The sequence below is a fragment of the Streptomyces sp. ITFR-6 genome (assembly GCF_031844725.1).
Taxonomy (GTDB): domain Bacteria; phylum Actinomycetota; class Actinomycetes; order Streptomycetales; family Streptomycetaceae; genus Streptomyces.
In genome coordinates, this window is the sequence record NZ_CP134612.1 from 5,816,159 (window position 1) to 5,931,501 (window position 115,343).

The 115,343-nt window shown below is 71.3% G+C and carries 97 protein-coding genes, 2 tRNA genes and 3 pseudogenes (2 of these 102 running past the window's edge); 79 read left to right on the top strand and 23 right to left on the bottom strand.

The window, feature by feature from the left end:
• From RLT59_RS26515 to obgE, 16 genes are all read left to right on the top strand, one after another.
• On the top strand, positions 1–244 hold the 3' portion of the coding sequence (locus RLT59_RS26515) for a rod shape-determining protein (RefSeq protein WP_024492993.1). It extends 776 nt beyond the left edge of the window; 244 of the gene's 1,020 nt are visible here — the last part of the coding sequence; the start codon falls outside the window, past its left edge; the stop codon is at positions 242–244.
• Positions 245–343: 99 nt separating this feature from the next.
• Positions 344–1,396: a rod shape-determining protein MreC gene (gene mreC / locus RLT59_RS26520; protein ID WP_311305713.1), complete on the top strand. Its 1,053-nt coding sequence runs from the start codon at positions 344–346 to the stop codon at positions 1,394–1,396.
• Between the two features lie 11 nt (positions 1,397–1,407).
• Complete coding sequence (mreD, locus tag RLT59_RS26525; RefSeq protein ID WP_073739034.1) at positions 1,408–2,073, top strand: rod shape-determining protein MreD; 666 nt, start codon at positions 1,408–1,410, stop codon at positions 2,071–2,073.
• 61 nt (positions 2,074–2,134) lie between these two features.
• Positions 2,135–4,300: a penicillin-binding protein 2 gene (gene mrdA, locus RLT59_RS26530; protein WP_311305714.1), complete on the top strand. Its 2,166-nt coding sequence runs from the start codon at positions 2,135–2,137 to the stop codon at positions 4,298–4,300.
• On the top strand, positions 4,300–5,490 hold the full coding sequence (gene rodA / locus RLT59_RS26535) for a rod shape-determining protein RodA (protein WP_311305715.1): 1,191 nt from the start codon (positions 4,300–4,302) through the stop codon (positions 5,488–5,490). Before mrdA ends, rodA begins: the two co-directional genes overlap by 1 nt.
• A gap of 51 nt (positions 5,491–5,541) precedes the next feature.
• Positions 5,542–7,068, top strand: coding sequence for a CYTH and CHAD domain-containing protein (locus RLT59_RS26540; protein ID WP_311305716.1), 1,527 nt, complete (start codon positions 5,542–5,544; stop codon positions 7,066–7,068).
• Between the two features lie 50 nt (positions 7,069–7,118).
• Complete coding sequence (locus RLT59_RS26545) at positions 7,119–9,044, top strand: TIGR03960 family B12-binding radical SAM protein (protein ID WP_311305717.1); 1,926 nt, start codon at positions 7,119–7,121, stop codon at positions 9,042–9,044.
• Between the two features lie 133 nt (positions 9,045–9,177).
• The gene (locus tag RLT59_RS26550; RefSeq protein ID WP_311305718.1) at positions 9,178–10,356 is read left to right on the top strand and encodes a hypothetical protein; all 1,179 of its coding nucleotides are present in this window, start codon (positions 9,178–9,180) and stop codon (positions 10,354–10,356) included.
• Positions 10,357–10,478: 122 nt separating this feature from the next.
• Entirely contained in the window at positions 10,479–11,261 is a 783-nt protein-coding gene (locus tag RLT59_RS26555) for a TIGR03936 family radical SAM-associated protein (RefSeq protein WP_311305719.1), read from the top strand.
• Between the two features lie 231 nt (positions 11,262–11,492).
• Complete coding sequence (locus tag RLT59_RS26560; protein WP_311305720.1) at positions 11,493–15,488, top strand: Rne/Rng family ribonuclease; 3,996 nt, start codon at positions 11,493–11,495, stop codon at positions 15,486–15,488.
• Positions 15,489–15,609: 121 nt separating this feature from the next.
• On the top strand, positions 15,610–16,500 hold the full coding sequence (gene galU / locus RLT59_RS26565; RefSeq protein ID WP_311305721.1) for a UTP--glucose-1-phosphate uridylyltransferase GalU: 891 nt from the start codon (positions 15,610–15,612) through the stop codon (positions 16,498–16,500).
• 89 nt (positions 16,501–16,589) lie between these two features.
• Positions 16,590–17,342, top strand: coding sequence for a phosphocholine cytidylyltransferase family protein (locus RLT59_RS26570; protein ID WP_073739044.1), 753 nt, complete (start codon positions 16,590–16,592; stop codon positions 17,340–17,342).
• Positions 17,330–18,391, top strand: coding sequence for an iron-containing alcohol dehydrogenase family protein (locus tag RLT59_RS26575; RefSeq protein ID WP_311305722.1), 1,062 nt, complete (start codon positions 17,330–17,332; stop codon positions 18,389–18,391). Before RLT59_RS26570 ends, RLT59_RS26575 begins: the two co-directional genes overlap by 13 nt.
• A 196-nt stretch (positions 18,392–18,587) precedes the next feature.
• Entirely contained in the window at positions 18,588–18,908 is a 321-nt protein-coding gene (gene rplU / locus RLT59_RS26580; protein ID WP_018551604.1) for a 50S ribosomal protein L21, read from the top strand.
• 14 nt (positions 18,909–18,922) lie between these two features.
• Positions 18,923–19,180, top strand: a complete 258-nt coding sequence (gene rpmA / locus RLT59_RS26585) for a 50S ribosomal protein L27 (protein WP_018103204.1) — start codon at positions 18,923–18,925, stop codon at positions 19,178–19,180.
• 139 nt (positions 19,181–19,319) lie between these two features.
• Entirely contained in the window at positions 19,320–20,759 is a 1,440-nt protein-coding gene (gene obgE / locus RLT59_RS26590) for a GTPase ObgE (RefSeq protein WP_311305723.1), read from the top strand.
• Positions 20,760–20,838: 79 nt separating this feature from the next.
• On the opposite strand, the gene RLT59_RS26595 is transcribed toward obgE, so the two are convergent.
• Positions 20,839–23,070, bottom strand: a complete 2,232-nt coding sequence (locus RLT59_RS26595) for a bifunctional glycosyltransferase/CDP-glycerol:glycerophosphate glycerophosphotransferase (protein WP_311305724.1) — start codon at positions 23,068–23,070, stop codon at positions 20,839–20,841.
• A gap of 205 nt (positions 23,071–23,275) precedes the next feature.
• On the opposite strand from RLT59_RS26595, the gene galE reads away from it, so the two are divergent.
• From galE to rfbD, 4 genes are all read left to right on the top strand, one after another.
• Entirely contained in the window at positions 23,276–24,247 is a 972-nt protein-coding gene (gene galE / locus RLT59_RS26600; protein ID WP_311305725.1) for a UDP-glucose 4-epimerase GalE, read from the top strand.
• A gap of 234 nt (positions 24,248–24,481) precedes the next feature.
• Positions 24,482–25,552: a glucose-1-phosphate thymidylyltransferase gene (locus RLT59_RS26605; protein ID WP_311307867.1), complete on the top strand. Its 1,071-nt coding sequence runs from the start codon at positions 24,482–24,484 to the stop codon at positions 25,550–25,552.
• Positions 25,549–26,535 carry a dTDP-glucose 4,6-dehydratase gene (gene rfbB / locus RLT59_RS26610; protein WP_311305726.1) on the top strand — a complete coding sequence of 329 codons (987 nt, stop codon included), beginning with the start codon at positions 25,549–25,551 and terminating at the stop codon, positions 26,533–26,535. The genes RLT59_RS26605 and rfbB overlap by 4 nt, the downstream gene beginning before the upstream one ends.
• A 32-nt stretch (positions 26,536–26,567) precedes the next feature.
• Positions 26,568–27,416, top strand: coding sequence for a dTDP-4-dehydrorhamnose reductase (rfbD, locus tag RLT59_RS26615; protein ID WP_399126981.1), 849 nt, complete (start codon positions 26,568–26,570; stop codon positions 27,414–27,416).
• Between the two features lie 48 nt (positions 27,417–27,464).
• Here the strand turns inward: rfbD and rfbC are convergent, their stop codons facing one another.
• On the bottom strand, positions 27,465–28,121 hold the full coding sequence (gene rfbC, locus RLT59_RS26620; RefSeq protein ID WP_311305728.1) for a dTDP-4-dehydrorhamnose 3,5-epimerase: 657 nt from the start codon (positions 28,119–28,121) through the stop codon (positions 27,465–27,467).
• 244 nt (positions 28,122–28,365) lie between these two features.
• Between rfbC and proB the strand changes: the two genes are divergently transcribed.
• The 5 genes from proB to RLT59_RS26645 all read left to right on the top strand — a co-directional run bounded on the left by proB (position 28,366) and on the right by RLT59_RS26645 (position 33,623).
• Positions 28,366–29,493, top strand: a complete 1,128-nt coding sequence (proB, locus tag RLT59_RS26625; RefSeq protein WP_311305729.1) for a glutamate 5-kinase — start codon at positions 28,366–28,368, stop codon at positions 29,491–29,493.
• A gap of 144 nt (positions 29,494–29,637) precedes the next feature.
• Entirely contained in the window at positions 29,638–30,138 is a 501-nt protein-coding gene (locus RLT59_RS26630; RefSeq protein WP_311305730.1) for a DUF8830 family protein, read from the top strand.
• An 83-nt stretch (positions 30,139–30,221) separates the two neighbouring features.
• Entirely contained in the window at positions 30,222–31,505 is a 1,284-nt protein-coding gene (locus RLT59_RS26635; protein ID WP_311305731.1) for a glutamate-5-semialdehyde dehydrogenase, read from the top strand.
• A 65-nt stretch (positions 31,506–31,570) separates the two neighbouring features.
• Positions 31,571–32,194: an SCO2584 family spore wall biosynthesis protein gene (locus RLT59_RS26640; RefSeq protein WP_311305732.1), complete on the top strand. Its 624-nt coding sequence runs from the start codon at positions 31,571–31,573 to the stop codon at positions 32,192–32,194.
• Positions 32,195–32,492: 298 nt separating this feature from the next.
• Entirely contained in the window at positions 32,493–33,623 is a 1,131-nt protein-coding gene (locus tag RLT59_RS26645) for an SCO2583 family membrane protein (RefSeq protein ID WP_311305733.1), read from the top strand.
• Here the strand turns inward: RLT59_RS26645 and RLT59_RS26650 are convergent.
• Positions 33,544–34,686: a M48 family metallopeptidase gene (locus RLT59_RS26650; protein ID WP_311305734.1), complete on the bottom strand. Its 1,143-nt coding sequence runs from the start codon at positions 34,684–34,686 to the stop codon at positions 33,544–33,546. The two genes, RLT59_RS26645 and RLT59_RS26650, sit on opposite strands and share 80 nt — an antisense overlap.
• Positions 34,687–34,796: 110 nt before the next feature.
• Between RLT59_RS26650 and RLT59_RS26655 the strand changes: the two genes are divergently transcribed.
• The 7 genes from RLT59_RS26655 to RLT59_RS26685 all read left to right on the top strand — a co-directional run bounded on the left by RLT59_RS26655 (position 34,797) and on the right by RLT59_RS26685 (position 39,088).
• Positions 34,797–34,958, top strand: a complete 162-nt coding sequence (locus tag RLT59_RS26655; RefSeq protein WP_311305735.1) for a hypothetical protein — start codon at positions 34,797–34,799, stop codon at positions 34,956–34,958.
• An 84-nt stretch (positions 34,959–35,042) separates the two neighbouring features.
• Positions 35,043–35,207 carry a hypothetical protein gene (locus RLT59_RS26660; RefSeq protein WP_024494263.1) on the top strand — a complete coding sequence of 55 codons (165 nt, stop codon included), beginning with the start codon at positions 35,043–35,045 and terminating at the stop codon, positions 35,205–35,207.
• Between the two features lie 38 nt (positions 35,208–35,245).
• Positions 35,246–35,863: a nicotinate-nucleotide adenylyltransferase gene (nadD, locus tag RLT59_RS26665; RefSeq protein WP_311305736.1), complete on the top strand. Its 618-nt coding sequence runs from the start codon at positions 35,246–35,248 to the stop codon at positions 35,861–35,863.
• Positions 35,864–35,882: 19 nt separating this feature from the next.
• The gene (locus tag RLT59_RS26670; protein WP_311305737.1) at positions 35,883–37,631 is read left to right on the top strand and encodes an LCP family protein; all 1,749 of its coding nucleotides are present in this window, start codon (positions 35,883–35,885) and stop codon (positions 37,629–37,631) included.
• A 174-nt stretch (positions 37,632–37,805) separates the two neighbouring features.
• Positions 37,806–38,237 carry a ribosome silencing factor gene (gene rsfS / locus RLT59_RS26675; RefSeq protein WP_311305738.1) on the top strand — a complete coding sequence of 144 codons (432 nt, stop codon included), beginning with the start codon at positions 37,806–37,808 and terminating at the stop codon, positions 38,235–38,237.
• Positions 38,234–38,887 carry a histidine phosphatase family protein gene (locus RLT59_RS26680; protein WP_311307868.1) on the top strand — a complete coding sequence of 218 codons (654 nt, stop codon included), beginning with the start codon at positions 38,234–38,236 and terminating at the stop codon, positions 38,885–38,887. The genes rsfS and RLT59_RS26680 overlap by 4 nt, the downstream gene beginning before the upstream one ends.
• Before the next feature lie 128 nt (positions 38,888–39,015).
• Positions 39,016–39,088, top strand: a tRNA-Ala gene (locus tag RLT59_RS26685).
• 20 nt (positions 39,089–39,108) lie between these two features.
• On the opposite strand, the gene RLT59_RS26690 is transcribed toward RLT59_RS26685, so the two are convergent.
• Positions 39,109–40,020 carry a helix-turn-helix transcriptional regulator gene (locus RLT59_RS26690; protein WP_399126148.1) on the bottom strand — a complete coding sequence of 304 codons (912 nt, stop codon included), beginning with the start codon at positions 40,018–40,020 and terminating at the stop codon, positions 39,109–39,111.
• Between the two features lie 94 nt (positions 40,021–40,114).
• Between RLT59_RS26690 and RLT59_RS26695 the strand changes: the two genes are divergently transcribed.
• From RLT59_RS26695 to RLT59_RS26730, 8 genes are all read left to right on the top strand, one after another.
• Positions 40,115–41,608, top strand: a complete 1,494-nt coding sequence (locus tag RLT59_RS26695; RefSeq protein ID WP_399126150.1) for an MFS transporter — start codon at positions 40,115–40,117, stop codon at positions 41,606–41,608.
• A gap of 178 nt (positions 41,609–41,786) precedes the next feature.
• A complete protein-coding gene (locus RLT59_RS26700) occupies positions 41,787–42,020 on the top strand; it encodes a hypothetical protein (protein ID WP_024494568.1) in 234 nt (77 codons plus the stop codon).
• Between the two features lie 111 nt (positions 42,021–42,131).
• A tRNA-Ala gene (locus RLT59_RS26705) sits at positions 42,132–42,204 on the top strand.
• 304 nt (positions 42,205–42,508) lie between these two features.
• Positions 42,509–45,382 (top strand): leucine--tRNA ligase, encoded by a 2,874-nt coding sequence (gene leuS, locus RLT59_RS26710; RefSeq protein ID WP_311305739.1) that lies wholly within the window; start codon positions 42,509–42,511, stop codon positions 45,380–45,382.
• Positions 45,383–45,529: 147 nt separating this feature from the next.
• On the top strand, positions 45,530–46,246 hold the full coding sequence (locus RLT59_RS26715) for a hypothetical protein (protein WP_311305740.1): 717 nt from the start codon (positions 45,530–45,532) through the stop codon (positions 46,244–46,246).
• A gap of 171 nt (positions 46,247–46,417) precedes the next feature.
• On the top strand, positions 46,418–47,263 hold the full coding sequence (locus RLT59_RS26720) for a DegV family protein (protein ID WP_311305741.1): 846 nt from the start codon (positions 46,418–46,420) through the stop codon (positions 47,261–47,263).
• Positions 47,264–47,776: 513 nt separating this feature from the next.
• A complete protein-coding gene (locus tag RLT59_RS26725) occupies positions 47,777–48,607 on the top strand; it encodes a ComEA family DNA-binding protein (RefSeq protein WP_311305742.1) in 831 nt (276 codons plus the stop codon).
• Entirely contained in the window at positions 48,604–51,144 is a 2,541-nt protein-coding gene (locus tag RLT59_RS26730; protein WP_311305743.1) for a ComEC/Rec2 family competence protein, read from the top strand. Before RLT59_RS26725 ends, RLT59_RS26730 begins: the two co-directional genes overlap by 4 nt.
• Before the next feature lie 53 nt (positions 51,145–51,197).
• Here the strand turns inward: RLT59_RS26730 and RLT59_RS26735 are convergent, their stop codons facing one another.
• Positions 51,198–51,653, bottom strand: a complete 456-nt coding sequence (locus RLT59_RS26735) for a pyridoxamine 5'-phosphate oxidase family protein (RefSeq protein ID WP_311305744.1) — start codon at positions 51,651–51,653, stop codon at positions 51,198–51,200.
• 101 nt (positions 51,654–51,754) lie between these two features.
• On the opposite strand from RLT59_RS26735, the gene RLT59_RS26740 reads away from it, so the two are divergent.
• Together RLT59_RS26740 and RLT59_RS26745 are read left to right on the top strand one after the other, a co-directional pair.
• Entirely contained in the window at positions 51,755–52,585 is an 831-nt protein-coding gene (locus RLT59_RS26740; RefSeq protein ID WP_311305745.1) for an arylamine N-acetyltransferase family protein, read from the top strand.
• 187 nt (positions 52,586–52,772) lie between these two features.
• A complete protein-coding gene (locus RLT59_RS26745) occupies positions 52,773–53,657 on the top strand; it encodes a YceI family protein (protein ID WP_311305746.1) in 885 nt (294 codons plus the stop codon).
• A 17-nt stretch (positions 53,658–53,674) separates the two neighbouring features.
• Here the strand turns inward: RLT59_RS26745 and RLT59_RS26750 are convergent, their stop codons facing one another.
• Positions 53,675–53,920, bottom strand: a complete 246-nt coding sequence (locus RLT59_RS26750) for a hypothetical protein (RefSeq protein ID WP_311305747.1) — start codon at positions 53,918–53,920, stop codon at positions 53,675–53,677.
• A gap of 98 nt (positions 53,921–54,018) precedes the next feature.
• On the opposite strand from RLT59_RS26750, the gene holA reads away from it, so the two are divergent.
• Positions 54,019–55,005, top strand: coding sequence for a DNA polymerase III subunit delta (holA, locus tag RLT59_RS26755; RefSeq protein ID WP_311305748.1), 987 nt, complete (start codon positions 54,019–54,021; stop codon positions 55,003–55,005).
• A gap of 370 nt (positions 55,006–55,375) precedes the next feature.
• Here holA and rpsT read toward each other — a convergent pair whose 3' ends face one another.
• Positions 55,376–55,642, bottom strand: coding sequence for a 30S ribosomal protein S20 (gene rpsT / locus RLT59_RS26760; RefSeq protein WP_266778644.1), 267 nt, complete (start codon positions 55,640–55,642; stop codon positions 55,376–55,378).
• A gap of 225 nt (positions 55,643–55,867) precedes the next feature.
• Between rpsT and lepA the strand changes: the two genes are divergently transcribed.
• The 4 genes from lepA (at position 55,868) to hemW (ending at position 63,400) form a co-directional block, all read left to right on the top strand.
• Entirely contained in the window at positions 55,868–57,742 is a 1,875-nt protein-coding gene (gene lepA, locus RLT59_RS26765) for a translation elongation factor 4 (protein ID WP_311305749.1), read from the top strand.
• Between the two features lie 336 nt (positions 57,743–58,078).
• Positions 58,079–59,968: an AMP-dependent synthetase/ligase gene (locus RLT59_RS26770; protein ID WP_311305750.1), complete on the top strand. Its 1,890-nt coding sequence runs from the start codon at positions 58,079–58,081 to the stop codon at positions 59,966–59,968.
• 236 nt (positions 59,969–60,204) lie between these two features.
• Positions 60,205–62,112 (top strand): SpoIIE family protein phosphatase, encoded by a 1,908-nt coding sequence (locus RLT59_RS26775; RefSeq protein WP_311307871.1) that lies wholly within the window; start codon positions 60,205–60,207, stop codon positions 62,110–62,112.
• Positions 62,113–62,158: 46 nt separating this feature from the next.
• A complete protein-coding gene (gene hemW, locus RLT59_RS26780; RefSeq protein WP_311305751.1) occupies positions 62,159–63,400 on the top strand; it encodes a radical SAM family heme chaperone HemW in 1,242 nt (413 codons plus the stop codon).
• A 77-nt stretch (positions 63,401–63,477) separates the two neighbouring features.
• On the opposite strand, the pseudogene RLT59_RS26785 reads toward hemW, so the two are convergent.
• From RLT59_RS26785 to RLT59_RS26795, 3 genes and pseudogenes are all read right to left on the bottom strand, one after another.
• Positions 63,478–66,341, bottom strand: a pseudogene (locus RLT59_RS26785) (hypothetical protein).
• 117 nt (positions 66,342–66,458) lie between these two features.
• Positions 66,459–67,277, bottom strand: coding sequence for a DUF3097 domain-containing protein (locus tag RLT59_RS26790; RefSeq protein ID WP_311305752.1), 819 nt, complete (start codon positions 67,275–67,277; stop codon positions 66,459–66,461).
• A gap of 25 nt (positions 67,278–67,302) precedes the next feature.
• A complete protein-coding gene (locus RLT59_RS26795; protein WP_311305753.1) occupies positions 67,303–68,025 on the bottom strand; it encodes an MBL fold metallo-hydrolase in 723 nt (240 codons plus the stop codon).
• A 186-nt stretch (positions 68,026–68,211) separates the two neighbouring features.
• Here RLT59_RS26795 and hrcA point away from each other — a divergent pair, with 186 nt between their 5' ends.
• The 9 genes from hrcA (at position 68,212) to RLT59_RS26840 (ending at position 78,633) form a co-directional block, all read left to right on the top strand.
• On the top strand, positions 68,212–69,228 hold the full coding sequence (hrcA, locus tag RLT59_RS26800) for a heat-inducible transcriptional repressor HrcA (RefSeq protein WP_073735980.1): 1,017 nt from the start codon (positions 68,212–68,214) through the stop codon (positions 69,226–69,228).
• A complete protein-coding gene (gene dnaJ / locus RLT59_RS26805; RefSeq protein WP_311305754.1) occupies positions 69,229–70,365 on the top strand; it encodes a molecular chaperone DnaJ in 1,137 nt (378 codons plus the stop codon).
• 114 nt (positions 70,366–70,479) lie between these two features.
• Positions 70,480–71,553, top strand: a complete 1,074-nt coding sequence (locus tag RLT59_RS26810; protein WP_311305755.1) for a nitronate monooxygenase — start codon at positions 70,480–70,482, stop codon at positions 71,551–71,553.
• Complete coding sequence (locus RLT59_RS26815; RefSeq protein ID WP_311305756.1) at positions 71,550–72,296, top strand: 16S rRNA (uracil(1498)-N(3))-methyltransferase; 747 nt, start codon at positions 71,550–71,552, stop codon at positions 72,294–72,296. Before RLT59_RS26810 ends, RLT59_RS26815 begins: the two co-directional genes overlap by 4 nt.
• Before the next feature lie 133 nt (positions 72,297–72,429).
• Entirely contained in the window at positions 72,430–72,924 is a 495-nt protein-coding gene (locus RLT59_RS26820; protein WP_311305757.1) for a hypothetical protein, read from the top strand.
• Between the two features lie 77 nt (positions 72,925–73,001).
• Positions 73,002–76,217, top strand: coding sequence for a S41 family peptidase (locus RLT59_RS26825; protein ID WP_311305758.1), 3,216 nt, complete (start codon positions 73,002–73,004; stop codon positions 76,215–76,217).
• A 102-nt stretch (positions 76,218–76,319) separates the two neighbouring features.
• Positions 76,320–76,679, top strand: coding sequence for a histidine triad nucleotide-binding protein (locus RLT59_RS26830; protein ID WP_311305759.1), 360 nt, complete (start codon positions 76,320–76,322; stop codon positions 76,677–76,679).
• Between the two features lie 19 nt (positions 76,680–76,698).
• Positions 76,699–77,607, top strand: coding sequence for a ribonuclease Z (locus tag RLT59_RS26835; RefSeq protein WP_311305760.1), 909 nt, complete (start codon positions 76,699–76,701; stop codon positions 77,605–77,607).
• A gap of 33 nt (positions 77,608–77,640) precedes the next feature.
• Positions 77,641–78,633, top strand: a complete 993-nt coding sequence (locus tag RLT59_RS26840) for an adenosine deaminase (RefSeq protein ID WP_311305761.1) — start codon at positions 77,641–77,643, stop codon at positions 78,631–78,633.
• Here the strand turns inward: RLT59_RS26840 and RLT59_RS26845 are convergent.
• Positions 78,597–79,955, bottom strand: coding sequence for an MFS transporter (locus RLT59_RS26845; protein WP_311305762.1), 1,359 nt, complete (start codon positions 79,953–79,955; stop codon positions 78,597–78,599). The two genes, RLT59_RS26840 and RLT59_RS26845, sit on opposite strands and share 37 nt — an antisense overlap.
• A 332-nt stretch (positions 79,956–80,287) precedes the next feature.
• On the opposite strand from RLT59_RS26845, the gene RLT59_RS26850 reads away from it, so the two are divergent.
• The 5 genes from RLT59_RS26850 to RLT59_RS26870 all read left to right on the top strand — a co-directional run bounded on the left by RLT59_RS26850 (position 80,288) and on the right by RLT59_RS26870 (position 85,803).
• On the top strand, positions 80,288–81,391 hold the full coding sequence (locus RLT59_RS26850) for a carbohydrate kinase family protein (RefSeq protein ID WP_311305763.1): 1,104 nt from the start codon (positions 80,288–80,290) through the stop codon (positions 81,389–81,391).
• Between the two features lie 133 nt (positions 81,392–81,524).
• Complete coding sequence (locus RLT59_RS26855; protein WP_311305764.1) at positions 81,525–83,654, top strand: PhoH family protein; 2,130 nt, start codon at positions 81,525–81,527, stop codon at positions 83,652–83,654.
• Positions 83,655–83,663: 9 nt separating this feature from the next.
• A complete protein-coding gene (gene ybeY, locus RLT59_RS26860) occupies positions 83,664–84,161 on the top strand; it encodes an rRNA maturation RNase YbeY (protein WP_311305765.1) in 498 nt (165 codons plus the stop codon).
• Complete coding sequence (locus RLT59_RS26865; RefSeq protein ID WP_311305766.1) at positions 84,158–85,453, top strand: hemolysin family protein; 1,296 nt, start codon at positions 84,158–84,160, stop codon at positions 85,451–85,453. Before ybeY ends, RLT59_RS26865 begins: the two co-directional genes overlap by 4 nt.
• Positions 85,450–85,803, top strand: a complete 354-nt coding sequence (locus tag RLT59_RS26870; protein WP_311305767.1) for an MmcQ/YjbR family DNA-binding protein — start codon at positions 85,450–85,452, stop codon at positions 85,801–85,803. Before RLT59_RS26865 ends, RLT59_RS26870 begins: the two co-directional genes overlap by 4 nt.
• 40 nt (positions 85,804–85,843) lie before the next feature.
• Here RLT59_RS26870 and RLT59_RS26875 read toward each other — a convergent pair whose 3' ends face one another.
• Positions 85,844–87,310 carry an MFS transporter gene (locus tag RLT59_RS26875; protein WP_311305768.1) on the bottom strand — a complete coding sequence of 489 codons (1,467 nt, stop codon included), beginning with the start codon at positions 87,308–87,310 and terminating at the stop codon, positions 85,844–85,846.
• Positions 87,311–87,411: 101 nt separating this feature from the next.
• On the opposite strand from RLT59_RS26875, the gene RLT59_RS26880 reads away from it, so the two are divergent.
• From RLT59_RS26880 to era, 5 genes are all read left to right on the top strand, one after another.
• Positions 87,412–88,305 carry a helix-turn-helix transcriptional regulator gene (locus RLT59_RS26880; RefSeq protein ID WP_311305769.1) on the top strand — a complete coding sequence of 298 codons (894 nt, stop codon included), beginning with the start codon at positions 87,412–87,414 and terminating at the stop codon, positions 88,303–88,305.
• Between the two features lie 54 nt (positions 88,306–88,359).
• Entirely contained in the window at positions 88,360–88,713 is a 354-nt protein-coding gene (locus RLT59_RS26885; protein ID WP_311305770.1) for a cytidine deaminase-like protein, read from the top strand.
• Positions 88,714–88,930: 217 nt separating this feature from the next.
• Complete coding sequence (locus tag RLT59_RS26890; RefSeq protein WP_311305771.1) at positions 88,931–90,295, top strand: beta-xylosidase; 1,365 nt, start codon at positions 88,931–88,933, stop codon at positions 90,293–90,295.
• Between the two features lie 88 nt (positions 90,296–90,383).
• Positions 90,384–91,337, top strand: coding sequence for a WxL protein peptidoglycan domain-containing protein (locus tag RLT59_RS26895; protein WP_311305772.1), 954 nt, complete (start codon positions 90,384–90,386; stop codon positions 91,335–91,337).
• Positions 91,338–91,400: 63 nt separating this feature from the next.
• Positions 91,401–92,375 (top strand): GTPase Era, encoded by a 975-nt coding sequence (gene era, locus RLT59_RS26900; protein ID WP_311305773.1) that lies wholly within the window; start codon positions 91,401–91,403, stop codon positions 92,373–92,375.
• A 38-nt stretch (positions 92,376–92,413) separates the two neighbouring features.
• Here the strand turns inward: era and RLT59_RS26905 are convergent, their stop codons facing one another.
• The gene (locus RLT59_RS26905; RefSeq protein WP_311305774.1) at positions 92,414–92,680 is read right to left on the bottom strand and encodes a protealysin inhibitor emfourin; all 267 of its coding nucleotides are present in this window, start codon (positions 92,678–92,680) and stop codon (positions 92,414–92,416) included.
• Between the two features lie 38 nt (positions 92,681–92,718).
• Positions 92,719–93,795: a M4 family metallopeptidase gene (locus RLT59_RS26910; RefSeq protein WP_311305775.1), complete on the bottom strand. Its 1,077-nt coding sequence runs from the start codon at positions 93,793–93,795 to the stop codon at positions 92,719–92,721.
• Between the two features lie 322 nt (positions 93,796–94,117).
• Between RLT59_RS26910 and leuA the strand changes: the two genes are divergently transcribed.
• From leuA to RLT59_RS26935, 5 genes and pseudogenes are all read left to right on the top strand, one after another.
• The gene (leuA, locus tag RLT59_RS26915; RefSeq protein WP_311305776.1) at positions 94,118–95,905 is read left to right on the top strand and encodes a 2-isopropylmalate synthase; all 1,788 of its coding nucleotides are present in this window, start codon (positions 94,118–94,120) and stop codon (positions 95,903–95,905) included.
• A gap of 241 nt (positions 95,906–96,146) precedes the next feature.
• On the top strand, positions 96,147–96,824 hold the full coding sequence (locus RLT59_RS26920; protein ID WP_311307872.1) for a tellurite resistance TerB family protein: 678 nt from the start codon (positions 96,147–96,149) through the stop codon (positions 96,822–96,824).
• Positions 96,825–96,849: 25 nt separating this feature from the next.
• A pseudogene (locus RLT59_RS26925) lies at positions 96,850–97,128 on the top strand (MMPL family transporter); the annotation flags it as partial.
• Positions 97,129–97,141: 13 nt separating this feature from the next.
• On the top strand, positions 97,142–97,888 hold the full coding sequence (gene recO / locus RLT59_RS26930) for a DNA repair protein RecO (protein WP_311305777.1): 747 nt from the start codon (positions 97,142–97,144) through the stop codon (positions 97,886–97,888).
• Between the two features lie 21 nt (positions 97,889–97,909).
• Positions 97,910–98,728 carry an isoprenyl transferase gene (locus RLT59_RS26935; RefSeq protein ID WP_311305778.1) on the top strand — a complete coding sequence of 273 codons (819 nt, stop codon included), beginning with the start codon at positions 97,910–97,912 and terminating at the stop codon, positions 98,726–98,728.
• A 66-nt stretch (positions 98,729–98,794) separates the two neighbouring features.
• Here RLT59_RS26935 and RLT59_RS26940 read toward each other — a convergent pair whose 3' ends face one another.
• The 4 genes from RLT59_RS26940 to RLT59_RS26955 form a co-directional block, all read right to left on the bottom strand.
• On the bottom strand, positions 98,795–99,229 hold the full coding sequence (locus tag RLT59_RS26940) for a Fur family transcriptional regulator (RefSeq protein ID WP_311305779.1): 435 nt from the start codon (positions 99,227–99,229) through the stop codon (positions 98,795–98,797).
• A gap of 65 nt (positions 99,230–99,294) precedes the next feature.
• On the bottom strand, positions 99,295–100,188 hold the full coding sequence (locus tag RLT59_RS26945) for a metal ABC transporter permease (RefSeq protein WP_311305780.1): 894 nt from the start codon (positions 100,186–100,188) through the stop codon (positions 99,295–99,297).
• Positions 100,189–100,190: 2 nt separating this feature from the next.
• The gene (locus tag RLT59_RS26950) at positions 100,191–100,973 is read right to left on the bottom strand and encodes a metal ABC transporter ATP-binding protein (RefSeq protein WP_311305781.1); all 783 of its coding nucleotides are present in this window, start codon (positions 100,971–100,973) and stop codon (positions 100,191–100,193) included.
• A gap of 53 nt (positions 100,974–101,026) precedes the next feature.
• Positions 101,027–101,980 (bottom strand): metal ABC transporter substrate-binding protein, encoded by a 954-nt coding sequence (locus RLT59_RS26955; RefSeq protein ID WP_311305782.1) that lies wholly within the window; start codon positions 101,978–101,980, stop codon positions 101,027–101,029.
• Positions 101,981–102,135: 155 nt separating this feature from the next.
• On the opposite strand from RLT59_RS26955, the gene RLT59_RS26960 reads away from it, so the two are divergent.
• Together RLT59_RS26960 and RLT59_RS26965 are read left to right on the top strand one after the other, a co-directional pair.
• Positions 102,136–103,518 carry a glycine--tRNA ligase gene (locus tag RLT59_RS26960; RefSeq protein WP_311305783.1) on the top strand — a complete coding sequence of 461 codons (1,383 nt, stop codon included), beginning with the start codon at positions 102,136–102,138 and terminating at the stop codon, positions 103,516–103,518.
• Positions 103,519–103,609: 91 nt separating this feature from the next.
• Positions 103,610–103,816: a hypothetical protein gene (locus tag RLT59_RS26965; protein WP_073735952.1), complete on the top strand. Its 207-nt coding sequence runs from the start codon at positions 103,610–103,612 to the stop codon at positions 103,814–103,816.
• Between the two features lie 15 nt (positions 103,817–103,831).
• On the opposite strand, the gene RLT59_RS26970 is transcribed toward RLT59_RS26965, so the two are convergent.
• Together RLT59_RS26970 and RLT59_RS26975 are read right to left on the bottom strand one after the other, a co-directional pair.
• Positions 103,832–104,419 (bottom strand): TetR/AcrR family transcriptional regulator, encoded by a 588-nt coding sequence (locus RLT59_RS26970; protein ID WP_311305784.1) that lies wholly within the window; start codon positions 104,417–104,419, stop codon positions 103,832–103,834.
• Between the two features lie 78 nt (positions 104,420–104,497).
• Positions 104,498–105,511, bottom strand: coding sequence for an aldo/keto reductase (locus tag RLT59_RS26975; protein WP_311305785.1), 1,014 nt, complete (start codon positions 105,509–105,511; stop codon positions 104,498–104,500).
• Between the two features lie 355 nt (positions 105,512–105,866).
• On the opposite strand from RLT59_RS26975, the gene RLT59_RS26980 reads away from it, so the two are divergent.
• Positions 105,867–106,112 carry a DUF6243 family protein gene (locus RLT59_RS26980; protein ID WP_311305786.1) on the top strand — a complete coding sequence of 82 codons (246 nt, stop codon included), beginning with the start codon at positions 105,867–105,869 and terminating at the stop codon, positions 106,110–106,112.
• Between the two features lie 96 nt (positions 106,113–106,208).
• Here the strand turns inward: RLT59_RS26980 and RLT59_RS26985 are convergent.
• A pseudogene (locus RLT59_RS26985) lies at positions 106,209–107,629 on the bottom strand (MFS transporter).
• Positions 107,630–107,793: 164 nt separating this feature from the next.
• Here RLT59_RS26985 and RLT59_RS26990 point away from each other — a divergent pair.
• Positions 107,794–108,723, top strand: a complete 930-nt coding sequence (locus tag RLT59_RS26990; RefSeq protein WP_311305787.1) for an MmyB family transcriptional regulator — start codon at positions 107,794–107,796, stop codon at positions 108,721–108,723.
• Here RLT59_RS26990 and RLT59_RS26995 read toward each other — a convergent pair.
• Complete coding sequence (locus tag RLT59_RS26995) at positions 108,693–110,237, bottom strand: MFS transporter (RefSeq protein ID WP_311305788.1); 1,545 nt, start codon at positions 110,235–110,237, stop codon at positions 108,693–108,695. The genes RLT59_RS26990 and RLT59_RS26995 overlap by 31 nt on opposite strands.
• Positions 110,238–110,368: 131 nt before the next feature.
• Between RLT59_RS26995 and dusB the strand changes: the two genes are divergently transcribed.
• Complete coding sequence (gene dusB, locus RLT59_RS27000) at positions 110,369–111,517, top strand: tRNA dihydrouridine synthase DusB (RefSeq protein WP_311305789.1); 1,149 nt, start codon at positions 110,369–110,371, stop codon at positions 111,515–111,517.
• Between the two features lie 41 nt (positions 111,518–111,558).
• Here the strand turns inward: dusB and RLT59_RS27005 are convergent, their stop codons facing one another.
• Positions 111,559–112,314, bottom strand: a complete 756-nt coding sequence (locus RLT59_RS27005; RefSeq protein ID WP_311305790.1) for a GntR family transcriptional regulator — start codon at positions 112,312–112,314, stop codon at positions 111,559–111,561.
• Between the two features lie 303 nt (positions 112,315–112,617).
• Here RLT59_RS27005 and RLT59_RS27010 point away from each other — a divergent pair, with 303 nt between their 5' ends.
• The 3 genes in view from RLT59_RS27010 to RLT59_RS27020 are tightly spaced (each overlapping or abutting the next) and all read left to right on the top strand, a layout consistent with a single transcriptional unit that may run on beyond the window.
• The gene (locus RLT59_RS27010; protein WP_311305791.1) at positions 112,618–113,796 is read left to right on the top strand and encodes an ABC transporter substrate-binding protein; all 1,179 of its coding nucleotides are present in this window, start codon (positions 112,618–112,620) and stop codon (positions 113,794–113,796) included.
• Entirely contained in the window at positions 113,796–114,713 is a 918-nt protein-coding gene (locus RLT59_RS27015) for an ABC transporter permease (RefSeq protein WP_311305792.1), read from the top strand. The genes RLT59_RS27010 and RLT59_RS27015 overlap by 1 nt, the downstream gene beginning before the upstream one ends.
• On the top strand, positions 114,701–115,343 hold the 5' portion of the coding sequence (locus tag RLT59_RS27020; RefSeq protein WP_311305793.1) for an ABC transporter permease. It continues 269 nt past the right edge of the window; the window shows 643 of its 912 coding nt (coding positions 1–643); it begins with the start codon at positions 114,701–114,703; its stop codon lies beyond the right edge, outside the window. The genes RLT59_RS27015 and RLT59_RS27020 overlap by 13 nt, the downstream gene beginning before the upstream one ends.

Below are 115,343 nucleotides of genomic sequence, written 5' to 3' on the forward strand. Positions count from 1 at the left end.
CGCGGTCAAGACCACGCTCGACAAGTGCCCGCCGGAGCTCTCCGGCGACGTCATGGACCGGGGCATCGTCCTCACCGGCGGCGGCGCGCTGCTGCGCGGCCTCGACGAGCGGCTCCGGCACGAGACGGGCATGCCGATCCACATCGCGGAAGACCCGCTGGACTCCGTCGCGCTCGGATCCGGCAAGTGCGTCGAGGAGTTCGAGGCGCTCCAGCAAGTGCTGGACGCCCAGCCCCGACGGTAGAAACTCAACTGGCCCTCCGCGCGGACGCTGCCGTTCCGCGCGGGGGATCGTTGATATACAGGCACGAACATTCCTACGAGGAAGGCACGGCCGCCGCACGTGAGGGACACACGAGAGAGCCGGCTGCTCCTGGTGCTGCTGATCGTCATCGCGTTCGCACTGATCACGGTGGACATCCGCGGCGGCGAGGCGTCGCCGGTGGACGGCGCCCGGCAGGCCGCCTCCACGGTCTTCGGACCGGTCGAGAACGGGGTCGCCTCAGCGGTCGACCCGGTGGGCAACGCCATAGGGGCGGTACGCGCCTCCGGCGCCCGGCACGACAAGATCGCCGCACTGGAGCAGCAGAACGCCGCGCTGAAGGCCAAGCTCGGCAGCGACGACCAGAACCGCAGCAGGGTCCGCGAGCTCGACAAGATGCTCAAGAAGTCGGGCGCCGGACAGTACGGCATCAAGGCCGCCGAGGTCATCGCCATAGGAGCGGCCCAGGGCTTCTCCTGGACGGTCACCATCGACGCCGGCTCCAAGGACGGTCTCAAGCGCGACATGACCGTCCTCAACGGCGACGGACTCGTCGGCAGGGTCACCACCGTCGGCCCGGACACCGCGACGGTGCTCCTCGCCAACGACCCCGACTTCACCGTCGGCACCCGGATGGAGGCCACCGACGAACTCGGCTTCGCCACCGGCCAGGGCTCGCGCCCGATGGCCGTCCAGTTCCTGAACGGCAAGGCGAAGGTCAAGAAGGGCGACCGGCTCGTCACGTTCGGGTCCAGCAAGGACAAGCCGTTCGTGCCCGGCGTACCCGTGGGCGAGGTCGTCCGGGTCGACCCGTCCGGCGGCGACCTGACCCGCACGGTCTACGTCCGTCCGTACGTCGGCTTCACCAAGCTCGACATCGTCGGCATCGTCGTCCAGGCCCCGCGCGAGGACCCCCGCGACGCGGTCCTGCCGAAGAAGCCGGCCAAGCCCGCCAAGCCGAAGCCCACCCCGACCGTCACCGTCACCATCTCGCCCAACGGCGACCTCGTGGACACAAACGGCAACGTCGTCGGGAACATCCACGAGAGCGCGGACCCCAGCGGCAGCCCGGACCCCAATCCCAGCGGGAACGCCACACCGAACGCCGACAACGCGGTAAACGAACAGAGGTAGAGCTGATCCCCATGCACGTCAACCGGACTCTGCTCTCCATCGCCCTGGTCGTGCTCGCGCTCGTCGTCCAGGTCTCCGTACTCGCCCGGCTCCAACTGCCCGGCGCGGTGCCCGATCTGCTCCTCATGGTCGTTCTCGGACTGGCCTTCGTCTACGGCCACGTCAGCGGCGCCCTCATCGGCTTCGGTGCGGGGCTGCTCGCCGACCTGGCGCCGCCGGCCGACCACGCGGCCGGCCGGTACGCCCTGGTCCTCTGCGTCATCGGCTACCTCGCCGGACTGGTCAAGCCGGAGAACGGCCAGCTCAAGTCGGCCGTCATGCCGATGGCCGTGGTCGTCGCGGCGGCGATCGGATCGACCCTGCTGTACGCGGGGGTCGGCGCGCTCGTCGGGGACACGGCCGCTCGCCACGTGGGGCTCGGCAGCCTGCTGTTCACCGCGGCCGTCTACGACCTGCTGCTCGCACCGTTCACGGTGCCCCTGATCATGGCGATGGCCAGACGCACGGTGAACGACCCGCTCACCGAGTCCTCCTCCGGCGGCAAGGACGCCACGGCGGGCTGGCTCGCGGCGGGCACCGGCCTGCGCATCGGCAGCCAGCGCGGCGGACTGCGCGTCAAGGCCGCCCGGAACCGGGCGGCTCGCGCCGGACGGATCAAGGGAGTCAAGCGACTGTGAGCCCGCAATCCCCGGGGACCGCCCACCGCGCCCCCCGCCCGACCACCACCGGGGGCGCCCCGTGACCAACATCCCGGAGACGGGCCGGACCCAGCGGGTCCAGATCCGCCTCGTCGTCATCCAGGTCCTCGTCTTCTCCCTGCTGCTCACCCTCGGCGGCCGACTCTGGTACCTCCAGATCCGCAACGGCCAGGAGTACTCCGACGAGGCGAAGAACAACCACGTCCAGCAGGTCGTCCAGCCAGCCGCCCGCGGCTCCATCCTCGACGCCCGCGGCGTGCCGCTGGCCGACAACGAGACCCGGCTCGTCGTCTCCGCCAGCCGCACCGAGCTGCTGAAGACGGACGACGACGGCAAGGGCGTGCTGACCCGGCTGGCCGGCGTCCTGGACATGAAGCCCAAGGACGTCATCGACAAGGTCCGGCTCTGCGACGCGAAGACCCCGCAGCCCTGCTGGAACGGTTCGCCCTACCAGCCGATCCCGGTCACCGACGAGGCCACCACCCAGCAGGCCCTGACGATCCGAGAGCGCGCGGAGGACTTCCCCGGCATCACCGCGGAGCCCACCGCCGTACGCCGCTACGCCGCACCCGGCAAGGCCAACACCGCACAGGTCCTCGGCTACCTCTCGCCCGTCACCGACCAGGAGATCACCAAGGCCCAGGACAGCGACTCGCCCTACCTGCGCTCCGACCAGGTCGGCCGCTCCGGCCTGGAGCGCACATACGACAAGGAGCTGCGCGGCAAGGCGGGCGTCACCCGCTACGAGGTCGACAACCTCGGCCGGGTCATCGGCCAGGCGAAGAACGACAAGGCGGAGGCAGGCTCCAGCGTCGTCACCTCGATCGACGCCCGGGTCCAGGCCGTCGCGGAGTACGAGCTCAACCAGGCCATGAAGACGGCCCGCACCGAGTTCGACACCAACACCGGCGAGAACTACAAGGCCGACTCCGGCGCCGTCGTCGTCATGGAGGCCAAGACCGGCCGGGTCGTCTCGATGGCCTCGCTGCCCAATTACGACCCCAACGCCTGGGTCGGCGGCATCTCCGGCAAGGACTACGCCAAGCTCACCGGCAAGAACTCCAACTTCCCGCTGCTGAACCGGGCCATCCAGGGCCAGGCCGCCCCCGGCTCCATCTTCAAGGTGATCTCCTCGACCGCCGCGGTCAACGCCGGATACCCCTTCAGCGGCAACTACCCCTGCCCCAGCTCGTACTCCATCGGCGGCCAGACGTTCAAGAACTTCGAGTCCCAGGGCTACGGCGACATCACCATCGGCCGCGCCCTCGAAGTCTCCTGCGACACCGTGTACTACGGCATCGCGCACAAGGAGTGGGCGAAGGACGGCGGGAACAACCCCAAGAAGAAGCCCAACGACTGGTTCTACAAGACCGCGCACCAGTTCGGCCTCGGCAAGGAGACCGGCATCGACCTCCCCAACGAGGTCAGCGGCCGGGTCCCGGACCGCGAGTGGAAGAAGAACTTCGCCAAGGCCAACCACGACTCCTGGTGCAAGCAGGGCAAGAAGGACGGCACGTACGTCGAGAAGATCGCCTACGAGAACTGCCTCGAAGGCGACAAGATGCGTGCCGGTGACTCCGTCAACTACTCGATCGGCCAGGGCGACACCCTCGTCACCCCGATCCAGATGGCGACCATCTACTCCGCCATCTCCAACGGCGGCACCCTCTACAACCCCACCGTCGGCAAGGCGATCGTCAGCGGCGACGGCAAGAGCGTCCAGGAGATCAAGCCCAAGTCCCATGGCAAGCTGCCCTTCACCCAGAAGACCCGCAACGAGATCGACGGGGCCCTCGCGGGTGTCGCCACCCGCGGCTCCGCCGCCTGGCGGTTCGGCGGCTGGCCGCAGGACAAGATCCCGATGCACGCCAAGACGGGTACGGCCGAGGTCTACGGCAAGCAGACGACCTCGTGGTTCGCCACCTACACCAAGGACTACACGGTCGTCATGACGATCTCCCAGGGCGGTACGGGCTCCGGCGCCTCCGGGCCCGCCGTGCGCAACATCTACAACGCGATCTACGGTCTCGACGCCACGGGCAAGCAGGACCTCAAGAAGGCCCTGCTGCCGACCCCGCAGAAGTCCCTTCCGAAGATCCAGCAGGACGGCACCATCGAGACCCCGAAGATCAAGCCGTACGACCCGGACTCCGGCAAGCCGCCGGCCGAGCAGACGCTCGCGGCGATCGTGGGGAGGCGCGACTGATGGCCGGTTTCTCCGTCCAGCGGTACGCCCCCGAGCGCTCGGCCTGGGGCCGGTTGACCGCCCGGGACTCCGTGGTCCGCCGGCTCGACTGGCCGCTGCTCGGATCCGCGATCGCGCTCTCGCTCATCGGCTCGATACTGGTCTACTCCGCCACCAGAGGGCGGGATTCGCTCACCCACGGCGACCCGTACTACTTCCTCTTCCGGCACGCCCTCAACACCGGCATCGGCTTCGCCCTGATGGTCGGCACGATCTGGCTCGGCCACCGCACCCTGCGCGGCGCGGTGCCGGTCCTGTACGGCCTGTCCGTACTCCTCGTGATGGCGGTCCTCACCCCGCTCGGCGCCACCGTCAACGGCGCGCACGCCTGGATCCTGCTGCCCGGCGGCTTCTCGCTCCAGCCCTCCGAGTTCACCAAGATCACGATCATTCTCGGCATGGCGATGCTGCTCGCCGCCCGGGTCGACGCGGGCGACCAGCCGCACCCCGACCACCGGACCGTCGCCAAGGCCCTCGGCCTGGCGGCGCTCCCGATGATCGTCGTGATGGGCATGCCGGACCTCGGTTCCGTGATGGTCATGGTCGTCATCGTGCTCGGCGTGCTGCTGGCCTCCGGGGCGTCGAACCGCTGGATCTTCGGACTCCTCGGCGCGGGCACCGCGGGCGCCGTCGCCATCTGGCAGCTCGGGCTCCTCGACGACTACCAGATCGCCCGGTTCGCGGCCTTCGCCAACCCGGCGCTCGACCCGGCCGGCGTGGGCTACAACACCAACCAGGCCCGGATCGCGATCGGCTCCGGCGGCCTCTTCGGCACCGGACTCTTCCAGGGCACCCAGACCACCGGCCAGTTCGTCCCCGAGCAGCAGACCGACTTCGTCTTCACCGTCGCGGGCGAGGAGCTCGGCTTCCTCGGCGCCGGACTGATCCTGGTCCTGCTCGGCGTCATCCTGTGGCGCGCCTGCCGCATCGCCCGGGAGACCACCGAGCTGTACGGCACGATCGTGGCCGCCGGAATCATCGCCTGGTTCGCCTTCCAGTCCTTCGAGAACATCGGCATGACGCTCGGCATCATGCCGGTCGCCGGACTGCCACTGCCGTTCGTCTCCTACGGAGGGTCCTCGATGTTCGCCATCTGGGTGGCCATCGGACTGCTCCAGTCGATCAGGGTGCAGCGGCCGATAACGGCCTGAGCCGTTGCGGGGCCCCTGCCCAAGTGGGGACATCACGTCTAGATTCGACTCATGGCGGACTCGAAGCGTGAGATCGAGCGGAAGTACGAAGCCACCGACGCCACCCGGCTGCCCGACCTGAGCCGGGTGGCCGGCGTCTCGGCCGTCGGCCACCTGGGCGTCAGCGAACTCGACGCCGTCTACTACGACACCGAGGATCTGCGGCTCGCGGCGGCCTCCCTCACCCTGCGCCGCCGTACCGGCGGGGACGACGCGGGCTGGCACCTCAAACTCCCGGTCGCCACCGGCATCCGCGACGAGATCAGGGCCCCGCTCTCCGACACCCTGCCGCCCGAGCTCGCCGCGCTGATCCGCTCCCGGGTCCGTGACGCCCCGGTCGTCCCCGTGGTCCGGCTCCGCTCCGCGCGCGACGTCCACCACCTGACCGGCCCCGACGGCGGGCTGCTCGCAGAGGTCAGCGTGGACCGGGTCCGGGCCGAACGGCTGCACGGCGGCACCGCCCGCACCCCTCGCACCGCCTGGACCGAGATCGAGACCGAACTCGCCGACGACGGCGACCCGGCGTTCCTCGACGCCCTCGAACGGCGGCTCCGCAAGGCCGGGGTGCGGCCCTCCGCCTCGCCGTCCAAGCTGGCACGGGCACTGGCCGAGACCGGCCCGAAGCGGAAACCGGCCGGCGAACGGCCCCGGCCGCGCACCGCGGGAGACCACGTCCTCGCCTACGTACGCCACCAGATCACCGCGATCATCGCCCTCGACCCGGCCGTCCGCCGAGGACTGCCCGACTCGGTGCACCGGATGCGGGTCGCCACCCGCAGACTGCGCAGCGCCTTCAGGACGTACCGCAAGATCCTCGACCGGACCGTCACCGGCCCGGTGGCCGAGGAGCTGAAGTGGCTCGCGGCGGAGCTCGGCATCGACCGCGACCAGGAGGTCCTGGACGAACGGCTGCGCGCCCGGCTCGACGGGCTGCCCCGCACCCTGGTCCTCGGGCCGGTCCGGGGCCGGCTGCGGATCTGGTCGGTGGCCCGCCGCACCGGCTCCCGCCGCCGCACCGTCGCCAAACTCGACGGCAGCCGCTACCTGACGCTGCTGGAGGCCCTGGACGCGCTCCTGGCGGACCCGCCCCTGCTGCCCGCCGCGGCGAAGCCGCCCGGCAAGGCGCTGCCACGCGCCGTGTACAAGGACCAGCGGCGCCTCGCGCACCGCATCGCCCACGCCCAGGAGCTGCCACCGGGACCGGACCGGGACGTCGCCCTGCACGACGCGCGCAAGGCGGCGAAACGCGCCCGCTACGCGGCCGAGGCCGCCCGCCCCGCGCTCGGGAAACCCGCCAGGAAGTCCGCCAAGCGGCTGAAGGCCGTCCAGGGCGTCCTGGGCGACCACCAGGACAGCGTGGTGGCCCGCGCTGCCCTGCGCGCCCTCGCCGTCCAGGCACAGCTGTCCGGCGAGCCGTCGTTCACCTGGGGACTGCTGTACGGGCAGGAGGAGCGGACGGCGGCGGCACGCGAACGGGAGCTGCCGGGGGTGTGGGCCAGGGCGTCCAGGGCCGGAATCCGGGCGGCACGGGAAAGCTGAGCGTCGCGGTACGCTGGATGGTCATCCTTGCCGGCTCTCGAAAGTTCGCGATGTCTGTCGATTCGGTCTTCCCACAGCTCGAAGCTCTGCTCCCGCATGTGCAGAAGCCCATCCAGTACGTCGGCGGTGAGCTCAACTCCACCGTCAAGCCGTGGGAGGAGTGCGACGTCCGCTGGGCGCTGATGTACCCGGACGCCTACGAGGTCGGGCTCCCCAACCAGGGCGTCATGATCCTCTACGAGGTGCTCAACGAGCGCCAGGGCGTCCTCGCGGAGCGCACCTACAGCGTCTGGCCGGACCTGGAGGAGCTGATGCGCGAGCACAAGGTGCCCCAGTTCACGGTGGACGGACACCGCCCGGTCAAGGCGTTCGACGTCTTCGGGCTGAGCTTCTCCACCGAGCTCGGCTACACCAACATGCTCACCGCCCTGGACCTGGCCGGCATCCCGCTGGCCGCCAAGGACCGAGGCCTGGACGACCCGATCGTGCTCGCGGGCGGCCACGCCGCGTTCAACCCCGAGCCGATCGCGGAGTTCATCGACTGCGCGGTCATCGGTGACGGCGAGCAGGCCGTCCTGGAGATCACCGAGATCATCCGCGCCTGGAAGGCCGAGGGCCGCCCCGGCGGCCGCGAGGAGGTGCTCTTCCGCCTCGCGAGGACCGGTGGCGTGTACGTCCCCGGCTTCTACGACGTGGAGTACCTCCCGGACGGCCGCATCGGCCGCGTCGTGCCGAACAAGTCGGGCGTGCCGTGGCGGGTGTCCAAGCACACGGTCATGGACCTCGACGAGTGGCCCTACCCCAAGCAGCCGCTCGTCCCGCTCGCGGAGACCGTCCACGAGCGGATGTCCGTGGAGATCTTCCGAGGCTGCACCCGCGGCTGCCGTTTCTGCCAGGCCGGCATGATCACGCGCCCCGTGCGGGAGCGAAGCATCACCGGCATCGGCGAGATGGTGGAGAAGGGTCTCAAGGCGACCGGCTTCGAGGAGGTCGGCCTGCTCTCGCTCTCCTCCGCGGACCACAGCGAGATCGGTGACATCGCCAAGGGCCTGGCCGACCGCTACACGGACGACAAGATCGGCCTCTCGCTGCCCTCCACCCGCGTCGACGCGTTCAACGTGGACCTGGCCAACGAGCTGACCCGCAACGGCCGCCGCTCCGGTCTCACCTTCGCCCCCGAGGGCGGCTCCGAGCGGATGCGCAAGGTCATCAACAAGATGGTCTCGGAGGAGGACCTCATCCGGACCGTCGCCACCGCGTACGGCAACGGCTGGCGGCAGGTGAAGCTGTACTTCATGTGCGGTCTGCCCACCGAGACCGACGAGGACGTCCTGCAGATCGGTGACATGGCGGTCAACGTCATCGCCAAGGGCCGCGAGGTCTCCGGGCAGAACGACATCCGCTGCACCGTCTCCATCGGCGGCTTCGTGCCCAAGCCGCACACCCCGTTCCAGTGGGCCCCGCAGCTGGGCGTCGAGGAGACCGACGCCCGGCTGGCCAAGCTCCGGGACAAGATCCGCGGCGACAAGAAGTACGGCCGCTCGATCGGCTTCCGCTACCACGACGGCAAGCCCGGCATCGTCGAGGGCCTGCTCTCCCGCGGCGACCGCCGGGTCGGTTCCGTCATCCGCGCCGTCTACGAGGCGGGCGGCCGCTTCGACGGCTGGCGCGAGCACTTCAGCTACGACCTGTGGATGAAGAGCGCGGAGAAGACACTGCCCGGCTTTGGCGTCGACGTCGACTGGTACACCACCCGCGAGCGGACGTACGAGGAGGTCCTGCCCTGGGACCACCTGGACTCCGGCCTCGACAAGGACTGGCTCTGGGAGGACTGGCAGGACTCGCTCGACGAGACCGAGGTCGAGGACTGCCGCTGGACCCCCTGCTTCGACTGCGGGGTGTGCCCGCAGCTGGACCTCGACATCCAGATCGGCCCGACGGGCAAGAAGCTCCTCCCGCTGACGGTCGTGAAGTGACGGTGTCCTGAGCGACGGTGTCCTGAGCGACGGCGTTCTGGAGTGACACCGTCCGGCTCCGGCCGGGTGACAGCTCGATGACGAAGGCCCGGCCCGGGAAACCCCGGGGCCGGGCCTTCGCGTCATGGGGTGCATGGACTACGGAGAGCACCGGGCCCCCGCGCGGTACGAGAGCGGCGACGGCTGTCTGACCACCCTCATCCGGATTCCGGTGCGGATCGTGGTCCTCGTGCTGGTCCTGCCGGTCCGGATGGTGTGGGACGCGCTCGTCGCCTGCGCCCGAGCCGTGGAGCGGACCCTGCTCCGGCCGCTGGGACGGGCGCTGTCCGGGCTGTTCCACGTCCTGGTGGCCGTTCCGGCCGGATGGCTGTGGGAGTGGGTGCTGACGCCACTGGGCCACGGGCTCCGGTGGCTGGCACGGGCGGTGTTCGTGTGGCCGTGGACGGCGCTGTGGCGGTACGTCGTGGTGCCCGGCGTGCGGTACGGGATCGTCGTCCCGCTCGGCCGGCTGTACACGGCGGTCCTCACCCCGCTCGGACACGGGCTGCGCTGGGTGTGCCTGGAGCTGCTCGCTCCCGCCGGACGCGGCGTCCTCGTGGGGATCGGATGGCTGCTCAGGGCCGTACTCGTCCTGCCTGCCGTGGGCGCGTGGCGACACGTCCTGGTACCCCTGGGCACGGCCGCCGCCTGGATGGTCCGCCACCTGGTCGTCGTGCCCGCCCGGTGGGTCCACCGGGAGCTGCTCACCCCGCTGGGCCACGGCACGGCTCGGCTCCTCGATCTGCTGGCCCGTGGCGTCGCCGCCGGATTCCGGGGGCTGTGGGCCGGCCTCCGGCTGCTGGTGCTGGTGCTTCTCGTCACTCCGCTCGTCTGGGGGTACCAGCGGGTGCTCGCCCCCGTGGGCCGGGAGGTCGCGGCCGCGTTCCGGTTCGCCTGGCGCGCCGCCGGGTTCGTCTCGCGGGCCGTCGGCCGGGCGCTGGCCCGGCTGGCGTGGTACCTGGTCGGGGCGCCGGTGGCCTGGGCCTACCGCACGGTGTGCGCCCCCGTCGGGCGTTTCGTGCGCGGAGCCGTGTGGGCCCCGGTGCGGCGGGCAGCCGTCGCGGCGGCCCGGACGGCCCGGGACACGCTGCGCACCGCCCGCGAAACCGTCCGGCAGGCGCGCCGCGACGCGTGGCGGGCGCTGGTCGGCGGACCGCCCCGGGAACCGGACAGGCGTGTTGCGCGTACTCTGGGTAGTACAACGACTGTGCCCAGCGTGGCGCCCGAACCAGAGATCTCCCTGCACGGCGGGAAAGCCGCCCAGCGGGGGTGAGCCGGAGCGGACACCCCGGGCCACCCGTATTTCGAGGGCGGTGCGCCACCGCGTCCGCCCCGCACCGAGGAGAAGAACCACTGGGCAAGCGACAGCCCGAAGGCCCGCCGCCCGCACCGGCAGTGCAGCGCATTCGTCTGCGCTACACCAAGCGCGGCCGCCTCCGGTTCACCAGTCACCGTGACTTCCAGCGTGCCTTCGAGCGGGCGCTGCGCCGCTCCGAGGTGCCCATGGCGTACTCGGCGGGCTTCACCCCGCATCCCAAGGTGTCCTACGCCAATGCCGCCCCCACCGGCACGGGCAGCGAGGCCGAGTTCCTGGAGATCGCCCTCACCGAGGCGCGTGACCCCGATGTCCTGCGCGAGCTGCTGAACGACTCACTGCCGGACGGGCTCGACATCACGGACGCCGTGGAGGCCCGCACCTCGGGCCTCGCCGACCGGCTGACCGCCTCCGTCTGGGAGATGCGGCTGGACGGGGTCTCGGCGGAGGAGGCGGAGAAGGCCGTGGCCGCCTTCAACGGGGCCGAGACCGTCGAGGTCCAGCGCCGTACGAAGAACGGCGTGCGCAGCTTCGACGCCCGTTCCGCCGTGGTGGAGCTGCGGGCCCTTGACCAACAGCCTGATAGGCCCGAGGTCAAGGCCTGTGCGATACTGCGGCTGGTTGTTCGGCACGTGACACCTGCCGTACGGCCTGACGACGTCCTGTCCGGTCTTCGCGTTGTGGCCGACCTGGCGCCGCCTGTCCCCGCTGCGGTGACCAGGCTGGCGCAGGGGCTCTTCGACGAGGAGTCCGGCACGGTGACCGACCCGCTCGCGCCTGACCGCGAGGCAGCCCCGGCCGTTCTACCCACGGCCACCGGGACCGCCGTCGCGACGGCGCCGGAAGGTGCGGGCACCGCGTAAGGCGGTCGTTGTAGCGCAGCGCTCGGACTCGGGAGCCACCTGGTCCGGGCCGCGCGCAGACCCATAAGACTTTCGCCAGGCCGTGCGCACACCGTGTACGGAACCGGCGAGCCAGACATTCAGCCCCCGTGCGGCGCCCGCGCCCCGGACGGCGGTACCGCGTAGATACGCGGACCGTGCCGGACCGGAATCAGACGCGGCGCCCGGGAGCGCGACGGGAGAACCGCCCGCATGCAAGAGCCCACAGAACCCGGCACGGCCGGGTACGCAGAAGACAGCAACACCCCCGGGGACAAGCTGCCGCCGCGCCGCAGGCGCCGTGCGGCGTCCCGCCCGGCCGGCCCGCCCTCGGGCGGCGCACCGGGTGCGGCCGACGCGCCGGCCATACCGGCCGTTGACGCCGGAGAGTCGGACCCCGGCAACGGGAACACCAACGAGACCGAGGCCGCCCCGCCCGTCCGGGCCCGCCGCCGCGCGGTCCGCAAGGCGACCGCCCCGGCAGGCGCCCCGCAGGCAGCGGAGGTCGTGGAGCCCGCCGTGAGCGCGGAGCCCGTAGCGGCCGAGGCGGCCGAGCCGGTCGAGGCGCCGCGTGCGCGTCGTCGTGCGTCCCGCAAGGCCACCGCTCCGGCGGGCGCTCCGCAGGCAGCGGAGGTCGTGGAGATCGTCGAGGAGCCCGCCGCCGAGGCGAGCCCCGAGCCCGTCGCTGAGGCGCCGCGCGGCCGTACCCGCCGCAGGGCCTCCGCCCCGGCCGGTGCGCCGCAGGCCACCCGGACCGAATCCGCCGAGCCCGTCGCCGCTGCCGAGCCCGAGGAGGCCGCCCCGGCTGCCGAGCCGGTCGAGGCCCCGCGAGGTCGGCGCCGTGCCGTCCGCAAGGCCACCTCCCCGGCCGGTGCCCCGCAGGCCGCCGAGGAGCGCGCTGAGGTCCAGCCCGAGGTCCAGACCGGCGAGAGCCTGCCCGAGACCGCCGTCGAGGAGCTGGCCGCCGAGACCGCGGAGGTCGAGGAGGCCGCCCCGCGCGGCCGCCAGCGCCGCCGCGCCACCGCCGCCGCGGGCCGCCCCGAGTTCACCGGCAAGGTCGAGGAGCCTGTGCGCAGGAGCCGTGGCGCCGCCCGCCCCGCCGTCGCCGTGTTCCAGGCCCCGGTCTTCTCCGAGCCGATGTTCCAGACCCCGGAGACCGCTGCCGCAGCCGCCGCCGCGGGGACCGGCAGGCACGACGAGGAGCCCGAGGAAGAGATCGGGACGACCGAGGAGCAGACCCCGGTCGCCGAGGCGCCCGCCCCCGCGGAGGCCCCGCAGGGCGGTTCGCGCCGCCGTCGCCGCCGTCGTGGTGAGGCCGCGGAGGACGAGCCCGCCGCCGCACCCGCTCCGGCCGCCGCCCCGGTGGAGGAGCAGTCCGCGCAGGAGGACGAGCCTTCGGGCGAGCACGAGGCGGAGCACGACGGGGAGGACACCGACGAGTACGGTGACCGGCCCTCGCGCCGCCGCCGTCGCGGTGGCCGTCGCCGCCGCCGCGGCGAGTCCGCGGAGGACGAGAACACGGAGCAGCAGCCCACCGAAGACACCTTCACCCCGGACCACCGCTCGGACCACTCGGAGGACGAGCAGGAGCGCGCCCACGAGTCCGAGGACGAGGGCGACCACGACGACGACAGCGACGACGACGACAACGACTCCGGCGCCGCCGGTTCGAGCAGCAGCCGTCGCCGCCGGCGCCGCCGCCGTCGCAGCGGTGACTCCTCGTCCGACGCCGAGAACGGCACGGACGACCCGGAGCGCACGGTCGTCAAGGTCCGCGAGCCCCGTAAGAAGGAGGCCGAGCGCGAGCCCGGCACCGGCTTCGACGAGGTCCAGTCCATCAAGGGCTCGACCCGCATGGAGGCCAAGAAGCAGCGCCGCCGCGAGGGCCGCGAGCAGGGCCGCCGCCGGGTCCCGATCATCACCGAGGCGGAGTTCCTGGCCCGCCGCGAGGCCGTCGAGCGCGTCATGGTCGTCCGCCAGAGCGGCGAGCGCACCCAGATCGGCGTCCTTGAGGACAACGTGCTCGTCGAGCACTACGTCAACAAGGAGCAGGCCACCAGCTACGTCGGCAACGTCTACCTGGGCAAGGTCCAGAACGTCCTGCCGTCCATGGAGGCCGCCTTCGTCGACATCGGCAAGGGCCGCAACGCCGTCCTGTACGCCGGTGAGGTCAACTTCGAGGCGCTCGGCATGGCCCACGGGCCGCGCCGTATCGAGACCGCGCTCAAGTCCGGCCAGTCCGTCCTCGTCCAGGTGACGAAGGACCCGATCGGCCACAAGGGTGCCCGGCTCACCAGCCAGGTCTCGCTGCCCGGCCGCTACCTGGTCTACGTGCCCGAGGGCTCGATGACCGGGATCAGCCGCAAGCTGCCCGACACCGAGCGTGCCCGGCTCAAGACCATCCTCAAGAAGATCGTCCCCGAGGACGCGGGCGTCATCGTCCGCACCGCCGCGGAGGGCGCCAGCGAGGACGAGCTGCGCCGCGACGTCGAGCGGCTCCAGGGACAGTGGGAGGACATCCAGAAGAAGTCGAAGAGCAGCGGCAGCTCCAACGCGCCGACGCTGCTCTACGGCGAGCCGGACATGACCGTCCGGGTCGTCCGCGACATCTTCAACGAGGACTTCTCCAAGGTCATCGTCAGCGGCAACGAGGCGTGGGACACCATCCACGGCTACGTCTCGCACGTGGCGCCCGACCTGACGGACCGGCTGTCGCGGTGGACCTCTGAGGTCGACATCTTCGCGACCTACCGGATCGACGAGCAGCTCATGAAGGCGCTGGACCGCAAGGTCTACCTGCCGAGCGGTGGCTCGCTGGTGATCGACAAGACCGAGGCGATGGTCGTCGTCGACGTCAACACCGGCAAGTTCACCGGTCAGGGCGGCAACCTTGAGGAGACCGTCACCAAGAACAACCTGGAGGCGGCCGAGGAGATCGTGCGTCAGCTGCGGCTGCGCGACCTCGGCGGCATCGTCGTCGTCGACTTCATCGACATGGTGCTGGAGTCCAACCGGGACCTGGTGCTGCGGCGCCTCCTGGAGTGCCTGGGACGCGACCGTACGAAGCACCAGGTCGCGGAGGTCACCTCGCTGGGCCTGGTCCAGATGACCCGTAAGCGGGTCGGACAGGGCCTGCTGGAGTCCTTCTCCGAGACCTGCGTCCACTGCAACGGGCGCGGCGTGATCGTGCACATGGAGCAGCCCACCACCGCGGGCGGTGGCGGCGGCAACGGCAAGCGGTCCAAGAAGCGCCGCGGCGGTTCCGGCCAGGACCACGAGCATGAGCACGGCCACGAGCACGAGCACGAGCACGATCACGACAACGAGGCCGAGACCGAGGCCGAGGTGGCGGCCGAGGTCGCCGCTCCGCTGGCGCTGCCCGAGCCGGAGTTCGTCGCGGACGAGGAGCTGTACAGCAGTCCGGCAGAGGCCGAGGCGGCAGCGGGGCGCGGCCGTGGCCGTCGCCGGGCGACCCGTAAGGCGACTGCCCCGGCAGGTGCTCCGAAGCAGGCGTCCGCGCCCGCTCCGGCGGCGGCCGAGCCGGTCGTCGAGCCGGAGCCCGTCGTGGCGCCCGAGCCGCAGCCAGAGGCCGACCCGGAGCCGGTCGCAGAGGCCCCGGCCGCCGAGGCGCCCGCCGCCGAGGCGCCCCAGGGCCGTCCGCGCCGCCGGGCGACCCGTAAGGCGACCGCCCCGGCGGGTTCGCCGGCCCAGGCCGAGCCGGTGACGGCAGAGCCCGCCCCGGCAGAGCCCGCCCCGGCCGTCCAGGCGCCGGTCTCCGACGCCGACCCGGTCGCCGCGGAGGACCCGGTCGCCGAGGCTCCGCACGTGGAGGTCCCGGCCCAGGAGCCGGCCGCACCGCCGCGTGCCCGTCGCCGGGCGACCCGCAAGGCCACCGCGCCCGCGGGCTCTCCGGCAGGCACCGAAGAGGCCGCGACCGTCGTGGTGACGGCTTCCACGGCGGCCGAGCCCGAGGCCGAGCCGGCGCCCGCGAGCGAGTCCGACGCCGCACCGGCCAAGAAGGCGGCCCGCAAGACCGCCAAGAAGGCCACGGCCAAGAAGGCGGCCACGAAGAAGGCCACCACCACGAAGACGGCCGCCAAGAAGACCGCCGCGAAGAAGACGACGGCCAAGAAGGCGGCAGCGAAGAAGACGGTGGCGGCGGAGCAGCAGGCGCCGTCCTCCGTGACGGCTTCGGCGGACGAGGTCTGACCGACCTCGCACCGTGTGCCCGTACGCAGCCGGACCGGTTCCCCCACAGGAACCGGGCCGGCTGCGTATTGCCGCTCCCGGCGCACCACAACCGTCCCCGTGGACACGGAAGTCTGAGTACATGCGCAAGATCCAGAAGGCCGTCATACCGGCAGCGGGGCTGGGTACCCGGTTCCTTCCGGCGACGAAGGCGACTCCCAAGGAGATGCTGCCGGTGGTCGACAAGCCGGCCATCCAGTACGTCGTGGAGGAGGCCGCCGCCGCGGGACTGAGCGACGTGCTCATGATCACCGGGCGCAACAAGCGCGCCCTGGAGGACCACTTCGACCGGAACTACGAGCTGGAGTCGGCGCTGACCCGCAAGGGCGACGACGAGCGGCTGGTCCGGGTCCAGGAGTCCAGCGAGCTGGCGACCATGCACTACGTCCGCCAGGGCGACCCGCGCGGCCTCGGCCACGCCGTCCTGTGCGCGGAGCCCCATGTGGGCGACGAGCCGTTCGCGGTGCTTCTGGGTGACGACCTGATCGACCCGCGCGACCCGCTGCTGGCGCGGATGACCGAGATCCAGGAGCGCGAGGGCGGCAGCGTTGTCGCGCTGATGGAGGTGGCGCCCGAGCAGGTCCACCTGTACGGCTGCGCCGCGGTCGAAGCCACCGCGCAGGACGACGTGGTGAGGGTCACCGGGCTGGTCGAGAAGCCGGATCCGGGCGAGGCGCCCAGCAACCTCGCCGTCATCGGGCGCTACGTCCTGGACCCCGCGGTCTTCGGCGTGCTGCGCGAGACGGAGCCGGGCCGGGGCGGCGAGATCCAGCTGACGGACGCCCTCCAGCAGCTGGCCGTCGACGAGAGACTCGGCGGCCCGGTCCACGGCGTCGTCTTCCGCGGCCGCCGCTACGACACCGGCGACCGGGGCGACTATCTGCGGGCCATCGTCAGACTCGCCTGCGAACGCGAGGACCTGGGCCCCGACTTCCGCAGCTGGCTGCGCGGTTACGTGGCGGCCGAGCTCTGAGAGGCTGTCGGGGCCGTCCCCGTACAGCACCCGGACCCACCAACCGGGACACACGCATCAAGGCCCACCAAGGAACAAGGAGAACCCTCATGATCGGCATGATTCTGGCGGCCGGCGCAGGCCGTCGTCTGCGCCCCTACACCGACACGCTGCCCAAGGCCCTGGTGCCGGTCGGCCCCGAGGGGAACGAGGAGAGCCTGACCGTCGTCGACCTGACCCTGGGCAACTTCGCCGAGGTCGGGCTGACCGAGGTCGCGATCATCGTGGGCTACCGCAAGGAGGCCCTGTACGAGCGCAAGGCCGCCCTGGAGGCCAAGTACGGCGTCACCCTCACGCTGATCGACAACGACAAGGCCGAGGAGTGGAACAACGCCTACTCCCTCTGGTGCGGCCGTGACGCCCTCAAGGACGGCGTGATCCTCGCCAACGGCGACACCGTGCACCCCGTCTCCGTGGAGAAGACGCTGCTGGCCGCGCGCGGCGACGGCAAGAAGATCATCCTCGCCCTCGACACGGTGAAGAAGCTCGCCGACGAGGAGATGAAGGTCGTCGTCGAGGAGGGCAAGGGGGTTCAGCGGATCACCAAGCTGATGGACCCGGCGGAGGCCACCGGCGAGTACATCGGTGTCACCCTCATCGAGGGCGAGGCGGCCGCGGAGCTGGCCGACGCGCTGAAGACCACCTTCGAGCGGGACCCGGACCTCTACTACGAGGACGGCTACCAGGAGCTCGTCAACCGCGGCTTCAAGGTCGACGTGGAGCCGATCGGCGACATCAAGTGGGTGGAGATCGACAACCACGAGGACCTGGCCAAGGGGAGGACCATCGCGTGCCAGTACTGACCCGGCTGATCCCCGCGCCGGTCGTCGTCGACATCCGGGCCGGCGCGCTGGCGGATCTGGCGGGTGTCCTGGCCGATCAGCGCATCTCCGGCTCCGGGAAGCTGGCGATGGCGATCAGCGGGGGTTCCGGCCGGGCGCTGCGGGAGCGGCTCTCGGACAGCCTGCCCGGTGCCTCCTGGTTCGAGGTCGGTGGCGGCACGCTGAACGACGCCGTCAAGCTGGCGGAGGAGATGAAGTCCGGGCGGTACGACGCCGTGGTCGGCCTCGGCGGCGGCAAGATCATCGACTGTGCCAAGTTCGCCGCGGCCCGCATCGGGCTGCCGCTGGTCGCCGTGGCGACGAACCTGTCGCACGACGGTCTGTGCTCCCCGGTGGCCACGCTGGACAACGACGCGGGCCGGGGCTCGTACGGGGTCCCGAACCCGATCGCCGTCGTCATCGACCTCGACATCATCCGTGAGGCCCCGGTCCGCTTCGTGCGGTCCGGGATCGGGGACGCGCTCTCGAACATCTCCGCGGTGGCGGACTGGGAGCTCGCCCACCGGGTCAACGGCGAGGACATCGACGGACTGGCCGCGGCGATGGCCCGGCAGGCCGGCGAGGCCGTGCTGCGCCACCCCGGGTCCCTGGACGAGGACCGGTTCCTCCAGGTGCTGGCGGAGGGGCTGGTGCTCACCGGGATCTCGATGTCGGTCGCGGGCGACAGCCGGCCCGCCTCCGGTGCCTGCCACGAGATCAACCACGCCTTCGACCTGCTGTTCCCCCGTCGGGCGGCCAGCCACGGGGAGCAGTGCGGACTGGGCGCGGCCTTCGCCATGTATCTGCGCGGCGCCCACCAGGAGTCCGCGCGGATGGCGGCGACGCTGCGGCGCCACGGTCTGCCGGTCACCGCGCGGGAGATCGGGTTCAGCGTGGACGAGTTCGTCTCCGTGGTCGAGTTCGCGCCCCGGACCAGGCCGGGCCGGTACACGATCCTGGAACACCTGAACCTGTCCCCGGACGGGATCAGGGAGGCCTACGCCGGCTACCTCGGGGCGGCCGGGGCCTGAAACGGGGCCCGGTTTGACCGGGGTGTCCCGGGCCCCGTAATCTTGACCCTCGGCGTTTGTTTCGCCACACCTCTGAGCACTGACCTCCCGCTCGTACGGGAGAGGCCGCTCGTCCAATCCGGATCGTCTCGGGTCTTCGGACCCGTGTGAGCGGCTGGCTTCAGGGGTTTCGTCTTCGAGTGAGAGTGAGATCCGCGTGTACGCCATCGTGCGCAGCGGTGGTCGCCAGCACAAGGTTGCTGTCGGCGACATCGTTGAGGTTGACAAGATTCCCACCGCCAAGGTTGGCGACACGGTAGAGCTCTCTACCCTGCTCGTTGTCGACGGCGACGCCGTGACCAGCGACCCGTGGGTGCTTGACGGCATCAAGGTCCAGGCCGAGATCGTGGACCACCACAAGGGCGCGAAGATCGACATCCTTCGCTACAAGAACAAGACCGGCTACCGCCGTCGCCAGGGTCACCGCCAGCAGTACACGGCGATCAAGGTCACCGGTATCCCCGCGGCTGCGAAGTAAGGGACTGAGGAGACATGGCACATAAGAAGGGCGCATCGTCCACTCGGAACGGGCGCGATTCCAATGCTCAGCGGCTCGGCGTGAAGCGCTTCGGCGGTCAGGCCGTCAACGCCGGTGAGATCCTGGTCCGCCAGCGCGGCACCCACTTCCACCCGGGCACGGGCGTCGGCCGTGGCGGCGACGACACGCTGTTCGCCCTCGCCGCCGGTGCGGTCGAGTTCGGCACGCACCGTGGCCGCAAGGTCGTGAACATCGTTCCGATCGCCGGCTGATTTTCGGCGCTCGTCGAGCGGTTTGACGTGGAGGCGGACCTCACTTCCTGTTCCGGGAAGTGGGTCCGCCTTTCGCGTGTTGCTCCTGAGGGGGCACGAGCGAGACTTTTCTGCACGTATGTAACTGGAGGTTCCAACCATGACCACCTTCGTGGACCGCGTCGAGCTGCATGCCGCCGCGGGTAACGGGGGCCACGGCTGCGCCTCCGTTCACCGTGAGAAGTTCAAGCCGCTCGGCGGCCCGGACGGCGGCAACGGCGGCCGCGGCGGCGATGTGACCCTGATCGTCGACCAGGCCGTCACCACCCTCCTCGACTACCACCACCACCCCCACCGCAAGGCCACCAACGGCCAGCCCGGTGCCGGTGACAACCGCACCGGCAAGGAGGGCCAGGACCTGATCCTGCCCGTGCCGGACGGCACCGTCGTGCTCGACAAGGACGGCAACGTCCTCGCGGACCTGGTCGGCCAGGGCACCATGTTCGTCGCCGGCCAGGGCGGCCGGGGCGGCCTCGGCAACGGCGCGCTGGCCTCCGCCCGGCGCAAGGCCCCCGGCTTCGCGCTGCTCGGTGAGCCCGGCGAGAGCCGGGACATCGTCCTGGAGCTCAAGACCGTCGCCGACGTGGCCCTGGTGGGCTACCCGAGCGCCGGCAAGTCCTCGCTGATCTCGGTGCTGTCCGCCGCCAAGCCGAAGATCGCGGACTACCCGTTCACGACCCTGGTCCCGAACCTCGGCGTCGTCACCGCGGGCTCCACCGTCTACACCATCGCGGACGTCCCCGGCCTGATCCCGGGAGCCAGCCAGGGCAAGGGCCTCGGCCTGGAGTTCCTGCGCCACGTCGAGCGCTGCTCGGTCCTCGTGCACGTACTGGACACGGCGACGCTGGAGTCCGACCGCGACCCGCTCTCCGACCTCGACATGATCGAGGAGGAGCTGAAGCTGTACGGCGGGCTGGAGGACCGGCCCCGCATCGTCGTCCTCAACAAGATCGACATCCCGGACGGCCAGGACCTCGCGGAGATGATCCGCCCGGACCTGGAGGCCCGCGGCTACCGCGTCTTCGAGGTGTCCGCCGTCGCCCGCACCGGGCTCAAGGAGCTCTCCTTCGCGCTGGCCGGTGTCATCGCGGAGGCGCGCGCCGCGAAGCCGGTGGAGGAGGCGACCCGCATCGTCATCCGGCCCAAGGCCGTGGACGATGCCGGTTTCACCGTCAAGCTGGAGGACGACGGCATCTACCGGGTGCGCGGCGAGAAGCCGGAGCGCTGGGTTCGCCAGACCGACTTCAACAACGACGAGGCCGTCGGCTACCTCGCGGACCGGCTGAACCGGCTCGGTGTGGAGGACGCGCTGCGCAAGGCGGGCGCCCGCGCGGGCGACGGTGTGGCCATCGGCGCCGAGGACAACGCCGTCGTCTTCGACTGGGAGCCGACCGTGACGGCCGGCGCCGAGATGCTCGGCCGCCGCGGCGAGGACCACCGCCTGGAGGAGCCGCGTCCGGCCGCGCAGCGCCGCCGCGACCGCGAGGACGAGCGCGACGACATCAGCAAGGAGTACCAGGAGTTCGACCCGTTCGCGTAAGCGCGACGGGAGGCCTCCGCCGGTCCCGGTTCCCCTTCGGGGGAGCCGGGACCGCGTGCTTTCCGGGAGGCCGGGGCCGTCAGGACCGGGCGGCCTGCTCCAGGGCCTCGGCGGGGGAGGGCGCCGGGGTGCGCTCGTCGAGCGGGAGATACGGCAGCATCGTCTCCTCGCCCAGGAACACCCGGCGCACGACGCGTTCGGCCGCGCGGCCGTCGTCGTAGTCGCAGAAGCGCTCCCGGAACGCCTGGCGCAGCCCGGCCGACTTCTCGCTCCGCCACTCCTGGGAGCCCAGTACGGAGGCGAGCTGCGCCTGGCTGGTCGCCACCGGGCCCGGGGGCTCGGCCATCAGATCGAAGTAGGTGCCGCGCACGGCCCGGTAGGTGTCCCAGTCGTCGGCGTAGATCACGATCGGCCGGTCCAGGTTGGCGTAGTCGAACATCGCCGAGGAGTAGTCCGTGATCAGGGCGTCCGCCGCGAGGTAGAGCCGCTCGACGTTCCCGTGCGCCGAGACGTCGATGATCCGGCCGCTGGTCTGGAGGTCGGCGAGCCGGCCGGTCGGCCTGTAGAAGTAGTGGCCGCGCACCAGCAGGGTCACGTCGGGGCCCAGTTCCTCCGCCAGCCTCGCCAGGTCGAGCCGCGGGGCGCAGGACTTCTCGTACTCGCGGTGGGTCGGCGCGTAGAGGAAGGCCGTCGAGCCGTCCGCCAGGCCGAGTTCGCTCCGGGCATGTGAGACGTCCGCCGCGGTGGCGTTGAGGAGTACGTCGTTGCGCGGGTAGCCCGTCTCCAGGGAGGTGTACCGGCAGGGGTACACCCGCTCCCACACGGTGGTGGAGAAGCGGTTGGCGGACAGGCTGTAGTCCCAGCGGTCGCACCGGCGGAGCAGCTTCTCCATGTCCATGCTGGTGGACGCGGGGTACTGGGCCTGGTCGAGGCCCATCGTTTTCAGCGGGGTGCCGTGGTGGGTCTGCAGATGGATCTGGCCGTCGCGCTTGATGATGGTGTCGCCGAAGTTCACGTTGTTCGTGAGGTACTTCGCGCGGGCCATCACCGACCAGTACTCGCGGGACCCGACCACCACCGCCTCGACGCCCTTGGGTACCCGGTCGCGGTGCTCGGACCTGACCGCCCAGACCCGGCGCATGTCCGGGGCCAGCCGGCCGAGCTCCGCCTCGATGGCGGCGGGGTTGCAGGAGTAGCCGCGGCCCCAGTACGCGGAGAACACCGCGAGCTTGTCGTCCAGCGGCATTCGCAGCTGGGACTTGTAGAACAGGCCGAGCGCGGCGCGCTTGGCCCGGCCGACGCGGGCCCGGCCGCCCAGCTTGGCCCGGTTGCGTACGTTGTTGACCCGGGTGACGCCGACCAGTGCCGGGTAGGAGCCGAGGCCGAGCAGGGCGTACTTGTAGCCCTTGCCGCCCGGCGGCCGCCGGAAGTTCTCCGGGAGGCGGGCGCGGTAGTCCTTGGCCGCGCGGTGGAAGAACTCGGCGCGGGCGTTCTGCGGCAGCCGGCCGGGCTTTTCCAGGACGGTCAGGAAGTGGTCGGTCATCTTCCCGAAGAGCGCGGGGCGCCAGGAATTGAGCTCCGGCCGCGCGTCCAGATAGGCGAAGACGCGGTCGTACTGGTCGAAGACGTCGAAGTGCTTGCGGCTGACCGTGCGGAGGATGTTCCCGCCCTCGCGCCGCTGCCGGTACAGCACGCAGGAGCGGTCCAGGACGGCGATGGTCCCCGCCGAGATCAGCGAGGAGAACGTCCACGGCGCGTCCTCGTAGTAGCCGGGCGGGAAGCGGAATCCGTGCTCGGTGACGAATGCGCGGCGGTAGGCCTTGTTCCACACGATCTGCAGCAGATCCAGCAGCTGCGGCCGGTCCGCCAGCGCGAAGACGGCGGGACCGCTCTCGTCCAGCAGCTCCGCGCGCTTGTTGCGCAGCAGCCGCCCGTCCCAGTAGGTGCGGGTGTAGTCGAAGACCAGGACGTCGGGGTCGTCCGTCGCGTCGAGGCGCGCCGCGATGGCCGCCAGTGAACCCGGGGCCAGGGTGTCGTCGCTGTCGAGGAACAGCAGATAGTCACCGGTCGCCTCGTCCATCCCCGCGTTGCGGGCGTGTCCCAGACCCACGTTCTCGGTGAGGTGGAGCACCCGGACGCGGGCGTCGCGTTCGGCGTATGTGTCGAGGATCGCGCCGGATCCGTCCGGCGAGCAGTCGTCGACGCCGATGATCTCGAAGTCGGTGAAGTCCTGCTGGAGCACGGAGTCGAGACACTCCCCGATGTACCCCTGCACGTTGTACGCAGGCACGATGAGTGTCAGTCGAGGCATCGTCCACCAGTCCAGAGAGCTGTCCGAGGGCGTGTGCGAGGCGCGCGGTGCGCACCGCCGAACGGTGCGGCGGAGTCCAGCACCCGGACAGCGTAATTGATTGCCGTCGGCCGTCTCTGAGCGGCAGGGTCGGGTCCGCCGGTCCTGCTTTCCGGGCACGTAGGGTGAACGGGACGGGTATGGCCTCGGACAGGAGACGCGCGACATGACCTGGATGGTTACGGGCGGAGCGGGATATATCGGCGCACACGTCGTGCGTGCGATGCTCGCGGGCGGCCAGCGGGTCGTCGTGTTCGACGATCTGTCGACGGGGAGCGCCGAGAAGGTGCCCGGCGGGGTGCCCCTGGTGACCGGCAGCGTCCTGGACCGGCCGGCCCTGGACGCTGCGATCCGCGACCACGGGGTCACCGGGGTGGTGCACATCGCGGGCAAGAAGCAGGTGGGCGAGTCCGTAGAGCGGCCCCTGTACTACTACCGCGAGAACGTGACGGGCCTGGAGGTGCTGCTGGAGAGCATGGTCGAAGCGGGCGTCGACCGGCTGGTGTTCTCCTCCTCCGCCGCCGTCTACGGCATGCCCGACGTCACCCTCGTCACCGAGGAGACCCCGTGCGCGCCGATGAGCCCGTACGGCGAGACCAAGCTCGTCGGGGAGTGGCTGATCCACGCGGCCGCCCGCGCCCACGGGCTGCGCTGCGCCTCGCTCCGCTACTTCAACGTGGCCGGTGCGGCGTCGCCGGAGCTGGCCGACGCGGGGGTGTTCAACCTGATCCCGATGGTCTTCGAGCGCCTGGAGGCCGGTGAGGGCCCGCGGATCTTCGGCGACGACTACGCGACGCCGGACGGCACGTGCGTACGCGACTACATCCACGTCGAGGACATCGCCTCCGCCCACCTCGCGGCCGCGCTCCGGCTCGAAGAGGCGGAGCGCGGTACGGATCTCACGCTCAACATCGGACGCGGTGAGGGCAGTTCCGTACGGGAGATGGTCGACCGGATCCTCAAGGTGACGGACAACGGGGACATCGCCCCCGAGGTGACCGCCCGCCGGCCCGGCGACCCGGCCCGGGTGGTCGCGGCCGCAGACCGGATCCGGGCGGAGCTGGGCTGGTCGGCCCGGTACGGCGTGGACGAGATGATCGACTCCGCCTGGCAGGGCTGGCGGCTGCGCCACCCGTAGGCCGGGTCCACGGTGGCGGGCCTGTCCGCCTCTCCGGTGCGGGCAGCGGCCCGGGAGCCGGGCGGACGTGGAAAAGCGACCCCCGGTTACGGGTTTCCACTGCTTTTCGTCCGGATGTGTCGGTAATGGGCCGCGAGGGCTGTTTTGCCATAGATGAGACGGCGAATCTAAGTAAGGTCGCCCGACAGGTCGCAGCCGCGACAGGACCGCCATCTCATCGTGGGGGCAGAATCAGTGAAGGCTCTCGTACTTTCCGGTGGGGCAGGCACCCGGCTCCGTCCCATCACCCACACCTCGGCCAAACAGCTGGTCCCGGTGGCGAACAAACCTGTGCTGTTCTACGGCCTGGAGGCCATCGCGGAAGCGGGCATCACCGAGGTCGGCATCATCGTGGGGGACACCGAGGAGGAGATCCGCGCGGCGGTCGGGGACGGCTCCCGGTTCGGTATCGACGTCACCTACATCCCGCAGTCGGAACCGCTCGGCCTCGCCCACGCCGTCCTGATCGCGCAGCGTTTCCTCGGTGACGAGGACTTCGTCATGTACCTCGGGGACAACTTCATCATCGGCGGGATCACCGGCCTGGTCGAGGGTTTCCGGGCGGACCGGCCCGACGCCCAGATCCTGCTGACCCAGGTGCCCGACCCGACCTCGTTCGGCGTCGCTGAGCTGGACGGGGACGGCAGGGTGGTGGCCCTGGAGGAGAAGCCCAGGGAGCCCAAGAGCGATCTGGCGCTCGTCGGCGTCTACCTCTTCACCCGGGCCATCCACGAGGCGGTCCGCTCCATCCGCCCGTCCTGGCGCGGCGAACTGGAGATCACCCACGCCATCCAGTGGCTGATCGACCAGGAGCGCGACGTCCGCTCCACCATGATCCGCGGGTACTGGAAGGACACCGGCAACGTCACCGACATGCTGGAGGTCAACCGGACCGTACTGGAGAGCGTCGAACCGTCCACGGAGGGCGCCCACGTGGACGATGAGAGCGAGATCATCGGCCGGGTGCGGATCGAGCCGGGCGCCCGGGTCACCCGCAGCCGGATCGTCGGGCCCGCCATCATCGGCGCCCGCTCGGTGATCAGCGACGCCTACGTCGGACCGTTCACCTCGGTCGCCCAGGAGTGCCGGATCGAGGACAGCGAGATCGAGTACTCCATTGTCCTGCGGGGCGCCTCGATCGACGGCGTCCGCCGCGTGGAGGCCTCCCTCATCGGCCACGAGGTCGAGGTGACCCCCGCCCCCCGGAGCCCCTCCGCCCACCGTCTCGTCCTCGGCGACCACAGCAAGGTGCAGATCTCCTCATGACGACCCACATCCTGGTGACCGGCGGCGCCGGCTTCATCGGCTCGCACTACGTCCGCACACTTCTGGGCCCGGACGGGCCCGGTGACGTGGCCGTCACGGTGCTCGACAAGCTCACCTACGCGGGCAACCCGGCCAACCTCGACGACGTCCGCGACCATCCCGGCTTCTCGTTCGTGCGGGGCGACATCTGCGACGCGGAGCTGGTCGGCGGCCTGATGGCCGGGCACGACCAGGTGGTGCACTTCGCCGCCGAATCGCATGTGGACCGCTCCATCGACGGCGGCGCCGCCTTCGTCCGTACCAACGTCGTGGGAACCCACACCGTCGTCCACGCCGCGCATCTGGCGGGCGTCTCGACCTTCGTGCACATCTCCACCGACGAGGTCTACGGATCGATCGACGAGGGTTCCTGGACGGAGAGCCAGCCCCTCGCCCCCAACTCCCCGTACTCCGCCTCCAAGGCGTCGAGCGACCTGATCGCGCTCTCGTACCACCGCACTCACGGGCTCGATGTGCGGGTGACCCGCTGCTCCAACAACTACGGGCACCACCACTTCCCCGAGAAGGTCATTCCGCTCTTCGTCACCAACCTCCTGGAGGGCCGCCCGGTACCGCTGTACGGCGACGGCGCCCACGTCCGCGACTGGCTGCACATCGACGACCACGTCCAGGGCATCGAACTCGTCCGCACCCGCGGCCGGGCGGGCGAGGTCTACAACATCGGCGGCGGCACCGAGCTGTCCAACAAGGAGCTCACCGGACTGCTGCTGGAGGCCTGCGGCGCCGACTGGGACACGGACGTCACCTACGTCGAGGACCGCAAGGGCCATGACCGGCGCTACTCGGTGGACTGCGCCAAGATCCGCGAGGAGCTGGGATACGAACCGGTCAAGGACTTCCGCAGAGGCCTCGCGGAGACCGTGCGCTGGTACCGCGAGAACAGCGCCTGGTGGGAGCCGCTCAAGGAGAGGGCGGCGCTGTGAGCCCGGTCTGGCTGGTCACCGGAGCGGCCGGAATGCTGGCGCAGGACCTGCTGGCGGCCCTCGCCGACGAGGACGTCACCGCCGTCGCGACGGACCGCGAGGCCCTGGACATCGCGGACCCCGACCGCGTCCGCGAGGCGTTCGCCGCCCACCGCCCCTCGGTCGTGGTGAACTGCGCCGCCTGGACCGCCGTCGACGACGCCGAGAGCCAGGAGGACGCCGCGCTGCGGGTCAACGGCACCGGACCGGCGGTCCTCGCGCGGGCCTGCCGCGAGCACGGCGCCGTCCTGCTCCACGTCTCCACCGACTACGTGTTCGCCGGGGACGGTGCCCGGCCGTACGGGGAGGACGCCCCCACCGGCCCGCGCAGCGCCTACGGACGCACCAAACTCGCGGGCGAACGCGCCGTCCTGGAGACCCTCCCCGAGACCGGTTACGTGGTCCGCACCGCCTGGCTCTACGGGGCCGGCGGCGGCAACTTCGTCCGGACGATGATCAGGCTGGAGGGTGCCAGGGAGACCCTCGACGTGGTGGACGACCAGCGTGGCCAGCCCACCTGGACCGTCGACCTGGCGGCCCGGCTGGTCCGGCTCGGCCGGGCCGCGCTGGCGGGCACCGCCCCGGCGGGCGTCTACCACGGCACCAGCGGCGGCGAGACGACCTGGTTCGGCTTCACCCAGGAGATCTTCCGGCTGCTCGGCGCCGACCCGGCCCGAGTCCGCCCCGCCACCAGCGAGGCCTTCGTCCGCCCCGCCCCCCGCCCCGCGTTCAGCGTCCTCGCGCAGAGCCGCTTCGAGGCGGCCGGCATCGAGCCGATCCGGGACTGGCGCACCGCCCTGGGCGAGGCGTTCCCGGCGCTGCTCGCCGCGGAACGCCCGTGAGGCCGGTCAGCTGAGCAGCGGCCGGGCCCTGACCGGCCCCGCCGCCGGTCAGCCCCCGGCCCTGCTGAGTACCGGTCCGCCGCCCGCCCGCAGCCCGGCGGGCGGCGGACCGGCCGTCCGCAGCCGCGCGTAGTACGCCTCGCACTCCGCGTACGAGGGAAGCAGGCCCTGCTCCTCGGCCTCCGCCAGCGAGGGGGCCGCCGCGTCCTTCCCGGACAGCAACGGGGCGACGTCCAGCGGCCAGTCGATGGCCAGTTCCGGATCGAGCGGATCGATGCCGTGCTCACGCGCCGGCGCGTAACCCTCCGAGCAGAGGTACAGGACGCACGCGTCGTCCGTCAGCGCCATGAAGGCGTGGCCGAGCCCCTCCGCGAGGTAGACCGCCCGGTGACCGCTGTCGTCGAGCCGCACCCCCTCCCACCGCTTGTACGTGGGCGAGCCGGCCCGGATGTCCACGATCACGTCGAGCACCGCGCCGCGCACGCACTTCACGTACTTCGCCTGGCCCGGCGGCACATCGGCGAAGTGGATCCCGCGCAGCGTGCCCCGGGCGGAACTGGAGAAGTTGGCCTGCGCGAGCCCCAGCGTGTGCCCCTGTGCCGCATCGAGATCCGAGGCCCTGAACCACTCGTGGAAGCTGCCTCGGCCGTCCGTGAGGACCTCGGGCTCGTGCACCCAGGCCCCTGGAATGGAGAGCTGGCGCATGCGATCACGTCCTTGTCCTGAAGTTGCGGGAGCTGCTGAAGTTGCGGGAGCTGCGGGGGGTTTTCCGAATCCGTCGGCATCGCGGTACCGCCGACGACCACTCCAACGAGAAAAAGGGCATTCCGGACACGGAGTGGCGCGGACCAGGATGAACCGGGGTCCACGGGGCGGAACTCCCGGGCACCGATTCCGGCGCTCGCGTAGATTGCGGATTCCGATCGAGGGCGAACCACGGGGGATACGCGTGTCAGGGGCAAGGCAGGGCGTCACGGAGGCCCGCAGGATCGTCGTCAAGGTCGGTTCCTCCTCCCTCACCACCGCCGCCGGCGGCCTCGACGCGGACCGCGTCGACGCGCTCGTCGATGTGCTCGCCAAGGTGCGTGACGGCGGTGAGCGGGAGGTCGTGCTGGTCTCCAGCGGCGCCATCGCGGCCGGACTCGCCCCGCTCGGCCTGCACCGCAGGCCCAAGGACCTGGCCAGGCAGCAGGCCGCCGCCAGCGTCGGCCAGGGGCTGCTCGTCGCCCGCTACACCGCCTCCTTCGCCCGTTACGGCGTACGCGTCGGCCAGGTCCTGCTCACCAGCAACGACACCAGCCGCCGCGCCCACTACCGCAACGCCTATCGCACCCTGGACCAGCTCCTGGACATGGGCGCGCTGCCGATCGTCAACGAGAACGACACCGTCGCCACCGACGAGATCCGGTTCGGCGACAACGACCGGCTCGCGGCGCTCGTCGCCCACCTCGTCCGCGCCGATCTGCTGATCCTCCTCTCGGACGTGGACGGCCTCTACGACGGCGACCCGAGCATCCCCGGCACCACCCGCATCGCGGAGATCACCGGCCCCGCCGATCTGGCCGGGGTCAGCATCGGCAGCGCGGGCCGGGCGGGCGTCGGGACCGGCGGCATGGTCACCAAGGTCGAGGCGGCCAGGATCGCCGCCGCCGCGGGCATCCCGGTCGTGCTGACCTCGGCCAGCCACGCCGCGGACGCGCTGGCCGGCCGCGACACCGGTACCTACTTCCACCGCACCGGACGCCGCAGCGCGGACCGGCTGCTGTGGCTGGCCCACGCCTCCACCCCGCAGGGCGCGCTGACCCTGGACGACGGCGCCGTGCAGGCGGTCGTCGAGCGCCACAGCTCGCTGCTGCCCGCCGGGATCGCCTCGGTCGAGGGCGAGTTCGCCGCGGGCGACCCGGTGGAGCTGCGCGATCTGCGCGGCCGGCCGGTGGCCCGGGGGCTCGTCAACTTCGACGCGAAGGAGATCCCGCAGCTCCTCGGCCGCTCCACCCGCGATCTGGCACGCGAACTGGGGCCCGCCTACGAGCGCGAGGTCGTACACAGGGACGATCTTGTAGTCCTGCACGGCTGACAGGCACCTGAAACGGCTGAAAGTCCAGCCTTCGGGCAGAGACCTTCACGAAAACCGCCCCACGCCGGGCCGAGGACTGGTCCACTTTGTAGCAGGGACACTGCGGGGTACACCGCTCAGCAACACATTCACAGGAGGCCGCCGGTGAGACGAGCGCGCCCGGGGGCGCCGCCCCGAGGAACGGGTGGCCGCGCCCTGACCAGCGTCGGAGCAGGTGCCGACTTCGAGGGGAGAAGGTCTGCGGAGCGGAGGGAGGAGCGGCCGGCAGGGGCCGAACAGACGGCGGTGGGCCAGGAGCTCATCCAGTCGAAGCTGTGGCACATCACGCTCTGCGTCTCAGGTACTGAGATTCCGCTGAAGGAGGTCAGACGCGGCCTCGAACAGCTCGCGCACGACCACCCCTTCCTGCTGACGAGCAGATACGCCAACGACCACGCGGAGATCCGGTACTGGGAAGAGGCGCGCGATCTGCACGACGCGGCGGCGGTCGCCCTGAGACTGTGGGGTGAGCACCGTTCCAGCGCCGGACTGCCTCCGTGGGAGATCGTCGGCCTGGAGGTCATCGACCGCGAGACGTACCACCAGCGCATCGCCGAGGGATACGGGCCGCCCCCGGCGGCCCCGGTCGGTGTGCACCCCTACTGACCCGGCGGCCGCGGCGGGCGGCGGCTGTCTCGCATCACGGGATACGTGACAGATGCCCGCAGTGTGCGCACTACTCTGCGGGCATGACCACGCTTTCGCCGTACGACAACATGTCCCCGGTCGCCCAGGCCGCCTACCGCGCACGCGCCGCGGCCGCCGACATCGCGCCGCTTCCGCGCGCGGCGAAGGACGACGCGCTGCTGGCGATCGCGGACGCGCTTGAGGTACGGACGAGCGACATCATCGCGGCCAACGCCGAGGACGTGGCACGCGCCCGTGAGGCCGGCACCAGTGAGTCGGTCGTCGACCGGCTCACCCTCACCCCCGAGCGGATCCGCGCCATCGCCGCCGACGTGCGGGACGTGGCGGCGCTGCCCGATCCGGTCGGTGAGGTGGTGCGCGGCTCGACGCTGCCCAACGGCATCGACCTGCGCCAGGTCCGGGTGCCGCTCGGCGTCGTCGGGATCATCTACGAGGCCCGGCCCAATGTGACGGTGGACGCGGCGGCGCTCTGCCTGAAGTCGGGCAACGCGGTCCTGCTGCGCGGCTCGTCCTCCGCCCAGGCGTCCAACAAGGCGCTGGTCCGGGTCCTGCGCGACGCGGTCGGCGGCTCCGGACTGCCGGCCGACGCCGTCCAGCTGGTGCCGGGCGAGAACCGCGACTCGGTACGCGAGCTGATGCGGGCGCGCGGCCTGGTCGACGTGCTCATCCCGCGCGGCGGCGCCTCCCTGATCCGCACCGTCGTCGAGGAGTCCACCGTCCCGGTGATCGAGACCGGTACCGGCAACTGCCATGTGTACGTGGACGCGCGGACCGACCTCGACATGGCCGTCGACATCCTGGTCAACTCCAAGGCGCAGCGCCCGAGCGTCTGCAACGCCGCCGAGACGCTCCTGGTCCACAAGGACATCGCGGAGGCCTTCCTGCCGAGGGCCCTGGACGCCCTGGCCGAGGCCGGTGTGACCGTGCACGGCGACGAGCGGGTCATGGAGTACGCCGAGGGGTCCAAGGCCACCATGGTGGCGGCGACGCCGGAGGACTGGGAGACCGAGTACCTCTCGTACGACATCGCGGCCGCCGTCGTGGAGTCGCTGGACGCGGCCGTGGCGCACATCCGGCTCTGGTCGTCCGGCCACACCGAGGCGATCGTGACCACCTCGCAGGCCGCGGCCCGCCGTTTCACCCAGTTGGTCGATTCGACGACGGTGACCGTGAACGCCTCGACGCGTTTCACCGACGGCGGCCAGTTCGGCTTCGGCGCCGAGATCGGAATCTCCACCCAGAAGCTGCACGCCAGGGGCCCGATGGGGCTGCCGGAGCTGACCTCCACGAAGTACATCGTGACCGGCGACGGCCACGTGAGGTGAGCTCGGTAAGGGCCGGATGTGCGGTCTCCCTGCACAGAACGACCCACCGGGGCTAGGCTGAAACCGTGCCGGACGACGTGGGGGGCAGGCCGTTCCCGAACGGCTGGGAGCCCGACGACGACCGCGGGGGCGCGGACGAGAACTTCGCCTCCGTGGTGTTCGACGAGGACTTCGTACAGGCCGCCGCGTTCCATGAACCGACCGCTGTCGAGCGGCTCTCCGCCGCCGCGGAGGCGCGCGCCGACGCGGAGGCCTTCCGGGCCCGCTCCGGCGGCGGACCGCTGGACGACGAGCTGTACGACGACGGCTACGGGCCGGGCGCCGGTTACGGCCGGGGCGGCGCCTACGACGACCGTCCCGGCGTGGACGGCGACGACTACTACGACAGCGGCCCCTACGGGCGCCACGGCGGTGCTCTGCGTCCCTACCGGGGAGCGGCCCGCTGGCACCGGCCGGTGGCCTGGCTGCTCGCGCTGGTGATGGGCATCGGCATGGTGGCGCTGGCCTTCAGCGCCGTCTACCGCAGCACCTCGGGCGACCGGCAGGACCAGGTCCCGCCACCGGCCACCACCGGGGTGGACAGCGCCCCGGCGCCCTCAGCGGTCCCCTCGGTGGTTCCGTCCATGATCCCGTCGGCCCCGGGCGGCTACCTCCGCCCGGTGGTCTCCCTGGCCCCGCGCACGCCCTGACGCACCGCTGTCGCACCCCCTGACGCACCGCTGTCGCACCCCCTGACGCGCCTTTGCGCAGCCCGGCCCGTCCCGCCTGCCCGGGTGTCCCCGCGGCGGTTCTCCGCCCGCCTCCGCGTTTACGTTCGCCGGAATCGACCTACTCTCAAGGTATGACCCCTCACCTGCTCGAAAAGGGGGCTCCTCACCTGCCCGCGCATGCTCCCGCATCACGGACAGGACCCGCCCAGGCCGTCCGGCCGGGGCGGGGGCGCACCGCACCGGCCTCCGGTCGGTGACGTGGGAGTCGGGAGACGGCATGGCAGACCACGGAGATCCCCCCGAAGGCCCGGCGGAGAACAGCGCGAGCGGCGGCGAGGACGAGTACCGGTCGCTCGTCTTCGACGAGTCCTTCGTCCGGGCCGCCCGGCTCCAGGAGTTCTCCGCGCAGGAGCGGATGGGGGAGCACGCCCGTGCCGTGCGGAGCCTGCCCGGCCGGGCCGTGCGCACCGGCTCCCGGGCGGCGCTCGCCCTGGTCATCCTGATAGCCCTGGCCTTCGGCACCGCCGTCTTCATGGGCTTCCGCCACCCCTACCAGGCTCCCCTCGGCAGACGGGCGGAGCCGCTGCGGATGATCTTCGTCCCGTTGGCACCGCGCGGCGCCGTGCCCCCGGGCACACCGGCCGCCCTGTTCGAGAGCAGCCCCGCAGCCGACCACCCGAAGGGCGCCCAGGGCATCAGTCCGCCGGTGGCACGGCGGACGGACAACTTCTCGGAGAGCCAGGTGGTCGCCGCCCTGGCCACCGTCAAGAACTACCTGGTCGCCTCCTCGCTCGACCCGGACGTCCTCGGCGGGAACACGGTCCGGCCGGTGGAATCACTGCTCGACCCGGACCAGATGGCCCAGTTCGAGCGGAGCATGACCGAGCCGTACGACGACGGGCAGCACGCCGCGACGGGCTGGCTCGTGCGGTTCGACCCCGCCGAGGTCACCCCCGACCCCGAGGTCCGCGTCCGGGGCACGCTGCGGTACGCCGAGGTGGGGACGGACGCACTGGAGGTGGCGTCCGACCACACCTTCACCTACGCGCTCCGCCCGACCGTGTCGGGGCCCCAGCAGACCGCCGGCGCGTCGCTGTTCACCGTGCGGCGGGAGCTGCGCTTCCGGCTCGACCGGGAGGACCTGCGGCTGGGCCGGCTGGAGGTGCGGACCAGCTACGTCCAGGCCGGACCGCAGTCCTGCGCGGCCGACACCAGCGGTGCGCTGCGGCCGCTGCTGGCCGGCCGGCGAGCGGTCTCCCGGGGCCCGGCGGGCACCGACCCGTACGACACGGGCCGGCCCGCCGCGGGGCTGTGCGGGACGCTGGAGGTCAGCTCCCCGCAGAGCCGGGCTCCTGGGGCCCCTGCTCAGGGTCCTCGGGGCTCGTCGACTCCTGCGAGCCGTCCGTAGCCCCGCCCTTGCCGGTGCCGCCCCCACCGCCTCCCTGGCCGGTGAACTTGTCACGCAGCTTGCCGCCCAGATCGCCGGCGCCGCCCGCTATGTCGCCGACCAGCTTCATCAGCGGATCCTTGCTGCCGCGCACCGAATCGGCGTAGTGCGAGGCGGACTCCTTGAAGGCGTCCGTGACCGAGGTGTCCTTGTCCTCGTCCCGGCGCGGGTAGTGCCCGTCCATGATCCGCTGGTGGTCGCGGGTCTCCGACCACTTCTTCAGCTCGGCCGCCCGGACCGTGGTGAACGGGTGCGACCGGGGCAGCACATTGAGGATCTTGAGCACGGAATCGCGCAGGTCGCCGCCCTTCTCGTACTCGTCGGCCTGGGCGAGGAACGCGTCCACGTTCATCTCGTGGAGGTGGTTGCCTCCGGCGATCTTCATGAGCCCGCGCATCGAGGCCCGCAGATCCTGGCCGACCAGCAGCCCGGCCCGGTCGGCGGACAGCTCCGACTTGCGGAACCACTCGCGCAGCGCCGTCACGATCGCCATGATCGCGACGTTGCCGAGCGGGATCCAGGCGACCTTCAGGGCGAGGTTGGTGAGGAAGAGCAGGATCGTGCGGTACACGGCGTGACCGGAGAGGGCGTGCCCCACCTCGTGGCCGACGACCGCCCGCATCTCCTCCTCGTCGAGGAGCTCCACCAGACCCGTCGTCACCACGATGATCGGCTCGTCGAGGCCGATGCACATGGCGTTGGGCTGGGGGTCCTGGTTCACGTACATCGGCGGGACCTTCTCCAGGTCCAGGATGTAACACGCGTCCCGAAGCATGCTGTTGAGATGGGTGAACTGGGCGTCGCTCACCCGGACGGAGTCCGACAGGAAGAGCAGTCGGAGACTGCGCTCGGGCAGCAGCCCGCTCAGAGCCTTGAAGACGGTGTCGAAACCGGTCAGCTTGCGCAGGGCGACCAGGGCCGAACGGTCCGCCGGGTGCTCGTACGCCCGGGACGAGATTCCCGGGAAACGCCTGCGCTGCCTGCTCGGCACGTTCTCGTGACTCTCGTGACTGCTTTCGGTCATGAATAGGCCCCCTGTTCGTACGAGACGTTGCTCGCCCCCTGACAAATCCCAGCCTAGGTGCTGGCGCTACGGTGTGCGGGGGGCTGTGGATAACTGAGGAGACGCCCGACATGCCGCATACCGTTGCTCTGCTCGCCGCCGCATCCGAAGAGCAGGGACCGGGCAACACACTCCGCATCGTGCTGCTCGTCTCGCTGGTCGGAGCAGCGCTGCTGGCCTGGTTCCTGCTGCGCGGATACCGCAACGACGACAACAAAGACAACAACGACTGAGTCGGCGTGAGCGTGCCCAGGCCTGCCGCATACGATGTCCGCGACGTCTTCCCTCCGACTCCCGATCGATAGGTCCTGCAGAAGATGAGCCTCACGAGCACCGCACATCAGCTGGTCACCGTCGCCGCCGAGGGCGCCGAGCACGGCGGCAATCACGAAAGCCTCAGCCCGTACCTCACCGGTGGCGGCGCGTTTGTCGCGCTTCTCCTCCTTCTGTGGATCACCACGCGCTTCAACCGCGACCGCTGAGGCCGAGGCGTACAGCTGTGCCAGTAGGCTCTGCACGCATGGGAGAGCAGGAAGTGCCTACCGGCCCCGGAAAGCGCCGAATCGGCGTGATGGGCGGGACGTTTGACCCGATTCATCATGGACACCTGGTGGCGGCCAGTGAAGTGGCCGCCCAGTTCCACCTCGACGAGGTGGTCTTCGTCCCGACCGGGCAGCCGTGGCAGAAGAGCCACAAGCAGGTGTCCGCGGCCGAGGACCGGTATCTGATGACGGTCATCGCGACGGCATCGAACCCGCAGTTCTCGGTCAGCCGCAGCGATATCGACCGCAAGGGCCCCACATACACGATCGACACCCTGCGGGACCTGCGGGCGGTCCACGGGGACGCGGACCTTTTCTTCATCACCGGCGCCGACGCGCTGTCCCAGATCCTCACCTGGCGGGACGCCGACGAGCTGTTCTCGTTGTCCCACTTCATCGGCGTGACACGGCCGGGGCATGTGCTCACGGACGACGGTCTGCCGGAGGGCGGCGTCTCCCTCGTGGAGGTTCCCGCGCTGGCCATCTCCTCCACAGACTGCCGTGGGAGGGTCGCCGCGGGCGATCCGGTCTGGTACCTGGTGCCGGACGGCGTGGTCCGCTACATCGACAAGCGGCAGCTTTACCGCGGCGAGTGAGCCACGGAGAGGGGCACCGGTGAACGACCGACAGAACCCGTACGACCCGTACTACCAGCAGCCGCAGATCGTCGGCTACGACGAGTACGGGCAGCCGGTGTATCAGCAGCCCGTACAGCAGCAGCCCGACCAGCAGCAGTACGACCCGTACGGCCAGCAGCAACAGCAGGCTCAACAGCCCCCGCAGGCGCCCCGGACGGATCAGGGCTACGGCTACGACCCGTATGCCCAGCAGCAACAGCAACAGCAGGCTCAGCAGCCGGGCCCGCCGCAGCAGCAGTACGACCCGTACGCCGCCCAGCAGTCCCACCCCCAGCAGGGGTACGGGTACGACGGCTACGGCTATGACACCGGGCAGCAGCCGGCCGCGGTCGACACCACCCAGTGGAGCGTCCCGCAGCAGAGCGCGCCGCCCGCCCCCGCCGCCACTCCTGTCCCACCGCCCCGGGAACCCGACCCGGCACCGGACCCGGAGCCGGAGGCGGCCGTTCCGGGGCAGCGCCGCGGCGACCGCGACTACCGCACCGAGCAGTTCTCCTTCATCGAGGAGCCCGACGAGGACTCCGAAGACGTCATCGACTGGCTCAAGTTCACCGAGAGCCGCAGCGAGCGCCGGGAGGAAGCGCGGCGGCGCGGCCACAACCGGATGGTCGCGCTGATAGTCGTGGTGGCCCTCGTCGTGATCGGCGGCGTCGGCTACCTGTGGGCTGAGGACAAGCTGCCCGGTTTCTCCGGATCGGAGAAGGAGGACACGGCGACGACCGGCCCGCAGCGGCGCGACGTCATCGTGGTCCATCTCCACAACACCAAGGGCGGCGGCACGTCCACGGCGCTGCTCGTCGACAACGTCACCACCAAACAGGGAGCCACGGTCCTGCTCCCCAACTCCCTCGCCCTCTCCGACGAGGACGGCAACACGAGCACGCTCGGCAAGTCGGTCGAGGACGACGGCACCACCGGCACCCGTGAGTCCATCGACACGCTGCTCGGCACCGAGATCAGCGGCACCTGGCGGCTCGACACCCCGTATCTGGAGAACCTCGTCGACCTGGTCGGGAACATCGACGTCGACACCGACACCGATGTACCCGACGCCAAGAAGGGGGCCTCGCCCCTGGTGAAGAAGGGCAAGGCGCAGACGCTCAGCGGCCCGATGGCCGTCGCGTACGCCACCTACCGGGGCCCCGACGAGGCAGAGGCCAAGCAGCTGATGCGGTTCGGGCAGGTCATGCGCGGAGTGCTGCGGAAGATCTCGGACGATCCGAAGGCCGCCACCGTCACCGTGCAGACACTGGCCCAGATCCTCGACCCCTCACTTCCCGAGAAGGACCTCGGCGCCTCCCTGGCCAAGCTCGCGGAGCACGCCAAGGTCGGCGACTACAAGACGGCGCTGCTGCCGGTCCAGGAGGACGGCGGCCTCACCGACTCGGCCACGGACAGCGTGGTCAAGGACATCCTGGGCGGCACGGTCAAGGCGCCGTCGGCGGACGCGGCGGTCCGGGTCGCGATCAAGAACGCGACCGGCAGCGACCGCGGCACGGAGTCCGCCCGGATCAAGCTGGTCAACGGTGGCTACGTCTTCGTCAACGGCGGAAAGTCCGGCGCCGAGGCCTCCTCCGAGGTCGTCTACAAGGACGCCGCGGCCAAGGAGAAGGCGGCCCAGGTCGCCAAGACCCTCGATCTGCCGGCGAGCGCGGTGAAGCAGGGCAAGCCGACCGGGAACGCGGACGTGTCCGTGGTCCTCGGACAGGACTACAAGGTCGACTAGCCGACCTGGTCCCAGCCCGGCCGGGCGCCTTCGGCACCGGTCCCGGAACCGCCACGCGGTGGTTCCGGGACCGCCGCCACGGCGCCCGGATGATCTCCGGAAAAATGGCTGCGTGGGCTGTCGGCGGTCCGTGAGACCCTAGAGGTTGATCTGCCCGCCGACGAAAGCCTGCTTGTGACCGCCACGGACCGCTCCATCGAGCTCATCAACGCCGCCGCTCAGGCGGCCGCCGACCGGCTCGCGCACGACATCATTGCGTACGACGTCAGCGATGTGCTGTCGATCACGGACGCCTTCCTGCTGGCCTCGGCCCCCAACGACCGCCAGGTCAAGTCGATCGTCGACGAGATCGAGGAGCAGCTCCAGAAGAAGCTGGGCGCCAAGCCGGTCCGCCGCGAGGGTGACCGCGACGCCCGCTGGATCCTCCTCGACTACGTCGACATCGTCATCCACGTCCAGCACAGCGAGGAGCGCGTCTTCTACGCGCTGGAGCGCCTCTGGAAGGACTGCCCCGAGATCGCTCTGCCCGAGGACGCCGTGAAGACCCGCGGCAAGGCCGAGGAGCACGCACAGCTCACCGGCGGCACGGAAGGTGACCAGAGCTGAACGGCAGCGGAAGCGGCAGGGGCCGCAGGATCGTCCTCTGGCGGCACGGCCAGACGGCGTGGAACCTGGAGCGCAAGTTCCAGGGCTCCACGGACATCGAGCTGACCGAGACGGGCGTCGGGCAGGCCCGTCGGGCCGCCCGGCTGCTCGCCTCGCTGAAGCCGGACGCGATCGTCGCCTCCGATCTGCGCAGGGCGGCGGCCACGGCTGCCGAGCTCGCCGCGATCACCGGCCTCGGTATCGCGCACGACCCCGGTCTGCGTGAGACCTACGCGGGCGCGTGGCAGGGCCTCACCCACGAGGAGATCGTGGGGCGGTTCGGCGAGCAGTACGCGGCCTGGAAGCGCGGTGAGCCGGTGCGGCGCGGCGGCGGTGAGCTGGAGACCGAGGTCGCCGACCGGGCCGCTCCCGTGGTGCTCGCGCACGCCGACAAACTGCCGGACGACGGCACGCTCGTCGTCGTCAGCCACGGTGGCACCATCCGGACCACCATCGGCCGGCTGCTGGGCCTGGAGTCGCACCACTGGGAAGGGCTCGGCGGGCTGACCAACTGCTGTTGGTCGGTGCTGGGCGAGGGCGCGCGCGGCTGGCGTCTGCTGGAGCACAACGCGGGCACGCTGCCCGAGCCGGTGCTCGGCGACGACGACTGACCGGGCGCCCACGCGGCGCCCGGACGCCTCCTTCGGGCGGCATCGGCCGGATTTCACTTTCCGGCTGGTCACAGGCTAAAGTTCTTCTTGTTCGCAGCGCGGAAACGCAGGGAAACACAGCGGACAGCGGGGCTATAGCTCAGTTGGTAGAGCGCCTGCATGGCATGCAGGAGGTCAGGAGTTCAATTCTCCTTAGCTCCACAATCAAGATCCCGTCCCCGTCAGGGGGCGGGATCTTCTTGTTGGCGGCCACGCAACATCGTCATCTGCCGTTCGCTCTCCCGGTCGGCCGGGGTGTAGGCGACGATCCGGCACTCCGGCAGCCCGTTGACGGAGAGCGACACCGACGTCATCCGTATCTCGGCGGACGCCGCGTGGTGCCGGAAGGTCTTCACCCGGGGGCCGGGCGGGGCGACGTCCCCGCTGCGCCACAGCTCCGCGAAGTACGGGCTCGCCGCCGAGAGGTCCGCGACGAACGTCTCCCAGGCGGGCTCGCCCGTATGGCGTCCGTAGCCGCTCCGCAGGGTCGCCACCATGAGCGGCAGTTCCTGGGTGCGGTGGACGATCGGGCAGTCCTTCGCGGGCACGGTGAACAGCGCCCACAGCACGTTGCGGATCCCGGTGTCCATCATTTCGGGTACGCCGAAGAGATCCCGGTAGGCGGGGTTGGTGGCCAGCACGTCGTACCGCGTGTTGTAGACGACCGCCGGGTGCGGGTCGAGCGCGTCGATGATGCCCTGGACCTCCTGGCCGACCTCTATCGTGTCGCCCTGCCTGCCCGGTATGCACGCGACCTCCGCCAGGTGGTAGAGGTGCTCGCGCTCCGGCGCGTCGAGCCGGAGGGTGCGCGCCACCGCGTCCAGGACCTGCGCGGAGGCGTTGATCGGGCGGCCCTGCTCCAGCCAGGTGTACCAGGTGACGCCGACGCCGGAGAGCTGGGCGACCTCCTCGCGGCGCAGGCCCGGGGTGCGGCGCCGGAAACCCGGGGCCATGCCCACGTCGGCCGGGGTCACCCTGGCCCGGCGGCTGCGCAGGAATTCGGCGAGCTCGGGCCGCCGGCCGTGTCGTTCCTGTACTGCCCAATGTTGTGCCGTCACCGTCGTCACACCCCCGTCGTCGGTGTTCCTGCCCATCGTCGGTGTTCCCGCCGGGTGTTGCCAGGTGCTGCCAGTACCAGCATCAGCGGGCTCTCGTTACCCGTATGCGACTGGGACCAGCCTTGAGGGCATGACCACGACCGCGACCACGGACACGACCTCCGAGACAACTCCACGTTCCCTGCCCAGTAAAGACCCCGCCACTGACAGCCGCCCAGGGCGACTGCTCGCCCTGGTGCTGGCGGCCCAGTTCATGGCGCTGCTCGACATCTTCATCGTCAACGTCGCCGCCCCGACGATCCGCACCGAACTCGGCGCTTCAGGGGCCGGGTTGCAGCTCGTGGTGGCCGGGTACACCATCTCCTACGCCGTCCTGCTCATCACCGGTGCCCGGCTCGGCAGCCTCTTCGGGCACGGCCGCGCCCACCTGGCGGGGCTCGCCGTGTTCACCGCCGCCTCGCTCGCCTGCGGACTCGCCGCCGGGACGGGCCAGTTGATCACCTTCAGGGTGATCCAGGGGGTCGGCGCGGCGGTGATGATCCCGCAGGTGCTCAGCCTGATCCAGCAGCACTTCGGCGGCGAGGCCCGGGTGCGCGCGCTGGGCGCCTACGCGGCGGTGCTGGCCACCGGAGCCGCCGCCGGACAGGTGGTGGGCGGACTGCTGGTCAGCGCCGATCTGTTCGGCCTGGGCTGGCGGCCGGTCTTCCTGGTCAATGTGCCGATCGGGCTGGCTCTGCTGGTGCTCGGCGTCCGGGTGCTGCCGGTCGAGCCGCGTGCCGGGCGGGCCCGGCGTGCGGCTCGGGCCCGTGGACTCGACCTGGCGGGGCTGCTGATGCTCGCCTCCGCCGTCGTGCTGTTGACCGTCCCGCTGGTGCTCGGGCAGGAGCTCGGCTGGCCCGCCTGGACCTGGAGCTGCCTGCTCGCCTCCACGGTGTTCTTCGCCGGGTTCGCGGCGTACGAGACGCGGCTGGCCGCACGCGGCGGCGCCCCGCTCATCGCACCCAAGGTGCTCCGTATCCCCGGCATCGCGCGGGCGGCGCTGCGCGTCCTGTTGGTGATGGGCGTCAACGCGGGCTTCCTCTTTGTGATGACGCTGCACGTCCAGGGGGGTCTGGGGTATTCGGCGCTGCGCAGCGGACTGATGTTCGTGCCGACGGCGGTGACCTTCGGTGCGGTCGGACTGACCTGGAGGCGCTGGCCGGCCCGGCTCCAGGGGGTCCTGGCCCCGGCCGGATTCGTGCTCGTGGCCGTCGCTTCGGTGCTGCTCGGCGTCTTGCTACGCGACGGCGGCGACGGTGGTGCGGGGCTGTATGCGGCCTTCGTCGTCTTCGGCGCGGGCCTGGCGCTGGGCTTCAGTCCCACTCTTACGGGTGCCCTGGCGAACGTACGGCCGGAGGACGCCGCCGATGCGAGCGGCGTGCTCGTCACCGTCACCCAGCTCGGCCAGCTGATCGGAGTCGCGGGGTTCGGCACGCTCTACCTCAACCGCCTTCATACGCCGGGGGCGAGGGGTTCGGGAGAGGCGCTGTGGGTATGTGCTCTCGCACTGTCGGCGGCCGCCGTCGCGGGTGTGCTCGCTGGTCTCGTACGGCGTCGGCGGGCGACGGGTTCCCGGCAGGGCTGACCCCCTTGCGGGGTCATGGCAGAATCGGACCGCCGGAGGGGGCGACGGACCGAACGGGAGGGAGTGCGCGATGTCTGCGAGTCGCCACGAGGTCCCGGACCTGCCCCCTGTTCCCGAGGCCCGCGTACGCGCCGGCCGTCCCGCCGGCGGTTCGCCCCCCACGGTCCGGAGCTGACCCATGGGTGCCCACAGGCGGAAGTGCGACTGGTGCGGCAGCGGTACGCCCATCGTCAGGGACATGGATCCGGTCAACCCGGACTACCAGTACTGGTGCGAGGAGTGCGCGCGGGCACTGGTCATAAAGGGCGACCCCATCGAGACCTACCGGGAGCTGGAGGGCGAGCCGATCTACGGCCGTCTGCTGGAGGAGCACTGCACGCTCAAGCGCTTCTACTCCTTCGCCACCGCCTGACCGGGCCCCGCCGACGAGCCGGAACCGGGCGGACCGGAATCGATTTGGTGGACGGCCGGGGTGACCGGTAATGTTCTCGATGTCGCCAGGGGAGACTGGGCGGCGCGGCACGGGGCTATAGCTCAGTTGGTAGAGCGCCTGCATGGCATGCAGGAGGTCAGGAGTTCAATTCTCCTTAGCTCCACAGTGAAGATCGAGCAGCGGGCCGTCCGATTCGGAAGATTCGGATGGCCCGCTGTTCGTATGTGCTGGGTCACGCCGGGGAGTGGGCCCCGGCCCACCGCGGCCGGGCCATTGCGGTACCCTGACGCCATGCGTGCCGTACGCCTTCTGCTTAGCGAGCCGCGCTGATCACTCCCGACCGGTGAGAATGCCTGGTCGGCATCGGCGCGGCGTCCCCTCCTGTGCGAGGGGATTTTTCGTTTCCGTAGACGCGTGTCCGTAGACGTGGGCGCCGGCAGATGACGATCGATGGAGCTTTGAGGATCATGAGCGAGACGAATTCCGCAGCCGACGCTGCTGCGCCGCACCGCTACACGGCAGCGATGGCCGCCGACATCGAGGCACGCTGGCAGGACTTCTGGGACGCCGAGGGCACGTACGAGGCACCCAACCCGTCCGGCGACCTGGCGGACAATCCGGAGCTGGCCGCCAAGCCGAAGAAATTCATCATGGACATGTTCCCGTACCCCTCGGGTGCGGGCCTGCACGTGGGCCACCCGCTGGGCTACATCGCCACCGATGTCTTCGCCCGCCACCAGCGGATGACCGGCCACAACGTCCTGCACACCCTGGGCTTCGACGCCTTCGGCCTGCCCGCGGAGCAGTACGCCGTACAGACCGGCACGCACCCGCGGCTGTCCACCGAATCCAATATCGAGAACATGACGGCGCAGCTGCGCCGGCTGGGCCTGGGCCACGACAAGCGCCGCTCGTTCGCCACGATCGAGTCCGAGTACTACAAGTGGACCCAGTGGATCTTCCTGCAGATCTTCAACTCCTGGTACGACGCGGAGGCCGACCGCGCCCGGCCGATCGCCGAGCTGGTCGCCCAGTTCGAGAGCGGTGAGCGCCCCACCCCGGACGGCCGCGACTGGAGCGCGCTGAGCGCGGCCGAGCGTGCCGACGTGCTGAGCGGCCACCGCCTGGCCTACGCCTCCGACGCGCCCGTCAACTGGTCCCCTGGCCTGGGCACCGTGCTGGCCAACGAGGAGGTCACCGCCGACGGCCGCTCCGAGCGCGGCAACTTCCCCGTCTTCAAGGCCAAGCTGCGCCAGTGGAACATGCGCATCACCGCCTACGCCGACCGGCTGCTGAACGACCTGGACGGGCTGGACTGGCCCGAGGCCATCAAGCTGCAGCAGCGCAACTGGATCGGCCGCTCCGAGGGTGCGCGCGTCGACTTCCCGGTCGACGGCGCAGGCAGCATCACCGTCTTCACCACCCGCCAGGACACCCTGTTCGGTGCCACCTACATGGTGCTGGCGCCCGAGCACGAGCTGGTCGAGCGGATCATTCCGGCCGCCTGGCCCGAGGGCACCCACCCGGTCTGGACCGGCGGGCACGCCTCCCCGGCCGAGGCCGTCACCGCGTACCGCAAGCAGGCCGCCGCCAAGTCCGACGTGGAGCGGCAGGCCGAGGCCAAGGACAAGACCGGCGTCTTCACCGGCGCTTACGCGACCAACCCGGTCAGCGGGCAGCAGGTCCCCGTCTTCATCGCCGACTACGTGCTGATGGGCTACGGCACCGGCGCGATCATGGCCGTACCGGCGCACGACGCGCGCGACTTCGCCTTCGCGCGCGCCTTCGAGCTGCCGATGCGCTGCGTCGTCGAGCCCTCGGACGACCGAGGCACGGACGCCTCCACGTGGGAGGACGCCTTCGGCTCGTACGACGCGAAGCTGGTCAACTCCGCGAACGACGAGATCTCGCTCGACGGACTGGGCGTCGTCGATGCCAAGATCCGGATCACCGAGTGGCTGGAGGAGCACGGCGTCGGTGAGGGCACCGTCAACTTCCGGCTGCGCGACTGGCTGTTCAGCCGCCAGCGTTACTGGGGCGAGCCCTTCCCGATCGTGTACGACGAGGACGGCATCGCCCATCCGCTGCCCGAGTCGATGCTGCCCCTGGAGCTGCCGGAGGTCGACGACTACTCGCCGCGCACCTTCGACCCGGACGACGCAGACACCCAGCCCGAGACCCCGCTGTCCCGCAACGCCGACTGGGTCAACGTCACGCTGGACCTGGGCGACGGCGCCGGACCGAAGAAGTACCGCCGCGAGACCAACACCATGCCCAACTGGGCCGGTTCCTGCTGGTACGAGCTGCGCTACCTGGACCCGAACAACAGCGACAAGCTGGTCGACCCGGCGATCGAGCAGTACTGGATGGGCCCGCGCGAGGGGCAGCCGACCGGCGGTGTCGACCTGTACGTGGGCGGCGCGGAGCACGCCGTACTGCACCTGCTGTACGCGCGCTTCTGGTCCAAGGTGCTGCACGACCTGGGACACATCTCCTCCGCCGAGCCGTTCCACAAGCTGTACAACCAGGGCATGATCCAGGCGTTCGTCTACCGGGACAGCCGCGGCATCGCGGTCCCGGCGGCCGAGGTCGAGGAGCGCGACGGGGCGTACTACTACCAGGGCGAGAAGGTCTCCCGCGTTCTGGGCAAGATGGGCAAGTCCCTGAAGAACGCCGTGACGCCCGACGAGATCTGCGGCGAGTACGGCGCGGACACCCTGCGCCTGTACGAGATGGCCATGGGCCCGCTGGACGTCTCGCGCCCCTGGGACACGCGTGCGGTCGTCGGCCAGTACCGGCTGCTGCAGCGGCTGTGGCGCAACATCGTGGACGAGGAGAGCGGTGAGGTCACCGTCGTCGACGGCGAGCCCGGCGAGGACACGCTGCGCGCCTTGCACAAGGCGATCGACGGTGTCGGCGGGGACATGGCCGGGATGCGCTTCAACACGGCCATCGCCAAGGTCACCGAGCTGAACAACCACCTGACCAAGGCGGGCGGCCCGCTGCCGCGCTCCGTCGCGGAGCCGCTGGTGCTGCTGGTGGCGCCGCTGGCACCGCACATCGCCGAGGAGCTGTGGCGCAGGCTGGGCCACACCGACTCGGTCGTGCACCAGGACTTCCCGGTGGCCGACCCGGCGTACGTCATCGACGAGACCGTCACCTGCGTGGTGCAGATCAAGGGCAAGGTCAAGGCGCGCCTGGAGATCTCCCCGTCGATCACGGACGCGGAGCTGGAGACCCTGGCACTGGCCGACCCGGCCGTCGTCGCCGCGCTGGGCGGGGCGGGCATCCGCAAGGTGATCGTCCGGGCGCCGAAGCTGGTGAACATCGTTCCCGCGTAGCCGCCGGCCGTCCTTGTGACGGTGTGAGGGCTTTCCCCTACGGGCAGGTTGGGGGTTCCGATGGAACCCTCCGCCTGCCCGTTCCGTTTACGGTGGAGGGGCCGGTGCACACGTGTCGGCAGCCGTCACACCATCCGAGGGGCGCTCATGGAAGCCGTGATCCTGATCCTGGGGCTGCTCGTCGTCGCGTTCGTGGCCCTGGGCATCTATGTGAGCGTCAAGATCATCCGGGCGGCCAGCCGCGGGGTGGACCGCACGATCACGCAGGCACGCCGCGCCGTGGAGGACACCACGCTGCGGGCGAAGAGCTACGGACAGGTGGGCGTCGTCGGAGAGCTGGCACAACTGCGTCTCTCGCTGCGCACCTCGATGCGGGCCACCCAGGAGGCCCTCCAGACGGGCGTGACCGAGGACGCCTCGCTGTCCGAGTCGCTGGGTCTCTTCCAGCGGCTGAGTGTGCACGGCCGTGAGCTGGACGACGAGCTGAAGAGGCTGGAGCGGGAGCCCGACAAGAAGACGGTGGCCTCGTTGCTGCCCGGCCTCAAGAAGCGCACCGGTGAGATCACGCGCTCCGCGGACTCGCTGCGCTGGGCCGCGCGCGACCGGGCCCGCCAGTTCGCCGACGACGACCTGGCCACGCTGAACGAGCAGATCGACGTGGAGGCCGGTGCGCTGCGGCACTGGACGACGGAGGAGCCGGTTCCGGGAGGGCAGGAGCGGGCCGGAGCCCCTGGGAACGCCCATGGGCAGGGCAACGGGCGGCCGGGAGACGCTGGGATCGCGGAGGCCATCACGGCTGCGGACCCGAGACAGCAGACCACGTATCCGTGGCAGAAGACGGCGCGGCCCGAGACCACGAACTGAAGCAACGGACGTCCCGTGCGGCGGCACCCGGGCGCGGTGCCGGGGACACCGGGCTGACCGGCGCGCCGAACGGTACCGGGCATGGCAGGATGCGGCTCGAAGCGACCGGAACTGATCATTCGGGCAGGGTCGGACTGCCGAGCCACCACGCCGGAAGGTAACCTCCCGCTCATGTCCCGCCATGTCGCGATCGTCACCGATTCAACGGCCTACCTGCCGCCCGAGGCGATGGAACGGCATGGCATCACCGCGGTGCCGCTGACCGTCGTCCTCGGTGACCAGGCGCTCCAGGAGGGCACCGAGATCTCGGCCCGCTCCCTCGCGCTGGCACTCCAGAAGCGCCGCCCGGTGACGACGTCCCGGCCCAGCCCCGAGGTGTTCGCCGCCACCTACCGTGCGGCAGCCGAGGCCGGTGCGAGCGGCGTCGTCTCGCTGCACCTGTCCGGGGAGTTCTCCGGCACGTACGACGCCGCCGTGCTCGCGGCGAAGGACGCGCCGGTTCCGGTGCGGGTGGTGGACACCGGGATGGTGGCCATGGCCCTCGGCTTCTGTGCCCTGGCGGCGGCGGAGGCCGCGGACGGGGGCGGCACCCTGGACGATGCGGTGGCGGCCGCCGAGAAGCGTGCGGCGGGCACGTCCGCGTACTTCTACGTCGACACCCTGGACTATCTGCGCCGCGGTGGCAGGATCGGTGCCGCACAGGCACTGCTCGGCTCGGCCCTCGCCGTGAAGCCGCTGCTCCAGTTGGACGGCGGACGCATCGAACTGCTGGAGAAGGTGCGAACGGCCTCGAAGGCCATCGCCCGGCTGGAGGAGATCCTCGCCGAGCGGGCGGGCAGTGGGCGGGTGGACATCGCGGTGCATCACCTGGCGGCGCCGGAACGGGCCGAGCGGCTGGCCGAGCGGCTGGCCGAGCGCGTTCCCGGGCTGGTCGATCTCCACGTCAGCGAGGTGGGCGCGGTGATCGGCGCGCACACCGGCCCGGGGCTGCTGGGAGCTGTGATCTCGCCGCGCTGATGTCACCGCCCGGAGTGGTGGAGTTATCCACAACGGGAGAGTTTTCCACCGTAATTGGGTGGACTCTGCGGGTTCCGGCGGAAGTGCCTAACGTCGTGAGGCATGGCTTCCCGATCACATCGTGCAAACAGCGGACCCGGCGGCGGACTCCGCCGTACCGGCTCCTTCGGCAGGACTGGCTCCTTCGGCAGGACTGGCCCCTTCGGCAGGACTGGCCCCTTCGGCAGGGCCGGCGGACCTGGCAGCGGGCCCGGCCGCGCTCCCGGCTCGGACGGGCGTGCGGCCCGGAGCGGGGCGGGCTACGGGCCCGGCCGGCGGCGCACACCGGACCGCGCCGCCGCCGCTGTGGCCTCGCGCTCCCGTGCGGACGCGCTCATGGCGGGCGGGTACGAGCGGCGAGTGGCCCGGCATGCGGCGGGCGCGGACCCGGGGCCGGGTCCTGGGCCGGGTCCGGGCGCGGCGGTGGATGCGGTGGGCGTGGCGTACACGGCTTCCGCAGTGGACGTGGCTTCCGTGGCTTCCGCTGCGGAAGCGGAAGTGGGGGAAGCGGCGACCCGGGAGCCGCCGGCCGGGCCGGCGCCCAGGGCGGAACGGGAGGGGTGGTGGGCGCGGTCGGTTCCCGCGCTGCGGGACCGGCTGCCGATGTGGGTGCAGCTCAGATGCGGTCTGGAGCCAAAGGCCCTTGCCGCGCTCGCCGTTGTCCTGGTGGCGGCGGCCGTCTTCGCCGGGACGCATTTCTGGTCCGCGCGCCCCGAAGGCGTACGTGCCCCGGATTCCGTCAGCGAGGCCGGGCACACCGCTGTGCCGCGCGCCGAGGTGGACCCGGCGTCCGGCGGGGCGGGCGCGCCCGAGCCGTCCCCCGGGCCACCACCCGCCGCCGGGGGGACCGGGGGCACCGGCGGGCGGATCGTGGTGGATGTGAGCGGGAAGGTGCGGCGGCCCGGGATTCACCGGCTGCCGTCCGGCGCCCGGGTCGCCGACGCGCTTGAGGCGGCGGGTGGGGTCCGGCCCGGCGTGGATCTCGACGGCCTCAACCGGGCCCGGGTGCTCGTGGACGGGGAACAGATCCTGGTGGGCGCACCGCCCGGCACGGGTGCTGCGGGTGGTGTGGGTGGCGGCGGTGCGGGTCCGACGGCCACGGGGCCCGCCACCGGACCGGTGAGCCTCAGTGGCGCGACCACCGATCAGCTCGAAACCCTGCCCGGAGTGGGGCCCGTCCTCGCCCAGCACATCGTCGACTACCGCACCCAGCACGGCGGTTTCCGGTCCGTCGACGAACTCCACGAGGTCACGGGGATCGGTGACCGCAGGTTCGCCGACCTCCAGCCCCTGGTGCGGCCATGAGCGCCGTGGACGTCCACACGGCGTCGGGCCGGCGGCTCGGGGACGCCGATCCCAGGCAGGAGGGCCCGGCCGATCTGCGACTGGTCGCTCCGGCGCTGGCGGTCTGGGCCTCGGCCGCGCTGACGGTGGGAGCTCCGGGCCGGTGGGCGGCGGCAGGGGTGGTGCTCTGCCTCGGAGCGGCGATGGTCCTCCTGGCCGTGGCCGGATCCCGGCGCATGAGCGACAGGCGGTGGCGGCCGCACGCGACGACTGCTGCGGCGGTGCTCCTCTGTGCGGCCGCAGGGGCGGCCTCGGCCGGGTTGCACAGCGCAGACGCGCGACAGGGGCCGGTACCCGCGCTGGCCCGGCAATTCGCGAGGATCGAGGCGGAGATCACCCTCACCTCCGATGCCCGCCAGACCTTCCCCCGGGTACGCGGTGACCACAGCACCCCCGCCGCCCTGCTCCTGGACGCCGAGATCACCCGGCTGCGGACGGGGCCCGGCGGCACGGTGGCCCGGCTGCGCACGCCGGTGCTGGTCATCGTCACACCCGGCGGTGCGGCGGAGCGGTGGCAGCGGCTGCTGCCCTCCACCCGGTTACGGATCAGCGGCCGGCTGGCGCCACCGCTGCACGGCGGGGAGCGGACCGTCGCGGTTCTCCGCCCCGACGGCAAGGGCCCGCCCCGCGTCACCGGCCCGCCCACGCTCGTCCAGCGCACGGCAGGCAGCCTGCGAGCCGGGCTGCGCACCGCCACCGAGGGACTCCGCCCCGATGCGCGGGCGCTCCTGCCCGGACTGGTCGTCGGTGACACCACCCGGGTCACGCCGGAACTGCACGAGGCGTTCAGGGCGACCGACCTCACCCATCTGATGGCTGTCTCGGGTGCCAACCTGGCGATCCTGCTGGTCCTGCTCATCGGACCGCCCGGCGGCGCCCTGCGGGCCGAACGCCGTGGACTGGCACCCTTGCTGGGGATCTCGTTGCGGATGACCGCCCTGCTCGGCGGCGGACTGACGCTCGCGTTCGTCCTCGTCTGCCGGCCCGAACCCAGTGTGCTGCGGGCCGCGGCCTGCGGCCTGATCACGCTGCTCGCCATCGGCACCGGGCGGCGCAGGACCCTGATCCCCGCGCTGGCCGCCGCCGTTCTGCTGCTGGTGCTCTACGACCCCTGGCTGGCGCGCGGTTACGGATTCGTCCTGTCGGTCCTGGCCACCGGCGCGCTCCTGACCATCGCCCCGCGGTGGAGCGGCGCGCTGCAACGGCGCCGGGTGCCGCCCCGGTTGGCAGAGGCGCTGGCTGCCGCGGCGGCGGCGCAGGCGGTGTGCTCGCCCGTCGTGGTGCTGCTCGCCTCCCGGGTGAGTCTGGTCGCGATCCCGTGCAACCTGCTGGCCGAGTTCGCGGTGGCGCCCGCCACGGTGCTCGGGTTCGCCGCGCTGGGACTGGCTCCGGTGGCCATGCCGGTGGCCGAGCTGCTCGCCCGGGTGGCGGGGTGGCCGGCCGGATGGATCGCCTCGGTGGCCCGGACCGGTGCGGCGCTGCCCGGGGCGGAGATCGACTGGCCTGACGGGAGGGCGGGCGCGCTGCTGCTGGCCGTGCTGACGGGGCTGGTGGTGCTGTGCGCCCGGCGCGTCGGACGGCATCCCTGGGTGTGCTGCGCCGCGGCGCTGCTCCTGGTGCTCGCGGTGGTGCGCCCGGTGCCGCTGACCCGGGCGCTGACCGGATGGCCGCCGCCCGGCTGGGCGTTCGCGATGTGCGACGTGGGTCAGGGCGATGCCCTGGTGCTCGCGGCGGGGCCCGGCTCGGGTGTGGTCGTCGACACCGGACCGGATCCCCGGCTCGCGGACCGGTGCCTGCGTGACCTGGGGGTCACCCGCGTCCCGTTGTTGCTGCTGACCCATTTTCACGCGGACCACGTCCGGGGTCTGCCCGGTGTGCTGCGGGGCAGAGCGGTGGGCGCGATCCAGACGACGAGCCTGGACGAACCGCCGGAGCAGGCCGCGTTCGTGACGAGAACGGCAGCGGCGGCCCGGGTCTCCGTGGTGCGCGCCGTTCCCGGTGAGCGCCGCCGGATCGGCGCGCTCGACTGGCAGGTGCTGTGGCCGGTGGGCGGTGCGGCCGGGGGGCCGGCGGGTCAGGCCGGGCCGGCGGGTCAGGCGGGGCCGGGGGGTCGGGTGGCGGGGCCCCTGCCGCAGGGGCCGAACGATGCCAGTGTCGCCCTGTTCGTCCGGGCCGGTGGGCTCACGCTGCTGCTCCCCGGTGACCTCGAACCACCGGCCCAGCAGCGGCTGTTGCGCAGCTACCCGGCTCCCCCTCGGGTGGATGTGCTCAAGGTCGCCCACCACGGCTCGGCGTACCAGGACGCCGCCCTGCTCCGGGCCGTGCGTCCGAGGTTCGCCCTGGTCAGTGTGGGCCGGGACAATCCGTATGGGCATCCGGCCGCCGGTACGGTCGAGACGCTCAGGGCCGGGGGAGCGGTCGTGCTCCGCACCGACAGGGACGGTGCGATCGCGGTGACGGGCGCCGGGCCGGGGCTGCGGGCGGTGGGCCGGTCATGACCCGACCCTCGGTCCAGCCACCTTCTGCCGGGCGCCGGAGCACCGTGCTGGGCTCAGTCCAGCCACCGGCCGTCGGCCATCAGTTCACGGCCGGCCTGCTCGTTCACCTCGCGCCACGCCCTGATCGCGGTCGGAGTGAAGCGCAGGTACACCCAGGCGGGGCTGTTCCGCGGGTCCCAGTCGAACTTGGCGGCGAAGGCGTCGCCCGACTCCGGGGCAAGGTCCGCCCCTTCGACCACCTCGGCCGTCGCCTCGATGAGCACCACGTCGCGGGTGTGGCCCACCGCAATCCGGGCCTGCCCGGCCGGAGTCACGTTGACCGCGGTGGGGTTGGTGCGCCGGGTGGCCATCAGCAGCGTCCCCCGGTCCCACACGAACCACAGTGGCACCAGGGTCGGTACGCCGTCCGACGAGGCGGTGGACACCCACGCGTCCTCGTCCTGCTCCAGGCGATCGAGCGCGTCCTGCTTGCGCTGTTCCCGGCTGCGAGCCGGCTCGTACTCCGTCATGTCCCGCACGCTAACCAGCGCACCCCGCACCGCGCCTCCGCCGCCGGTCCTAGGACCACCGCCTCATGGCGGGCCACCGCGGACCCGGACAGACTGCCGGGATGGACCCGCACCTGCCGCACACCGTCGACTCCTACCTGGCACGCATCGGCGCCACCCGGCCGGCCCGCGCCGACGCGGCGGCACTGCGCGAGCTGCAACTGCGCCACCTCGTCGCCGTGCCCTTCGAGAACCTCTCGATCCATCTCGGCGAGGACATCGTGCTGGAGGAGCAGGCGCTCCTCGACAAGATCGTGGCCGGCCGCCGCGGCGGGTTCTGCTACGAACTCAACGGGGCCTTCGCCGCGCTGCTGCGGGAGCTCGGCTTCGACGTCACGCTGCTCCAGGCCCGGGTCCACGGCAAGGACGGGAAGCCCGGAATTTTGTACGACCACCTGGCGCTCCGCGTGGAGACGGACGACGGCACCGGCCCGTGGCTCGCGGACGTCGGCTTCGGTGACCACGCCGAGCGGCCGCTCGTACTCGACGACCGCACCGAACAGGAGGACCCACGCGGCACCTTCCGGATCAGGCGGGCCGCCGGGGAGGGCGGAGAGCGCTACGGGGACGTCGAGGTGCTGCGTGACGGTGCGCCGCAGTTCCTGCTGGACCTGCGGCCCCGGGTGCTGGCGGACTTCCGGGCCGGTGCCTGGTACCACCGCACCTCACCCGACTCCGGCTTCACCCGGTCCACGGTCTGCTCCCGTTTCACCGCCACCGGCCGGATCACGCTCAGCGGCCGCAAGCTCGTCACGACGGTCGGCGGCGAGCGGCACGAGACCCCGCTGGCGGGCGATGAGGAGGTGCTCGCCGCGTACCGCGAGCACTTCGGACTCGACCTCGACCGGCTGCCCCGCGCCCGCACGGACGGTCCGTCTGCCCCGAATGGGTGACACACACAAACGGAGTGACAAATTCGGACCTTCGGTAACACCTCAACCCAAGAACTGTCGAGATGCTCTGTTTGCCTCGAACACCACAAGGGTGATCGAATGCGTATTCGTCGGCGGGCCGCTGCTCCGACAACGAAGTCCAGCCATCCGGCCCCAAGGTGAAGACGCCCCCGGGGAGTACGTGAAGATGTTCGGCCGTTGGCTCGGAAACAAGGGAGCGACGGGTGCCGTGCGCGGCAGCGCCCTCGCGGGACTCGCCGTACCGGACTCGGCGGGAGTCCTCAGCTGCCGAGTGCTCGACCCGGTCAACGAGGCCGTCCGGCAGGCCGACTTCGTGGTCACGGACGCCACGGGGCGCAAGGTCGTTGCCGGTGAGACGGACCCGTACGGCAACGTCCTCGCCACCGTTCCGGCGGGGGAGTACCGGCTTGCCGTCACGGCTGAAGGCTTCACCCCGTTCCACGGCTCGGCCTCGGTTGCCGAGGGCGAGAACGCGGGTCTGGGCGATGTGACCCTTCAGGTGTCCGCGCCCCCGCAGCTGCCCGAGCCGGGTGACTGGGAGATCGAGCCGATGCACTCGCAGATCGGCTTCACGGCCCGGCACATCGGGATGGCCCGTATCCACGGCCGGTTCAACACCTTCGCGGGCGCGGTCCGGATCGCCGACCGCATGGAGAACTCGGCCATGCACGTGATCATCGACGCCGCCTCGATCGACACGAACGTTCAGATGCGCGACGACCATCTGCGCTCCGGCGACTTCCTCGACGTCGGCCACTATCCGACGCTGGAGTTCTACAGCGACCGGTTCGTCCACCGCGGGGGCACCCGCTGGGGGGTGAGCGGCGCGCTCACCCTGCACGGCGTGAGCCGTACGGTCACGCTGGACACCCACTACCTCGGCGTCGGCAACGGCCTGGAGGGCGAGACGCGGGCCGCCTGCCGGGCCACCACCGAGCTGCACCGCGAGGACTTCACCCTCACCTGGCAGACGATGCTGGCCCGTGGGATCGCCGCTGTCGGCTCCAGCATCTCCATAGACATGGACATCCAGATCGTCCCGAAGGGCTGAGCCCGCCCGAACGCTCCCTAAGGGGTCTCCAGCCACCCCTCGTACTCCGCGGCGAACCCGTCGAGGGCCGAGGCGTCCAGCCGTCGGTCCGGGTCCTCCACGACCACCAGCCACTGGGCGTCCTCCGCGTCGTCCTCGCCGGCCAGGGCGTCGCGTACGAGCTGCGGCTCCTCGGTGACCCCGAACCGGCCGGAGAGCTCGTCCGCCACCTCCTGCGCCGTATCGCGGTCGGGCAGCACCAGTACGTGTCTCACATCGCTCACCCGCCCATTCTCCGGTACGGGTGGGGGAGGTCCCGACAGCGGGCGGCCCGGACAGTGGCCGGCCGGGCTGTCAGTGGCGCGTGGGATGCTGGACGGCGATGGCCACCAGAAGGAATTCCACCGACGACCCGCTCGCCCCGCTCACGCTCGCCGTGGGCCAGGAGGACCTGCTCCTGGACCGCGCCGTGCAGCAGGTGGTGGCGGCGGCCCGTGCGTCCGACGCCGATACGGACGTCCGGGACCTCTCCTCCGACCAGCTCCAGCCGGGCACGCTCGCCGAGCTGACGAGCCCCTCGCTCTTCGCGGAGCGCAAGGTGGTGATCGTGCGCAACGCGCAGGATCTCCCCGCCGACACGGTCAAGGACGTCAAGAAGTACCTGGACGATCCGGTCGAGGAGATCACGCTCGTGCTGTTGCACGCGGGTGGCGCCAAGGGCAAGGGGCTGCTGGAGGCGGCCCGCAAGGCGGGTGCGCGGGAGGTCGCCTGCCCGAAGACCACCAAGCCGGCCGAGCGGCTCTCCTTCGTACGGGGTGAGTTCCGGGCGCTGGGGCGCTCGGCCACGCCGGAGGCGTGCCAGTCGCTGGTCGATTCGATCGGCAGCGATCTGCGGGAGCTGGCGAGTGCGGTGACGCAGCTCGTCGCGGACGTGGAGGGCACGATCGACGAGGCGGTCGTCGCGCGCTACTACACGGGGCGTGCGGAGGCATCGAGCTTCACGGTCGCCGACCGGGCGGTCGAGGGGCGGGCGGCGGAGGCGCTGGAGGCGCTGCGCTGGTCACTGTCGACGGGGGTCGCGGCCGTCCTGATCACCAGCGCGCTCGCTCAGGGTGTGCGGGCGATCGGCAAGCTGTCGTCGGCGCGCGGGGGGCGGCCCGCGGATCTCGCCCGTGAGCTGGGCATGCCGCCGTGGAAGATCGACCGGGTGCGGCAGCAGATGCGCGGGTGGACGCCTGACGGGGTCGCGGTGGCGCTGCGGGCGGTCGCGGATGCGGATGCGGGGGTCAAGGGGGGCGGGGACGATCCGGCGTACGCGCTGGAGAAGGCGGTGGTGGCTGTGGCGCGGGCGGCTCGGGCGGGGCGGTAGCGGGGGCGGCGGCGCCGCCGTTCGGTGGGCCGGCCGCGGTGTCCTCAATCGCCGGACGGGCTTGAACTTGCCGTTCGGGCGTCCTCAAGCGCCGGACGGGCTGAATTTGCCGGAGTCGGCTTTGATCTGCGGGGCGGTGCGTGTCGTCGTCAAGCGCCGGACGGGCTGGGTTTGGCCTGCGGACCGGTGCGTGTGCGCATGACGAAGGCCCCGGTGTTTCCCTGGGGAGGGGAACGAGCGGGGCCTTCGGTCTGTGCTTGGTGCGCCGCACCCGCGTGGCGAACGCAGGTTCGGTGTGCGGCGCGGGGTGCCGGTCAGGAGCGGGAGAGAGGGCCCGCTGGGTCCGTTCCGGCGATCACATCGGGAATGCTCAGCCCTGGAGGGTGGCAACCTTGGTGGCCAGCGCCGACTTCTTGTTGGCGGCGGCGTTCTTGTGGATGACACCCTTCGAGACAGCCTTGTCGAGCGCACGGGAGGCGTCGCGGACGGCCACAGTGGCCTTCTCGACGTCACCCGCGACGACGGCCTCGCGGGCCTTGCGGATCGCGGTCTTGAGCGACGACTTGACGGCCTTGTTGCGCAGGCGCGCCTTCTCGTTGGTCTTGTTCCGCTTGATCTGGGACTTGATGTTCGCCACGAAAGAGCCTTTTCAGGTTCGTTGGATCTTCGATGTGCGCCCTGCGGCAGGAATGCCACGAGGCACAGGTGTCCACGGTAGCAGCCGCGCTCCGACCGGCCCAAACCGGTCTCCGCTCCGCGGGCGTGGGACGATGGGAGCTACGTACAGATCCGAGTACAGATCCGACCGACCCGACATCGACCCGAGACACGGCGTTCGGCGTCTCAAGAATCAGGACCCTGCGTGCCCGCGACTCCTCTCCACGTGCCCGAGCCGAGCCGTACCGACCCGGCGCTGATCCGCAATTTCTGCATCATCGCGCACATCGACCACGGCAAGTCGACCCTTGCCGACCGGATGCTCCAGCTGACCGGTGTGGTCGACCAGCGGCAGATGCGCGCTCAGTACCTCGACCGGATGGACATCGAGCGCGAGCGTGGCATCACCATCAAGTCCCAGGCGGTACGGCTGCCCTGGGCGCCCACCGTCGGCGAGGACCAGGGCCGCACCCACGTCCTCAACATGATCGACACCCCGGGGCACGTCGACTTCACCTACGAGGTCTCCCGCTCGCTCGCGGCCTGTGAGGGCACGATCCTGCTGGTCGACGCCGCGCAGGGCATCGAGGCCCAGACCCTGGCCAACCTCTACCTGGCGATGGAGAACGACCTCACCATCGTCCCGGTGCTCAACAAGATCGACCTTCCGGCCGCCCAGCCCGAGAAGTTCTCCGAGGAACTGGCCAACCTCATCGGCTGCCAGCCGGAGGATGTGCTGAAGGTCTCCGCCAAGACCGGTATCGGGGTCGACGCGCTGCTGGACCGGGTGGTCAGGGACGTCCCGGCGCCGGTCGGCAAGGCCGACGCCCCGGCCCGCGCGATGATCTTCGACTCGGTCTACGACTCGTACCGCGGTGTCGTGACGTACGTCCGTGTCGTCGACGGTTCGCTGAACAAGCGCGAGCGCATCCGGATGATGTCCACCGGCGCCACCCACGAGCTGCTGGAGATCGGCGTCTCCTCCCCGGAGATGACGCCGTCCGACGGCATCGGCGTGGGTGAGGTCGGCTACATCATCACCGGCGTGAAGGACGTCCGGCAGTCCAAGGTCGGTGACACGATCACCTCCCTGAACAAGGGGGCGACCGAGGCGCTGGGCGGCTACAAGGACCCCAAGCCGATGGTGTTCTCCGGTCTGTATCCGCTGGACGGATCGGACTACCCGGATCTGCGCGAGGCCCTCGACAGGCTCCAGCTCAACGACGCCGCCCTGGTGTACGAGCCGGAGACCTCCGCGGCGCTCGGCTTCGGCTTCCGCGTCGGCTTCCTCGGGCTGCTCCACCTCGACGTGGTCCGGGAGCGGCTGGAGCGGGAGTTCGGCCTCGACCTCATCGCCACCGCGCCCAACGTGGTCTACCGGGTCGAGATGGAGGACGGCAGCGAGCACACCGTCACCAACCCGAGTGAATTCCCCGAGGGCAAGATCGACAAGGTGCACGAGCCGGTCGTCCGGGCCACGGTCCTGGCGCCCAGCGAGTTCATCGGCGCGATCATGGAGCTGTGCCAGCAGCGCCGCGGCACCCTCCTCGGCATGGACTACCTCTCCGAGGACCGGGTCGAGATCCGCTACACCCTGCCGCTCGCGGAGATCGTCTTCGACTTCTTCGACCAGCTGAAGTCCAAGACCCGCGGCTACGCCTCGCTCGACTACGAGCCCACCGGCGAGCAGTCCGCGGACCTCGTCAAGGTCGACATCCTGCTGCACGGCGACAAGGTCGACGCGTTCTCCGCGGTCACGCACAAGGACAAGGCGTACGCCTACGGCGTCCGGCTCGTCGCCAAGCTGCAGAAGCTCATCCCCCGGCAGAACTTCGAGGTGCCGATCCAGGCGGCCATCGGCTCCCGGGTCATCGCCCGTGAGACCGTCCGCGCCATCCGCAAGGACGTCCTCGCCAAGTGCTACGGCGGTGACATCTCCCGTAAGCGGAAGCTGCTGGAGAAGCAGAAGGAAGGCAAGAAGCGGATGAAGATGGTCGGCAACGTGGAGGTGCCGCAGGACGCGTTCATCTCCGTACTGTCGACCGACGAGTCCGCAGGGGACGGCAAGGCCAAGAAGTGACCCTTGTGCCCGTCCGCGGAGCCTACTGATCGGTAGACCCTTGGGCCCCCGCATCGCAGAACGCTGCGGCGCGGGGGCTCGTTCGTTATGAAGCGGGGTTCGATTGCCCCTTACGCGGCGGACGCGAGCGCTCTACCCTGATCACGACTTCGTAGTTACTCATGAGTTAAACAAGCGGATCAGCAAGCAGGACAGAGCACCAGCAGGACAGAGCACCAGCAGGACAGAGCATCAGCAGGACCAAGCACCAGTAGGACCAAGCACCAGACACGCGCGGAGAGCAAACCGCGAACCAGCAGCCGGTCGTGAAGCACTGCCGTAGGCCCGGAGGATGTCGTGAGCGACGCACAGACCATGATCGAGAACCGTCCGCCGTCCGTGGCGACCCTCTTCATCGACCGGGTGGCCGCCACCCCGGACGCCGAGGCGTACCGCTACCCCGTCCCCGCGGCCGACGGCCGGGGCGCCGACGAGTGGAAGTCACTCAGCTGGGCGCAGGCCGCCGAGCGGGTGTACGCCATCGGGGCCGGGCTTATCTCGCTGGGGGTACTGCCCGAGGAGCGCGTCGCGCTCGCCGCGTCCACCCGGGTCGAGTGGATCCTCGTCGACCTCGGCGTCATGTGCGCGGGCGCCGCGACCACCACGATCTACCCCTCCACCAACACCGAGGAGTCGGCGTTCATCCTCTCCGACTCCCAGAGCCGGGTACTGATCGCGGAGGACGCCGTACAGCTGGCCAAGGCCCGTGAGCGCCGTGCCGAGCTGCCGGACCTCGCCCATGTCGTCGTCATCGACCCCGAGGGCGCCGGACCGGCCGAGGGCGACCCGGAGGGCTGGGTGCTCACGCTGGCCGATCTGGAGGCGCGGGGCGCCGAGCACCTGGCGAAGAACCCCGCCGCGATCACCGAACGGGTCGACGCGATCACCCCCGAGCAGCTCGCGACCCTCATCTACACCTCCGGCACCACCGGCCGCCCCAAGGGCGTGCGGCTCCCGCACGACAACTGGTCGTACATGGCCAAGGCCACCGTCTCCACCGGCCTGATCACCAAGGACGACGTCCAGTACCTCTGGCTGCCGCTCGCACACGTCTTCGGCAAGGTCCTCACCTCCGGCCAGATCGAGGTGGGACACGTCACCGCCGTCGACGGCCGGGTCGACAAGATCATCGAGAACCTGCCGGTCGTCCAGCCGACGTACATGGCCGCCGTCCCCCGGATCTTCGAGAAGGTCTACAACGGCGTCGCGGCCAAGGCCCGTGCCGGTGGCGCCGCCAAGTACAAGATCTTCCAGTGGGCGGCCGGGGTCGCCCGTGAGTACGCGAAGGTCTCCCAGGACAACTTCCGGCGCACCGGCACCGCCTCCGTGCCCTTCGCGCTCGGCGCCAAGCACAAGGTCGCGGACACCCTGGTCTTCGCGAAGATCCGCGAGGCCTTCGGCGGCCGGCTCCGCGCTTGCGTCTCCGGTTCCGCGGCCCTCGCGCCCGACATCGGCTTCTTCTTCGCGGGCGCCGGGATCCACATCCTGGAGGGCTACGGCCTCACCGAGTCCAGCGCCGCCTCCTTCGTCAACCCGGGCGAGGCCTACCGCACCGGCACGGTCGGCAAGCCGCTCCCCGGCACCGAGGTGCGGATCGCGGACGACGGCGAGATCATGCTGCGCGGCCCCGGTCTGATGCAGGGCTACCAGGGGCTGCCGGACAAGACCGCGGAGGTGCTGGAGGCCGATGGCTGGTTCCACACCGGGGACATCGGTGAGCTGTCCGTGGACGGCTACCTCCGGATCACCGACCGCAAGAAGGACCTGATCAAGACGTCCGGCGGCAAGTACATCGCCCCGGCCGAGGTCGAGGGCCAGTTCAAGGCGGTGTGCCCGTTCGTCTCCAACATCCTGGTGCACGGCGCGGACCGTAACTTCTGCACCGCGCTGATCGCCCTCGACGAGCCGACCATCCTCGGCTGGGCCGCGGAGAACGGCATGGAGGGGAAGTCGTACGCGGACGTCGTGGCGGCCCCGCGGACCGTCGAGCTGATCGACGGCTACGTGAAGCGCCTCAACGAGGGCCTCCAGCGCTGGCAGACCATCAAGAAGTTCCGGCTGCTCCCGCGTGACCTGGACATCGAGCACGGTGAGGTGACGCCCAGCCTCAAGCTGAAGCGGCCCGTCGTCGAGCGCGCCTACAAGGATCTGATCGAGGACATGTACGCGGGCTCCCGCGAGGCGTGAGGGCGGCCGGCTACCCCGGTTCCGGCTGTCCGGCCCCCGCGCTCCGGCGCGGGGGCCGGACGCGACCCCCGTGCCCGCCCCGGCGTGCGCTCCGGCGCTCGCTTCTTCGCTCACTTCGGTAACTCGGCGCGTGCGGGGTTGGCCGATCTGTCACTCTGTCCCTGTCGTCAGCGGCGCAAGAGCGAGAACAGGCAGAGCCAGAACAGGTCAGGAGCCGCCCGGTGGGGTCCATTCCCTTGCAGCGGGACATCGTGCAACGTCCCGGAACCAGCGCCGAGTCCACGGGCACCCAGCCGGTCGCCCGTACGAGTCTGCCCGGGAACCTGCTCGCGCCCGCCGCGGCCCGGCGGTTCGTCGCGGCGGCGCTCGCCGAGTGGAGCGGGCTCGGCCTGCCGGCCGCGGTGGGGTTCAGCGACCGGCTGTCCGACGACGCGGCGGTGATCGTCAGCGAACTGGTCACCAACGCCGTCGTGCACGCCGGGACCAACGTCGAACTGCTCTTCCGGCTGGAGGAGGCGACGGAGGAAGAGGCGTCCGCGCTGGTGCTGGAGGTCTCCGACCACCACCCGGCCCGTGCCGTGCGCAGCGACGGCAGCGAGAACGGCGCCGGATCCGACGGCGCGGCCGGACCGGGGGAGCCCGCCGAGTACGGGCGCGGGCTGGAACTCGTCGCCACCCTCTCGGAGCGCTGGGGCATCACCTACCGCACCGGCCTCAAGACCGTCTGGGCCCGGTTCCCGGTCGACGACTGGAACCCCTTCGCGGACGCCCGCACGGAGCCGGGCTTCCAGCAGGGCCTGCGCGCCGCCGAACTCCTCGCCCCCACCGCCCGGCGCGCCCTGCGGGACGACGCGGACTGGGCCGGACGCGGCGCGCTCTCGTTCCTCGCGGAGGCCTCCGACCTGCTCGCCGGGCAGCTCGACGAGGACATCGTGGCCGCGCTCGCCGGACAGTTACTGGTTCCCAGGCTCGCCGACTGGTGTGCGATCTGGCTGGAGCCGGAGAGCGGCGGCCGGGCGGCCGTCCCCCGGCTCGCCAAGGTCTGGCACATCGACGAGAACCGCACCGACCCGTTGCGCGAGGTGCTGGAGGGCGACCCGCTCCGGCTCCCCGAGCGGGTCGGCACCGGCCCCGTCTCGATCCCGTGGCCCGGCAGCGCGGAGGACGCGGACCCGGCCGACGGGAGCGACGGCGTCGCCCTCGCGTACCGGATCACCTCCGGCGGCCGCACCCTGGGCGCCGTGCTCGTCGGCCGCGAGGGCATCGCCCGGGTCCCCGACGAGGTGACCGCCCTGATAGAGGACTTCGTCCGCCGGGTCGGACTCGCCGTCGGCGCGGCCCGCGCCTACACCCGGCAGGCCACCATCAGCCGCATCCTGCAGCGCGGACTGCTGCCCAGCAAGGTCGCCGACATACCGGGCGTGGCCAGTTCGCTGGTGTACGAACCCAGCGACGACGGGGTGGTCGGCGGTGACTTCTACGACATCTTCCCGTGCCCCGGCGACCGCTGGTGCTTCGTCCTGGGCGATGTCCAGGGCAGCGGTCCTGAGGCCGCCGTCGTCACCGGCCTCGCCCGTCCCTGGCTGCGGCTGCTGGCCCGTGAGGGCTTCCAGGTCGGTGAGGTGCTGGTCCGGCTCAACCGGCTGCTCCTCGACGACGCCATGGAGGCCGCGGAGGCGGCCGCGCTGATGGTCGCCGCCGCGGGCGGCCAGCAGTCGGCGGAGAGCGGGCCCCGGTTCCTCTCCCTGCTGTACGGGGAACTCGTGCCGCTGCCGGACGGGGGCGCGCGCTGCACCCTGGCGAGCGCGGGCCACCCGCTGCCGCTGCTGCTGCGCCCCGACGGCACGGTGCGGATCGCCGCGGAGCCGCAGCTGCTGCTCGGTGTCGTCGACGACGCGACGTACGAGAGCCAGAGCTTCGACCTGGCCCCCGGCGACAGCCTGCTGTGCGTCACCGACGGGGTGACGGAGCGGCGCTCGGGACCGGTGATGTTCGACGACGGCGACGGGCTGGCACAGGCCCTGGCCGACTGCACGGGGCTGAGCGCCGAGGGGATCGCGGACCGCATCAACCAGGCGGTGCACTCCTTCGCGGAGCGCCCGCCGGACGACGACCTGGCGCTGCTGGTCCTCCAGGCCCTCTAGGGCCCGTCAGCCGGGGTGGCGTCCGGTCGCCGGGCGGCGCGCGACAATGGACGGTATGCCTTCCGTACTGCCCGATGGTGAGCCCGTGCCCGACGACGGGGCGCTGCCCCGCCATGCCCTGGAAGGCGCCGCGGACCGGCCGCTCGGCTTCTACCTGCATGTGCCGTACTGCGCGACCCGCTGCGGCTACTGCGACTTCAACACCTACACCGCCACCGAGCTGCGCGGCTCCGGCGGCGCCCTGGCCTCCCGGGACAACTACGCCTCCCACCTGACCGGTGAGGTCCGCCAGGCCCGCAAGGTCCTCGGTGACGACCCTCGGCCGGTCCGTACGGTCTTCGTCGGAGGCGGTACGCCGACCCTGCTGGCCGCCGCCGATCTCGTCTCCATGCTGGGCGCGATCCGGGAGGAGTTCGGCCTCGCGGACGACGCGGAGATCACCACGGAGGCCAACCCGGAGTCGGTCGGCCCGGCCTACCTGGCCGAGCTGCGCGAGGGCGGTTTCAACCGGATCTCCTTCGGGATGCAGAGCGCCCGGCAGCACGTACTGAAGATCCTCGACCGCACGCACACCCCGGGCCGCCCGGAGGCCTGTGTCGCGGAGGCGCGGGCGGCCGGCTTCGAGCACGTCAACCTCGACCTGATCTACGGCACCCCCGGCGAGTCCGACGACGACTGGCGGGCCTCGCTGGACGCGGCGATCGGCGCCGGGCCCGACCACGTCTCCGCGTACGCCCTGATCGTCGAGGAGGGCACCCAGCTGGCCCGCCGGATCAAGCGGGGCGAGATCCCGATGACGGACGACGACGCGCACGCCGACCGCTATCTCATCGCGGACGAGGCGATGGCCGCGGCCGGCTTCTCCTGGTACGAGGTGTCGAACTGGTCCCGGACGCCCGAGGGCCGCTGCCTGCACAACGAGCTGTACTGGCGCGGCGCCGACTGGTGGGGCGCCGGACCCGGGGCGCACAGCCACGTCGGCGGCGTGCGCTGGTGGAACGTGAAGCACCCGGGGGCGTACGCGCAGGCGCTGGCCGAGGGCCGCTCGCCCGGGGCTGGACGCGAGATCCTCTCCGCGGAGGACCGCCGCGTCGAGCGCATCCTGCTGGAGCTGCGGCTCTCCGACGGCTGCCCGCTGTCCCTGCTCGCCCCGGCCGGGCTCGCGGCGGCGCGGCGCGCCGTGGACGACGGTCTGCTGGAGCCCGGCCCGTTCGCGGACGGCCTGGCCGTGCTGACGCTGCGCGGGCGGCTGCTGGCCGACGCGGTGGTGCGGGACCTGGTGGACTGAGCGGGCCCACCCCATCGGGGCCTGGTGGACCGAGCGGGGCCGACAGGCTCACCCCGAACAGGCTCACCCCGGCCCGCTCACCCCACCGGGCAGCCGGGCGGGGTGAGCCTGTCGGCCCCGGCGGGCCGGCCGCAGATCACCCTGCTGTGGATCCGGCCGTCCGGATAGGTGATCTCGACGACGTCGAGACCGTGGCCCGCCTGCGCCTCGTACGGGATGAAGCCGCGGAACGTGACGGTGCCGGTGGGCATCGACCGGAGGTTCACCGCGTACAGGTTCGCCCACGTCTCTGCGGCGCTGCTCATCGTGTCGCCGTGGCTGGCGGCCTCGTAGAGGGCGGCCGTCGCGCTGTACGAGATGACCGACTGGCCGCTGGCGAACAGGCCGTCCTGGTAGGCCTTGGTGGCGGGCAGCTTCGGCAGGGTGCCGCCCTCGGGCAGCAGGCCCTCCAGGGTCCGGTGCGCCTCCGGGTAGAAGCCGTCGGCCCGGCCGCGCCCCATCGGGGCGAGCGCCGTGTGGTAGAGCGTGGCGTCCTCCGCGAGATCCGTGCTGTCCGCGAACCGGGCCTTGGTCAGGTCGTCGCCGGTGAAGACCGTGATCGGCTTTCCCGCGCAGCCCTGGGCGAGCCGGCCCATCAGATTGTTGACGTCCTCGACCCGGCCGGCGAAGTACAGGGCGTCCGGTGCCGGGTCCGCCTCGCAGATCTTCTGGACCGGCTTGTCGAGATCGGCGCTGTTGCGGCGGCCGAGGCTGTACTCCGCCAGCTCCGACAGCTTGAACCCGGCCTCCTTCAGCATCGCGCCGCCCACCTTGCGCTGCTCGACCGTGTAGCGGTCCTTGTCGTTGTTGCCGAGGCGCCGGGAGAGCACGAGGGCCCGCGGGTGCGCGGACTTCCCGGCCACCTGCCGGGCCACCAGGGCCATCGCGTCGGCCTGCTCCTCGTCGGTCGCCGCGATGCCGAAGTAGTTCGAGTAGCCCTTGGCCAGATAGCCGCCGGAGTTGGTCGTGTCCACCACCGGGAGACCGGCCTCCTGGAGCAGCTCGGTGGCCTCGGGGCTGTCGGTCGTATCGCGCCCGAGCCCGACCACACCGACGACGCTGGGGTCCTCCGCGGCCACCTCGATGATCTTCTTCACCGCCGGTATCTGCTGGAGCATGTCCTGCCCGCCGTTGGCGGTCAGCACCTTGAGCTTGACGGAGAAGTCCAGCTTGTTGGTGTGGTGCTGGTAGAGATACACACCCGTCAGCTCCTCCAGGGCCTTACGGGTGCCCTCCGGGGAGGTGGCGGTGAACGGGCCCGCGTAGATGACGGTGACGTAGTCGTCCCCGGGCACGATGGCGGCGTTCTCCTCTGCCACCGCCCGCTCGATCCGGTCGAACGTGACGCCCTTGCCGGAGCCGTCCAGCGACAGATCGTTGCCCGCCGCGAAACGCACCCGCGTCGTCGTCGAGACGCCTATGCACTCCTTCGCCCCGCCGCCGGGCCCCGCGAGCTTCACCGAGTCCGTGTTCACGTCGGTGAGCGGACCGTGGCAGTACCGGTCCGCCAGCTCACTGCTCACCAGGAAAGTGGCCGGCAGGGCACCGACCAGGAGGCACGCCAGGGTCGTACGCGACATCACCCACCAGACCCACGTCCGGCGCACCTGCTCCGTGACCAGCTGCGCGTGCGCGTGCTCATGGGTCAGCTGCTCGGTCGAGAGCGGCAGCCGCAGCACCCAGGCGAGGGTGGCGGCGGCCGTCGGGGACTGCCCGATGCTGAGATGGCTGATCCAGTCGTCGTAACGGGCCCGCGCCGCACCGGTGTGCGTGGGCAGCGGCTCCGCGGGCAGCGGCGGGGTGTGCCGCAGTATCTCGGCGGCCGGCAGCGAGGCCAGGAGCAGCAGCGGGTCCACCTCGCTGCGCCGGGAGCGGACGTTGTTGATGGCGTTGATCAGCTGGACGCCGCCGTTGCTCTGACAGGCGGTGGGCAGGAACACCACCGGAGGCACGGTGCGCTTGCCGGCCCGCCAGTCCAGCGCGTGGGGCGGTAGTTGTTCCGCAGATCCTCCAGCAGTGCCTGGACCCGCAGCTCCAGGTGGAACTGGCGGGACTGCTCGTCGCCCGCCGCCGCGTCGGCCACCCGCCCCGCGACCACAGCGGCCCGGACCCGGATGACCCGCCACGATCCGCTGGGCGAGAACCGGGACCAGCCGTCGGACGGGTACCCGGTACTGGCGGCGGCCAGCGAGGAGGTGGTGGCGAACCATCTGCTGGCCCGCCGCAGCCACAGCAGCGGCGGCGCCGACGTCGTCACCAGCCGCACGACGGCGAGCCCCAGCACCGCGCCCACGGCCACCAGGGCGGTGGGCACCCAGCCGATCTCGCCGAGCAGCACACCGAGCACCGCGATGACGACGGCCCCGAGGAACGTCTCCGGCCGCACCGACTCCCGGAACGTGCCCAGCCAGTTGCGCGGACCGTGCCGGCCGACCCGCCAGCGCAGGGTGCTCAGCTGCTCCAGGATCCGTTCGTCGCGCTCCTCGGGCGAGCCGCCCCCGTCCGGCTCCCGCACCACGGCGGCGGTGGCCTGCTCGATGGCGCCGAGCAGCCGCGAGCGGGGAAAGGCGAAGGGCTTGTACTGCGAGCTGCTCCGGGTCTCCCACGGCTTCTCGGTCAGCGTGCGGACCATGTCGAGGGCCGCCTCGTACGGTGTCCCGCCACGGCCGTCGAGCAGTTTCAGCGGCACCCGGCGCAGCTGGTTCGCGTGGTGGATCTGGCGCACGATCTGCTCGACCCTGGCATCCACGGCGGACGGGACGTCGGCGTCGGCGGCCTGGAGGACCACCAACGGCATCACCGGCCGGTTGTCCCGGTAGCGGTCGATCAGCTGCTGCACGAAGTGGAAGACGGCCGAGGCCGCCTCGTTGTCCGCACTGTCCCGCCATACCTCGCGCGCCATCGCCCCCGTGCCTTCCCTCGCGAAAAGAGCCAGGAAACACTCAATAACCGATGATGCGTTCGAGGCGCAGGGAATTGTAGGGATCAGCCCGGGATTGGCGGGAAGACCCGCCGGACATCAGGCGGGAAGCGTGACGAAATCAATCAATTCCTCGACCCGGCCCAGGAGTTCGGGCTCCAGATCCCGGTAGGAGCGGACCGAGGACAGGATTCGCTGCCAGGCCGCACCGGTGTTTTCCGGCCATCCCAGCGAACGGCACACACCGGTCTTCCAGTCCTGTCCGCGCGGCACCACCGGCCAGCCGCCGATCCCCACGGACGACGGCTTCACCGCCTCCCACACGTCGATGTACGGATGACCGACCACCAGGACGTTCCCGTCCGTCACCTGTGCCGCGATGCGGGACTCCTTGGAGCCCGGCACCAGATGGTCGACCAGCACGCCGAGCCGCGCGTCCGGCCCCGGGGAGAACTCGCGCACGATCGCCGGAAGGTCGTCGATGCCCTCCAGGTACTCGACGACCACGCCCTCGATCCGCAGGTCGTCGCCCCAGACCCGCTCGGCCAGCTCCGCGTCGTGCCGCCCCTCCACGTAGATCCGCCCGGCCCGCGCCACCCGCGCCCGCGCCCCGGGGACCGCCACCGAGCCGGAAGCCGTACGGGCGGGGCGGACGGGACCGCCGGCCGACGGACGTACGAGCGTCACCACCCGGCCCTCCAGCAGGAAGCCGCGCGGCGTCATCGGGAAGACCCGGTGCTTGCCGAACCGGTCCTCCAGGGTCACCGTCGGCCCCTCGGCCGTCTTCTCGCAGCGGATCACCGCACCGCAGAAGCCGGTGACGGCCTCCTCCACGACCAGATCCGGTTCTGCGGGCACCTCGGGGGCGGGGGCGGACTTCTTCCACGGCGGGGTCAGGTCCGGCTGATAGCTGCGCATCGCACGACGATAGGACGCGACGGCCTCACGACACGCCGAAGCGGTGCGCCAACGCGTCGCGCTGTGACCGGACGAACGCGGCGTCCACCACCGCTCCGTGACCCGGCACGTACAGCGCGTCCTCGCCGCCCAGCGCCAGCAGCCGGTCCAGCGCGGTCGGCCAGCGGGAGACCACCGCGTCCGGACCGGCCTGCGGCTCGCCGGACTCCTCGACCAGGTCGCCGCAGAGGACGACCGGGGGCGAGCCGGGCACCAGCACCGCCAGATCGTGCCCGCTGTGCGCGGCGCCCATCTCGGCCAGCACCACCCGGCGGCCGCCGCCGAGGTCGAGCGTCAGCTCCCCGCGCACCTGGTGCCGCGGGACCACCAGTGCCGCCACCGCCTGTGCCGCCTCCCGCTCCGGCACCCCGTGCGTGACCGCCGAGCGGCGCAGCTCTTCCGCCTCCGTCCGCAGCAGCTCCGGCAGTCCGGCCGCCCCGTACACCCGCGCCCCGGCGAAGGCGGCCGTGCCCAGTACATGGTCGAAATGCGGATGGCTCAGTGCGACATGTGTCACGCTCCGGCCGGTCAGCCGGTCGATCTGGTCACGCAGCTCGGCGCCCTCCCGGAGCGTCGAGCCGGTGTCGCAGAGCAGCACCCCGTCCGCTCCGGCCACCAGCGCGGCCGTCGCGTCCCAGCCCGGCAGCCGTCGCCGGCCCGTTCCGCCACCCAACCGCTCCCAGCCGAACTCTTCCCAAGCGACGTCCATGCGGCGACGCTATCGGCAACGACCTGCGCGGTCTCGCGGTAGCGTGGCCGGTCGCCCTTGCTTGGGGCCCACCCCGTCGCCGTACACTGACCGGGGAGACTGCTGGCACTCGAAAGGACAGAGTGCCAGGAGGAGTCCCGGGAACGACCCGAGATCGACCGATGCAGACAGCTGGAGGTGTGCGCGATGCTCAGCGAACGCAGACTCGAAGTGCTGCGCGCCATCGTCCAGGACTATGTCGGCACCGAGGAGCCCGTCGGTTCCAAGGCGCTCACGGAGCGGCACAAGCTGGGGGTCTCCCCGGCCACCGTCCGCAACGACATGGCGGTGCTGGAGGACGAGGGCTTCATCGCCCAGCCCCACACCAGCGCGGGGCGCATCCCGACGGACAAGGGTTACCGGCTCTTCGTCGACCGGCTCGCGGGCGTCAAGCCCCTGTCGTCGCCGGAGCGCAGGGCCATTCAGAATTTCCTCGACGGCGCGGTCGACCTCGACGATGTCGTGGGACGTACCGTACGGCTGCTCGCGCAGCTGACCCGGCAGGTCGCCGTCGTGCAGTACCCCTCGCTGACCCGCTCGACGGTGCGGCATGTGGAACTGCTGCTCCTGGCCCCCGCCCGGCTGATGCTCGTGCTGATCACGGACACCGGCCGGGTCGAACAGCGGCTGGTCGACTGCCAGACGCCGTTCGGTGAGACCTCTCTCGCCGATCTGCGGGCCCGGCTCAACAGCCGGGTGGTGGGACGCCGCTTCGCGGACGTCCCGCAGCTGGTGCAGGACCTGCCGGAATCCTTCGAGAGCGAGGACCGGGCGACCGTGTCCACCGTGCTCTCGATCCTGCTCGAAACCCTCGTCGAGGAGACGGAGGAGCGGCTGATGATCGGCGGCACCTCCAACCTCACCCGCTTCGGGCACGACTTCCCCGTGATGATCCGGCCGGTGCTGGAGGCATTGGAGGAGCAGGTCGTGCTGCTGAAGCTGCTCGGCGAGGCCAAGGACTCGGGCATGACCGTACGAATCGGGCATGAGAACGCCCACGAGGGACTCAACTCCACGTCCGTCGTCGCGGTCGGCTACGGTTCGGGCGACGAGGCAGTCGCCAAACTCGGCGTGGTCGGACCGACCCGCATGGACTACCCCGGAACGATGGGAGCGGTACGCGCAGTGGCACGTTACGTCGGACAGATCCTGGCGGAGTCGTAAGTGGCCACGGACTACTACGCCGTACTCGGCGTGCGCCGCGACGCTTCGCAGGACGAGATCAAGAAGGCATTCCGGCGGCTCGCACGCGAGCTGCACCCGGATGTGAACCCCGATCCGAAGACCCAGGAGCGGTTCAAGGAGATCAACGCCGCTTACGAGGTCCTCTCGGACGCGCAGAAGAAGCAGGTGTACGACCTCGGCGGCGACCCGCTGTCCGCCTCGGGCGGAGGTGGCGCGGGCGGATTCGGACAGGGCGGCTTCGGCAACTTCTCCGACATCATGGACGCGTTCTTCGGCACGGCGTCGCAGCGCGGACCCCGTTCGCGCACCCGGCGCGGCCAGGACGCCATGATCCGGCTGGAGATCGACCTCGCGGAGGCGGCCTTCGGCACCACCAAGGACATCCAGGTCGACACGGCCGTCGTCTGTACGACCTGTAGCGGAGAGGGTGCCGCACCCGGCACCTCGGCCCAGACCTGTGACATGTGCCGGGGCCGCGGCGAGGTCTCCCAGGTCACCCGGTCGTTCCTCGGCCAGGTCATGACCTCGCGGCCCTGCCCGCAGTGCCAGGGCTTCGGCACGGTCGTGCCGACGCCCTGCCCGGAGTGCGCCGGAGACGGCCGCATCCGCTCGCGGCGCACCCTCACCGTGAAGATCCCCGCGGGCGTCGACAACGGCACCCGCATCCAGCTCGCGGGCGAGGGCGAGGTCGGCCCCGGCGGCGGCCCGGCCGGTGACCTCTACGTCGAGATCCACGAGCTGCCGCACGCGGTGTTCCAGCGGCGCGGCGACGATCTGCACTGCACGGTCACCATCCCCATGACGGCGGCGGCCATCGGCACCAAGGTGCCGCTGGAGACGCTCGACGGACTGGAGGAGGTCGACATCAGGCCGGGCACCCAGTCCGGCCAGTCGGTCCCGCTGCACGGGCGCGGCATCACGCACCTGCGGGGCGGCGGTCGCGGCGACCTGATCGTGCACGTCGAGGTGATGACCCCGACGAAGATGGACCCCGAGCAGGAACGCCTCCTGCGGGAGCTGGCGAAACTGCGCGGCGAGGAGCGGCCCACCGGCCAGTTCCAGCCCGGCCAGCAGGGCCTGTTCTCCCGTCTGAAGGACGCCTTCAACGGGCGCTGATCCCACGCGTCACCACCGTACGGGCCTGGATTTCCGGGCCCGTACGGCATTGCGGACATATCGCGGTCACGGGGTGCGCATCACGGGACAGGACGGGCATGACACGATGCCGTCATGCCATCCGCGTTGACCGATCTCTGCCGGTATCCGATCGTGCAGGCCCCGATGGCGGGCGGAGTCTCCTGCCCGCAGCTCGTCGGAGCCGTGGCCGAGGCCGGCGGGCTCGGCTTCCTGGCCGCCGGGTACAAGACGGCGGACGGTATGTACAACGACGTCAAGCAGGTCCGCGGACTGACCGGCCAGCCCTTCGGCGTCAACCTCTTCATGCCGCAGCCCAACCTCGCCGACCCGAGCGCCGTCGACGTCTACCGGCACCAGCTCGCGGGCGAGGCCACCTGGTACGAGACCCCGCTCGGCGAGACCGAGTCCGACGGGGACGACGGCTACGAGGCCAAGCTCGCCATCCTGCTGGAGGACCCGGTCCCGGTCGTCTCCTTCACCTTCGGCTGCCCGACCCGCGACACCCTCGACGCGTTCGCCGCCGTGGGCACGTACACCGTCGTGACGGTCACCACGCCCGAGGAGGCCCAGGCCGCCCAGTGGGCCGGTGCCGACGCGGTCTGCGCCCAGGGCGTCGAGGCGGGCGGCCACCAGTCCACCCACCGCGACGACCCGCAGGCCGAGGGGATCGGCACCGGGCTCCTCAGCCTGGTGGCCCAGGTCCGCGAGACCGTGCAGATCCCGGTCATCGCCGCCGGCGGGCTGATGCGCGGCTCCCAGATCGCGGCGGTGCTCGCGGCCGGGGCCGATGCCGCGCAGCTCGGCACGGCCTTCCTGATCTGCCCGGAGTCCGGCGCCCACCTGCTGCACAAGCAGGCCCTGACCAACCCGCTGTTCGTCCGCACCACCCTGACCCGGGCCTTCTCCGGGCGCCCGGCCCGCGCTCTGGTCAACCGCTTCGTCCGCGAGCACGGGCCGTACGCCCCGGCCGCCTACCCGCAGATCCACCAGCTGACCGCACCGCTGCGCAAGGCGGCGGCCAAGGCCGGGGACGCGCAGGGCATGGCGCTGTGGGCAGGCCAGGGGCACCGGCTGGCACGCGAGCTGACGGCCGGCCGGCTCGTCGCCCTGCTCGTCGAGGAACTGGACGCCGCACGGGCGGCAGTGAGCACAAGGAGTACGCAGTGACGGCACCCGTCTTCGTCGTCGAGGAGATGCCCACGGGGCCCGGATTCGTCCTGGACGGCCCGGAGGGGCGGCACGCCGTCTCGGTCCGGCGCCTGCACGCCGGGGAGGAGGTCGTCCTGACGGACGGCCGGGGCCGCTGGGCACAAGGCGTGGTGTCCGCCGCCGAGGGCAAGGACCGGCTGGTGCTCGGCGGCCTGGAACCGGTCCACGAGGAACCCCGCCCCGGCCTCCGCATCACCGTCGTCCAGGCCCTCCCCAAGGGTGACCGGGGCGAGCTCGCCGTCGAGACGATGACGGAGACCGGCGTCGACGCGATCGTCCCCTGGCAGGCCGGGCGCTGCATCACCCAGTGGAGGGGCGACCGGGGCCTCAAGGCGCTGGCGAAGTGGCGCGGCACGGCCCGCGAGGCCGGCAAGCAGTCGCGCCGGGTGCGGTTCCCCGAGGTGGCGGACGCGATGACGACCAAGCAGGTCGCCGCGTTTCTGGCCACCGCCGACTTCGCGGCCGTACTGCACGAGGACCGCGGCTACCCCGGCGAACCGCTGGCCACCGCGGAGCTGCCGGAAGCGGGCGAGATCGTGCTCGTCGTCGGCCCGGAGGGCGGCGTATCGCCCGAGGAGCTGGCCGCGTTCGCCGCCGCCGGGGCCCGGACCTGCCGGCTCGGGCCGACCGTACTGCGTACGTCCACGGCGGGCACGGCGGCGACGGCCCTGCTGCTCGGCCGCACCGGCCGCTGGTCCTGAATCGGGCCGTTTCCCCGAACCTTGGCCGGTTCTGGCCGCAAGCGGTCTACCGCACCGTCAGGAGCGGTGGGAAGCTGCCCGTATGGGGACATCAAGGGCATGGCGCAATCGAAGGATCCGACGCTTTCCGGCCGTGGTCTGCCTCACCGGCACGGTCGTCGCCGGACTCTCGGCCTGCGACCCGGTCAACGGACTGAACTCCGCGTCCATCGCGGTGACGACCGATCAGACAGCCACCCGCGCGCTGGAGCACGAAGGCGTGCACGTGGACTGGCTGAGCTGCACGGCACGGACCGGCGGCGGCGCGAGCCCCGGCTCCCGGACGGGTTCGTCCACCCCCGTTACCAGCCGGATCGCGGACGTGGACTGCAACGGGCGCACCAAGGAGGGCAAGGACATCAGCCTCGACGGCAAGGTCGACCGGGAGGTCGAAGGCCGGTGCGTCAGCGGTGACATGACCGCGAAGGCGGCCGGGAAGACCGTCTTCCGCGCCACGATGCTCGGCAACTGCGATGCCGCGCCCTCCTCGTCCGCCCCGCCACGGCCCCCGGCGGGCGGCAGCGGGGGAGGCGCCCGGCCGACCGTGACGGTCACGGTGACGGTCACCGAATCGCCGCAGGGCAAGTGAGTGCACGGGACACCGAAGGAGTCGGACTCCGGCCAACTCCGTTTCCACGGCTGCGGCCTCGGCCTAGGGTGATCGCTGTGACACAGCCTTCCTACCTCCGGTATCCCCATGTCCAGGGCGACCTGATCGCCTTCACCGCCGAGGACGACGTCTGGCTCGCGCCGCTCGACGGCGGCCGCGCCTGGCGTGTCAGCGCGGACAACCGCCCCGTGGCCCAGCCGCGGATATCTCCCGACGGCACTCTCGTCGCCTGGACGTCCACCCGGGACGGGGCGCCGGAGGTGCACCTGGCCCCCGTCGACGGTGGCCCCTCCAAGCGGCTGACCTACTGGGGCGACGCGCAGACAGCCGTGCACGGCTGGACTCCGGAGAGCGAGGTACTGGTCCTCAGCACCCAGGGCCAGGTCTCGCTGCGCCGCACCTGGGCCCGCGCCGTACCGGTCGACGGGGGGCCCGCCCGGACCCTGCCGTACGGGCCGGTCGGCTCCCTCGCGTACGGGCCCGGCGTACGGATCCTGCTGCTTTCGGCCACCATGGGGCGCGAGGCCGCCAAGTGGAAGCGCTACCGGGGCGGCACGGCCGGAAAGCTCTGGATCGCGGCCGAGGGGGACCCGGCGGAGTTCGTCCGGGTCCACGAGGAGCTCGACGGCAACATCGAATGCCCGATGTGGGTGGGCGGGCGCATCGCCTTCCTCTCCGACCACGAAGGCGTCGGCGCGCTCTACTCCTCGCTCCCCGACGGCACCGAGCTGCGCCGGCACACCGGCGTCGAGAGCTTCTACGCCCGGCACGCCGCCACCGACGGCACCCGCGTCGTCTACGCCTCCGCCGGTCAACTGTGGCTCCTGGAGAGCCTGGAGAGCGACGGCCCCCGCCGCCTCGACATCCGGCTGGGCGGGCAGCGCGCCGACCTCCAGCCGCACCCCGTGCACGCCGGCAGCCACCTGAGCGCCGCGTCCCCGGACCGTACAGGCCGGGGCAGCGCGGTCGGGTCCCGCGGAGCCGTTCACTGGGTCACCCACCGCGAGGGCCCGGCCCGCGCACTCGCCGTCGAACCCGGCGTACGGGCCAGGCTGCCCCGCACCTTCCAGGCCGACGGCGACCAGCACGTCGTCTGGGTCACCGACGCCGAGGGCGACGACGCGCTGGAGTGCGCCCCCGCCACCGGCACCTCGCCCGACGCCGTGCCGCACCGCCTCGCCGCGGGACGGATCGGCCGGGTCCTCGACCTGGCGCCCGCCCCCGACGGCAGCCGGTTCGCCGTCGCCGCCCACGACGGACGGGTACTGATCGTCGAGCGGGAGAGCGGCGAGGTCCACGAGGTGGACCGCAGCGAGCACGGCGACGCCTCCGGTCTCGTCTTCTCGCCCGACTCCTCCTGGCTCGCCTGGTCGCACCCCGGCCCCGAGCCGCTGAGCCAGCTCAAGCTCGCCCAGCTGGCAGACCTGACGGTCGCGGAGGCGACCCCGCTGCGGTTCCGGGACTTCGCACCCGCCTTCACCCCGGACGGAAAGCACCTGGCCTTCCTCTCCGAGCGCGCCTTCGACCCGGTCTACGACTCACACGTCTTCGACCTGGCCTTCATCGGCGGCTGCCGGCCGCACCTGCTGACGCTCGCCGCGACCACCCCCTCCCCGTTCGGGCCGCAGCTGCACGGCCGCCCGACCGAGCGGGAGAAGAGCGGCGAGGGCGATGACAACCCCACCGCGCTCCCGGTCACCCGCATCGACCTGGACGGCCTCGCGGACCGGATCGTCGCCCTGCCCGTAGAGGCGGGCAGCTACTCCTCGCTGCGGGCCGCGAAGGACGGACTCCTCTGGCTGCGCCACCCGGTCGTCGGGGTCCTCGGCACGAGCGCCGCCACGCCCGACGCCCGCCGCCCCGAGACCGTGCTGGAGCGGTACGACCTGGAGAAGCTGCGCTGCGAGGAACTCGCCTCCGACGTCGCCCGGTTCGCGGTCAGCGGCGACGGCAGGCGGCTGGTGCTGCACAGCCGGGGCGCCCTGCGCGTCGTACCGTCCGACAGTCGCGTCGCGGCGGGCTCCGACGACGACCACGACGGCGACGGCAGCGTCACCGTCGGCCTCTCCCGGATCCGCCGCACCCTGGACCCGGCCGCCGAGTGGCGGCAGATGTACGAAGAGGCCGGCCGCATCATGCGGGACAATTTCTGGCGCCCCGACATGGGCGGCGTCGACTGGGCGGGAGTTCTGGACCGCTACCGGCCGGTGCTGGAGCGCGTCGCCACCCACGACGACCTCATCGACCTGCTGTGGGAGGTACAGGGCGAACTCGGCACCTCCCACGCCTATGTGCACCCGGCCGGCGGCTGGCACGACGACTCGGCCCGCCAGGGCCTGCTCGGCGCCGACCTCTCCCGCGCCGAGGACGGGAGCTGGCGCATCGACCGGATCCTGCCCTCCGAGACCTCCGACCCGGCCGCCCGCGCACCGCTCGCCGCCCCGGGCGTCGCCGTCCGTGCGGGGGACGCGATCCTCGCGGTCGACGGCCACCCCGTGGACCGCGTCACCGGCCCCGGACCGCTGCTCACCGGCTCGGCCGGCCACCCGGTCGAGCTCACCGTCGCACCGGCCGACGGCGGCGACCCGCGCCATGTCGTCGTCGTACCGATCGCGGACGAGGAGCCGCTGCGCTACCACGCGTGGGTCGCCGACCGGCGCGCTTACGTCCACGAGCACTCCGGCGGGCGCCTCGGCTACGTCCACGTCCCCGACATGGCCGGCCCCGGCTGGGCCCAGATCCACCGCGACCTGCGCACCGAGGTCGCCCGCGAAGGGCTGGTGGTGGACGTCCGGGAGAACCGGGGCGGCCACATCTCGCAGCTGATCGTGGAGAAGCTGGGCCGCCGCATCGTCGGCTGGGACCTGCCCCGCGGCAGGCAGGCCCACAGTTACCCGGGCGACGCGCCGCGCGGGCCGGTCGTCGCGGTGGCGGACGAGTTCTCCGGTTCCGACGGCGACATCGTGAACGCGGCGATCAAGCTGATGGGCATCGGCCCGGTGGTCGGCACCCGCACCTGGGGCGGCGTCGTGGGCATCGACAGCCGGTACCGGCTGGTGGACGGCACGCTGGTCACCCAGCCCAAGTACGCCTTCTGGATGGAGGGGTACGGCTGGGGCGTCGAGAACCACGGCGTCGATCCGGACGTCGAGGTCGTCATGACGCCGCAGGACCGGGCGGCGGGGCGGGATCCGCAGCTGGACGAGGCGATCCGGATCGCGCTGGAGTCGCTGACCAGGACCCCCGCGAAGACGGCGCCGACGCTGCCGTAAGCGGCTCCGCCCCGGACCCCCCGCACATCGAGCGGGGGGTCCGGGGACAGCGCCCCGCTAGGCTGCCCCGTAACCGATCACCGAGACAGAAGGAGTACCCCCGTGGCAGGAGAACCGCAGCCCGACTGCCTGTTCTGCAAGATCGTCTCGGGTGAGATCCCGGCCACCATCATCCGGGAGACCGACACCACCGTCGCCTTCCGCGACATCAACCCCCAGGCACCCACGCACGTGCTCGTCATCCCGCGCCTCCACCACCCCGACGCCGCCTCCCTGGCCGCCGCCGAACCGCAGGTCCTCGCGGACGTGGTGCGCGAGGCCGGGCAGGTCGCCGCCGACGAGAAGATCGCGGACAGCGGCTACCGGATCGTGTTCAACACCGGTGCGGGCGCCGGGCAGACCGTCTTCCACGCGCACGCCCACGTCCTGGGCGGCCGCGGCCTCCAGTGGCCCCCCGGCTAGGGCCGGGCCACCGCACACCGTGTCCGCACGTGAACTCGTCGTCCTGGGTACCGCCAGCCAGGTCCCGACCCGGCACCGCAACCACAACGGCTACCTGCTGCGCTGGGACGGCGAGGGCCTCCTCTTCGACCCCGGCGAGGGCACCCAGCGCCAGATGCTGCGGGCCGGTGTCGCCGCGCACGACATCAACCGGATCTGCGTCACGCACTTCCACGGCGACCACTCGCTCGGCCTGGCCGGGGTGATCCAGCGGATCAACCTCGACCAGGTCCCGCACCCCGTCGCCGCGCACTACCCGGCGAGCGGACAGCACTTCTTCGACCGGCTGCGGTACGCGACCGCCTACCGCGAGTCCGTCGAGCTGGACCAGGCCCCGGTCGCCGCCGACGGGCCGCTGGCCACCACGGACGCGTACACACTCAGCGCCCACAAGCTGTCCCACCCCGTCGAGTCGTACGGCTACCGCCTCGTCGAGCCCGACAGGCGCCGCATGCTGCCCGCCCGGCTCGCGGAACACTCCATCGCCGGACCCGACATCGGCCGGATCCAGCGCGAGGGCGCCCTCGGCGGAGTCACCCTCGACGACGTCTCCGAGCACAGGCGCGGACAGCGGTTCGCGTTCATCATGGACACCAGGCTCTGCGACGGCGTGTACGCGCTCGCCGAGGGATGCGACATGCTGGTCATCGAGTCGACCTTCCTCGACGAGGACGAACGGCTGGCCACCGACCACGGCCACCTCACCGCCGGACAGGCGGCCCGGGTGGCGCGGGAAGCGGGCGTACGGCACCTCGTGCTCACCCACTTCTCGCAGCGCTACCCGGACCCAGGGGTCTTCGAGACCCAGGCCCGCGCCACCGGATTCGAGGGCGAACTCACCGTCGCCCGGGACCTGATCACGATCCCGGTCCCCACGCGTCACCAGTAACAACACCAGTACCACCTGCGTTAGCGAGAAACCGTGCACCTCCCCAAAGCAGAACTCCACCTCCACATCGAAGGAACCCTCGAACCCGAGCTGGCCTTCGAGCTCGCCGCCCGCAACGGCGTGCACCTCCCGTACGCGGACACCGAAGCGCTGCGCACCGCCTACCTCTTCGACGATCTGCAGAGCTTCCTCGATCTGTACTACGCGCTGATGGCGGTGCTGCGGACCGAGGACGACTTCACCGAGCTCGCCGACGCCTATCTCGCCCGCGCCGCGGCCCAGGGTGTGCGGCACGCGGAGATCTTCTTCGACCCGCAGGCGCACACCGCCAGAGGCGTCCCGATCGGCGCGGTCGTCGAAGGGCTCGGCCGGGCGCTGGAGCGCGGCGAGGAGAAGCACGGCATCTCCACCCAGCTGATCATGTGCTTCCTGCGCGACCGCTCCGCCGAATCCGCGCTGGAGACCCTGGAGGCCGCGAAGCCGCACCTGCACCGCATCAGCGCGATCGGCCTGGACTCCGCGGAGGTCGGCCACCCGCCCGCCAAGTTCCGTGAGGTGTACGCCGCCGCGGAGGCGCTCGGGCTGCGCAAGGTCGCGCACGCAGGCGAGGAGGGGCCGCCGGAGTACATCCGGGAGGCGCTCGACGTCCTCGGCGTGGAGCGCATCGACCACGGGCTGCGCTGCATGGAGGACCCGGAGCTGGTGGAGCGGCTGGTCGCGGACCGGGTGCCGCTCACCCTCTGCCCGCTGTCCAACGTACGGCTGCGGGCCATCGACACCCTGGAGGAGCACCCGCTGCGGGCCATGATGGACACGGGGCTGCTCTGCACGGTGAACTCCGACGACCCCGCCTACTTCGGCGGATACGTCGGAGACACCTTCCACGCCGTCCACGAGGCGCTGGGCCTGGAGCGCGAACAGCTGCGCACCCTGGCCCGCAACTCCTTCGAGGCGGCCTTCCTCGACCACGACGAGGAGCGCAGGGCGCGCTACCTGTCCGAGGTCGAGGCGTACGCGTTCGACTGACCGTCCGCCCCGGCCGGGGCGGCTGTCCGGAACGCACTCCTGACCAGTCGCCTGCGGCGCAGCTCGGGCAGGCTGAGTTCCGTGACGGCCTGCTCGGGCGCGCCGAGCCTGGGCACGGCGCCGGGCACCGCGCCGGTGGTGACGGCGAGCAGGGCCGCCGGAGCACCGCCCCTGCGGCGCACCGACCCCGGCACCAGCGGACGGCCACCGGTGTGCAGGGCGACGGCCGTCACGGGGACCGCGACCAGCAGCGTCACGGCGCCCAGGATCAGCCCCATCACCGGATAGCCGGACGCCTCGGACAGCACGCTGCCCAGCACCGGCCCGCAGGCCACGCCCACCGAGGAGGCCGAGCCGGCGAGGACCGCCCAGCGGCCGCGTACGTCCAGTGAGGCGGCCAGACCGATCAGGTAGGACAGGACCACCGGGTAGAAGGTGTTCCACACGATCTCGCCGGTCGCGAACGAGCGGAGGCCGCTCGCGGAGGAGCTGAGCACGATCATCGCCGCGATGATCACGGTGCCCAGCCCGATCGGGACCGCGCGTCCGAGCCGTGCGCCCAGTAGCCCGGCGCCCATCACACCGAGCAGCCCGGCGCCGAGCGCGGCGGCGAAGACCGCTCCTATGGAGACTTCGGAGAGCCCCACCTGCACTATCCCGATGCGGCTGCTGACGCCCCACAGCGCGTTCTGCGCCATCGACCAGATGAGCATGCCGCCCGCGAGCACCAGTCCGGAGCGGCGGTGCGGCAGCCGGCCGGCGGCGGGGACGGCGGGGCCCGCGGGCACCGCGCCGCCCAGCCGGGACGTGGCGGGCCAGACGAGAAGCGCGACCAGGGCGATCGAGGCGAACGGCAGCCGGTGCCCGCCGCCCAGATGAGGGATCGTCAGGTAGAGGACGCCGGCGGTCGCGGAGACGCTGAGCAGCCCCAGGGACGAGGTCCGGTGCGGATCGCGCTGGGCGGCGATGCCCGCCGCGGCGACCGCGGTCGCCGTGCCGGAGCCGAAGCCGCCGACGACCACACCCATGACCACCAGCGGTACGGAACCGGCCAGCGCCGCGCAGCCGTAGCCGAGCGCGGCCAGCGTCAGTCCGATCCGCGCGGGTCTGCGCGGCCCGTACGTCTCGACCCGGCCCGCCAGGCAGACCCCGGCACAGGCCGAACTCAGCAGCAGGGCACTGCCGACCAGACCGCCCTGGGCCGGGCTGAGGCCCAGATAGACGGAGAGCCTCCCCACGATGGTGGGGAGCAGATATGAGGCGAGGTAGCCGGCGGTGAACACGGTGACCAGCGGCCACGCGGCGCGAGGGCGCGAGGACATGGGCGTTCCTGAAGACATGCCGGAAGAGGCGGGAGAAGACAGAGGGGGGTAAGGCGAAAAAGCAGAGAACGAAGGAAATGCGAAGAAGTCGACACACTCGTCGGAAAACGCCTCCAACGGTGCTCGCGGGCCAATTTGTATCAAGCGCCCCGCCCGACCGAAAGTCGCCTCGCTGTGATCTGAGCCACTTATGTGTTTGTCGCGTTGATATGCGGGTAACAACGCATGTTTACGCAGGTCAGGCTCTGTGTGAACGGACTCGGCGTGGACCCCCCGAACGGCGGAGTGAATCGGGCACACTGGCCGGAACTGCCACGACCGGGGAGTGCAAGGTGAGCACTGGGATGCCAGGAATCGACCCACTGGACGGACTGCGCGCGCCGCAGGACCCGGACTGCGACGTCTTCCTCACCGGCACGGTCTTCCTCGACATCATCTTCACCGGACTGGACAGCGCCCCCGTGCGCGGCACCGAGTCCTGGGCGCGCGGCATGGGCTCCAGCCCCGGCGGGGTCGCCAACATGGCCACCGCCCTGGCCCGGCTCGGCCTGCACACCTCACTGGCCGCGGCCTTCGGCGACGACCACTACGGCGAGTACTGCTGGGACGCCCTGGAGCAGGGTGAGGGCATCGACCTCTCGATGTCGCACACCGTGCGCGGCTGGCACTCCCCGGTGACCGTCTCCATGGCGTACGAGGGCGAGCGGACGATGGTCTCGCACGGCCACGAGGCCCCGCCGCCCGCCGAACCCGGCCCGGCCGCCGCCGCCTTCCCCCAGTGCCCGCCCCGGGCCCGCGCCGCCGTCGCCTCGCTCGTCCCGGGCCGCAGCGAGCCGTGGGTGGCCTCGGCGGCCCGCAGCGGCGCCATGGTCTTCGCGGACGTCGGCTGGGACGAGACCGGCCGCTGGGACCTGGCCGGGCTGACCGACCTGGCGCACTGCCAGGCGTTCCTCCCCAACGCGCAGGAGGCCATGCGCTACACCCGCACCGACTGCCCCCGCGCAGCCGCGCACGCGCTCGCCGAGCACGTACCGCTCGCCGTCGTCACCCTCGGTGCGGAGGGCGCCTACGCGGTCGACTCGGCCACCGGTACCGCCGCAGAGGTCCCCGCGATCGCGGTCGAGGCGCTCGACCCGACCGGCGCGGGAGACGTCTTCGTCGCCGGGTTCGTCACCGGCACCCTGGCCAACTGGCCGCTCGCGGACCGGCTCGCCTTCGCCGGACTCACCGCCGCCCTCTCCGTCCAGGAGTTCGGCGGCTCGCTCTCGGCCCCCGGCTGGGCGGAGATCGCCGCCTGGTGGCAGCAGGTCCGCACCTGCGCCGCCCAGGACCCGGCGGCGCTCCAGCGGTACGCGTTCCTCCAGGACCTGCTTCCGGCAGCGGCCCGGCACTGGCCGCTGCGCAGGGCCGTCCCGACGATCGGCTTCCGGCCGTGACCGGGCGGGCCGCGCCCCGCCCGGGAAAACCTCTCGGTGTTGTCAGTGCGGAGTCGTAGGCTTGGTACTCCAGAGGTTGTCGAGCAGCGAGAACCCTGCAACGGGAGGTATGCGCAGGCCCGAGGGCCGGCCCATGACTCAGACACCAACACAGCCGCAGGCGCGTGCCCACATCAGGATCCCGGCCGCACACCCCATGGTGATGCTCCTGGGTTCGGGCGACTCGCTGCTGCGCGTGATCGAAGCGGCGTTCCCGGAAGCCGACATCCACGTCCGGGGCAATGAGATAAGCGCGACGGGGAACACGGCGGAAATCGCCCTGATCCAGCGCCTGTTCGACGAGATGGTGCTGGTGCTCCGCACCGGTCAGCCGATGACGGAGGACGCTGTGGAACGTTCGATCGCGATGCTCAGGGCCACCGACAACGGCCAGGCGGACGGCGCGGAGACCCCGGCCGAGGTGCTCACCCAGAACATCCTCTCCAGCCGCGGCCGCACGATCCGCCCGAAGACCCTCAACCAGAAGCGCTACGTCGACGCGATCGACAAGCACACGATCGTGTTCGGCATCGGCCCCGCCGGTACCGGCAAGACCTACCTCGCCATGGCCAAGGCGGTACAGGCCCTGCAGTCCAAACAGGTCAGCCGGATCATCCTGACCCGGCCCGCGGTCGAGGCGGGGGAGCGGCTCGGCTTCCTGCCCGGCACGCTCTTCGACAAGATCGACCCGTACCTGCGCCCGCTCTACGACGCGCTGCACGACATGCTCGACCCCGACTCGATCCCCCGGCTGATGGCGGCGGGCACTATCGAGGTCGCGCCGCTGGCGTACATGCGTGGGCGTGCCCAGCCCGTCTTTACCAACGTCCTGACGCCGGACGGCTGGCGTCCGATCGGCACACTGGAGGTCGGCGACCTCGTCATCGGCTCCGATGGCGCGCCCACGCCCGTGCTCGGGGTGTACCCGCAAGGCGAGAAAGACATCTACCGCGTCAGCGCCCAGGACGGCTCCTGGACCCTGTGCTGCGGTGAGCACCTGTGGACGGTCCGTACGGCGGCGGACAAGCGGCGGGACAAGCCGTGGCGGGTCCTGGAGACCAAGGAGATGATCGGCGACCTTCGCGCGGCGCACGCCCGGCGCTACGAGCTTCCCATGCTCACCGCTCCGGTAAGCTTCCCCGAGCGCGAGGTTCCGATGGACCCGTACGCGTTGGGTCTGTTGCTGGGCGACGGCTGCCTGACCGGGTCGACGACCCCTTCGTTCGCCACCGAGGATCCTGAGCTCGCCGATGCGCTGGAAAGCGCCCTCCCGGGCGTTTCCGTACGGCACAAGGGCGGGCCCGACTACGTTCTGAACCGGGTGAAGGCTCCGGGCGACGTGGTCACGCTGGAGAACCCAGTCACTCGTTCGCTGCGTGAACTCGACCTGGTGGGCACGCGCTCGCACTCCAAGTTCGTACCGGACGCATACCTCTTCAACTCCGCCGACGTCCGTCTTGCCGTTCTTCAAGGACTGCTGGACGCGGACGGGGGGCCCGTCACTCAGACGGACCGAACATGCCGCGTCCAGTACTCAACAGCATCGATCATGCTGCGCGACGACGTGATCGCCCTCGTGCAGTCCCTGGGTGGGGTCGCGCACACCCGCCGGAGGGCCGCTGAAGGGTGTGCACCAGGACTCGCGCGGGGCCGCGAGGTCCATCACCGCTACGACGCGCACATCGTCGACATCCGGCTCCCCGAGGGCATCGAGCCCTTCCGCCTGGCCCGTAAGGCCGAGAAGTACCGTGCGGCCGGCGGCGGCGGACGCCCCATGCGTTTCATCGACAGCATCGAACCGGCCGGCCGCGAGGAAGCCGTGTGCATCCAGGTCGCGGCCGAGGACTCGCTGTACGTGACCCAGGACTACCTGCTGACGCACAACACCCTCAACGACGCCTTCATCATCCTGGACGAGGCGCAGAACACCAGCGCCGAGCAGATGAAGATGTTCCTCACCCGGCTCGGCTTCGACTCGAAGATCGTCGTCACCGGTGACGTCACCCAGGTCGACCTGCCGAACGGGACCAAGAGCGGGCTGCGTCAGGTGCAGGACATTCTGGAGGGCATCGACGACGTGCACTTCTCCCGGCTCACGTCCCAGGATGTCGTCCGGCACAAGCTGGTCGGCCGTATCGTCGACGCGTACGAGAAGTACGACAGCCAAGGCGAGCAGCACGGCCAGGCCGGCAAGGGCCAGGGCCGTCACAACGGGAAGCAGTAGCAGCGCACCATGTCGATCGACGTCAACAACGAGTCCGGAACCGAGGTCGACGAGCAGGCGATCCTCGACATCGCCCGCTACGCACTCGCCCGGATGCGGATCCACCCGCTCTCCGAGCTCTCGGTGATCGTGGTGGACACCGACGCCATGGAACAGCTCCACATCCAGTGGATGGACCTGACGGGTCCGACCGATGTCATGTCCTTCCCGATGGACGAGCTGCGTCCGCCGGCCAAGGACGAGGAGGAGCCCCCGCAGGGGCTCCTCGGTGACATCGTGCTCTGCCCGGAGGTCGCCAAGAAGCAGGGCGAGGACGCCGAGACGCGGCACTCCATGGACGAGGAGCTCCAGCTCCTCACCGTCCACGGGGTGCTGCACCTGCTCGGTTACGACCACGAGGAGCCGGACGAGAAGGCCGAGATGTTCGGCCTCCAGGCGGCGATCGTGGACGGCTGGCGCGGTGAGCGCGGTATGACCGGCCCGTCGCCCGCCCCCACCGTCTCGTGAGCCTGCCGCTCGTCTTCGGCGTCGTCCTGCTGGTCGTCGTCGGCTGGCTCGCGGCGTGTGCCGAGGCCGGTATCGCGCGTACGTCCAGCTTCCGGGCGGCCGAGGCGGTCCGCTCGGGCCGGCGCGGCGGCGACAAGCTGGAACAGGTCGCGGCCGACCCCACCCGCTATCTCAACGTCGCCCTGCTGGTGCGGGTCGCCTGCGAGATGGCCGCCGGGGTGCTGGTCACCTACGCCAGTCTCCAGGAACTCCCGGAGACCTGGGAGGCGCTGGCCGTCGCCATGGGGGTGATGGTCCTCGTCTCCTACGTCGCCATCGGGGTCTCGCCGCGCACCATCGGCCGCCAGCACCCGCTGAACACCGCCACGGCGGCCGCGTACGTACTGCTGCCGCTGGCCAGGATCATGGGCCCGATCCCGCAGTTGCTGATCCTCCTCGGCAACGCGCTGACGCCGGGCAAGGGGTTCCGCAAGGGCCCGTTCGCCAGTGAGGCGGAACTGCGGGCCATGGTCGACCTCGCGGAGCAGGAGTCGCTGATCGAGGACGAGGAGCGCCGCATGGTGCACTCCGTCTTCGAGCTCGGTGACACGCTCGTGCGCGAGGTGATGGTGCCGCGCACCGACCTGGTCTGCATCGAGCGCTACAAGACGATCCGGCAGGCGCTCACCCTCGCGCTGCGCTCCGGCTTCTCGCGGATCCCGGTCACCGGGGAGAACGAGGACGACATCGTCGGGATCGTCTATCTCAAGGACCTGGTCCGCAAGACGCACATCAACCGGGAGTCGGAGGCCGATCTCGTCTCCACCGCGATGCGCCCCGCGGCGTTCGTGCCCGACACGAAGAACGCCGGGGACCTGCTGCGCGAGATGCAGCAGGACCGCAGCCACGTCGCCGTCGTGATCGACGAGTACGGCGGCACGGCGGGCATCGTCACCATCGAGGACATCCTTGAGGAGATCGTCGGCGAGATCACCGACGAGTACGACCGCGAACTCCCGCCGGTCCAGGAGCTGGAGAACGGCTGCTTCCGGGTCACCGCACGCCTCGACATCGGGGATCTCGGTGAGCTGTTCGGCCTCGACGAGTACGACGACGAGGACGTGGAGACGGTCGGCGGGCTGCTAGCGAAGGCGCTGGGCCGGGTCCCGATCGCGGGTGCGTCCTCGGAGGTGGAGCTGCCCGACGGGCGCCGGTTGCGGCTCACCGCCGAATCCCCGGCGGGCCGCCGGAACAAGATCGTCACGGTGCTGGTGGAGCCGCTGGCCCCGCCCGAGGAGGAGGCGGCCGCATGACTCCCCAGGAGCTGAGGGCGTTCTGCCTGGAGTTCAACGCGAGCACCGAGGAGTTCCCGTTCGGGCCGGAGGCGTCCGTCTTCAAGGTGCTCGGCAAGATGTTCGCGCTGAGCGCGCTGGACAGGCGGCCGCTGACGGTGAACCTCAAGTGCGACCCCGACGACGCGGTGCGGCTCCGGGAGGAGTACGAGGCCGTGGCGCCGGGGTGGCACATGAACAAGCGGCACTGGAACACCGTGACGGTGTCGGGGCTGCCGGCGGCGAAGCTGCGTGAGCTGATCGAGGACAGTTACGACCTGGTGGTGGCGGGGCTGCCGCGGGCGGAGCGGTTGAGGCTGGACCGGGGGTAGGCGGGTGGTTTCGGGGGCTCCGCTCCCGGGCCCCCGCTCCTCAATCGCCGGAGGGGCTTGAATGTGCCGCGGCCGGGCTTGATTCTGCCGCGGCCGGGCTTGAGACGGTTCTCAGGCCCGTCGCCACCACTCCCGCCCCGATGATCAGCAGGCCCGCAGCCACCGCCACCGCTGTCCGGGCTCCGTCGAACAGCGAGCTGTCGGCCGTCGCGATCACGCCGAGCAGCGGGATGCCGACCGTGAGGCCCACCTGCTGGGTGGTGGTGACGAGGCCCGTCGCCAGGCCCTGTTCCTCGTTCGGCACACCAGAGGTGACGGTCAGCCCGTACGCGATGATCGCGCCGAGGTGGCAGACGCTGGCCAGCGAGACCGCGGCGGTCGCCAGCCAGACGCCCGAGTCCGTGCCGAGGCCCAGCAGCGCCGCGACGAACAGTCCCTGGCCGAGCAGCGAGAAGGACAGGGTCCGCCGGGCGCCGATCCGGCCGATCACCTTCGGGGCGTAGACCCCGGCCACCACGGAGGCGAGGCCCTGCACCCCGAAGACCAGCCCGGTCCCGAACGCGGAGAGGTCCAGTACCTCCTGGAGATACAGGGTCAGGACGAAGACGACGGTGGTCATCATCGAGAAGGTGAGCAGCCCGCCCAGGTTGCCGAAGGCCACCGTGCGGCGGCGCAGCATCGGCAGCGAGACCAGCGGGGTCGTCGCGCGCGATTCGACGACGGCGAAGGCGATGAGCAGCGCGACCCCGAGGACGAGGGCGATCTGTACGTCCCCGCGCCCGAAGCCGTGCTCGGCCGCCGTGGAGAGGGCGTAGATCAGGGCGAGGAGCCCGCCGGTGACCGTGGCCACGCCGGGGATGTCGAGCCGCGGCCGGTCCGGCGTGCGGGACTCCGTGAGCAGTGCGGGGGCCGTCGCGAGCACCGCCACCGCGGCCACCGTCAGCAGCCCCATCGTGGAGCGCCAGCCCAGGGTGTCGGTCAGTGTGCCGCCGGCCACCATGCCGACGGTGAAGCCGAGGGAGAGCAGCGTGCCGCTGATGCCGAGCGCGCGGTCGCGCAGCGGGCCCTCCGGGAACGTCGTGGTGAGCAGGGACATCCCGGTCGGCACGATCACCGCGGCGCCGAGCCCCTGGAGCGCCCGCCCGGTGAGGAACGCGGCCGGGTTCCAGGCGAGGGTGGCCAGCAGTGACGCGGCCCCGAAGACGGCGAGGCCGGCGAGGAACATCCGGCGGCGCCCGTAGAGGTCCGCGATCCGGCCGAAGAGGAGCAGGAATCCGCCGGACGGCAGCGCGAACGCCGTGATCGCCCACTGCAGACCGGACCGGCTGAGGCCGAGGTCGTCACCGAGGACGGGCAGCGCCACGTTCAGTACCGAGAAGTCGAGGGACACCATGAACTGGGCGGCGCACAGGACGAGGAGCACCAGCCGGGCCCGGCCGGAGAACCGGTCCGGGGCAGGGGGTGCGGGGGGAATGACAGCTTCTTGAGCCGGGGGATGGATCGCCATGCCCATGAGCCTGCGGCCGCCGGAATATCCGTGGGGAGCGGGAACTTATCCTGTTGGCCGCACCACCAGGCAGGCGCGGGCCCGGACACCAGGGGGAGTACGTGGGCACACCGGCCCGGATCACGGCGGACGAGGGCAAGGCGCACCGTCTCGGCGAGCTGCGGGAATTCCTGATGAGCAGGCGGGCGCGGGTCAGCCCGTCGGAGGCCGGTCTCCCGGACGGCGGTGCCCGGCGCCGTACCCCGGGGCTGCGCCGCGAGGAGGTCGCCGTCCTCGCCGGGGTGGGCGTCTCCTGGTACCAGTGGCTGGAGCAGGGCCGGGACATCACCGTGTCGCCGCAGGTGCTGGACGCGGTGGCCCGGGTGCTGCGGCTCAGCAGCGCCGAACGCCGCCACCTCTACGTGCTCGCCGGGCTCAACCCGCCCGCCGCCGAGGTCGATCCGGCCCACGCGGACATGTGCGACGGCCTGCAGCGGCTGCTGGACCGCTGGATGCCGTTCCCGGCCCACATCATGGACGCGTACTGGAACGTCATCCTGTACAACGACGCGGCCGCGACGGTGATGGGGATGGGGCCGGGCCGGACGCAGAACTGCGTGATCGACTTCTTCACGGACCCGGTCCACCGCGCCCGGCGCAAGGACTGGCAGGAGATCGCGGCCCAGGTCGTCGCCCAGTTCCGGGCCGCCTGCTCGGAATGCCCCGACGACGAGGGCTTCCGGGCGATCGTGGCGGAGGCGAAGGAGCGCAGCCCCGAGTTCGCCGAGCTCTGGGAGCGGCGGGACATCGCGCCCGGCGGCCAGATGCGCAAGGAGCTGAACCACCCGGTGGTGGGCGCCCTGGTCGTGGAGGCCACCCAGCTGCGCGTCCCGGCCCGCCCGGACCTGGTGATCGTGCTGCACAACCCGTGGCCGGGCACCGGAACCGAGGAGAAGTTCCGCCTGCTGGCCTCCCCGGAGGGGCGCCGGGGCATGATGCGCCAGGTCCAGGGATGAGACGGCCGGGCGCCCGGATGCCGCGCGGGTCCGTACGGTTCGTATGCTCGGCACATGAGCGATAGCACCGACCTCGGCGCCGAGGACCGCAAGATCGTCACGCTGGCGCGCAGCGCCCGCGCCCGCAACGGTGTGCCGGAGGGCGCGGCCGTACGGGACGAGACCGGACGTACGTATGTGGCGGGCACGGTGGAGCTGGAGTCGCTGCGCCTGAGCGCGCTGCGGACGGCCGTCGCCATGGCCGTGGCGAGCGGCGCCACCTCGCTGGAGGCGGCCGCGGTCGTCTCGGAGGCCGAGGCGCCCTCACCGGAGGACCGGGCCGCCGTACGGGACCTGGGAGGGGCGGACACCCCGGTGCTGCTCGCCGGGCCGGACGGGGTGCTGCGGCTCACCGTGACGGCGGGCTGACCTTCGCAGGACCGGCACATCGGGTGCGAACGCCCGGCGCCCCATCGGTGCCGGGCGTTCGCACACGATGTGCCGGAAGCATGGATCTTGACAGTATCTGATGGTCCATCAGTCAGCGCATTTCGCTTCCATTGACTTCTTTTCGGCCGGAGTCATCAATGGCCCCCTGCCGGCGCGGAAGAGCCGCCGCGCCGCACATTCCGCAGGAGGGGGCTCCATGAGTCCAGCCATTCGAAGATCCGACAGCCCGGGAACGCGGCGTCGAAGCCGCCGCCGGGCCGCCGCGCTGGGGGTGGGCGCCCTCGTGGTCACCGGGGGAGGGCTGCTCGCCGGACCCGCCCAGGCCATGGCGGCGGCATCCGTGGCGGTGGACTTCCCGACCCACTGCATCCCGCCCGCGATCGCCGGCATCCCGCCGATCGACGGGACGACCTCCGCACAGATCAGCGTCGACAACGCGGCCCCGAAGGTCGGCGACACGGTCACCGTGACGTACACCGTCGTCAAACCGGCCGCGAGCAACCCGGTCGATCTGGCGCTGCCCGCCGACATCATGACGCCGACCGGCAAGGTCACCGTCGCCGGGGCGCAGTCCGCCGACATCACGGTGGCGGGACCGAAGAAGAACGATCCGGTGCCCGGCAAGGGCGAGTTCCCGTCGTTCTCCATTACCGGCACGTTCACGGTCACCGCGCCGGGCGAGATCACCCTCTCGCCCGGCGACTACAACATTCACACCAGCTACATCATGGAGCTGGACACCCCCTGCACGGTCACCGATCCGCCCGCGCCCGTCTCCCAGACGGTCATCGCGACGGACGGCGGCGGCCAGGTCAACGAACGGGCCATCCAGCTCGGTGCGGCCTCCGGCGCGGCCGGTGACCAGGTCACCGTGACCGGTTCGAAGTTCACCGCGGGCGCGTCCGTCACCCTCGCCGGCCGGGCCGGGGACGCCCAGACCGGTGACACCGCGACGGCCACCGCGGACGGTTCGGGCGGCTTCACCGGGCAGCTCACCGTCAACGACCCGGCGACCACCGGAATCGTCGCCTACGAGGGCGCCGCCTGGGACGCCGCCAAGGGTGCGGGCCCCCAGGCCTACACCGTCACCGGTGGCGGGGAGACACCGGACGGCAGCCAGAAGCTGACCTCGACCGTCAAGGCGGGCACGCTCTCCATGTCGCAGGCCGGGGACTCCGTCGAACTGTCTGCGGTCGACTTCGGCAAGGGCGGCGCCTCCACCGGCGCCCTGCGGACGGTGACGGTCAAGGACTTCCGCGGCGGCCCCGCGGGCTGGTCGCTGACCGGCAAGGTCACCGACTTCAAGGGCCCGGCCGGTGCCACGATCGGCGCCTCCGCGCTCGGCTGGAGCCCGGCCTGTGCGACGAAGGCCGGCAGCCCGAGCACCTGCGCCGCGGGTTCGAAGGGTTCGGTCGGCAGCGCGGGAGCCACCCTGGCCTCCACGCCGAACGGCGCCTTCACCGGAGGCGAGTTCACCGTCGACGCCGGGCTGTCGCTGGACGTGCCGGAGTACGCGGCCGCCGGCACCTACTCCGGAGTTTTCACCCTCACCCTGACGTGAGCCGAGAGCGCTGATCAACCGGTGGGCCGGGCGCGCACCCGGCCGGTCCACCCACCCCGCCAACGCGTGCACCCTGGGGGCCCGCACCGTGCGCAAGCTGTCCGTACTCCTGCTGTCCCTGCTGTCCGCAGCACTGCTCCTGCTGGGCGCCCCCGCGGCGGGCGCCGCCGACAACGGCAGCTGGTCGGTCTTCCCGGCCACCACCGCCACCGGCACCCGGCCGTACTTCTACCTCTCGGCCGACCCCGGAGCCACCCTCACCGACAAGGTGACCGTCAAGAACAAGACCGCCGCCCCGCTGACCTTCCGGCTGTACGCGGCCGACGCCTACAACACCGAACGAGACGGCGGATTCGCGGTCCGCGCCCGGAACGAGAAGCAGCGCTCCGTCGGCGCCTGGGCCACCACCGGCCGCGACCGGATCACCGTGAAACCGCACGGCTCTGTCACCGTGCCCGTCACGATCAAGGTCCCCGAGGACGCCGAACCGGGCGACCACCCCGGCGCCCTCGTCGCGCTGGACGAGCGCACCGACCCCGCCGACGCGGGCGCGGTGGCCGTCGGCATCCAGCAGGCCGTCGGCGCCCGGATCTATCTGCGGGTCAACGGCCCGACGATGCCCGCGCTCTCCGTGGACGACGTCAGGATCGAGCACACCCAGCCACTCGTCCCCGGCACCGGAAAGTCCCGCGCCGTCATCTCGTACACGCTCCACAACCGGGGCAACGTCACCCTCAGCCCCAAGGTCGCGCTCAAAGCGGAGGGGCTCTTCGGCCGCACCCTGCTCGCCCGCGACCTCAAACGGATCCCGTCCGAGCTGCTGCCCCGCCAGGAGGTCCGGCTCACCGAGGAGTGGAAGGGCGCGCCGCAGCTGGAGTGGGGCGAGGTCAAGCTGACCGCCAGCGCCCGCGACACCCGCGAGTCCGCCGCCGCCGGGTACTTCGCGCTGCCCTGGCTGGTCGCCGGGGTGCTCCTGGTGCTGCTCGCCGGGGGCGCGGGGCTGTGGATACGGGCACGCCGGAGCCGTCCCCGTACGGCCTGAGACGAGCGACCCGGCGGCGCCGTCGGCCGCCTTGGTGCGGCAGTGCCGCCGGGATCGGGGACAATGGGCGCCATGAGCGCTCGACCTAACCCAGAAGCTGCTGCGCAGCAGGCTGAGAACACCGCCCCGCACCGGGCCGGCTTCGCCTGCTTCGTGGGCCGTCCCAACGCGGGCAAGTCCACCCTTACGAACGCTCTGGTCGGCCAGAAGGTGGCGATCACGTCCAACCGGCCACAGACCACCAGGCACACGGTCCGAGGCATCGTGCACCGGCCGGACGCGCAGCTGATCCTGGTCGACACCCCCGGCCTCCACAAGCCGCGCACCCTGCTGGGCGAGCGTCTCAACGACGTCGTACGCACCACCTGGGCCGAGGTCGACGTCATCGGCTTCTGCCTGCCCGCCGACCAGAAGCTCGGCCCCGGCGACAAGTACATCGTCAAGGAACTCGCGGGCATCAAGAAGACGCCCAAGATCGCCATCATCACCAAGTCCGACCTGGTCGAGTCCAAGCAGCTGGCCGAACAGCTGCTGGCCGTCTCCCGACTCGGCGAGGAGCTCGGCTTCGAGTGGGCGGAGATCATCCCGGTCTCGGCCGTCAAGGACGACCAGGTCGGCCTGCTGGCCGACCTGATCGCCCCGCTGCTCCCCGAGAGCCCGCCGCTCTACCCGGAGGGCGACCTCACGGACGAGCCCGAGATGGTCATGGTCGCGGAGCTGATCCGGGAGGCCGCGCTCGAAGGCGTACGCGACGAGCTGCCGCACTCCATCGCGGTCGTCGTCGAGGAGATGCTGCCGCGCGAGGACCGGCCGGCGGACAAGCCGCTGCTCGACATCCACGCCAACGTCTACATCGAGCGGCCCAGCCAGAAGGGCATCATCATCGGCCCGAAGGGCCGGCGCCTCAAGGACGTGGGCACCAAGTCCCGCAAGCACATCGAGGCCCTCCTCGGCACGCCGGTCTTCCTGGACCTCCACGTGAAGGTCGCCAAGGACTGGCAGCGCGACCCGAAGCAGCTGCGGAAGCTGGGGTTCTGAGCCCGGACAGTCCACTCAGCAGTAGCACGCCGCCGGTCTCACGCGCCCTCCTTCAGGACGCGTGAGACCAGTGCGCGCTGGGCGTCGGTCAGCCGGGGGTCCGCGCAGTGCACCGTCCGGTCTCCGACCGTGATCCGGTAGCCGAAGCCGTCCGGTACGCCGGCCGGCGGGGTGTCCCGGCCGCCGGCGAGCGCCGATTCGGCCAGGGCCTCCCATTCACGGGCGTCGGCCCGGTCGGAGGTGTCGATCTCGCGGTGGCGTGCGATACCGGCGAAGCCGCCGGTCCTGCTCACCTTGATCCGCATACGGTGTCCTTCCCCTGCGGACGCGCCCTGGGTGCTGCCTACGCGGTCGGTACGCCCACCTCCGACCAGGCCTTGAGAACCGCCTCCACCTCGTCGCCCGCACCGAAGCGGCTGCGTGCCGCCGCGACGGTCAGCCGGGCGAAGGCCGCGAAGTCGGCGTCCACCGCCAGTTCACCACCGGTGAGCACATCGAACCAGAGCTGCCCGGCCTTCTCCCAGGAACTGCCGCCGAGCGCGGTCGCCAGCAGGTAGAACGCCCGGTTGGGGATGCCGGAGTTGAGGTGGACACCGCCGTTGTCGTCGCCGGTGCGGATGTAGTCGTCCATCGACGCGGGCTGCGGGTCCTTGCCGAGCACATCGTCGTCGTACGCGGTGCCGGGCGCCTTCATCGAGCGCAGCGCCACCCCCTGGACGCGCGGCGCCAGCAGGCCCGCGCCGATCAGCCAGTCGGCCTGCTCCGCGGTCTGGCCCAGCGAGTACTGCTTGACCAGGGAGCCGAACACGTCGGAGACGGACTCGTTGAGCGCGCCGGACTGGCCGTAGTAGCTCAGGTTGGCCGTGTACTGGGTCAGGCCGTGCGCCAGTTCGTGGGCGATGACGTCGATGGCGACGGTGAAGTCCAGGAAGATCTCCCCGTCCCCGTCACCGAACACCATCTGCTCGCCGTCGAAGAAGGCGTTGTTGTACTTCTCGTCGTAGTGCACGGAGCCGGTCAGCGGCAGCCCCTTGCCGTCGATCGAACGCCGCCCATAGGCCTTGAGCAGCAGTTCGAAGGTGGCGCCGAGGCCCGCGTACGCGCGGTTGACGCTGGCGTCGGACGTCGGGTCCTCGCCCTCGGCGCGGACCTTGGTGCCGGGCAGCTCGGTGCCGTGCCGGCAGTCGTAGAGGGTGCGGTCGGGCTTGCCGGAGCGCTCGTCCTCCGGGGCGGGGGCGACGCGGGCCGGGACGGGGGTCGTCACCTGGCGGCGGGTGCGCCGGGCGGCGTCGGCCTCCAGGGTGCGGCGGGCCGGGTCCGCCAGGACGGGATCGTCGGACTGGGACAGCTTGTCGAGTACGTGGGGCGGCACGATGGTGCAGAAGACGGGCCGGTGCGTGTGCTGAGTTCGAGGCTGCATGCACTCGACTGTGGCAGCGTGTGATCGCAATGTCACTGGTTGCCACCAGGATTGACGAATTAGAGTGATCGGTCACTGTTTAACCGTTACCGGCCTCCGGTCCCGCATACTGATACGGCACAGACGTCTCGGGCGTCGCTCGGCTAGTCTCTTCGCATCATGCGTTTCGGGCTGCTTCTTCTTAGCTGCCGCGGCGAGGGTCTGTAGTCGTAGGCCGACCCCCTCCCCGCGGAGTCTTGTGTTGCAGCGACACAGTCGGCCTTCCCCCAGCTCTCGATGGGCAGGGGAACCCTTCTTGCCGGACTCCGAGGAGCCCCACGCCATGACCGCAGTGAATCCCGCTCAGAACCCCGTCGCGAACGCCGTCGGCCGCCCCACGCCGATCACCAACGCCACCGGGCTCCAGAAGCCCTCCGGGATGCCGATCGGCAAGTACGGGCAGTACGAGGCCGTCGAGATCCCCGACCGCACCTGGCCGGACAAGCGGATCACGGTCGCACCCCGCTGGCTCTCCACGGACCTGCGCGACGGCAACCAGGCGCTGATCGACCCGATGTCGCCGGCCCGCAAGCGCGAGATGTTCGACCTGCTCGTACGCATGGGCTACAAGGAGATCGAGGTCGGCTTCCCGTCCTCCGGCGAGACCGACTTCGCGTTCGTCCGCTCCATCATCGAAGAGGGCGCGATCCCCGAGGACGTGACGATCTCCGTCCTGACGCAGGCCCGCGAGGAACTGATCGAGCGCACCGTCGAATCACTGCGCGGCGCCCACCGCGCCACCGTCCACCTGTACAACGCGACCGCCCCCACCTTCCGCCGCGTGGTCTTCCGCGGCTCCAAGGAGCAGGTCAAGCAGATCGCGGTGGACGGCACCCGGCTGGTCATGGAGTACGCGGAGAAGATCCTGGGCGAGGAGACGATCTTCGGCTACCAGTACAGCCCGGAGATCTTCACCGACACCGAGCTGGACTTCGCCCTGGAGGTCTGCGAGGCGGTGTGTGACGTGTGGCAGCCCGAGGCCGGCCGCGAGATCATCCTCAACCTGCCCGCCACCGTGGAGCGTTCGACGCCGTCCACGCACGCCGACCGGTTCGAGTGGATGTCGCGCAACCTGTCGCGCCGCGAGTTCGTCTGCCTGTCCGTCCACCCGCACAACGACCGCGGCACCGCCGTGGCCGCCGCCGAACTGGCGCTGATGGCCGGGGCCGACCGGATCGAGGGCTGCCTGTTCGGCCAGGGCGAGCGCACCGGCAACGTCGACCTGGTCACGCTGGGCATGAACCTCTTCTCGCAGGGCGTCGACCCGCAGATCGACTTCTCGCAGATCGACGAGATCCGCCGCACCAGCGAGTACTGCAACCAGATGGAGGTCCACCCGCGCCACCCCTACGCGGGCGACCTGGTCTACACCGCCTTCTCCGGCTCCCACCAGGACGCCATCAAGAAGGGCTTCGACGCCATGGAGGCCGACGCGGCCGCCCAGGGCAAGACGGTGGACGAGATCGAGTGGGCGGTGCCGTACCTGCCGATCGACCCGAAGGACGTGGGCCGCTCCTACGAGGCCGTCATCCGGGTCAACTCGCAGTCCGGCAAGGGCGGAATCGCCTACGTCCTGAAGAACGACCACAAGCTGGACCTGCCGCGCCGGATGCAGATCGAGTACTCCCGGATCATTCAGGCCAAGACCGACGCCGAGGGCGGCGAGGTCACTCCGACGCAGATCTGGACCACGTTCCAGGACGAGTACCTGCCCAACCCGGACAACGCCTGGGGGCGCGTCCAGATCCGCTCCGGCCAGAGCACCATCGGGTCCGACGGCCAGGACACGATCACCGTCGAGGCGACCGTGGACGGCGCGGACACCGTGCTCACCGGCACCGGGAACGGCCCGATCTCGGCGTTCTTCGAGGCGCTGCAGGCCATCGGCATCGATGCCCGGCTGCTGGACTACACCGAGCACACGATGAGCGAGGGCGCGAGCGCCCAGGCCGCCTCGTACATCGAGTGCGCGATCGACGGAAAGGTCCTGTGGGGCATCGGTATCGACGCCAACACCACCCGGGCCTCGCTGAAGGCGGTCGTCTCGGCGGTCAACCGCGCCACCCGCTGACCCGCCCGCCCGAAAGGGCATGAATCGGTACGGTCCGTGAACCCCGTCGCCCGCACCCGGGAGGCGGGGTTCGGCCATCTCGGGGTGGTTGTGACGGGCGAGGTGCTGACGCCGCTTCACGGATGTGGTTAACATCACGTCCAACACGGCAATGTTGCCGTGTTGGTACCTCCCGTGTCCGCAGGGCTACGGGGGAGTTACGGAGGTGTGCGACGTGCGGTCAGCCCTGGGACAACGCGCCATGAAGCTGCGTATCTGCGGCATCCGTACGATGTGGGACACCGTCGGGGACGGCGAGTTCTTCTGCACCGGCTGCGGAGGCGACCGCAACTACCGCCGCCTCGCCGGACATCGCCGGTTCACCTTCCTCGGCGTACCGCTGCTGCGGCGCGGCACCGTGGGCCCGGTCGTCGAATGCGCCGCGTGCCACGAGCACTTCGGCACCGACACCCTCGACCACCCCACCACCACCCGGTTCTCCGCGATGCTCAAGGACGGCGTCCACACCGTCGCGCTCGGCGTCCTCGCGGCCGGCGGGACCACCTCCCGCACGGTCCTGGAGACCGCGGTCGCCACCGTGCGCGGCGCCGGTTTCGACGGCTGCACGCAGGAGCAGCTCGCCACCGTCGTCGAGGTCCTCTCCGTCGACATCGGCCACGGCTCGGCCTTCGACCCGGCCGCGGAGGCCTGCGGCGCGGCCCTCGCCATCGAGCTCCACGAGGCGCTGGAGCCCCTCGCCCCGCACCTGGCCCAGACCGGCCGCGAATCGATTCTGCTCCAGGGCGCCAGGATCGCGCTCGCCGACGGCCCGTACAGCCAGGCCGAACGCGAGGTGCTGACCACCGTCGGCGGCGCGCTCCAGCTCTGCCCACAGGACACGGCCCGGCTGCTCGCCGCGGCGGCGCGCACGCCGTCCTGACCGGCCCCGGCCCGCCGTCCCTCTCCGCTACCGGGAGGGGCTCACCTGCCACGCCCGGCCGCAGGGCGCGGTGGCGGCAGCGCTGCGCGGCTGCGGCCCCGCCGTCGTGGCCTCCGCCACCGTCGCCGCGGGCCTCCCGTGCCTTCTGGCGGCCGATCTCACCCGTAGCCGGGGAATGGGACCCATCGCCGCCGTCGGCGTGCTGTGCGCGCTCCTGGCCATGCTGACGCTGCTTCCCGCGCTCCTGGTGCTCCTACTGAGCGGCCCGGTCGAGGGGGCGGACCCGCCGGGCCGGCCGCGTACCGGACAATGGAGCCATGAGCTTGTTCCGGGACGACGGCGTGGTGCTCCGCACGCAGAAGCTGGGCGAGGCCGACCGGATCATCACGATCCTGACCCGCGGCCACGGCCGGGTACGGGCCGTCGCACGCGGCGTGCGGCGCACGAAGTCGAAGTTCGGGGCCAGGCTGGAGCCGTTCTCCCACGTCGACGTGCAGTTCTTCGCCCGGGGCAGCGAGCTGGTCGGACGCGGACTGCCGCTCTGCACCCAGAGCGAGACCATCGCCCCCTACGGCGGCGGGATCGTCACCGACTACGGGCGCTACACCGCCGGCACCGCGATGCTGGAGACCGCGGAGCGGTTCACCGACCACGAGGGCGAACCCGCCGTCCAGCAGTACCTGCTCCTGGTGGGCGGACTGCGCACCCTGTCCCGCGGCGAGCACGACCCCCACCTCATCCTCGACGCCTTCCTGCTGCGCTCGCTGGCCGTCAACGGCTACGCCCCCAGCTTCGACGGCTGCGCCCGGTGCGGAATGCCCGGACCGAACCGGTTCTTCTCCGTCGCGGCGGGCGGCGTCATATGCGGCGACTGCCGGGTACCGGGCAGCGTCGTACCCTCGGCGGAGGCCGTCACCCTGCTGAGCGCACTGCTCACCGGCGACTGGGAGACGGCGGACGCGTGCGAGGCGCGTCACGTCAGGGAGGGGAGCGGGCTGGTGTCCGCCTATCTGCACTGGCATCTGGAGCGCGGGCTGCGCTCGCTGCGGTACGTGGAAAAGTGACACAGGGAGACTGAGAAGCTCATGGCAGTACGCGGAATCCTCGGCGGCCGTAACCGGCGCGACCACAAGACCCCGGAGCCGCACCCGTCCGGTGCCGTGCCGCCGAAGATCCCCGGTGAGCTGGTGCCCAAGCACGTCGCCGTGGTGATGGACGGCAACGGCCGCTGGGCCAAGGAGCGCGGGCTGCCGCGCACCGAGGGCCACAAGGTCGGCGAGGGCGTCGTCATGGACGTGCTCAAGGGCTGCATCGAGATGGGCGTCAAGAACCTCTCGCTGTACGCCTTCTCCACCGAGAACTGGAAGCGGTCCCCGGAGGAGGTGAAGTTCCTGATGAACTTCAACCGGGACGTCATCCGCCGCCGCCGCGACGAGATGGACGAGCTCGGCATCCGGATCCGCTGGGTCGGCCGCATGCCGAAGCTGTGGAAGTCCGTCGTCCAGGAGCTCCAGGTCGCCCAGGAGCAGACCCAGGACAACGACAAGATGACGCTGTACTTCTGCGTCAACTACGGCGGCCGGGCCGAGATCGCCGACGCCGCGCAGCGGATCGCCCAGGATGTCGCGGCCGGGAAGCTCGACCCGTCGAAGGTCAACGAGAAGACCTTCGCGAAGTACACCTACTACCCGGACATGCCGGACGTCGACCTCTTCGTCCGCCCGAGCGGCGAGCAGCGCACGTCCAACTACCTGATCTGGCAGAGCGCCTACGCCGAGATGGTCTTCCAGGACGTGCTGTGGCCGGACTTCGACCGCCGCGACCTGTGGCGGGCCTGCCTCGAATTCGCCCAGCGCGACCGGCGCTTCGGCGGTGCGGTGGAGGCGGCGGAAACCGGCAGCTGAGCGCGCGGGTCCGCGGGGGCGGCGCCCCCGCGGACCCGGATCACTCCTGAGCGCTCGCGCGCCGGATCACTCCTGCGTGCTCGCGCAGTCCGCGCAGGTGCCGAAGACCTCGACCGTGTGCGCCACGTTGACGTAGCCGTGCTGCGCCGCGATCGTCTCCGCCCACTGCTCCACGGCCGGGCCCTCCACCTCGACGGCCTTGCCGCACACCCGGCAGACCAGATGGTGGTGGTGGTCACCGGTCGAGCACCGCCGGTAGACGGACTCGCCGTCGGTGGTGCGCAGTACGTCGACCTCGCCCGCGTCCGCGAGGGACTGCAGGGTGCGGTAGACCGTGGTCAGCCCGACCGAGTCGCCGCGGTGCTTGAGCACATCGTGCAGCTCCTGCGCACTGCGGAACTCGTCCACCTCGTCGAGCGCCGCGGCCACCGCGGTCCGCTGCCGGGTCGAGCGGCCGCGTACCGGGGCCGCGTTCGTGTCCCTGCTCGGCGCCGTCGCCACAGGAGCCTCCTCGTGTCGCCCGTACGTTTGTCGGGCCATTGTGCCAGTCCGGCCCGGCCGCGGCGTCAGACGCGGACGTCGTCCGTGGCCCGGCGGGTGGCCGGTACCTCCAGAGTGCACCGTTCCGCGGCCGATTCGCCGATGCGCGCGCGCCTTCTTCCCAGCGGGGCGGCGAGCAGGGTCAGCGCGATGAAGACGCCGATGGCCAGCAGCACGATCGTCGCCCCGGGCGGTACGTCCTGGTAGTACGAGGTCACGGTGCCGGCCAGCGTCACCGCCACCCCGATGACGACCGAGAGCACGAAGGTCACCTTGAAGGACCGGCTGATCTGCTGCGCGGCGGCGACCGGGACCACCATCAGGGCGCTGACCAGCAGCAGCCCGACGACCCGCATCGCCACGGTGACGGTGACCGCCGCGGTGACCGCGATCAGCAGGTTCAGCACCCGCACCGGCAGCCCGGTGACCCGGGCGAACTCCTCGTCCTGGCTGACCGCGAACAGCTGCCTGCGCAGCCCCACCGTCACCAGCAGCACGAACGCCGCCAGCAGGCCGATCGCGGTGATGTCCTCGGAGGAGACCGTGGAGAGGGAGCCGAAGAGGTACGAGGTGAGGTTGGCGTTGGAGCCGGTGTCGGAGAGGTTGATCAGCAGGACACCGCCCGCCATGCCGCCGTAGAAGAGCATCGCCAGCGCGATGTCGCCCCGGGTGCGTCCGTACCAGCGGATCAGTTCCATGACGACCGCGCCGACGACGGCGACCGCGGTGGCCATCCAGACCGGGCTGGTGGAGAGCAGGAAGCCGAGGCCGACTCCGGTCATCGCGATGTGGCCGATGCCGTCGCCCATCAGGGCCTGCCGGCGCTGCACCAGGTAGATGCCGACGGCGGGGGCGATGACGCCGACCAGCACGGCGGCGATCAGCGCCCGCTGCATGAAGGGAGGGGTGAGGAAGTCCATGGTCAGCTCAGCAGTCCCGTCCGGACGGGCTCGGAAGCCGCGTGGGGGTGTACGTGGTCGTGGCCGGGCAGGGCGTGCTGCCCGAGGGCCTTCGGGGGCGGTCCGTCGTGCATCACGCAGCCGTCGCGCAGGACGACCGCGCGGTCGATCAGCGGCTCCAGCGGGCCCAGCTCGTGCAGGACGAGCAGCACGGTGGTGCCGGCCGCGACCTGGTCGCGCAGGGTCGCGGCGAGGATCTCCTGGCTGGCCAGGTCGACGCCGGCCATCGGCTCGTCCATGATCAGCAGTTCGGGTTCTGCGGCGAGCGCGCGGGCGATCAGGACGCGCTGGTGCTGGCCGCCGGAGAGGGCGTTCACCGAGTCCTTGGCGCGGTCGGTGAGGCCGACGAGCTCGATGGCCCGGTCGACGGCGGCGCGGTCGGCCTTGCGGGGCAGGCCCAGCTTGGTGCGGGAGAGCCGCCCGGAGGAGACGACCTCGCGGATGGTGGCCGGTACGCCGCCGGCCGCCGTGGTGCGCTGCGGTACATAGCCGACCCGGGCCCAGTCGCGGAACCGGCGCAGCGGGGTGCCGAAGAGTTCGACGGCGCCGCCGGTGAGCGGGACCTGGCCGATGGCGGAGCGTACGGCGGTCGACTTTCCGGAGCCGTTGGCGCCGAGCAGCGCGACGACCTCGCCGCGGTGCACGGTCAGGCCGACGCCGCGCAGTACGGGACGTGCCCCGAGGGTGGCCGTGGCGTCGCGCAGGACGATCACGGGTTCTGGGGTGGGGCTCGCGGGCTCGGGCATGAGCGCCTCCGGTGCTGCAGGGTTCGGGCCGGCCGGTTTCATGGGGTCGTCGCTCACTTCGCGCCGAGCGCCTTCTGCAGCGCGGCGAGGTTGGACTTCATGACCTCCATGTAGTCATCGCCCTTGGACTTGTCCGTGATTCCCTCCAGCGGGTCCAGGACGTCGGTCTTCAGGCCGGTGTCCCGGGCGACGGTCCTGGCCGTCTTGTCGCTGGCCAGCGTCTCGAAGAAGACCGTGGTGACCTTCTTCTTCTCCGCGATGGAGTGCAGGGCGCTGATCCGGGCGGGGCTGGGCTCGGCCTCGGGGTCGATGCCGGCGATGCCCTCCTGGGTGAGGCCGTAGCGCTCGGCCAGGTATCCGAAGGCGGAGTGGGTGGTGATGAAGGTCTTGGTGGCGGTGTTCGCCAGCCCCTTCTCGTACTCGGTGCTGAGTGCGCCGAGCTCCTTGACCAGGGTGTCCGTGTTCTTGCGGTAGTCCGCGGCGTGGTCCGGGTCGGTCTTCTCCAGGGACTTCCCGACCCCCTTGGCGACCTCGGCGTACTTCACCGGGTCGAGCCAGATGTGCGGGTCGGCGCCGGCTTCCTCGCCCTCGTGCTCGTGGCCGTGCTCCTCGCCGCCGACCTCGGCGCCGTGGTCCTCCAGCGTGGTCAGGCTCGCGGCGTCGACCGTGTGCGTGGACTCGGAGAGCTTGATCGCGTCGTCCACGGCGGGCTGGATGCCCTTGAGGTAGAGGATGTAGTCGGCGTCGCTGAGGCCGCCGATCTGCCGGGGGCTGAGCTCCAGGTCGTGCGGCTCCACGCCCGGCTTGGTAAGGGTGGAGACGGAGACGTGGCCGCCGCCTATTCGCTCTGCCAGGAACTGCATCGGGTAGAACGACGCCACCACGTTGAGCCTGTTACCGCTCTTGTGGCCGGCGGCATCGGATGACGAGCAGGCGGTGAGCGTGGTGAGGCCGAGGACGACTGCTCCGGCGACGGCGGCGGTGGGTATGAGGCGGCGTTCGTTCATGACAGTCATTTTCAACAAAAATGGAAACGATTGTCAACAAGGCTGATGGGATGCCTCCGGAAGCGACTGTCCCGATACCGATTTGATCGAAGGGGCGTGCCCGCCGGTAATCTGAGGTCTTCTCCGTTCGTCGCCGTCGTAATGAAGAGAGCACCGTGGCCGCCGACAAGATCGACTCCATCGTCAGCCTGAGCAAGCGCCGTGGCTTCGTTTTCCCCTGCAGTGAGATCTACGGTGGTCAGCGCGCCGCCTGGGACTACGGGCCGCTGGGCGTTGAGCTCAAGGAGAACCTCAAGCGCCAGTGGTGGCGCTACATGGTCACTTCGCGCGAGGACGTGGTCGGGCTCGACTCGTCGGTCATCCTGGCCCCCGAGGTGTGGGTGGCCTCCGGCCACGTCGCCACGTTCTCCGACCCGCTGACCGAGTGCACCTCCTGCCACAAGCGCTACCGCGCGGACCACCTGGAGGAGGCGTACGAGGAGAAGCACGGCAAGCCGCCGGTCAACGGCCTCGCCGACCTCAACTGCCCCAACTGCGGCAACAAGGGCACGTTCACCGAGCCCAAGCAGTTCTCCGGCCTGCTCTCCACGCACCTCGGTCCGACCCAGGACTCCGGCTCGGTCGCCTATCTGCGCCCCGAGACCGCCCAGGGCATCTTCACCAACTTCGGCCAGGTGCAGCAGACCTCGCGCAAGAAGCCGCCGTTCGGCATCGCGCAGATGGGCAAGTCCTTCCGGAACGAGATCACTCCGGGCAACTTCATCTTCCGCACCCGCGAGTTCGAGCAGATGGAGATGGAGTTCTTCGTCAAGCCGGGCGAGGACGAGCAGTGGCAGGAGTACTGGATGGAGCAGCGCTGGAACTGGTACACCGGCCTCGGCCTGCGCGAGGAGAACATGCGGTGGTTCGAGCACCCGGCGGAGAAGCTCTCCCACTACTCCAAGCGCACCGCTGACATCGAGTACCGCTTCCGCTTCGGCGGCAGCGAGTGGGGCGAGCTGGAGGGCGTCGCCAACCGCACGGACTACGACCTGAAGGCGCACTCCAAGGCCTCGGGCACGGATCTGTCCTTCTTCGACCAGGAGGCCGGCGAGCGCTGGACCCCCTACGTCATCGAGCCGGCGGCCGGTGTGGGCCGCTCGGTCCTGGCCTTCCTGCTGGACGCCTACATCGAGGACGAGGCTCCCAACGCCAAGGGCGTCATGGAGAAGCGCACCGTGATGCGTCTCGACCCGCGCCTGGCGCCGGTCAAGGTCGCGGTCCTGCCGCTGTCCCGCAACCCGCAGCTCTCGCCGAAGGCCAAGGGTCTCGCGGCCGACCTCCGGCAGAACTGGAACATCGAGTTCGACGACGCGGGCGCCATCGGCCGCCGCTACCGTCGTCAGGACGAGATCGGTACGCCGTTCTGCGTCACCGTCGACTTCGACACCCTCGACGACAACGCGGTGACGGTGCGCGAGCGCGACACCATGAAGCAGGAGCGCGTCTCCCTGGACCAGATCCAGGCGTACCTGGGCGCGCGGCTGCTCGGCTGCTGACGCCTCGCATCCGCTGCACGAAGCCCCCGGTTCCCCGAACGGAACCGGGGGCTTCGTGCACACTGGGCACAATCGTCCACAGGAGGCTCGGATGCCGTCCATGACCACGAGCAAGGTCAGCAGATGGGACCAGCACGGCCGTGAACACATAGTCCACGTAAGGAAGTCGGGGATGCAGCGGGCGTTGAGCTGCGACACCTGCGACTGGCGCAAGGGCGTGCAGTTCCTGCCCTGGCTCAAGGCGGAGGAGCACCTCGCGCAGGCCCACCAGGCGACGGTCGACCCGACGGCGACATAGCCCCCGTGGCCGTCGTCAGGTCCGCAGGCCGCGCAGCAGCAGGTCGGTGACGGCGGTGAACTCGGCGGCGATGGCGGGTTTCCGCCACTCGGCGGCATACGCCGGGTCGTGGAAGCGGGCCGTCGCGTCGAAGACCGCCTGGGCGGCCGCCGCGGGGTCGGCCACCGCGAACTCTCCGTCGGCCGCCCCCTCCTCGATCATCTCCCGGAGCTGGCCCACCAGTTCGCGGATGTGTTCCTCGACCACGGTGCTCTCGCCCATGAGCACCTCATAGGTGGCGAACAGCTCCGGATCATCGCCCGCCTTGTGCCGCTTGGCCTCGAACAGCGTCTCCAGCCACTGCCGCAGCTTCGCCGGGGCGGGCTGGGCCGGGGCGCGCAGGATCTCGGTGAGCGCCAGCTCCGTGCGGGTCAGCCAGCGGCCGGTCACGGCCTCGCGCAGGGCGGCCTTCGTGCGGAAGTGGCGGTACACGCTGCCGTGGCTGACGCCGAGCGCTCGGGCCACGTCGACCACGGTCGCCTTGGCGGGGCCGTAGCGGCGCAGCACGTCCTCGGTGGCTTCGAGGATGCGCTCGGGGGTCAGCGGGTCGGACGGCGGCGTCATGGTGGGTGTGCTGCCTTTCGGGGCGGGGGCGTCGGGCGGATCAGGGCGCCTTCGCCCGGCTCCGACCGTACCCGGACGTCAGCGCTCGCTGTCCAGGTGTGCCATCTGGCTGTCGGGGTAGCGGGCGCCCGCCGCCGCGCCGGCCGGGACCGCCTCCTCGATCGCGGCGAGGTCGGCCGGGGTCAGCTCGACGTCCAGGGAGCCGAGGGCCTCGGTCAGCCGGTCGCGCCTGCGGGCGCCGACCAGCGGCACGATGTCCGCACCCTGGGCGAGGACCCAGGCGATGGCGATCTGCGCGACCGTGACGCCCTTCCGCCCGGCGATCTCGCGGAGCGCCTCGACCAGGTCGAGGTTGTGCCGGAGGTTCTCGTCCTGGAAGCGCGGGCTCATCGTCCGGAAGTCACCGGCGGCCAGCTGGCGGTCATGGGTGAAGTGGCCGCTGATCAGCCCCCGGGAGAGCACCCCGTACGCCGTGACGCCGATGCCCAGCTCGCGGCAGACCGGCAGGATCTCCGCCTCGATGGAGCGGGAGATCAGTGAGTACTCGATCTGCAGATCGGAGATCGGGGCGACGGACGCCGCCCGCCGGATGGTCTGCGCGCCGACTTCGGAGAGGCCGATGTGGCGGACGTGGCCGGCCTCGACGAGCTCGGCGATGGCGCCGACCGTCTCCTCGATGGGCACGTCGGGGTCGAGCCGGGCGATCCGGTAGACGTCGATGTGGTCGAGGCCGAGCCGCTGGAGTGAGTAGGCCGCGAAGTTCTTGACCGCCGCCGGCCGGCCGTCGTAGCCGCTGAAGCCGCCCTCGACGGTCCGCAGGGCACCGAACTTCACGCTGGTCAGGGCCTGTTCGCGAGCGGCCGCGGGGGCGGTGCGCAGGGCCTCGTTGATCAGTAGTTCGTTGTGTCCCATGCCGTAGAAGTCGCCGGTGTCGAGCAGGTTGATGCCGGTGTCGAGCGCGGCGTGGATGGTGGCGACCGACTCGGAGCGGTCGGTCTCGCCGTACAGCGCGGACATGCCCATGCAGCCGAGGCCGAGCATGGAGACCTGCGGGCCGGTGGAGCCGAGGGTGCGGGGGCGGAGGGCGGTCATGAGGAACTCCCGGGTGGGCGGAGGCGGGCGGAAGACGGAGAGTGGGTGGAGGGAGAGGAGTCGGATGTCGTGCGTACATATCGACCATGACATATGGGCTGACAGATTTCAATATCTGTCAGCCCATGTTCCCTCGGTGGGGTGATCCCGGCCGGTGGCGTGATTCCGGTCGGTGGGGCGGTCTCGGTCGGACGAAAATCCGGTGCCGGAGCCGTGAGGGGCGGGGTACCGTTCCGGCATGTCTTCGTTCTTCCAGATCTACGAGTGAGTGCGCGGCGGGTACGAGCACCCGCCGCCCACCGGATCGATCCAGGGTCGTTTCAGACCTCACTTTCACCACGAATGGGAGAACCCCGTGGCCAAGAGTCGTAATAACCTCCTCGGCGTCGGCGGACAGCGGAAGAAGCTGTCCCGCGCCGAGCAGCAGGGGGCAGGCCCCGAGCGCAACGCCGACCGGAAGACGGCGGTCGAGCAGAAGCAGGAGCTGCTGCGCAAGATGCGGGAGCGCGCCGGCCACCCCGCGCCGTCGGACGACGCGGCAGCCGGGCAGGACGCTCCGGAGCAGGCCGCCTCGGAGCAGGACGGCCCGGCGAAGAGCTGACGCCCTCCCGCCGAGCGCGGACCGCACCACTCGTACGACCGTGGGCCCGGAACACCTCAGGTGTCCCGGGCCCACGGCTGTGACGGAGCCCCGTCCTCACCCCACGGCGCGCGGCAGCCGCAGGCTCAGCAGTGTCGTCAGTACCACCGCACCCAGCTGCACCAGCAGTGTCACGGCCAGCGCCTCCCGCATCCCCGAGCCCGGGGCCAGCGACAGGAACAGCGAACCGAGCGTCGCCACACCCAGTGCCAGCGCCGCCTGCTGAGTCGTCGTCATGACCCCGCCGCCGACCCCGGCCCGCTCCGGCGGTACGTCGGAGAGCACGATGCGGAACAGGACGGGCAGCTGGAGCCCCTGGCCGAGACCGGCGATCGCCATCCCGGGCAGCAGCCCGAGCATCCCCAGCCCGGACCAGTCGCGCCACACGGTGATCACCAGCACCACCACGCCGAGCGCCTGGATGATCCCGCCGACCGTCACGACCCGGCTGCCGTACCGCCGAACCAGCCCCGGCCCCGCCAGCGAGGCGGCGAAGAAGGCCGCCGCCATCGGGGCCATCGACAGGCCGGACGCCGCCGGGCCGAGCTTCAGGCCCTGCTGGAGCGCCACCGCGATGACGAACATGAAGCCGCCGAAGCCGACCGAGAACGGCAGCACCAGCGACAGCCCGCGCCGCAGCGAGTCGAGCCGCAGCAGGCTCGGCGGGACCAGCGGGATCAGGCCGTTCCGGTCGGCCCGCCGCTCCACCCGGCAGAAGGCGGCCGCGGCGAACGGGAACAGTGCCAGCGAGACCCAGGTCCACAGCGGCCAGCCGGCCGCCCGCCCCTCGGTCAGCGGGGCCAGCAGTGTGACCAGTGACGCCGCCAGCAGCAGCGTGCCCGGCACGTAGATCGGCGCGGGCCGCTCCGAACGCGTCTCGGGCACCGAGCGGGCCGCCAGCACCAGCCCCACCGCCGCCACCGGAACGTTGACCAGGAACACGGACCGCCATCCCGCGCTCTCGCCGAACACCGACGAGAGCGGCGCGGCGGCGACCAGCACGCCGCCCAGGATCTGCCCGGCGACCATCGAGAGCCCGGCCGTCGCCCCGTAGAGGCTCATCGCCCTGGCCCGGCGGTGCCCGAGGTGGCCGCCTGGATGGTGGCGAGGACCTGCGGCAGCATCAGCGCCGCCGCGGCGCCCTGGGCCACCCGGGCGCCGACCAGCGTCCAGGCGTCCGGGGCGAGGCCGCAGGCCGGCGAGGTGATCCCGAAGGCCGCGATGCCGAGCAGGAAGAGCCTGCGCCGGCCGGCCATGTCACCGAGCCGGCCACCGAGTACGAGCAGGACGGCATAGGCGAGTCCGTAGCCCGCGACGACCAGTTCCAGCAGGGCCGGGCCCGCGTCCAGGTCGTGGTCGATGGTGGGCAGGGCGACGTTCACGATGAAGAAGTCGATCAGAGGGAGGGCCGCGCCCAGCAGCACGGTGAACAGCCCCAGTGCGCCGAGCACCGGCGTGGGGTGGTCGTGCCGCACCACGGATGCGGCGGTGGTGGCGGATGTCTTCGGCCGGACATTCGGCCGTACAGAGAAATCACTCACGGCATCGACGATCGCTCTTCTCGAAGCCTGGTACCAGAGTGTCTTTATCCTGGTACAAATAGCACCCGGCATGGTGCCGGGCCGTCCCGCACTCTGGAGGAATGACGACGATGGCGACCCCGGCCCGGACGGGCGTCGCAGCCCCGACGGCTTCAGCATCCCCAGAGGCCACCGCAGCACCGGCGGTCCCCGATACCCGGATCCGGCGGCACGAGCTCGCGGACTTCCTGCGCAGCCGCCGGGAGCGGATCACCCCGGAGCAGGTGGGCCTGGTCCGGGGCCGTCGCAGGCGCACGCCGGGGCTGCGACGTGAGGAGGTGGCCCAGCTCTCCGCCGTCGGCGTCACCTGGTACACCTGGCTCGAACAGGCCCGTGACATCCAGGTCTCGCCCCAGGTCCTGGACGCGCTGGCCCGCGCGCTGCTGCTCGACCGCAGCGAGCGCAGCCACCTCTTCTCCCTCGCCGGGGCCATCGATCCGGCCCCCGGTACGGAGTGCCCGAGCATCACCCCGGCGCTGCGCGCGATGCTGCGGCAGCTGGAGCCGATCCCCGCCTGCGTCCAGAACAGCCGCTACGACGTGCTCGCCCACAACCGGACGTACGGCAGGCTGCTCTGCGAGCTGGACGCGGTGGCGCCGCAGGACCGCAACATCATGCTGCTGGCCTATACGAACGAGCAGTGGCGTTCCACCGTCATGGACATCGCGGAGGTGACCCGCTTCCTGACGGCGAAGTTCCGTGCCGCGATGGCCGAGCACCTGGCGGAGCCCTCATGGAAGGCCCTGCTCAAGCGGCTGGAGGCGGCGTCGCCGGAGTTCCGGGAGACCTGGGCGAGGCATGAGGTCGTCAGCTCCGGCGGCCGGTCCAAGATCTTCCGGAACGCGCATGTGGGGCTGTTGCGGGTGGAGACCTCGGATCTGTGGCTGGGCCCGTCGGCCGGTCCGCGGCTGGTCACCTACGTACCGCGCGACGAAAAGACCCGGGAACGGCTCCAGCGGCTTCAGGACCTGGTGCTCGCGGACGAGGACTGACCCCCGGACCCTTCGCCCGACGCGGCCCCGGCGTGGCCCCCGGGCCGCCCGCCGCCCGGACCGTGTCCCGCCGGGGCCGCCCCCTCCAGCAGTTCCGCGGTCCGGCGTGCGGTGCCCCGTGCCCAGCGCCCGCTGGTCAGCGCCCCGACCAGCAGGACGCACAGCCCGCAGCCGGTGATGATCCACCAGGCGGGCTTGCTCGCCGCCACGAAGTCACCGGCGGGGCCGACGCCGCCCGAGGAGCCGGCGCCGGACACCCCGGCCGCCAGCACCGCGCCGATCACGGCGACGCCCAGCGTCTGCCCGATCTGGCGGCTGGTCGAGGCGACCGCCGCGGCCACGCCCGCCTGGGAGCGGGGCATACCGGAGACCGCGGTGTTGGTGATGGGCGCGTTCACCGCGCCGAAGCCCAGCCCGAACAGCACATAGCCGGTGAACATCAGCGCGTTGTCGGTCTCCGCGTCGAACAGCGCGAACATCAGACCGCTCGCCGCCATCGCGACTCCGGCGGCCAGGAGCGGGATACGCGGCCCCCGGGTGGCGACCACGCGCCCCGAGATCGGCGGCAGAACGCAGACCACCGCCGCCATCGGGAGCATGTACAGACCGGCGCCCAGCGCGCTCATCCCCCGTACGTCCTGGAGGTAGAGCGTGTTGACGAAGAGGAAGCCGCCGAGCGCGGCGAAGGCGCTGACCGCGATGACGGTGGCTCCGCTGAACGGGGCGCTGTGGAAGAACCGCAGATCGATCAGGGGATCGGTGCGCCGGGGCTCGTACACCAGCAGGCCGATCAGCGAGGCCGCCGCGACCGCGGCGAACAGCAGGATCTCGGTGGAGGTCCACCCCTTCTGCGGCGCCTCGATGATCGCGTACGTCAGCGAGCCCAGCAGCGCGATCACCAGCAGCTGGCCGACCGGGTCGGGGCGGCGGGCCTTCGCGGCGCGCGACTCGGGGACGTACCTCAAGGTCAGCAGCAGCGCGGCGATACCGACCGGCAGGTTGATCCAGAAGATCGACCGCCAGCCGACCGAATCGACCAGGGCGCCGCCGACCACCGGTCCGGCGGCCATCGAGATGCCGACGACACCGCCCCAGACGCCGATCGCCCGCGCGCGTTCGCGCGGCTCTGTGAAGGTGTTGGTGATGATCGACATCGCGACCGGGTTCAGCATGGAGCCGCCGACGGCCTGCACCATCCGGAACACGATCAGCGTCTCCAGGCTGGGCGCGATCGAGCAGAGCGCCGAGCCCAGGGTGAAGAGGACGAGTCCGGCCATGAAGACTTGGCGTCGGCCGATCCGGTCGGCGGTGGAGCCCGCCAGCATGAGCAGGGAGGCGAGGACGAGTGTGTACGCGTCGATCGTCCACTGCATCCCCGCGACGCTCGCGTGCAGGTCCTGACGCATGGACGGGAGGGCGACGTTCAGGACGGTGCTGTCCAGGCTGACGATCAGCAGACTCATGCAGCAGATCGCCAGCACCAGCATCCGTCTCCGGTGGCTGAGCTCGGGCATGCATGGATAGTACGGCTAACTAACGACTCCCGCTGGCATGGCCGCCCCAGCGGCCGCCTCGGAGCACACGAAGCGGGGGCGGGCCGGACGCCCGCCCCCGAGCAGTTCCCGGCGTACGCGACAATGGGGGAATGACCACGCTCGCCCCCGCGCCCCAGCTGCTCCGCATCGGCCCGCACACCGTGCAGCCGCCGGTGGTCCTCGCCCCCATGGCGGGCATCACCAACGCGCCCTTCCGGACACTGTGCCGGGAGTTCTCCGGCGGCAAGGGGCTGTTCGTCAGCGAGATGATCACGACCCGGGCGCTGGTCGAGCGCAACGAGAAGACCATGCAGCTCATCCGGTTCGACGCGAGCGAGACCCCGCGCTCCATCCAGCTGTACGGAGTGGACCCGGTCACGGTCGGCAAGGCCGTCCGCATGATCGTCGACGAGAACCTCGCCGACCACATCGACCTGAACTTCGGCTGCCCGGTCCCCAAGGTCACCCGCAAGGGCGGCGGCTCCGCGCTCCCGTACAAGCGGCCGCTGCTGCGCGCGATCCTGAACCAGGCCGTCTCCAACGCGGGCGGTCTGCCGGTCACCATCAAGATGCGCAAGGGCATCGACGACGACCACCTCACCTACCTCGACGCCGGCCGGATCGCGGTGGAGGAGGGTGTCACGGCGATGGCCCTGCACGGCAGGACCGCCGCCCAGCACTACGGCGGCACCGCCGACTGGGACGCCATCGCCCGCCTCAAGGAGCACGTCCCGGAGATCCCCGTCCTCGGCAACGGCGACATCTGGTGTGCGGACGACGCCCTGCGGATGATGCGCGAGACCGGCTGCGACGGCGTGGTCGTGGGGCGCGGCTGCCTGGGCCGCCCCTGGCTCTTCGGTGACCTGGTGAGCGCGTTCGAGGGTACGGAGACGCGGCAGACGCCCTCCCTGCGCACCGTCGCGGACGTCATGCTGCGGCACGCGACGCTGCTCGGGGAGTGGATCGGTGACGGGACCCGGGGCGTGATCGACTTCCGTAAGCACGTGGCCTGGTACCTCAAGGGCTTCGCGGTCGGCTCCGAGATGCGCAGGAACCTCGCGGTCACCTCCTCGCTGGAGGAGCTGGGCTCGCAGCTGAACGAGCTGCGGCTGGACCAGCCGTGGCCGGACGGCGCCGACGGCCCGCGCGGCCGCACCTCGGGCAACAACCGGGTGGTGCTCCCGGACGGCTGGCTGAAGGACCCCTACGACTGCGCGGGCGTCAGCGCGGACGCGGAACTGGACACGTCGGGCGGCTGATACGGGTGGGCTGAGACGGGCGGGCGGTACGGGAAGAGGCCTCAGCCGCCGACGCCCGGCCCGGCCCGCCGCTCCAGCGGGGCCGCCGTCGCGGAGTTCATCACGTTGAAGACCATGCTCCCCGCCCGGTAGCGGTCGTCCGTCCACTCGATGGCCCGGCCCGCCGCCGTGTACGTCAGGTGCCGCTGCCGCAGCAGCGGACTCGCCCGGCGCACCCGCAGCAGCCGGGCGTCCTCGCTGCCCGCCGCGACCGCGTCGATCAGATGCTCGCCGTACTGCGCGACGATGTCCGCACCCTCCGCGATGCTGTTCATGATCGAGACGCAGTCCTCCGGCAACGCCAGGACGGCCGGCGCCACCCAGTGCGCGTATACGGTCCGCTCGACCATCACCGGCTCCCCGTCGAGCCACCGCAGCCGCAGCACGTACAGCACCTCGCTGCCCGGCTCCACGTCCAGGCGTTCGGCCTCCTCGGCGGTCGCGGTGCGGGTGACGCGGGTCAGGATGCGGCTGGAGACCTCGCACCCCATCGCCTGGGCCCACTGCGCGAAGCTGTTGAGCTGCTGGAAGCTCTGGCGGCGCTCGCTGCGCAGGACGACCCGCCGCGCCCCTTGCCGGGAGCCGATCAGCCCTTCCGAGGCGAGCAGCGCCACCGCCTGGCGGACCGTGCCGCGCGAGACGGACCAGTGGGCGGCGAGATCACTCTCCGACGGCAGCCGGGAGCCGAGCGGATAGGTGCCACTGCGGATGGAGTGCCGCAGCGACTCCGCGATCTCCCGATAGCGTGAATGGCTCACGCGCCCCCCCTCGGCCAGCGGGTCCAAGGGCCTGGACCCGCTGCGGATCATGGATCTCTACAGATCATGGACTGTGTACAGGTCCGCTCGTCGATCGCGGTCCTGTCGCTCACTCTAATGCCGGTGAGCGGCGTTTCGATGCAGGGTCGTTATCTACCACAGCCCCTGAATAGTCGGCTTTCCTCTTCCTCGCCTCTTGCCGCACCGGACACCGGACGTTAATGCTCCGGACACCTGGACCGGGCGAACTGATGCCAGCTTGTATGAACAAGTGGCACTCCCTTCGCTTCCAGGAGATTCACCGTGCGCAGATCTCGTCCCCGCCCTCGCATCCGCGCCAACAGCCGTGCGGCCGCCGGCATAGCCCTCGGCGCGGCGGCCCTGGCCGTACTCACCGCCTGTGGCGCCGCACCCGAGGAGAAGACGGACACCGGGGCGGAGGGCGTGCAGCCCGCAGAGGCCACCTCGGTCAAGGACTTCGGCGGGCTGGACAAGCTGGTCGCCGCCGCGGAGAAGGAGGGCGAGCTCAACGTGATCGCCCTGCCGCCGGACTGGGCCAACTACGGCGAGCTGATCAAGGCCTTCCAGGCCAAGTACAAGGTCAGGATCAAGAGCGAGAACCCGGACGGCGCCAGCGCCGACGAGATAGCCGCCGTCAAGTCCCGCAAGGGACAGAAGCGCGCCCCCGACGTCCTCGACCTCGGGATCGCCTTCGCCCGCAGCGGCGCGGCCGGGAACCTCTTCGCCCCGTACAAGGTCGCCGGCTGGGACAAGATCCCCGACAGCCAGAAGGACGCGGACGGCCGCTGGTTCAACGACTACGGCGGCTACGTCTCGATCGGCTGCGACGCCGCCCGGATCAAGAACTGCCCCGAGACCTTCGCCGACCTGCTGAAGCCCGAGTACAAGGGCAAGGTCGCCCTCAACGGCAACCCCACCAAGTCCGGCTCCGCGTTCGGCGGCGTGTACGCGGCGTCCCTGGCCGACAAGGGCTCGTTCGGCGACATCCAGCCCGGCATCGACTTCTTCGGCAGGCTGAAGAAGAGCGGCAACTTCATCCCCGTCGAGTCCACCCCGGCGACCGTCGAGAAGGGCGAGACGCCGATCAGCATCGACTGGGACTACCTGAACGCCGGGTACGCCGACCAGTTCAAGGGCAAGGGCGTCGACTGGAAGGTCTCCGTGCCCTCCGACGGCGTGTACGCCCAGTACTACTCCCAGGCCGTCAACAAGGAGGCCCCGCACCCGGCGGCCGCCCGCCTCTGGATGGAGTACCTGTACAGCACCGAGGGCCAGAACCTCTGGCTCAAGGGGTACGCCCGCCCCGTGCTGCTGCCCGCCATGACCGAGGACGGCACCGCCGACAAGACCTTCGTCACCAAGCTCCCCGAGGTCGCCGGCACCCCCTCCTTCCCGTCCTCCGACGAGCTGGACAAGGCCAACGCCACGCTCTCCGAGAACTGGGACAAGGCCGTCTCCTGATGACCTCCGCCCACCCGTCCGCCGCCCCGGGCCCCGGGGCGGCCGCCCCGAAGACCACCGGCCGCGCCCGTGGGCGCCGGCCGGCCCGCGCCTGGCTCGGCGCGCTCCCGCTGCTCGTCTTCGCCGGGCTCTGCTTCGGACTGCCCGCCGGCGCCCTGCTGTACGGGGCACTCACCCGCACCGACCCGGCCTCCGGCGCCACCGAGGCCACCGGGGAGAACCTCCGGCGCTCGCTCCAGGGGCCCTACCTCACCTCGCTCACCGGCAGCGTCGAGCTGTCCGCGCTGACCGCCGCCCTCGCCGCCGTCCTCGGCGTGCTGATCGCCCAGGCCGTAGTCACCTCCCGGCGCGGCACCCTGCGCGGGGCCGTCCTCACGGCCTCCGGGGTGCTCGCCAACTTCGGCGGGATCCCGCTGGCCTTCGCCTTCGTCGCCACCCTCGGCATCTCCGGTGTGGTCACCCGGCTCGGGCACCTGGACACGCTCGGCTGGAACCTCTACTCGTTCACCGGACTCACCGTCATCTACCTCTACTTCCTGATCCCGCTCATGGTGCTGGTCGTCGTCCCCGCGCTGGACGGGCTGCGCCCGCAGTGGCGCGAGGCCGCCCGCAACACCGGCGCCACCACCTGGCAGTTCTGGCGCCACGTCGGACTGCCGGTGCTCGCGCCCTCCCTGCTCGGCGGGTCCGTCCTGCTCTTCGGCAGCGCCTTCGCCGCGCACGCCACCGCCGCCGCCCTGGTCGGCGGCTCCGTACCGCTGGTCACCCTGAAGATCGCCGACGCGCTCTCCGGGAACGTCCTGGTCGGCCAGGAGAACGTGGCGCTGGCGCTCAGCCTCGACATGATCGTGATCGCCGGACTGGTGATGGCGGTCTATCTGCCCCTCCAGCGACGGAGCTCCCGATGGCTGCACTGACCACCGCCGCCCCCGCGACCGAGGCCCCGGTGCCGGTGAAGGCCCGCCGCACGCGCCCCCGCTACTGGCGCGGTGCCGTACTGGCCCTCGCCGCGCTGTACTTCGTCACCCCGCTGCTCTCCTCGTTCGTCTTCACGGTCCATGTGCCGGGCCAGGGCCTCACCTTCGAGGCGTACAGCGGCATCCTGTCGGCCGACGGATTCACCGACAGCCTGTTCCTCTCGCTCTCCCTCGCCGCCGCCACGATCGCGCTGGCCCTGCTGCTCGTCGTCCCCGCGCTCGTCGCGGTGCGGCTCGGGCCGCCCCGGCTGCGGGCCGTCGTCGAGGTCGTCTGCGTGCTGCCGCTGGTGGTGCCGCCGATCGCCCTGGTCACGGGCATCACCACCGTGCTGCGCTGGGGGCCCGACCATCTTTCGCGCACCCCGCTCTACCAGACGTTCCTCGCGGTGCAGAACGAGTCGTTCCCGGTGGTGCTGGTGCTTGCCTACACCGTGCTCGCGCTGCCGTTCGTGCACCGCTCGCTGGACGCCGGACTGCGCGCCGTCGACGTACCCACCCTCGTGGAGGCGGCCCGCAACTGCGGGGCGAGCCGGACACAGGTGCTCCTGCGCGTCATCCTGCCCAACCTGC

Bases quoted from the DNA above. Each gene is read 5' to 3' on its own strand.
- RLT59_RS26795 (WP_311305753.1), bottom strand. From the start codon at position 68,025: ATGGACGTCGCTTGGGAAGAGTTCGGCTGGGAGCGGTTGGGTGGCGGA.
- RLT59_RS26655 (WP_311305735.1), top strand. From the start codon at position 34,797: ATGCCGCATACCGTTGCTCTGCTCGCCGCCGCATCCGAAGAGCAGGGA.
- leuA (WP_311305776.1), top strand. From the start codon at position 94,118: ATGACCGCAGTGAATCCCGCTCAGAACCCCGTCGCGAACGCCGTCGGC.
- RLT59_RS26735 (WP_311305744.1), bottom strand. From the start codon at position 51,653: ATGACGGAGTACGAGCCGGCTCGCAGCCGGGAACAGCGCAAGCAGGAC.
- RLT59_RS26695 (WP_399126150.1), top strand. From the start codon at position 40,115: ATGACCACGACCGCGACCACGGACACGACCTCCGAGACAACTCCACGT.
- RLT59_RS26550 (WP_311305718.1), top strand. From the start codon at position 9,178: ATGGACTACGGAGAGCACCGGGCCCCCGCGCGGTACGAGAGCGGCGAC.
- RLT59_RS26905 (WP_311305774.1), bottom strand. From the start codon at position 92,680: ATGCGGATCAAGGTGAGCAGGACCGGCGGCTTCGCCGGTATCGCACGC.
- RLT59_RS26715 (WP_311305740.1), top strand. From the start codon at position 45,530: ATGGAAGCCGTGATCCTGATCCTGGGGCTGCTCGTCGTCGCGTTCGTG.
- RLT59_RS26890 (WP_311305771.1), top strand. From the start codon at position 88,931: ATGAGTCCAGCCATTCGAAGATCCGACAGCCCGGGAACGCGGCGTCGA.
- RLT59_RS26810 (WP_311305755.1), top strand. From the start codon at position 70,480: ATGCCATCCGCGTTGACCGATCTCTGCCGGTATCCGATCGTGCAGGCC.
- rodA (WP_311305715.1), top strand. From the start codon at position 4,300: ATGGCCGGTTTCTCCGTCCAGCGGTACGCCCCCGAGCGCTCGGCCTGG.
- era (WP_311305773.1), top strand. From the start codon at position 91,401: ATGGGCGCCATGAGCGCTCGACCTAACCCAGAAGCTGCTGCGCAGCAG.
- galU (WP_311305721.1), top strand. From the start codon at position 15,610: ATGCGCAAGATCCAGAAGGCCGTCATACCGGCAGCGGGGCTGGGTACC.
- RLT59_RS26720 (WP_311305741.1), top strand. From the start codon at position 46,418: ATGTCCCGCCATGTCGCGATCGTCACCGATTCAACGGCCTACCTGCCG.
- RLT59_RS26875 (WP_311305768.1), bottom strand. From the start codon at position 87,310: ATGGCGATCCATCCCCCGGCTCAAGAAGCTGTCATTCCCCCCGCACCC.
- holA (WP_311305748.1), top strand. From the start codon at position 54,019: ATGGCCACCAGAAGGAATTCCACCGACGACCCGCTCGCCCCGCTCACG.
- galE (WP_311305725.1), top strand. From the start codon at position 23,276: ATGACCTGGATGGTTACGGGCGGAGCGGGATATATCGGCGCACACGTC.
- obgE (WP_311305723.1), top strand. From the start codon at position 19,320: ATGACCACCTTCGTGGACCGCGTCGAGCTGCATGCCGCCGCGGGTAAC.
- RLT59_RS26740 (WP_311305745.1), top strand. From the start codon at position 51,755: ATGGACCCGCACCTGCCGCACACCGTCGACTCCTACCTGGCACGCATC.
- RLT59_RS26700 (WP_024494568.1), top strand. From the start codon at position 41,787: ATGGGTGCCCACAGGCGGAAGTGCGACTGGTGCGGCAGCGGTACGCCC.
- dusB (WP_311305789.1), top strand. From the start codon at position 110,369: ATGACCACGCTCGCCCCCGCGCCCCAGCTGCTCCGCATCGGCCCGCAC.
- RLT59_RS26990 (WP_311305787.1), top strand. From the start codon at position 107,794: ATGACGACGATGGCGACCCCGGCCCGGACGGGCGTCGCAGCCCCGACG.
- RLT59_RS26975 (WP_311305785.1), bottom strand. From the start codon at position 105,511: ATGACCGCCCTCCGCCCCCGCACCCTCGGCTCCACCGGCCCGCAGGTC.
- RLT59_RS26545 (WP_311305717.1), top strand. From the start codon at position 7,119: ATGTCTGTCGATTCGGTCTTCCCACAGCTCGAAGCTCTGCTCCCGCAT.
- RLT59_RS26935 (WP_311305778.1), top strand. From the start codon at position 97,910: ATGGCAGTACGCGGAATCCTCGGCGGCCGTAACCGGCGCGACCACAAG.
- RLT59_RS26920 (WP_311307872.1), top strand. From the start codon at position 96,147: ATGAAGCTGCGTATCTGCGGCATCCGTACGATGTGGGACACCGTCGGG.
- RLT59_RS26910 (WP_311305775.1), bottom strand. From the start codon at position 93,795: ATGCAGCCTCGAACTCAGCACACGCACCGGCCCGTCTTCTGCACCATC.
- ybeY (WP_311305765.1), top strand. From the start codon at position 83,664: ATGTCGATCGACGTCAACAACGAGTCCGGAACCGAGGTCGACGAGCAG.
- recO (WP_311305777.1), top strand. From the start codon at position 97,142: ATGAGCTTGTTCCGGGACGACGGCGTGGTGCTCCGCACGCAGAAGCTG.
- RLT59_RS26645 (WP_311305733.1), top strand. From the start codon at position 32,493: ATGGCAGACCACGGAGATCCCCCCGAAGGCCCGGCGGAGAACAGCGCG.
- RLT59_RS26955 (WP_311305782.1), bottom strand. From the start codon at position 101,980: ATGAACGAACGCCGCCTCATACCCACCGCCGCCGTCGCCGGAGCAGTC.
- RLT59_RS26855 (WP_311305764.1), top strand. From the start codon at position 81,525: ATGACTCAGACACCAACACAGCCGCAGGCGCGTGCCCACATCAGGATC.
- RLT59_RS26945 (WP_311305780.1), bottom strand. From the start codon at position 100,188: ATGGACTTCCTCACCCCTCCCTTCATGCAGCGGGCGCTGATCGCCGCC.
- RLT59_RS26845 (WP_311305762.1), bottom strand. From the start codon at position 79,955: ATGTCCTCGCGCCCTCGCGCCGCGTGGCCGCTGGTCACCGTGTTCACC.
- rfbB (WP_311305726.1), top strand. From the start codon at position 25,549: ATGACGACCCACATCCTGGTGACCGGCGGCGCCGGCTTCATCGGCTCG.
- RLT59_RS26790 (WP_311305752.1), bottom strand. From the start codon at position 67,277: ATGCGCAGCTATCAGCCGGACCTGACCCCGCCGTGGAAGAAGTCCGCC.
- RLT59_RS26970 (WP_311305784.1), bottom strand. From the start codon at position 104,419: ATGACGCCGCCGTCCGACCCGCTGACCCCCGAGCGCATCCTCGAAGCC.
- nadD (WP_311305736.1), top strand. From the start codon at position 35,246: ATGGGAGAGCAGGAAGTGCCTACCGGCCCCGGAAAGCGCCGAATCGGC.
- rfbC (WP_311305728.1), bottom strand. From the start codon at position 28,121: ATGCGCCAGCTCTCCATTCCAGGGGCCTGGGTGCACGAGCCCGAGGTC.
- hemW (WP_311305751.1), top strand. From the start codon at position 62,159: ATGGACGGTATGCCTTCCGTACTGCCCGATGGTGAGCCCGTGCCCGAC.
- rfbD (WP_399126981.1), top strand. From the start codon at position 26,568: ATGCTGGCGCAGGACCTGCTGGCGGCCCTCGCCGACGAGGACGTCACC.
- RLT59_RS26950 (WP_311305781.1), bottom strand. From the start codon at position 100,973: ATGCCCGAGCCCGCGAGCCCCACCCCAGAACCCGTGATCGTCCTGCGC.
- RLT59_RS26730 (WP_311305743.1), top strand. From the start codon at position 48,604: ATGAGCGCCGTGGACGTCCACACGGCGTCGGGCCGGCGGCTCGGGGAC.
- RLT59_RS26560 (WP_311305720.1), top strand. From the start codon at position 11,493: ATGCAAGAGCCCACAGAACCCGGCACGGCCGGGTACGCAGAAGACAGC.
- RLT59_RS26995 (WP_311305788.1), bottom strand. From the start codon at position 110,237: ATGCCCGAGCTCAGCCACCGGAGACGGATGCTGGTGCTGGCGATCTGC.
- leuS (WP_311305739.1), top strand. From the start codon at position 42,509: ATGAGCGAGACGAATTCCGCAGCCGACGCTGCTGCGCCGCACCGCTAC.
- hrcA (WP_073735980.1), top strand. From the start codon at position 68,212: ATGCTCAGCGAACGCAGACTCGAAGTGCTGCGCGCCATCGTCCAGGAC.
- RLT59_RS26745 (WP_311305746.1), top strand. From the start codon at position 52,773: ATGTTCGGCCGTTGGCTCGGAAACAAGGGAGCGACGGGTGCCGTGCGC.
- RLT59_RS26635 (WP_311305731.1), top strand. From the start codon at position 30,222: ATGACCACGCTTTCGCCGTACGACAACATGTCCCCGGTCGCCCAGGCC.
- RLT59_RS26690 (WP_399126148.1), bottom strand. From the start codon at position 40,020: ATGGGCAGGAACACCGACGACGGGGGTGTGACGACGGTGACGGCACAA.
- RLT59_RS26660 (WP_024494263.1), top strand. From the start codon at position 35,043: ATGAGCCTCACGAGCACCGCACATCAGCTGGTCACCGTCGCCGCCGAG.
- RLT59_RS26650 (WP_311305734.1), bottom strand. From the start codon at position 34,686: ATGACCGAAAGCAGTCACGAGAGTCACGAGAACGTGCCGAGCAGGCAG.
- RLT59_RS26570 (WP_073739044.1), top strand. From the start codon at position 16,590: ATGATCGGCATGATTCTGGCGGCCGGCGCAGGCCGTCGTCTGCGCCCC.
- RLT59_RS27015 (WP_311305792.1), top strand. From the start codon at position 113,796: ATGACCTCCGCCCACCCGTCCGCCGCCCCGGGCCCCGGGGCGGCCGCC.
- rpmA (WP_018103204.1), top strand. From the start codon at position 18,923: ATGGCACATAAGAAGGGCGCATCGTCCACTCGGAACGGGCGCGATTCC.
- RLT59_RS26885 (WP_311305770.1), top strand. From the start codon at position 88,360: ATGAGCGATAGCACCGACCTCGGCGCCGAGGACCGCAAGATCGTCACG.
- mreD (WP_073739034.1), top strand. From the start codon at position 1,408: ATGCACGTCAACCGGACTCTGCTCTCCATCGCCCTGGTCGTGCTCGCG.
- RLT59_RS26595 (WP_311305724.1), bottom strand. From the start codon at position 23,070: ATGCCTCGACTGACACTCATCGTGCCTGCGTACAACGTGCAGGGGTAC.
- RLT59_RS26870 (WP_311305767.1), top strand. From the start codon at position 85,450: ATGACTCCCCAGGAGCTGAGGGCGTTCTGCCTGGAGTTCAACGCGAGC.
- RLT59_RS26965 (WP_073735952.1), top strand. From the start codon at position 103,610: ATGCCGTCCATGACCACGAGCAAGGTCAGCAGATGGGACCAGCACGGC.
- RLT59_RS26540 (WP_311305716.1), top strand. From the start codon at position 5,542: ATGGCGGACTCGAAGCGTGAGATCGAGCGGAAGTACGAAGCCACCGAC.